Below are 115343 nucleotides of genomic sequence, written 5' to 3' on the forward strand. Positions count from 1 at the left end.
GATTTAGAAGATTTAACAATTCCAATATGTTCTGCAAATGAAGCAATAAAACGCAATGCGTCATCTTTCGTTTCTATATCTGAATTAAATACAACATGATTTGCATCAAACATTTCATTTATCATCTTTTACTCGACCTTTCTTTTCGTAAGTCCAATAATTATGGCGGTTACTAATACACCCATCATGACGCTAAATATCCACGTAACAAAAGGAATTGGCTGTTCAATATACCCTATAAATGCTCCTAATGGTGATCCTATTCCTCCATAAAACTTAATTCCTAATCCAGCAGCAAGACCACCAGCAACAGCGGAGCCGGCAACAAAAGCAGGTATCATTCGAATAGGATCTTGTGCTGCAAATGGGATAGCCCCTTCTGTCACACCAACAATTCCCATGCCAAATGCACTGTTTGCAGACACCTTTTCTGTTTGGGAAAACTTTTTCTTAAACAGTAAAGATGCTAACCAAATTCCTAGTGGAGCGACTGAAATAGCAGCCTGTGTTGCTGTTTGTGGAACAAAATTTGCTCCCTCGATTCCATATTTTGCAACTGTATCTGTAAAAACGGCGGTACCAAACACTAAAGCTGTCTTGTTAATCGGTCCCCCTAAATCAAATCCAACCATAGCTCCGATAATGACACCGATAATAACAGGAGCTGCCGCATAGTTTTCATTTAAGGTCGTTAACCCATCGTATAAAAAGTTCATCATGGAGGCCATTGGATTTCCGACCACATATAAGACAAATAGTGCTATTAAGAGGGTACTTATTAATGGAATCAGCATAATTGGAACAATTGGTTGAATCAATTTAGGATATGGGATTTTTTTAAGTAGCTTTACCAAATACCCGGCAGTAAAAGCAACAAGTATCGCGGCTAAGAAGCCTCCTCCGGCTTCTGCACCAAGCATTTCTGCATCATTAGCAATATAAGTCCCTATCATAGCAGCAGCGATAGCTGGTTTGCCTGCAATTGAATTTGCAACAAACCCAGCAAAAAGTGGAATCATTAATAAGAATCCGACTTGTCCAACACTAAATAAATTGGCCATTAATTCGCCCATTGCTGTTGATATATCAAATCCCCATTCAACAATTCTTCCTGCCTCATCGCGTTGAAATGCATAAACATTTGCTATAGCTAAAATAAGACCAGAAGCAATTACCATTGGAATCATATATGAAATTCCAGCCATAATATGTTGGAAAAAACCACCCTCATCCGTTTTTCCCATTTTTGCAATACCAGCCTTTGTACCTTTTTCTCCATAAGATTTCGCTTCATTCAAAGCGCTTTCAATTAATGCATCAGGATTTTTTATTGCTTCAGATGCCCTGACACGCATGACACGCTTCCCAATAAACCGAGACATATCAATATTTATTTCAATAGCTAATATAACCACATCAGCTTCTTCAATTTCCTGATCAGTCAAACCGTTTTCAATACCAATTGACCCCTGCGTCTCCACCTTAATCTGATATCCTTTTTCTTTTCCAGCTTTTTCAAGAGATTCAGCAGCCATGTAAGTATGAGCTATTCCAGCAGAACAAGCTGTAACCCCAACAATCTTTTTCTGTGACATGTATATTCCACCTTCCTTTACAACGTTTATTTATGAACTATTTTCCTCTTACACTTTCTATGGTACTTAAATGTAACCTCTCACCGCCTAATCATTTAATGAATACTTATATGAATACAATAATTACAATGCCTTTTAGCTCTTGCACCTCATTATATGTTCAAATTGTTTGAATGTATATACTTTCAATGAAACCTGTTTCAACTATCAATTTTACAGCATTTAATGAAAATACTTTCATAAATCAATTATTCAGTTTTAAGCGAATATAAAGATGTAGCTGATTAGGAAAGTAGAGGCCAGAGGAAATCAACTATTGAAATTAAAGGCTCAGGGGGGGTTATAGAGAAAATATCGAAAAAAAAAGCCTATGGGGCACTTTGTAAGATTGGGAAAGTAATGTATTGTAGCTAGCAGGATTCGTATTTTCCCTTCCAAAAGTAGCAATTCCTATCAAATTTCTCATACAAAATAAGCTTGTTTTTCTAGTATGGTTCATGCTTATTAACAGTCGTAGCAGAATACAGGAAGAGATATTTTAGCTACGAAATACTTTCGAAGGACACACGACTCAATTAGCACGATCATTACAACAATTACCTTCATGATTTAACATTCTTAAGGACAAAGCTTGCTCTCTGCTTCACCCCTATTTTTGGTACCTCAATAAGCTCATAATCAAGTTGCTCATAAATCCTAAACATAGCTTGATAAGTTACGACCGCTTCTTCATAATCTTGTTTTCTCTCATCATCATTTTGGTATATGTCCTTCCAAGGTGGTAAAATAAATACCTTTTTATTATACCTGTAGCTTTTGACGGCGTAGTCAAGCTGTTCCGAAACAGGAATGTTTATTAAATATGTATAGGTAAGCGTATCTGGAATGCCCCGATCGAAAAATAGGGGTTGGTTAGAGGGATTCGTCAATGCTGAAAGATAACTTTCTATGGATTGAACTAGCATGAGATCACGATATTTTGTTACATTTCCCCAAGGCAGAGCATCACCATTCGAAGCAAGCTGTGCTTTAATAATCTCCCTTGCAACCTCAGGAACAAACGATTGATTATGTTTCTTTAATTCATGCAACAGGGTCGTTTTTCCAGATCCTGGTCCTCCGGTAATAATGATAAAGTCATTTCTTACTATACGATTCATTAGAAAATTCCTTTCTTTGTTCAAAAATAAGATGCTATCTATTTGTAGCATACTGTGAAGTAATAAATGGTAGTGAATCGTTTATGTAATTTCGGCATGATATATGTAGAAGAATTATTAAAATCCTGGCGTTATAGGAAAAATAAAGAGAAGGATCAAATCTTATTGGGCTGATTGGGGAAAAAAAGGATTCGGGTAAAGTTTAACGTTTTAACAATCGCAAATGTTGTAAGCTCAGATAGATAATAATATGCCCTTGTTAGAAATAGTGATTTTCAACTCCTACTCCGTTAACAGAATAAACTTCGTGCTAGAATACCATCGCCTCTCATGACTGCTAATAATTGAAAGAAGCAAATGTTCCAAAGTGTTCCACACGCTTTCAATTATTCACACGCCTCAGCTTTATCACTAACCTAGGTTTTCTTGTATAGAATTTCCTTCGGATTTATTATAATTAATATAATTGCGAAAGCAAAATAAGCAAGCATAACATATACCAAAATATCTAATAATTCTCCTTTTATCAACACAAGAGAAAAATTAAATAGTTGGTGGGAAATAATTGGTATCATTAGGTTCTTATTTAGGTTGTAGAACAGCGTCATAATAATTGAAAAAGATATAATTCCAATCATAAAAAGTACGATGTACTTGATTAAATTGACTGCAGTATAGCCTGAGACAAACCATAGTGGGGTATGCCAAAATCCCCATAAAACGCCTACTAATAGGGCTGATTTCAAGGGAGAGTACTTTTTTTGAAGTTCATTTAAAGCATATCCTCTCCAACCTAATTCTTCACCTAAAGGTCCCCTTACTAAATTATCTAAGAATGCAAAGAACAATAATCCAAGACCTGCAAAGGATAGTGTCAATTTTTGAGTATCGTTTGTAATGGTTAGAAGAAATAAAGTCACAGCGATAATCATAACCTGAATAATCACCATGGTACTAAGAGAGGAAAACCTAATTTTGGGAGAAAATTGGTCCTTTACAAAGTCTTTTAACTTTAAACCCGGATAGATCTTTCTAAATAAAATAACGAAGGCAAAGGTTGATGACCATGCAGAGATGATTTGCAAGAGGTTTGTTATGCTACTAGGTGCTCCAAAAATCATACTTATCCCGATAAATATAAAAAATACAAAGAATATTACATAGCTTGTACTAACAAAACTTAGTAATGGGTGCTTTAATGCTTTTTTCACTTTTATCATAATAATCCACCTCGTTAAATCGTTCGTAAATGGATTATATAATTATTAATAATCAAATGCTTCAGACTAGAGGCTGAAACGCTATGTTTTTTGTTGAATACTCCAGTAACAATCATTAAACAAGCTGGCTCGATTTAGAAAGTCACCTTCTTATGTGAGAATGGTACCCTTCATGTTTCAGGATAGAGGTAGCTTATTTTTTGAAAACATCATCTACAGTTGTACCAAGAACAGCTGCTATTTTAAACGCAAGCTGCAGTGTAGGGTCATATCGGTCGTTTTCAATTGCATTAATTGTTTGCCTTGACACATTACATTTTTTTGCTAACGTATCTTGTGTGAACCCTTTGTTTTTCCGAAGCTTTGTAATTTTATTTTCCATTTCCACTCATCCGCCGTCTATAAATCCAGTAATATACAAAGTAGCTAATAATCGCAATAAAAAAGTAAAATAAGCCTGGATATTCAAACTCTACCATTGCTAAACGCTCATCATTTAAGTTAAAAAAGTCAAAAACAAAATTAATAATAAAAAATACAATTAGCAGTAACCAACTGTTTACGATTGCCTTTTGTTTAATCAACTGCGAACGCTCATCATCCTTTGTCTTAACTCCACCATATTCATCCGTGCCAGTAACCCAGCCTATAATAAAAAACACAGCCAATCCAACTAAAAACGGAACCGTCCATTTTACTAACAATGCTATCACCTTCTAAAAATGTCAAAAATTCTTTCCATTTACTGTATCGTAAAAGACTTGCTTATGTCAAAACATTTTTACATAAATTATCCAGCACCGTGCTACATAAAAGATGATAGCAAAGCAAAACACGCTCATTCTTATGCCTTCGGGAAGAGCTTGGTCGGTTGCTTTATTTTTCAAAAAAATTAAAGTCTTCTTCTATATTGCTTAGTTTTATTAAAAACGGATGAAGTGACATAATCAAAAAGAACAAAACAGGAAATAAACGAAGCAAGATAATTCCAGGAATATCAAAGAAAATATTAAATAATAGTGGTAGAGGAACGAAAAAATTCAGAAGCCCTGCTTTCTTTTTTGACTTTTGTGTTAGATATTGTTTTTCTCTACAATAGGGGCAAGTCATTCCGGTATCCAATGTAAACATCTTCTTAAGGGTTTGTTTCCAGCTCCACTTGTTATTGCACTTTTGACAGATAGGCATTGAATTTATCACTCCTTGTTAAACACTGAGTTTCAATCGAGGTGCAACATTTATGCAATGCTAGCACTGTTAGCTTATTAAAGTATAGATTGTAACAAAAAAGCTAAAACCAGATGCAAGCATAAGCGTAATGGCAGTTGGCTTTCGTTTTTTAAATTCAATAATGCCTGTAACAAAGAGCATTGTCCCTAAAAATAATAATATATAAGGAATTATTACTTCAGATGTATCCGTTATCAAACCATAACTTGATAATGAAACTACAATAATAGCTAACACAAGTCTAAGTACTTTCAATAATATCTCCCCCAAAAACTAAAATGTAATATGCTATTTATTAATAGTTATATAAGGAAAATGATTAATTAAATAGCCAACCACTAATAACTTGAAAAGCTACTATTGCAACTGCTATAGCTGGACCAACGATAAGAACTCCAATGAACAATGATTTTAATATATCTCCTATAATGAAGAGTGGTTTGCCACCGTTTTCCATGTCATCTATTTTGTTGCTCCTATGCTGTAATGATTTATTTATATTTTTTAACTCCTCTAAGATTTGGCGTTCCGTACTATTTTCCATATCAAATCTCTCCTTTCAGATTTACGAACAGAATTGAGCCAAGAAAATTAATGGAACATGGTATCTCTATTGTTTCATACCAATTATCAAAGTAGTTTGACTGCTTTTAAGTTAAAAGTTAAAGCCCCTTCCTAAAAGATAGTGGGGCTTTGCTTTTTCGATGACATATCCATAATACTTTCCATAAATAAATGGTTACTGCTAGCAATCTTCGATTCTTGTTTTACATATTGATACAAGTTGTCTTACCTTCAGCTGTATACCAGCACTTCTTTTTCTTGTCCCATTTTTTGAATATCTTCCTTTTTGAATGTTCCTTCTATAAAGTTCTGATGCCATACCATAAACATAAGAACTGTCCAAATTTTCCTGCTATAATCAACTTTTCCCTGACAGTGCGCTTGAAGTAATTGTAAAATGTAATCCTTGTGTAGCAAATGATCTGTTTCACTGTTTCGAATAAGTTGTTTAGCCCAACTGTTCAATTCATTTTTCAACCAATGGCGAATAGGTACTGGGAAGCCTAACTTCTTACGATCAAGTACATGATCAGGAATAATCCCACGAGAAGCTTCTCGGAGAATCTGTTTTGTTGTACCATTAGCAATTTTCATATCAACAGGAAGTTGCCTAGCAACCTGAAAGACTTCTTTATCCAAAAAAGGCACGCGTAATTCAAGGGAATTAGCCATTGTTACTCGATCTGCTTTTAATAGTATGTCACCACGCATCCATGTATTAATATCAATATATTGCATTTGATTTACCAATGGATATTCCTCTACATTATCAAATAGTGATTCAGTGATTTGCTGATATTGTACATGGTCGTTGTATTTCTTTAATAGTTTTCGTTTTTCTTCTTCTTCAAACATCTTAGCATTTCCAATATAGCGGTCACGTAAAGGAGTTGTACCACGATACAGGAAGCTTTTACCTTTTACACCTTCAGGTAAAACAGCTGAAACTTTAGCTAGCAAACCTCTTACAGGTGCTGGAACGGAATCAAATACCTTTAGGGATTCCGGTTCACGGTATATATTATAGCCACCAAATAGTTCATCAGACCCTTCTCCGGATAAAACTACTTTTACATGTTGACTTGCTTCCTTTGACACAAAATAAAGTGGCACACAAGAGGGGTCAGCCAATGGATCATCCATATGCCACATTATTTTTGGTAGGCTATTTATATATTCTTCAGGAGAAATAATTGTAGCTATATTTTCCACATTTAATTTATCTGCAGTTTTTTTAGCTACATCCATTTCGGAAAATCCTTCTCGTTCAAATCCTACTGAAAATGTTTTAATATTTGGATTGAATTCCCTCGCAATAGAAACAATTAAGGTTGAATCAATCCCTCCAGACAAAAATGATCCTACCGGCACATCGCTACGCAAATGCTTATTCACCGAATCGTACATTACATCTTGAATTTGTTTTATCCAATCATGTTTGTCCTTAGTTACTGGCTGAAATGTAGCATGCCAATATTGAGTAAATACAATTGATTCACCTGGTTTCTTTTTAAAATAGTGACCAGGTTTTACCTTTTTTATCCCACGGGACAATGTCATTGGTTCTGGGACGTATTGAAAGCTAAAGTAGTGTTGTAATGCATCTAGATTTACTTCCTCCTTTTCCATCATTAATGAGATACTTTTCTTCTCTGAGGCAAAGCATGTCCCTAAATCATTTTCATAATAGAAAAGCGGTTTAATTCCAAATGGATCTCTTGCACCATAAAATTCTTTCCTTTCTTTATCCCAGATTAGAATAGAAAACATTCCTCTTAAGTATTTAAATGCCTCCTCTCTATACTTAACAAATAAAGCTGCAATCACTTCTGTGTCTGAATCAGTGTCAAAGTGATACCCCTCTTTAATCAGGTCTTGTCTAAGTTCTAAATAATTATAAATCTCCCCATTAAAAACCATCCATATTTGCTTATCATTATAGCTTAATGGTTGTGTTCCACTCTCTATATCAATAATACTTAATCGGCGGAACCCAAATGATACATAGGAGTCAAAATAATATTGCTCCTCATCCGGACCGCGGTGGGTTATAATATTATTTTGTTCCTTAAATTGCGCAATATCTTGTTCAGATCTTTCCATTGGAGTATCAAATAACATACCTACAAATCCACACATATCATATATCCTCTCTAAAAAAGGGAAGGCCCTATCAAAATTGTAATATTAACGTTACATTAAAGTAATGCAATAGAAATATTTTAACATAAATTTAAATAAAGAACCATCATTTAAATGATATGTAAAATAATGGTTTTACATGAGAATCAAAATTATATCTGAGTACACACGATCCTATAGAAATTAAGCAATTTCTTCATGATAAGACATTTTTAGAAGTGAAGCATTATTTCATTAGAGAATTTACTTGCTTTCATTAATATTGGAGACATTCATAGAAAACTCCTCAAAACTTAATTGTCCTAAGGCAAACTTCATACTTTGAACAAATATACGTTCATTTTTAGTTAGTTCTCGTTTTGCTTCCTTTTCAATCCATTCATGCTCTATGTCCAAAATATCCAAAACATGCTTTTGTTTTGAAAAAGCTTCATAGTATCTTAATCCAAATTTTCTTTGGGAGATTGCATCAATATGAATGCCATCTGGATTTGCTGTTAAGTCTTTTGATGTTACAATATAGCAATTTTTTTCGGTATGAGCTACTTTAGATAATATCTGGTTTATTTGTTTATATTCTACAGCGCTTTTTCCAAATCCGACCTCTCCAAGGTAATGGCCCAATTCACCGATAATAATCGGGATATCTGGTGCATTCAATTCTTTTCTCAAGTGTTTAAATAATGAAAGCAATTTATCTTCATACGTCTGATAACGTTCTCCGTAACTGTCGCTTTCTCCTTGATGCCACAGAATTCCCACTATTTCACTTGTTTCCATAGCGAATTTTGCTTCAGAAATCGCATGTCTTGTTAATAGTCCATCAATTGACCACTCATCAATAGAGCTTCCTCCCTCGGCACAGGTTATTAGCCCAATGGACTCGCCCTGATGATCCTCTGTCCATGCCTGAGCAAAAGAGGCTGCCGGCCCAATACCAGATACGTGACGATCAAAATTAAGCGGTTCTGCCATCATTTGCCATCTGCCGTTTCGCAACATATGTATGTGCTCATTATAAATCGGCGGTACATCCTCAATAAATCCTCTGCCTGCCATATTTGATTGTCCGATTAATAATATAGATTTCATCGAAAAACCTTCTTTCTTTGTTTGCAATGGTCTATAGACTAAATAGGGTTAAGTTTTGTCAAGTTAATTTTGTCTTTATTCAACTAAATAGCCCTTTAATGAAAATGAGCGACTGACCCTTATTCGGAAAAGCGCCCGTTAACGGAATAAGCAGTCCTATCAGTTCGTTAAAATCACTTTGCCTTGATTTCCCCTCGATAATTCAACAATCCGAACAGCTTCCTGTATTTCCGATAAACTGTGATATGATTTAGGTCTCATAAGCCTTAATTTTTTACCATTAACCAATGTTATTAAATGGTTAAATGTCTCCTGCCAAACATCGGCTGAGACTCTTTTATTCCAATGCCGCAAATGAAATAACTTTGCGTTCACTTTTGCCTCATTTGTAATCCTAGCCCAGTCTACTTGGATTCCTGATAAAAGACCTAAGGTTAAAAAAGTACTTTCAGGACGAACGCAAAAAGCTAGATCATTACCGACTGATCCCCCAATTGAATCAATAGCTGCATCGGCCCCAAACCCACCAGATAAATCCATAACTGTTTCACGTAATGGATCTATAGAGGTATTAATTACATAAGAAGCACCAAGCCTTATTAGATCCTTTGAATACTCATCATTCCTAGTTATCGCAATTAGCCGGAAGCCCAGCACTTTAGATAATTGGGCAAAAATATGCCCGATAGATGAACCACAGGCATTGACTAAGAGGATATCATTTGGTCTTAATCCTAACTCCTGAGTACAGATGACCAAGGCTGTAATTGGATTTATGTACATTTGCGCAGCTGTAAAGTCATCAATAGAATCTGGAATTGCCACTGTAAATTCTGCTGATGTTTTAACAAACTCCTGCCAAGTACCTTCTCCCCTTAGAGGCAAAACCCGCTTGCCAATAAGATTTTGAGATAACAAGGAACCTACGTTTTCGACAATTCCAACTCCCTCATAACCCGGAATATTTGGTAAAGAAATCCTGTGAGAGTAAGCACCCCTTATCGGTATTAAATCAGATGGGTTAATTGGTCTAGCTACCATGCGTACAAGAACCTCGTTTTCTTTTGGGGGTTGAATGTCTTTATATTCAACTTTAAGTACTTCTTGGGGGTTGCCAAATTCATTGAATTTAAGGCATTTAGCTTTCAAGAAACCCTCTCCTTTGGTCATAAAAAATTACATTTATTGTAAACACATTTTCTTTCCTAAACAGTTCCATGTTCTTAAGCAATCTGCCCCTTTTCTTAAACACAGGACGCAGTTGTTTATTCCAGAATCGCGACCGATTAATGAATGTTTCATTATTATTAAGCCAAACGGTTTGATTTTTGATGTAAAGTGTTATGCAACTTTTTTCGGTATATATGCTGAAAAAGTTTGCTATCAATTTTATTACCACTGAACTTTCCAATGACTTTACGCACATCTTTATCATAAACAATTAGTTCTTTATAGTTTTTATTATTTAAAAGGTCTTGAAACCACTTATATTTCTTCAAGCGGTTTATATTACTACAAATATCTTCTTCATCGCCTTTTAAAAATGGTAAATAAAGACCAATATTTAAAAATACAATCAAAGCTAGGATGAAAAAATAAAATATAAGTTTCAAATTACCCCTCCTGAAATAAAGCATTTAATTGAAATACGACTGCTCTTATGAAAGGTTTCATTTTATTAAACATTATGGGACCTATAGAAGCGCAGCTCTTATTCTACAACTGCGACCTATTCTGGAGTACGGTTATAAGATCTCTGAGTAGAAACAATCATTAACTAGGCTTTTAACTGAAGAAAAAAAGGAAACTCGGTTTCTACAATTGTAGATGTGGATAAGCATTTCTATAACAATATGGCCCGATTGAGGCGCAATTCCAGATAGGTGACCTAAGTGTTACCTGTTATTAATTTTTCAATGAGACTCCTTTGGTTTCGTTTTCCTTGCTGATATAAAGATTCCAGAAATAACTAGAGATATAATTGGAAAATATATATTCCAAGATGTGAAACTAATCTCCAAATCAGGATAATAATATTTTGCATACCATACTTCATACAACAAATTAAGAATTAATGTCACTAAAGGTCCGACAAAGATTCTTTTAGTAGTAACTGCTGACAAAACACCTAATCCAATTACTACAATAGGGACTATGACCAATTGCATTAAAAACTGGTCTATCGATTCAATAAAGTTCATATCAGTTCCCCCAATATTTCACGAAATTATACAACAATATGACCCAGCTCTGAAGCACACACATATTCAAGAAGCGAAGCGCGCCCTTTTCTGGAATAGTCTTACCTTAATTATTCTTGTCGTTGGAAAGATTATTGTCGACCTGAATATATTGATTTTCAGTTAATAAAACTCGAATAAACTCGGCTACATTTTTTGGAGAGACTATCGCTATATCATATTTCCGATGAATAATCTCTATTCTATCAATGGATAGTGCAGGTCCTGCCAATGGATTTTTTGTAGCATTCAATCTTTTTATTTCATTAATCTTCACTGTGCTTCTAAATGGGCCTGATTTGATTTTAATAAGTCCTTCTTCAATTTATAACCAGTTCCAAACCACAACCATAAAAGCAGACAAATTATTAGCAGACCTATAATATAGCTTACTACGCTTTTATAAGTTATCATCTGCCAGCCCATTAAAAGTGTTACTCCCCAAATTATTAAAGCTAACCAATTATCTTTCTTGGATGGGAAATACAAATTAATCGTCCCCCTTGTTTTACTCAATCAAATGGCCCAATTCTAGAACACTACTTATTCAACAACTGCGCCCGTTTGCGGCATAATGTAAATGTTATGATTCCCGAGATACACTTCCTGAATTACTGTGGCTTTATATTTTCGGAATGACTTTGATTGAATCTTTGTATATATTTGTTTTTCTTAGTAAAAAACGCAAAAATTACATTTATAAAAACTGGCAGTAAACTTAATAAAAAGAATCCCCAATTATTTGTAATTAAAGATAATGCTAAGAAGAAATCGATTACACTGGATAAAATGTAAACAGTACGTTCAGAAAAAACTTGAACTTCTGAGCTGTATATTTTAGCCATAATCAATAAAAGGACCATCAAATTGATCCCCATTCGTATGAGCCCAGTCATATAAAGCACTGTAAGCGTAACTAATAATGTTATAATTACCTATATGTATGGTGTAGATATAATTTGTTTCCTCCCCAAAAAAATTTTAATCTAGTATCTTTTACTTTCTCTTCTAATATTATTTGTTAACATACTTCTACATCAAACTGAGAAAAAATGATTACATTTCTTTCGTCATGTAAACCTGTTGAGCTATTGTTTGAAATCCAATCTGTTTCAAAATGGTAAGAGGTAATTCGCTTTTGGTAATCGGTAAATTAGGAATTGTTCGAATAATATCATCCTTAAAATCTCCAAAAACCTCCCCTAACATAAAATAGACAATTTCCTCACTATCTGTCAGGTCTGGTTTCGACTCACACTGAAACAAAATAGTACTTAGATGTCTCCCTTGAGAATTAAATATTTTTTGATAATAAGCATAGCCAAGTTCATTTCCACTATCATCTTTGACGATGATCCCTTCACCATTTTTGGCACTTTGCCATTGCGTTTGCCAAGGATTCATTGTTTTATAAAACAGAAGTTGACCTATTTGCTGAGGTGCTACTCGTTCGACATTATATTTTCTATTTGAATCTTTAATCGGATTTTGTAATAACTTTCCCTTGAGTGTTAAATACTCTAAATTGTCATAGATTAAATAGCCCATATTTTTATATAGAGAAATGGCTTTAGTATTATTACTTATTGCCTCAAGTGTTGCTAGATCTACTCCTTCTTCTTTTAAAATAGAGAGAGTTGACTCTATTAATATTTTTCCAACTCCTTTGCTTCTATATTCCTTAGCAACACCTGTTCCTCCATTCCAGGCAACTTTTTTTCCTTTAACCTTTCTTACACCATTCATTACAATTCCTATAGGTTGGTTATCTTTAAAGGCTACTATAGATAATAAAGGTGAAAGATCTTCATTGACCATCCTTTTTATAAGATTTTCAGGAGTCGTTGTCGTATCAATATAATACCCCGCAAAACCTTCATTCCAAGATTTTACAGCTTCAGCTATTGTACAATCTATCAACCTTTTAATTTTAATCATGTTTTTAATTCCGCCAATCTTATTTAGTAATTTTCAAGAAATTCTTCCTATAATAGAACTTGGCTGTACTGACTCTTCAATTTTATTCTACAATATGGTTCTTTTTATGAAGAAGGCGCTTTCCTTATTTAAGAAAAGCGCCCTTTAACTTAATAAGAAAACCCCTTATTCAAATACTACCATTTCTCCGACATCTATAAATCCAAATCGCTTATAGATACTTTTCCCATCATCTGAAGCCTGTAATACAACTGGTTTTTGTTTATCCTTTGTTTGATTTAAAAGAAATTGAAACATTTCGCTACCAAAACCTTTACCTCTAAATGCTTCTTTTGTCATCACATCATAAATACCGTAACTATCTTTGCTTTCTATTAATAAACCAGTAGTTACAGTCAGTTCACCTATGCATCCAATAAACATTTGAACTTCTACACCTAATTTTTCTTGTGAAAACCTATTAAAATAACTTTCTAATGCATCTTTTTCTGGTGAACCTCCAAATAGGCTCATAAAAACCTCTTTATATTTCATAAGTTCTTCATTACTTTTCACAGGGGTAATTATAAGCTGATGGGAATTACTTTGACTAACATTAAGCGTATTTTCAAGTTTCATCATTACATTACGTTCTGTTTCTTTAAGGTCATATTCTTGCATAAGTTCTTTCCATTCATCGTTTAAAAATTGAGCATCAATCCAAGTACTAAAGGGATATCCTTTAAAAGAAAAATTATCGATTCCATATCTAATCTTAACTGCATTTTTGATAGTTGGAGATTTTGGTAATAATACATTGAATGTATCAGTGGGGACTTTTGTATTCGCTATGACGAAATCTTCTTCACTTGTAAGTTCCCCACTAACTGCATGCGTAAATACTTTTAATTTTTCTTCAAAATTGTTGATTACAAATTGTTGATTTTTAATCATGTTTTTGCACCTTTCAATATATTTGTAGCGCGCTATTTTTTAAGGTCAATTAAATTCTAAATAAACTGTGTTCACAGTATTTATATCCTCCCATAATTTTCAGAAAACATGGAAGCGATTCATTTTCTTTTCTCAGTAATCTGGCCCGATTAATTAAGTGCTTATTCAGGATATAGCCCGATTGCAGGAAACTGTAAACCGATACTTAAACCTACACTTTTTCATTTAAACCTATAACCTTTAAGAAATCTTCCACTTCATCAGTTTTACTACCTGATTTTAAGTGATGCACCATATTCTTATTTTCTATATAAATAAAGAAATGATCTTCTTCCTTAGTATAGAATTCTACTTCTCGCCATTGATTCTCCAGTTCCCATTTCCTTTTACCTTAATTGATCTCACTATTGTCAAGGTCAAGTGCTACAAAATAGCCGTCCCAACCGTCCACTTCATCTAACTCATGAAGTATACGGTCATAATTATAAAATGTCTCCTTATTCCTTCTTATATTTTCTGGACTTCTAATACCCTCATATGTGTCCAGCCAACCTTCGGAACAAACTTTAGAAATTCCTTCAACATGCTCTGGCAATCCTCTTTTAACTACAATCATGCTATTTCCTCGGTTTATATTTCCTTATGATTTTTAATTGGGAAATGAAAATCACTTCTCCAACAAACTGGTCCGATAATGAAAATGAGCGCTGACCCTTATTCCGAAAAGTGCCCGATTGTCTTACTATGCAGCTTTATCTCGATATAAAATCAACGTAAATACATTTAGTAAAATGGTGACAACAACAAGTACTGCTGAAAGAAAGGCCACAGCGCCTATTGTATCCATCAAGGCAGCCCAATCTTCAATTTTCACCAAATGAAGATTATAAAAAATTTGTAAACATATAGCGATTGCACAAGCGCTGAAACTGATGATAGAAAGGGTGACCCATTTCTTATTATTTTGGTTTTTATTTCCCAAAAGACTAACAATAGGAATTATCCAAGCTACTAATCCAAGTATCAAACTGCCGATGTTAAGCCAACCAGCATCGAACATATTTCATCCCACCTCATTTTTTTCGATTCACCTTCTCAAAGCCTAATTAACAATAAATTATTCAATTAAATGGCCCGATAATGAAATCAAGGCGCTTCTTACTTCCATTAAAGCACCCGATTCCGGAAGATTACTTCCTAAGAAGGGAATAAACATATGTATCATATGCTTTTCCACCTTGGTACATATAGTCTCTTAAAACTCCCTCTTTTTGAAAACCTACTTTTTCTAATAATTTATTCGATGCATCATTTTCAATAAATACAACAGCACCTATACGGTTTAAACCCATAAGATCAAAACCATATGAAAGAACTTTAGATACAGCTTCTGAAATGTATCCTTTTTCTCCACTGTTCTGGGTGAATTTCGTAACCAATTTCAGCTCGTTTATGTTTTGGAGACCAAGCATTGAAGCCAATTGTTCCAATTATGCCGTTGGTTCCTTTTCGCTCAATACCCCATCGTATGCCTCTTTTTTCACTATAGTTTTTTGAGAAGAAGTCTACGAATTTTTCTGCCTCTTCAATACTTTTCAATGTTTCCTGTCCGTAAAAACGTGTTAGATCGTCGTTAGAAAAACAAGCAAAAATACCTTCTGCATCTTCATTTGTTAATTCTCGTAATACTAGTCTATCTGTCTCTAATGTAGGAAACATATAATCTCACCCTTTTTTTAGTTTCTTAATTTGGAAATTTCCCTTTAATAACAATTATTTCAAAGTGCTATAAATTCCACAATCCCCATATTCCAGAAAATGGCCCTTTAATGAAAATGACCACTGACTCTTATTCCGGAAAAGCACCCTTTTCTGGAACAGTTGCTACTTTCCCTGTTCTTCAAACCACTTCAATGCCCTTTGTTCCATTTCTTTTACGAAAAGTTTTTTAGCTTTGCTGTAGTAAGCTGTATCGTCATATCGTTGAGCCAATTCTTCTTTCAAACATCTGTATTGCTCAACTTCTTTGGGATGGGTTCTTAAATAATCCCGAAAAACTAAATGCCGTTTAATTTGGGGATTATCAAACTGGTAAACATGGATATGATGGGTTCTCTTCTCTCCCCCTTTGCGAAATAATCGTCTACCTTGTATGCCCCATTCTCCAGCAACGTCATATCCAAGTAAGCGCATTTGGTCATTGAACATATCAATTTTTTCAATGTCTTTAACTAGACACATCATATCAATAACAGGCTTTGCATTCATCCCTAAGACGGAAGTACTCCCAAAATGTTCAAACCTGATTATTTCATCACCCAACACTTCGCCCAAAAATTGAGCCTCATCTTCAAACATTTTACTCCAATTTTCATCATACTCCGATAGCCTAACTTTCAATTGTATCTCCCTTTGTAAAGCATTTTGTAATTTATCCTTAATCCACATAATGGCCCGTTTCACCACATAGTTTATTAGTATCATCTTCATTAAGTATAATAGTTGAGTAATCGATTATAGTATGATTATCATAAGTAAATGGATGCTCTAAATTGTTCTCATCTTCCAATACTCTTGGTAGATATCTTTTTAAGTTGCTCATTACACCCCTATTATCATAATCTAATATCCAATTAATTGACTTCCATTCTAATATACCTTCGTCAGTGTTTAAGGGAGTATGAATATGAACTTCATCTGGTAAATTAGCAAGAAATACATAGTTTCTTTATCATTATGCAAAACATTTTCTATCCAATCCCTTTGCTGCTCTACTGTCTTATTAAATTCATCTGAAACAGTTGTTAAGAAAGTTCATTCTAGTACAACCTCTTTTTGTATTTGTAAAATTCTTGAAGCATCTTCAGCTTTTGCTGTTCGGATAACAATATCTTTAGGCAACTCATTCACTCCTTGATCTTCAATTAAATGGCCTTTTGAAGCGCAGCCCTTATTCTACAACTGCGCCCTTTTGCAGAATACCGTTCTGTACATCTATGTATATCAAAGTCATTTATTACAACTAAAGCGTCTCATCCAATTTCTGAATCTTTGACTGGGAAATTAAATACACCTTGCCTAAAATGTCGATTTTGTCTCCCTTTATACGGACAGCGCAGTCTTTGTTCGACGCATAAATATTCATTTGTTCCGATAAGGGAGACAGTTCACTTTGAACCAGCGCAATGTTATTTTCAAGATCAAAATGTGACAGGACGGAAAAGTCGTCAAGGCCGATCCCGTCGTAAACAGAGCTTATTTCAACTTTATATCCAAGGCTTTTTGAGCATAACCATTTTGCGGACATGTTGATTGCACCAGCACTTGCTCCCATCACAACGGCTTTACTCTTTTTAATCAAATCCGACATTTCATATTCCATCAAAAAGTCATTTTGATTAAGGGTGTTTCCACCCAACAAGAAAATGGTTGATGCATTTTGAATTAATACTTGGGCCTCTTCCTTTTGTACGCGATAATTAATTAAATAATATTCATCAAATATAATGTCAGCCTGATCAAGCCACGATCGTTCAGTAGCACCATCATCTTCATATAAAAATGGATTTGAGCTAATCATTACAAGCGATTTTCTATCTACTATATCCTCTTGTAAAGCCCTACTCAAGTTCTTTGGAAAAAAATCGTTAAACCAACCTAAATAATAGTGAGTTTTCATTTTCATAAGTACCCCCGTAGCAAAATATAAATAAGATTTCTACTTTCTAAGTTTAATGCCCCTTTTCTTCTTCAAGAATCTGGCCCGATTCAGGCATAGTGTTTGTTGTTCGACAACTGCAGTTTGAACAATATAGTTGTTGCCCAATTCACCGTCTGAAGCCAAATACTAGGACAAAAACTTGTTTTTTTATTCAAACTCTACAGGTACTGCTCCTACACCATCACCAAATAAAATACAGGTAGATCGATCTTATAATCAGTAACTTTAGATACAGCTTCTACTCCAATGTCAAGAATTTTTTGTAAATTCAAAGTGATTAATCCATTGGCTACATGCAATCCATAAGTAAATCCTGTACAAGCAGCGTTTAAAACTATCAGAGCACAAATTGGGCACAAACATAAAATCCATTATAAAAACCCTTGCCACAAACATCGATGTGACAAAGGTTCCCAATTATTAACCGATAGAACCTTCCATTTCTATTATCATATAGAGAAAATGATGATTCAAAATGATACATTTGCCTAAACAACAACGTTTTTGCATTATATGAATTTATGTGAAATGTATTTTTTAATAAAATCATTATCATTTTAGTTATCACTTAAACACGCAATACAAAGATAGTAAAAGAAGGACGTTAAAACCCTTCTTTTACTATTTAGGGCTTCATCAATTAAACCACTAAGACCTTTGTCTTTCTTAGTATCTGAGTTATCTGTGTCTTAATTTGAATAGCTGCTTGGATGAGGCAAGAGCATAAAAGAATAAATAATCCGAGTTATAAAATTTATTCTTGTATAGAAAAAAATAAGATTATTAAAACATGCATAAGTAAGAAAGCCTCATTATTGAAGGCTTCTTATCTTAAATCATAATTTACTAATATTAGTTAAATTTCAGTATGTATTAATCATTATCTTTAGAAAAATCAACTTCTACCTCTATCGCTTCTCCTAAAGGTTCACCACTACTGTCTACAGGTGGATCTATTATCAACGTTGCTTTTTCAATTTCTTCCGCAGTAGATTCTTTCAATCGAAACGAAAATTGTCGCAAGTATCTTTCGCTATTATCTTTAGGACTCTTAAGAATAGATGCGTGAACGACACTACTCAACAGTTCATTTGGCTTTTCAATCTTTTCACTATTATCTGTTAGTACGTGGAGATGCTCCTGATTAAACGTGAAATCGTCTATTTCTTTATTTAATTCGAATTTAATATGGAAATTTATCATTTCGAGTGTTTCGTCGGCTTCAACATTATATACCTCAGAGTAATCTTGGTTAAAGCTCCCCCGCACTACCTCTACCTTCTCTAGATTGACAACAACTGGGCCTGTTTCATATGTACCAATATCATTTAAACTTTTATACTTATAAAATTCACCCTCACCTTCAGTACCTAGACCAAATTGATGATCCTCTATAAGAACGGGATCACTCTCTTGCTTGGATTGGTTTGAATCTTCTCCATTAATATTACACCCGCTAATAGCAATTAAAATTAAAAATAATAATAAAACATGTACAAATTTCATGTTTTGCTCCTCTCTACTTAACTTATTAATAGTTCCAAATTTATCATAAACTCAGAGTTCTTTCAAAATCATCTCCTGCAATTATTATTAAAAAACCTATGATTAAGTAATTTAATCATAGGTTTTTTCTTCACAAAATATATTATGCAGGTATAGTAGCAGGATTTCGAAGATATGCTATAACTCTTTGTATTGCCCAACCATTTCTTAGCAGTATTGCTGCAATTAAAATTAAAACAAAAATTAAACCCGGTTGGAGTTTTTCTCTATAGTCATCCCAATCAATATCCTTTAACTCTATTTTTTCATTCACATATACATTAGTACTACTCTTACGTAGTACTTCCATTCGGAGCCACGTTACATCTACAAAGAACAACTTTCCTATATCGAATTGAAAATCTGGCCCAGATATACGTGTTTCTACACTATTATTTATATTCTCAGATAATATTTTACTAAGTTCTGACCTAGCTTCAGCGACACTGCTAAAGAAAGGTAACAAACTAGATTGAAATAGTGCATTTATTGCCTGATTAAAATTATCCTGTAAAAACTCTCCCTTTACTACTTTACTGGAATCTAATTTCCAATTTACTTTATCAGGGTTACCAAAAATAATAGCTCCTGTTAATTGTCCACTAAGAGGGCCCATCTTAACATCATATGCAGTATCAAAACTGATTGTAGTTCCTTTTTCTTTATCACTTGATGAATACCATTCACTAACATTGGCAAATGGTGAAGTCACTTCAAAAGATTTGATGTCAGGAGGGGTGGAATCCATAATTTGATCTTGAAACCGTCCAAATTGATATAAAAGATTTTTTGGACAGTTTTTCCCACTCCAATGATTATGTGGAACCACATTTTCTATAGGGATAACAAATTCATTCATAAGAGATCTAATTAATGCAGCTGCATTCTTCCTAGTCTGATTAAAATTTCCCGAACTATTTACACATAGCTCTATACCAATACTGTTTCGATTACCATCGCCAGCCCCATCACCAGCATGAAAACCCGTTTCGTTTGTTGGGAGATGTTGATAAATAACTCCACTATCATCAACAGTAAAATGCCACGATGTTAGAGTGCTAGGATTTCGAACATAATTCGCATGCATAAAAGCTGTAGCACCTGGAGCTGTATTCGCTGTTTCATGAACAGTAATATACCTAGGGCTCATCCCATAACCAGGGCGGTTATAATTCCACTTTGGAATAAACAACTGTGAAATAGTGATGTCTTTAAAGTGACCACCTGAAAAGTCTATTTCTCCTCCACCTTCTCCTGAGCCACCGTTTCCTGAACTTCCACCATTTAGCCCTAAAGAAGCTAGTGTTTGCGGGCCTGCTATTCCGTCTACTGCTAACCCGTTCATAATCTGGTATCTGCGTACAGCATCTTTTGTTTTAGGACCGTAAATTCCATCTACTCCATTGTCAGGAGCATTGATATCTGGATAAAAGTTATTATCAACTAATGCTTGCTGTAATAGTCTTACTGCATCTCCCGAGTCTCCTGGACGTAAGGTCCCTCTATAAGAACCAGAATTACCTGAGCTTGCAGACCCTCCTCCACTGATTCCCAGAGCACCTAATGTTTGAGGACCTGCTATTCCGTCTACCGATAATCCTTTCATAATTTGGAATCTACGTACTGCATTCTCTGTATCTGGTCCATAAATTCCATCAACACCATAGTTAGCTGCATTAATATCTGGATAGAAATTGTTGTCAACTAATGCTTGTTGTAATAGTCGTACATTTTCCCCTCTATCTCCTACACGGATTGTAATAGAACCAGAACCGCCTGAACCTCCACCACTCAGTCCAAGAGAAGCTAGTGTTTGCAGACCTGCTATTCCATCTACTGTTAAACCATTCATGATCTGGTACCTACGTACCGCATCTTCTGTGTTTGGTCCGTAAACTCCATCTACCCCATTATTAGATGCTTCTATATTAGGGTAGAAATTATTGTCTACCAAAGCTTGTTGCAGACGTCTAACATCGGCTCCTGAATGACCAGGACGTAATGTAATTTCAACCCCTCCACCTGAACTACCATCTAATAGACCGAGTGAATGTAGCGTCTGTGCACCAGCAATCCCATCAACTGATAAACCATTCATAACTTGATACCTTCGTACCGCATCTTCTGTGTTTGGTCCATAAATACCATCTACTCCATTGTTCGAAGCATTAATATCTGGGTAGAAGTTATTATCTACTAATGCTTCCTGCAACAAACGTACATATTCTCCTGAATCTCCAGGTCTTAAAACTGTTCCACTAGGAATACTCATAATTATTCTCTCCATCCTTTCAATCCAATTGTTTTTAGGGTGAAAGTCAACAATTTTGCACCCTTCAAAGTTGTTGACTTTGTATACTCTATAAAGGGAAATAAATTTTAAAAATACAACCTATGCCATTAAAAATTTTATATTAATTATCTACATTATTTAAAAACTCCCAAAATCCAGGAACTTTTTTTGTATTAAATGAATTTATAACATTAATTGAAATAATTAGTAGTTCTTGTTCTAAATTTTCCCTTTCCTGATAAGAAGTTTGTTTTAGTAAATTCCTAATTTTAGGTTTGAATCTATCTATAAGAGCAATCATACTTTTTAAATCCCCATGTTGTGAACGTTCAATCAATTTTTTCCAATCTGTCATATATCTTCTATTTCCCCTTTTCTTTAAACATCTCTTTTCTTAAACGAGCAATTGCAGATTTATGAATTTTTGATACACCCTGTTGAGTAATTTTCAATTCGGAGGCAGTTTCATTTGTACTATTTTTGTAGCCGTATATATGTTGCAAGACTTCTTTTTGTCGATTGGTTAATTTCTCGATTCCTTTTCTTAATGATGGATTTTCAATTCTTTCAACTAGTGGTAAGTCATAAGATTCTATAACTTGTTCCTCAACGTTCTTTTCATTTGATCGGTGTTTAGGAATGATGTTGTCTTCACTGGTTGTCCCATCCAAGATAGGCATAAATCGAGATTTAGAAGATCTGATTTTCTTATCAAAGTTGATAGCTTCCCAATACAATGTTTTAGAAAAATAATTTATCATTTTAACTTTCGTATAAAATTCTTGAAAGGCTCTATCTAATGAATCTTTGTTCTCTTGTGTAGGATTACTAATATATTGATTTAAAATAGAAAGGTGATCATTATTATCTAAAAATGATTGAATTAATGGATTTTGTAGTGAATTAGAATAAATTGCTTTAAATTCATCTAAATTAAATAGTTTATTAGTAGAAAATTCCTGCATAAACTTCCCCCTCTAATCCCTCCTATACTCACATATGTATAGGATAATTCAACAAGAACACTTGTTCCTGTATTATACACGAACTTTTGTTCTATTAAAAGCAAAATAATGGAAAATTATAATCTCTCCTATCAAGAATAGATTATATAGACCATTAAATTTGATTAAATCTGGTATTAATGATTATAAGATCAGAAAAGAAACAGATATATCCTAAAAGTACTACTTCCAGAATTAGGAGGGGGCAGATTGATATTGGAAGCATTACACTTGATAATACTTTAAAGTTGTATGAATTTTATCAAAACCATAAAAATGAAATAAAGCTCCATCCAACTAAGAACAGTGATTTCCTTTTAACTGAACCCACAAAAATAGTTATAAAACCTTAATCATTGCATATAATAAGAACGAATGTTCTTTAATTAAGAGGATGGAGTAAAGATGATAGACATAACCGCTGAATGTAAACAAGAAATAGATATTATTAAACTAAAATTACCCAATGAAACTAAAGTAAAACTCTACATAATGGACTATACATAATTCATCTATTGCTACAGCGAAAATTACAAAACTTTAACCATCTTGTCTAGAAGTGGAAAAGTTGAGACAAGTGGCTGGATTCAAGGCGTGACTAAAATAATGAACATGAAATTAATCGATGTTCTCGTGAAATCTTATTCTAATGGAACAATATTAGTTACTGAGAAACCCAATAATTACCCTAAAGTTGCTAATTGCACTTATGATTTATTTTTATTACAAGGAATGATCACATGAACACAGAATTAAAACAGCTAATACAGGATTTTATTGTAATACCAGTGGCCATAAAAGTTTATGAACAAGACAAGAAACTTGTTGAGGATTTTTATATGGCAAATATCTACATCAGTATGATTGATGCGAATATAGAACAATTAAATAAAGAAACCATAGAGACTAAAAAGAAGATGTACACGCAGTATCATGTCGATGTGAAAAGAGTGGGAATGACTTCTTAAAAGTGGCTCAGTCGTGGCAAATCTGGAATTATTGAATATACACCAGATGAACTAAGGGAAATGACTAAAAATATTATGGAGGAGATGTAACTTACGTAGGCTATAATTATAAATACGGTGATACCAATTAATAGAATACTATAATTGATAACGGGGCATTTGATGCCCCGTATATGTTTATGCTATAATTAAGAAAATTTATTAAATAGGTGTTAGCTATGATAGTTTTACAAATCGTTGCTTTTTATGGAGTTATATTGTTACCTATAACCTCAACAATATTTTGTATTAATATTTTCTCAACCATAGAAAAAATTAAAAATCAAGAATCAGTAAAAGTAAATTTGTATTGGATAACAATTTCATTCGTTTTAATCATTTGGACATTTGGATCGTTACTAGCAATTCTTACATTATCACAACCTAGTGAATTTTGATTATTAGTATAGAGTATATTCATAACTTAAATTAAATAATACATATACCCGCTTATAACGTACAAAGGAATCAGTTAATTAGCTGATTCCTTTTCTATAGATATATCTATTTATTCGATATGTTTACAGAAGCGAGCTATTCAATCCTCACATATTTTTTGCTAGCTGTTACGTAATAAATGTGTCCTTTACTATTTTAACCTTGTATTGATATCCTTTCCAACCTTAACCTTATCTACAATAGTAGGGAATCCATAACCTTTTTAAGGTAACCAGCTACGTGCTTATCTGACCAGCTAGGCTTTTTGTAAAATTGTAACTGTCCATTATGTTTGGACTCCACTCGTTTACCAATATAACTTGCTTTTGGTTTAGATGGTTTACCCTTACACATTTTTTTAAGCAATGTAGTGTTTTGTTTAGCTATACCTTTATAACCTTTAATACCATAATCTGCAGCATATTTTTTTCTTGCGCTAAAGCTAGAGTTTTTGTCAATACTACTAAGGTAATCAACAATAGATCCATTAGTTACTGTTTCAGAGCCCACTTGTTGGTTAGGTGCTTCAACTGTTCCACCCGAAACTCCTTTTTTAAGTTCTGACAGTCTAAAGTTTTTACCTGACATGCTGTATTACCTAAGTCACCATGTCCAACGATTTCATTAGCTTGTCCATGAGGTGGCTGATCGATTAGCCATGCGTTTAATGCATTTCCTGCTCTTAATTGGGCATCTGTCATTTGTTGTTTGTCAAAATATCCTTGGTAGCCGATTCCAATTGTAGTGTCATTATAACCTAAGCAATGCGCACCTTGGTTAAATCCTCTACCTACATAGATTGTACCGTCAAATTCAATACTAAAGTTATACCCAATTCCAGACCAACCATTGCCATTTTTATGGTAATTATGGACGTCCATTATATCCCACGTAGTGTGTGCCATATGATGCTGTACAAGCTTGGTGATAGCATTTTTATTAAGTGATTTTAAAGACCCTCTGAATTGAAGAAGCGAACATTAATAAAACTTACGACTATGACACAAAAAATTTTGGACCTCCCAAGACAGAAGCTAGTGAAGATGTCGTTCCATTAGCAGATTTTCTAGTAGAAATGTTAGAAGAAATTAAAGTGGAACAACAACAGAAAATGTATGGTTTTAACGAAGGTTATCAAGTATTTGGAGGAATGACCCCCGTCGCCTACAAAACATTCCATTTAGCATTTAAAGGAGCGGTCCCTGAATACAGTCCACATGATCTACGTCATAGTTATGCTTCTTTTTTAGCCAATAGAAAAGTAGATGTTTTTGTATTAAAGTCACTTATGCACCCTGATAATGTCCAAGAAACTATAAACACTTATGATCATTTATATAAAGAAAAAAAGCACGAGGCAATAAGCTTTTTAAACGAATAACGTTATCAAGGTCGTTATCATTTGCTTATCCCTCGTACTAAAAACCTTATATAGCAAAGGATTTAACTATCCTATACTACCTTCCATTTCAAACTTGATAAGACGGTTCATTTCGACTGCATATTCCATTGGAAGTTCTTTTGTAAATGGCTCAATGAAGCCCATTACAATCATTTCTGTAGCTTCTTCTTCAGATAAGCCACGGCTCATCAAGTAAAAAAGCTGCTCTTCGGATACTTTGGACACTTTTGCTTCGTGCTCCAATGAAATATTGTCATTATTAATTTCATTGTATGGAATTGTATCAGAAGTCGATTCGTTATCCATAATTAGCGTATCACATTCAATGTTAGAGCGGGCACCTGTTGCTTTTCTTCCAAAGTGAACAAGGCCACGGTAAGATACCTTACCACCATGCTTCGAAATAGATTTTGAAACAATGGACGATGACGTATTTGGTGCTAAGTGATGCATTTTTGCACCAGCATCCTGTAGCTGACCTTTACCAGCAAGTGCGATAGATAACGTCATTCCACGTGCACCTTCTCCTTTTAGTAGAACTGCTGGATATTTCATTGTTAACTTCGAGCCAATATTACCATCAATCCATTCCATCGTTGCGTTCGCATCACAAGTCGCACGCTTGGTAACTAGATTATATACATTGTTTGCCCAGTTTTGGATAGTTGTATAGCGGCAATACCCATCTTTCTTAACGAAAATTTCAACTACCGCACTATGCAAGGAATTCGTTGTATACACTGGTGCAGTACATCCTTCAACATAATGCACAGATGCACCTTCATCGACAATGATCAATGTTCTTTCGAATTGTCCCATATTTTCCGAGTTAATACGGAAATACGCTTGTAGAGGTGTTGAAGTCTGAACACCTTTTGGTACATAAATGAAAGATCCACCTGACCAAACTGCTGAATTTAACGCTGCAAATTTATTATCCGTAGCAGGAATAACTTTCCCGAAATATTCTTTAAAGAGTTCTTCATTTTCTTTAAGAGCAGTATCTGTATCTTTAAACACAATTCCTAGCTCTTCTAGATCTTCTTTTAAACTGTGATATACAACCTCAGATTCATACTGTGCAGATACACCTGCCAAGTATTTTTGTTCGGCCTCAGGAATTCCTAATTTATCAAATGTCTGTTTGATTTCGTCTGGTACTTCATCCCAAGTTCTTCCTTGTCTTTCTGATGGCTTTACATAGTACACAATTTCATCGAAATTTAGTTCAGATAGATCGCCACCCCATTGCGGCATTGGGCGCTCGTAGAAATGCTCAAGTGCTTTTAAACGATAGTCAAGCATCCATTGCGGCTCTTCTTTCATTTTTGAAATTTCTTCAACTACTTCGCGAGTAAGACCTTTGCCTGAACGAAAAACCGAGACATCACGATCATGAAATCCATATTTATACTCTTCGATTTCCGGCATGTTTTTTGCCATTGATAAACCCTCCTTCAGGTATAAGTATAAAGCTAATAGAGAAATAGCAATTACCTTATTATTACTCTTTTACACCCTTTTCCATTGCTTTCCAGGAAAGAGTTGCACATTTAATACGTGCAGGAAATTTCGATACACCTTGAAGTGCCTGAATATCTCCTAAATCTAACTTATCCGTATCAACATCTTCTCCCAGCATCATTTTTGAAAAGAGACTGGACATTTCCAATGCGTCATCTACTTTTTTACCTTTAATAGCTTGTGTCATCATGGAAGCCGAAGCCATGCTTATAGAACATCCTTCTCCATCAAACTTCGCATCTTCTACGACACCATCTTTTACCTGCATTTGAAGTTGAATACGATCCCCACAAGTAGGATTGTTCATATCGACAGTTAATATGTCTCCTTCCAAACTTCCTTTGTTACGTGGGTTCTTATAGTGATCCATTATAACTTGTCTGTAAAGTGTATCAAGGTTATTAGAAGACATTACCAAAATACTCCTTTGTTATTTGAAGTCCATCGATTAACCGATCAATGTCCTTCTCTGTGTTGTACATATAAAAGCTTGCTCTCGCAGTTGCTGTCACATCAAGCCAACGCATTAATGGTTGCGCACAATGATGACCTGCGCGCACAGCAATTCCTTCTGCATCTAGAACCGTTGCAGTATCATGAGGGTGAACATCCTCTAGATTAAACGTAACCAATGCAGCCCGTTTTTCTGGACCATAGATCTTTATTCCATCTATTGTTTTCATTTGCTGCATGGCATAATCAGCTAATTTTTGTTCATGCGCAGTAATTTCCTCCATACCGACTTGGTTAAGAAAGTCAATTGCTGCTCCTAAACCGATAGCACCAGCGATAATTGGTGTTCCCCCTTCAAATTTCCAAGGAAGCTCCTTCCAGGTGGAATCATAAAGGTTTACAAAGTCAATCATTTCCCCACCAAATTCAACTGGCTCCATATTTTCAAGTAGTTCTTTTTTTCCGTACATAACACCTATCCCTGTTGGTGCTCCCATTTTATGACCAGAAAATGTATAAAAATCGCAGTCCAAATCTTGAACATCAACCTTCATATGCGGGGCACCCTGTGCACCATCGATCAGTATGACGGCACCATGATCATGCGCAATTCTTGCAATTTCCTTAATTGGATTCACAGTACCAAGTACATTAGAGATATGAGTTATAGCGACAAGTTTGGTTTGATTTGTTACTGTTTGCCGAACAGCATCCAAGCTAATCGTGCCATCCTCCTGTAACGGAATATATTTTAATGTAGCACCTGTAGCTTTAGCAGCCTGTTGCCAAGGAATGATATTACTATGATGCTCCATTGGCGTAATAACAATCTCATCCCCTGGCTTTAGATTTGCTCTTGCATAACTGTATGCAACAGTGTTAATTGAAGTAGTAGTTCCACGTGTGAAAATCACTTCAGCTGTACTACTCGCATGAATAAAACGTCGAACTTTTTCGCGTGCCCCTTCATAAGCCTCCGTTGCTTTTGTTCCCAGTGTATGCACACCACGATGTACATTGGAATTATAGTTTCGATAATAGGTATCTACAGCTTCAATAACAGCTTTTGGTTTCTGTGAAGTTGCTGAAGAATCTAAATAAACAAAAGGATGACCATTCACTTCCTGATTGAGTATCGGAAACTGTTCTCGAATGGCCTTTACATCCATTAGTAAACCTTCCTTTCAATTACCTGCGTTAATTGATTTTTTACAGCTTCAATTGGTAATTGATTTACAACTGGAGCCAAGAAGCCATGTATAATTAAACGTTCAGCTTCCTCTTGCGTAATTCCACGACTCATAAGATAATATAGCTGAATTGGGTCAACTCGACCAACAGAAGCAGCGTGACCAGCTGTAACGTCATCTTCATCTATTAAGAGAATTGGATTCGCATCTCCGCGAGCTTTTTCACTTAGCATAAGTACACGAGATTCTTGCTCCGCGTTTGCTTTAGAAGCACCATGCTCAATTTTACCAATTCCATTAAAAATAGAAGTAGATTTATCTTTCATAACGCCATGCTGTAAAATGTAGCCCTCGGAATTCTTACCAAAGTGAACAATTTTCGCAGTGAAGTTTTGTGTTTGATCACCACGGCCGACGGATACCGTTTTGGCATTAGAAAGTGAATTTTCACCAACTAAGTGTGTGATATTCTCAGAAACGGTATTCCCGTCATTCATCTGTCCTAATGCCCAATCAACTGTTGCATCACGATAAGCAACACCGCGACGATTATTATATGCCGTTGTTCCATGAGCAAAGTTATCCACAGCACCAAAGGAAATTTTCGCATTATCTTGTGCAATAACCTCTGTTACTACATTAGCAACTGTAGCTTCCTTCTCATTATGTGAGAAATAATTCTCTACATAAGTTAACGAACTACCCTCATCAGCTACGACAAGTACATGATTAAATAACGCTACTTCAGGATCTTCCTGCCAAAAAATAGTTTGTAGAGGAACTTCTACTTCAACGTTTTTCGGAACGTATACAAAGACCCCACCATTCATTAAAGCAGCATGTAATGCAGTTAAGCGATGTTCATCAATTGATACTGCATCCTTCATATAATAGCGTTTCACTAGATCATCATGCTTCTGCAGCGCTGTAAAGATATCTGTAAAAATTACTCCTTTATCTTTCAATTCTTTGCTTAGTGTATTATAAGCAACCGAATGGTTTCGTTGAATTAAGAGGTTTTCTGGAGCATTTTCCTGATCCAAGAATTCCTGAAGTTCATTTGGAAGTTCTTTTAGCGACTGAATAGCAGCACCAGTAGCCGTGTGTTTAAACTGGCTAAAATTCCATTTTCCAATTTTAGTTTTATCAGGCTTTGGTAATTCTAGAGCGTCCGCTTGTTCTAGTGCTTGAAGGCGCAATTCCAGCATCCATTCCGGTTCATTTCTTTCCTTGGAAAACTGATCAATATATTCTTTATCGTATGGCAGCTTTGTTTCAACAGTCATAGTAGTACCCCTCCTTACTTACGCTTTTTGCTCAACAGTTTCGTCTTCGATACCAAGCTCTTCTTTAATCCACTCATAACCTTCAGCCTCAAGGCGTTTCGCTAACTCTGGTCCACCAGACTTAACCACTCGACCTTGCATCATTACATGTACTTTGTCAGGTGTAATATAGTTCAATAGACGCTGATAGTGCGTAATAATTAAGCAACCGAAGTTCTCATCACGTAGCCTGTTAATACCTTTTGATACAATCTTAAGCGCATCAATGTCCAATCCAGAATCAATTTCGTCTAGAATTGCGATTTCTGGTTTTAATAGTAATAATTGAAGGATTTCATTACGCTTCTTCTCTCCACCGGAGAATCCTTCGTTTAAGTATCGTTGTGCCATGTTTTTATCAATGTCAAGATAGTCAAGCGCACTATCCATTTCTTTAATGAAATTCATTAATGAGATTTCATTACCTTCACCACGGCGAGCATTTATAGATGAGCGAAGGAAATCAGAAGTAGTTACTCCACTGATCTCACTTGGATATTGCATAGCGAGGAATAGCCCAGCACGAGCACGTTCATCAACTTCCATTTCTAATACATCTTCACCATCTAATAGAACAGACCCTTCTGTAATCTCATACTTCGGATGTCCCATAATTGCAGAAGCTAATGTAGACTTCCCTGTACCATTTGGTCCCATTACTGCGTGGAATTCTCCACCTTTTATTGTAAGGTCTACACCTTTTAATATTTCTTTATCCTCAATTGAGACATGTAGATTCTTAATTTCTAATGTTGATCCTGCCATATCGATACCTCCAAATACAATTAGTTTTATTGTTACTTTGAAATGAATGCAAGATTCATTCTCACTTTATTCTCATTACAATCTTAAAGCATTTAGAATTTATTATCAACTCTTTTAAACAGAGTCAGTATTGTATAATAAATCCTTTATTTAATAGGATATCATGCATACCCAATTATCATCAAAAATAAAAGGTACGTATGCTTATTGTACATACGTACCTTTTATTTTCTCATCTATATTTCTAAATAACGCTTTACTTTCTCAGTCGATTTCATTATTTTTTCATGAGTCCGTCATACTCAGCAGCAAAATGCTTACACTTCTCATGCTCTTGCTGACGCTTTTTTTCAATTGCCAATCGCTTTTCTAACTTTCTTTCATACTCAGCAAATCCGATATGATGCGTCTGTTGCATAGCCTTCTCCATTTCAGAAGTGTAATTCATTTCTATTCCGCTATTGATAGGGAATCATCCTTTCTTATTTTATGACAATAATAAGGTTAACACAGAGGTGATTCCCAAAACAAAACGAATTTAAACGTATTATTCAGTTTATTGATCAGTATTTAACGGTTATTTAAGCCAAATAAACATCCTCATACAGTTTCTACTGATAACGCACATATACTCCCTATTCTTCATAAAAGCTATTACATCAAACTGCTGGATCAATGTCTTGTTGATATTCACTTTGTTAAAAGTAATTTTTTTAAAACGTTAGTCTGCTTATTTTTTGTCGCCAACAGGTACGACTGCACCTTCGTATTCTTCTTCAATAAACTTCTGAATTTTTTCAGAATGTAGTACGTCTACAAGTTTATTTAATGCTTTATTGTCCTTATCCTCTGCTCTTACTGCGATAACATTAACATATGGTGAATCCTCATCTTCTATGAATAATGCATCGTCAGTTGGGATTAACCCTGCACCAATAGCATAATTTGTGTTTATGACTACTAATGATTCTTCATCTGTTTCATAAATTTCTGGTAAAAGTGCTGGGTCATAATCTGGTGAAAACGTTAAATTCTTAGGGTTTTCAGTAATATCATCAAGCGTTGCTTCTGATGTCTTTACTCCATCTGCCAATTTTATTATCCCATTCTTTTCAAATAAACCTAGTACACGACCACGATCAGACACAGAATTACTTAAGACTACTTCTGTTCCTTCTGGAATCTCCTCTATACTCGAAATGCCTTTGGAATAGACACCAATGGGTTCAATATGAATTCCATCGATATAATCCAACTTATATCCAGTATCACTTATTGTTTGCTCTAAATACGGAATATGTTGAAAATAATTAGCGTCTATTTCTCCATTAGCTAAGTCATCATTCGGTAATACGTAATCCTCATATTCAGTTATTTCTAATGTAATGCCTTCTTCTTTTAATAATGGCTTAGCCTCTTCAAGAATTTCAGCGTGAGGTGTGCTAGAAGCGCCTACTTTAATCGTATTTGCATCGGAGGAAGCTTCATCATCTCCGCCGCATGCAGCTAACACAAATCCTAAACTTATAATAATTAACACGGATAACCACAATTTTTTCATTTTATTCGCTCCTCTTAACTTGTTCATTTTATATCGTTCTTATCTTTTGTCTAACTTTCTTGATACATAATCGCCAATAAATTGAAATAGAAAAACAATGCATACAATGATGATGGAACATATAAGTACAACATCAAAGTCCCTACGTTGAAAGCCAGAGTAGTAGGCGTAGCTGCCTAATCCACCTGCACCAATTGCACCTGCCATCGCTGTATAACCAATTAATGCAATAGCTGTTACCGTAATACCCGAGATCAGTGCTGGCATTGATTCAGGTAACAATACTTTAAAAATAATCGTACTGGTCTTTGCTCCCATTGCCTTTGCAGCCTCAACGACACCTTTATCAACCTCTCTCAGTGCTATTTCTACAAGCCTTCCATAAAATGGAGCTGCACCAATAATTAATGCTGGTAACGCCGCGTTTGGACCACGGATAGTTCCAATTAAAAAGTTAGTAAACGGGAAAAGCAACAAAATCAATATAATAAAGGGAATAGCTCGAAATACATTTACTACCGTCGCTATAACAAGATTTAATAACTTATTCTGCCAAATTCCACCTTTTTGAGTAAGGAATAGAAGCAATCCTAACAATAACCCAATAATAAACGTTCCAACTAAAGCAATGATCGTCATATAAAAAGTCTCATAAGTTGCTTCTATAAAATCTTCTACTTTAATATTTGGTAATAAATTAGTTAGCATCGTGGATAACCTCCAATTCTACGGAGGTTTCTTCACGAACAAACGAAATAGCTTTGTTCATATCTTTTTCATTACCGTCCATTTGAATAAATAAGGTTCCATAGGCACCAGCCTGTGTTTGCGTTATTTTCCCTTGTAAAATGCTAATGTCCACACCATATTTTTTTATAATTTGACTAATTAATGCGTCGTTCGTTGTTTCTCCAACAAAATGAAGTCTGATTAGCTTTCCATTTTGATAACGGTTCATAACATGTGATATATCACTATCTTCCTCGTCAGACCCCATAATTTGTTTGACGAACTTTTTAGTAACAGTTTGCTTTGGATGTAGAAACACATCGAGTACATTCCCTTGTTCTACAATCTTTCCATTTTCCATAACAGCAACTTGATTACATATTTTTCGAATCACTTGCATTTCATGTGTAATAAGAATAATAGTTAACCCTAAATTTTTATTAATATTAACAAGTAAATCTAATATTGCGTTCGTCGTTTCTGGGTCAAGTGCCGAAGTTGCTTCATCACATAATAAAACCTTTGGCTTATTTGCCAAGGCACGTGCAATACCGACTCGCTGCTTCTGACCACCACTTAGCTGGGCGGGGTAGGATGTTTCTTTTCCCGTTAACCCAACTAGCTCAATCAATGTTTTTACACGATTATCCCTTTCCGCTTTAGGAATCCCAGCTATTTCCAAAGGAAAAGCAATATTATCGGCAACAGTTCGCGACCAGAGCAAATTAAAATGCTGGAATACCATCCCAATATCTTGCCTTACTAATCGAAGTTCTCGTTTATTTAATGTCGTAATTTCCTTGTCATTCATTGTAATTCGACCACTGGTTGGTTCTTCAAGGCGATTTAATAATCGAACGAACGTACTTTTACCCGCTCCGCTATAACCAATAACACCAAAGATGTCTCCTTGATCAATCGAAAGGGTCAAATTATCTACAGCTGCTGTATTGCTTTTGTTTGAAGTAAAGACCTTACTCAAACCCTGTATCGATATCACACGTAATCCTCCTTTTATTTACATACATTTGTATTATGTCCTTAAATACAATTAAAAACGCCTTTCTGTAAGAGAACAGAAAGACGTTTGTTTGCCTTTTCGTCCCCTCATCTATCAAAGCCTAGGCTTTGCAGGAATTAGCACCTTTCAAGCATGATAGCTTGAAGGTTGCCGCGGTTTCATAGGGCCAGTCCCTCCACCGCTCAAGATAAGAGTTTTCAACTATTTAATTACGATAAAAGATATATTAGCATGCTGTATAAACAATGTCAACGATTTTCAGCTAACTATTCTTAAACATTTCCGGCTTATAATCTAATAAATATCGATAAATATTAGGTATGGAATGAAATGCGTACACTTTTTCTACAATTCGATTATCCTTCTTAACAACAAGACACGGTACACTTTCTATTTGATTATCCTGCATAAATTCTGGATACAAGGATGCATTCATCTCATAAAAAATGTCTTCTTGATGTACAGACTCAATTTTCTTTAGCATGGACCTTGCTAAATTGCACGTACCACAAAAAGGAGTAAATATATAAAGAAGGTAGTGGTCTCTTTTCAAAAGTTCGGCTGTAATTTGTTGCAAACATATCACCTTATTTAAACTAATTCATAGTGCTTGCTAAGTCCTACCCATTACTTTTACACCTTGTTTAGATTAAGAAAATCGGATTAACAGCGATTCGTTTACTCACTAATACTTGAGCTAAAATATTTTCAGGAGTTGTTGCCACTTCTCGATATTCACTACTAACATAGATGTGTTCTGCATGTGGTAGTTCTCTTGCCAATTGCTTTCGCAGTTTTTGGCCTGATTCATCCTCATCTACTAAAATGTAGACGTCTTTATCATCTAATGCGTAATCCTCTAACATTTGATCGAATCGTTCAACACCTAATGTTCCATTCGTACATATAATCGTTACATCGTCAGTAATAACCTTTCTAATTTGCTTTTTATCTGTTAAGCCTTCTACGATAATAATTTTTTCTAATTCGTCAGTTATCATCACATAGCACTCCTCAGTAAATCAAGCGGAAGGTTTTAATATCGCTCACTTCTACTATGTTATCAGTAGTTGTCTTTTCGAAATGTGAGTTTCCTTTATTATATGATGAAATGTAGTTATTTAGTGATACGTCCAATTCGTAATGTTGAGCAATTAGTATAGCTGTAAAAACATGGCTGATTCCAACCAAAGGTTGTTTATCAGCCATTTATTTTTCTGATATGCAATTAGTCTTGATTTACGATCTCATCATATGCATCAGCAGATAATAAATCATCAAACTCTGTCTCTTCAGATGGTTCAATCACGACCATCCAAGCTTTCTCGTAAGGAGATTCATTTACGAATTCAGGGCTATCCTCTAGCTCTTCATTCACTTCAATAACCTTACCGCTAATTGGAGCATATAATTCAGAAACTGTTTTCACTGATTCTACACTACCAAATGGTTCATTTACTTCTAATTCATCACCAGGTTCAGGGAGCTCTACGAACACAATATCTCCTAATTCATCCTGAGCAAAATCAGTAATCCCAATACGAACTTTTCCATCTTCTTTTTTTACCCATTCATGTTCTTTTGAGTATAATAATTCTTTAGGTACGCTCAAACTATCCCCTCCAATATGTAATTCACTTTTACTATACAAGGTATACGCGCAATTATCCAGTATTTCTTTTTAACTTTTCATATTATTTGTTCATACGGTTTTTTCCAAAAGTCCATAAATACATGTCTTATTTTGGACGTTTCTTTATGTCTGTTATTTTACGTAAGTCTATCCTAAACATGCTCTGTTCAAAGAGAAATTAAAGCCACGTATTTTCAAACATCTCCTCTTTAAAACCGACTGTTACTTTTGAGTCATCTGCGACAATTGGACGCTTAATTAGCATGCCATCGGTGGCCAATATTGTTGCCATCTCTTCATCAGATGCATCTTTTATTTTATCCTTGATATTTAGTTCTCGATATTTTTTTCCGCTTGTATTAAAAAACTTTTTGGCAGGAAGCTCACTTTTATCAAACAGATCTAATAATTCTTCTTTTTTCGGTGGAGATTCAACAATATGAATTAACTGATATTTAACCTGATGATCATCCAACCATTTCTTTGCTTTTTTGCATGTACCACAATTTGGATACCAATAAACGGTGACTGCCATGTAGACACTCCTTTGTAATCTAGTATAGATTTATTATAGCAAAATAGCAGATGTAAATTCGACTAAAATGTTGACCTATAAAAAGTGATGGTCTGATTCGAAAGTCATGTCTCTGGTTAACATTGAAAAATTGGTTCCTGTCGAAGGCTTGCCATGGTCCCAGAGTCAACTTTTTCCGTATCTTATGTTTACTACCTGCGAGATCTTTCGCTCATGCTATTCCCACAGGCATCTCCGCCATCCTCTCGGCAATTAGACACTAGAACATCGCCCCTTTCATCATATTGTACTTCACCAACCAAAAACAAAAGTGAACTGATTGTTTATGAGGGATCTACGATAAAGTTATAACTAAATTAGGGATGATATCGAACTTTTTAACTTATACAAAATAAAATGGGTGAAGGCGGAATTTCAAATTAATACAAACCAAACGAAACACTGAGGCAGGGACAAAACACAACTTCTTTACTCAAAATGCGAATAATCATGTTATCAATAGAGGTATTATCGCCGCACCGTGAAACTATACGCTCTTTCCGCGGGCACAGCACATAGCCGTCAAGTTAAGCAGGATATTTTAAAACCTAAAAAGTTATTCGTTATTCTGACATTATAAATGGAATAATTTGGAGGGATTACGTATGGCTAAGCAATATCATTTTGACTCGTTTGTAAAGCGTGTGCTCGATATATATCTATTTCTGAACTTCGCAATGTTGCTCGAGAATCAGGTTTTGTACAACGATTGAAGAAGATAATGCCGGAAGATTTCTGAAGTATATGTGCCTTCTTACATGTTTTCACATGATAGTGATAGGTTGCATCAGGAATACCCACAATAGGAAAAATATCTTTTAATCGGAATCCTTCTTCTTTGAGTTCGAATGCCACCTTTGCCTGTGCTTTTCGTAGAAGGCATTCGGATTCTCCCGAAAAGCTTTTAGCTTTTTTAAGTAGGCATTCTCTAGTCTTAGTAGTTCACAACCTTCACTTTATATTCTTCACTATATTTAGCCACAAACCCCCCCTGAAATTAGTTTTTCACTCTAACTTCAGGGGGGGTGGTACCACATCGTTCGTTTTTAATTGTTTCTTCATTCTTTTGTCTTAGTCTCGATGTTTCGTTCATTTAATGGGCTGTTGTCTCAGCATGATATTACAACACATATTTTTCTTCTTTAATAATTTGCTTTGCTATTTCTCGTTTCTTGGCAATTACATTTGTAGGCGTATGGCGAGTTAGCTTCCGTAATGAAGATAATATCATTCTTAGTGTATCTCCTTCTTCTACAGCAATTAATGTTTCTTTTGCATCAGCTTCTATACGATTAAATGCTTCTTGTACGAATACTTGCGTATAGAGTAGCTTTTGTTTATGCTTTGCTTCTCCATCTTTTTTAATTGCCTTTTCAGTACGTAGAATAGCAGCTTCCATATTGTAAACCTCAGCTACCATATCTGCTAAATTCACTAATATTTCTTGTTCTTTTTCTATTTTTTGCATATATTTTTGAGCTGCAAGCCCTGCACCAAGTAAGACAATTTTCTTCGCATTTTTCAGTAGATGCTTTTCTTGCTCAAGTGTTTCAGTACCTACCTCTTCCGGCATAAGCATCATCAGCTCTTCTTGGAGTGCCTGTGCTTTTTGAAGAAGTGGTAGCTCGCCTTTCATCGCCTTTTTCAATAATGTGCCTGGAACGAGTAAACGATTAATTTCGTTAGTTCCCTCAAAAATACGATTTATTCGCGAGTCACGATAGATACGTTCCACTTCATATTCTTGCATAAATCCATATCCACCATGCATTTGAACTGCTTCATCTGCCGCATAATCTAGTAATTCCGTACACGTATATTTATTCATGGAACATTCAATCTGATACTCTGCAATAGCTCGTGCCACTTCTCTACCATCATTTAATTGTTCTTGTGTTAAAGCTCCCATACGCTGTTCGAACAATCCGACGGTTCGGTAAACAGAGCTTTCATTCGCATACGTCTCTGCAGCAATCGTAGCTAGTTTTTCTTGTGTTAAAGAGAAGCTGGAGATTGGTGTATTAAATTGCTTACGCTCATTCACATATTTTACAGCTAATTCCAGCGCCCGCTTTGAACCACCAACTCCGCCAATAGCTAGCTTATAACGCCCTACATTTAAAATATTGAACGCTATAATATGGCCACGTCCCTTTTCTCCTAATAAATTTTCTACTGGAACTTCAGCATCTTCCAAGATTAATGTACGCGTAGAGGAACTCTTTATCCCCATTTTCTTTTCTTCCGGTCCGGTAGATACACCTGGAAAGTCCCTTTCCACAATAAACGCTGAAAAGTGCTCACCATCAATTTTTGCGTATACAACAAATACATCTGCAAAGGCTGAATTGGTGATCCATTGCTTTTCACCATTTAGTATATAGTGTGTTCCGGCTTCATTTAATTTTGCTGTTGTTTTTGCACCGAGCGCATCGGAACCAGAGCTAGGCTCTGTCAATGCATATGCAGCTAACAATTCTCCAGTTGCCAGTTTAGGTAAATAGGTTTGTTTTTGTTGTTCGTTTCCAAAGAAAACAATTGGTAAAGAACCGATGCCGACATGGGCACCATGTGTTACAGAAAAACCACCAGCGCGTGAAAATTTCTCTGTAATTAGTGACGAACTAATTTTATCTAATCCTAACCCGCCATACTCTTCCGGAACATCGGCTCCAAGTAATCCTAATTCTCCTGCTTTCTTTAATAAATCCACGGAATGTTCAAACTCATGATTCTCCAAATTCTCTAATTTCGGAAGGACTTCACCGGATACGAATTCTTCTGTCGTTTTTGCAATCATCTTATGTTCTTCTGTAAAATCTTCCGGTGTTATTACATCATCACTCGATAAATCTTCTACTAAAAAACCGCCACCTTTAAACACCTTCTCCTTCGTTTCACTCATTTTCATCTATCCCTTCTTTATTTTTTCTGAAATACCGATGTGATTATCTTAAATTAATCGTTTCCTAGTCATCGAGTAGTTCAAATTAGTTCAAATACTCCAGCGGCTCCCATTCCGCCACCTATACACATCGTTACAACTCCATATTGTATTTGCTGTCTCTTCATTTCATGCATTAAACTTAACGTTAGCTTTGTACCAGTCATTCCTAGTGGATGCCCTAAAGCAATCGCTCCACCGTTTACATTCACTTTATCGATATCTAAACCCAATGCTTCAATTACTCGAACTGACTGTGAAGCAAATGCTTCATTTAACTCAAATAAACCAATATCAGATAATTCAAGTCCAGCAATTTTTAATGCTTTAGGAATGGCTTTTACTGGACCTACCCCCATAATTTCCGGCTCTACTCCAGCTACTGCAAATGATCGAAATTTAACAATGGGTTTTAATCCTTCTGCTTCCGCTTTCTCACGGTCCATTACAAGTACTGATGCTGCACCATCACTCATTTGTGATGAATTGCCTGCTGTAACGGTTCCCTGCACATGAAAAGCTGGCTTCAATTTATTTAGAATATCCATTGAAGTTCCTTCACGCACACCTTCATCCATCGAAAACGTTATTTGCTTTTCTTCTGGCTTATGCTTGGCGTTAATAAAACGGTGAATAACTTCTACTGGAACAATTTCATCCTTAAACTTTCCTTCTTTTAGCGCTTTCCCTGCACGCTCATGACTACGAACAGCAAACGCATCCTGATCTTCTCTGGAGATGTTGAAACGATTTGCTACTTCTTCGGCTGTATGCCCCATTCCCATGTAGTATCCCGGTGCATCCTGAACAAGCTTTGAATTAGGCTTAATGACATGGCCAGCCATCGGGATTAGACTCATTGATTCTGCTCCACCAGCTATTATCGTGTCACTAGCACCTACCATAATTCGTTCAGCTGCATACGCTATACTTTGTAATCCCGAGGAACAGTAGCGATTAATTGTAATCCCTGGTACGTCATGCTTCAGGCCTGCAAGCCCAGCGATATTACGCGCCATATTCATTCCCTGTTCTGCTTCAGGCATTGCACAGCCAATTATGACATCATCGATATTTCCATCGTAATCCCCTGCTCGTTTTAAGGTTTCCTTTATTGTTATCGCTGCCAAATCATCCGGTCTAGAATTGGCAAGCGATCCTTTTTTTGCTTTTCCTACAGGGGTCCTTGCACCTGCAACAATGACTGCTTCCTTCACAATGTTTCCCCCTTTTTCATTAATTACGTAATGGTTTCCCTTTTACTAGCATGTGCTGCATCCGTTGTTGTGTTTTAGGCTCTCCGATTAAACTTAAAAATGCTTCTCTTTCTAGATCAAGCATGACCTGCTCATCAATCTTTGTTCCTTCTTTGATCCTTCCACCAGATAAAACATATGCTAGCTTTTCTGCAATCTTAACATCATGTTCTGATGCATACCCACTGAGCTGTAATGACTTAACTCCCAAAAGCATTGCTGCATAGCCAGGATCACCTACAACCGGAATCTTTTCACGTATTGGTGCTCGGTAACCAGACTTCGCAAGAGCTAACACATTTTCCTTCGCATCATATAAAAGGTGATCAGGATTAACACTAATTTTGTCTCTTTGATCCAAGTAGCCATTATCACGAGCTTCGGCAGCCGAAGTTGATACTTTAGCCATAGCAACTTTTTCAAATACGTCATTTGCCACTTTTGTTAAGTCGAAATGAATCCCTTTAGGCATATTTCGAAGTTGCTTCAGATATAGCTCCTTTGTTCCTCCGCCACCTGGTATTAACCCAACTCCAAACTCAACTAGCCCCATATAGGTTTCAGCTGATGCTTGTATGGATGCAGCTGGTAGAGATACTTCTGCACCGCCACCAAGTGTCATATTAAACGGAGCAGTTACTACTGGTTTATCAGCATACTTGATGGCCATTGCCATATTTTGAAATTGACGAATAACCATATCCAGTTCAAAGAAATTATCGTCTTGTGCTTCCATCAGCATCATTCCTAAGTTAGCTCCAACACAGAAATTTTTCCCTTGATTCCCAATAACTAGTCCTTCATAATTCTTACTAACCTCTTCCAGTGCATAATTAACCATTTGGATAATATCAAGGCCTATAGCATTACTTTGTGAATGGAACTCTAATCCCGCTACTCCATCTCCAAGATCTATAAAACTAGCTCCGACATTCTTTTTTATGATGCCATTCACATCTTTTAATCGCTTTAGATTAATTTCCTTTTTATTAAACTTCTGTTGTTTATACGTACCTTCGTCATAATAATAAACATTGCCATTATCTGTTTTATAGAATGATTCATTTCCATCTGCTAATAATTGTAATACCCATTCAGGAACACGTTCGCCTTCAGCCTGCATTCGCTCCACTGATTTTCGCAAACCAATTGCATCCCATGTTTCGAATGGTCCTATTTCCCATCCGAATCCCCATTTCATAGCCTCATCGACTGCTACAATATCATCTGCAATCTCTCCAGTAAGCTCTGCAGAATAAATGAAAACCGGCTTCAGAATGGACCATACGAGATCACCTGCACGATCTCCTTTATTCGATATAAGCGTTTTCAATTTCCGACGAGACCCTTTTTCCTGCTTCGCCATTTCAGTAGCAGCTGTTTTAAGTTTTTTGCGATTCTCATATTCTAGTGTTTCTGGATTTAATTCATAAATTGTACTGCCACTTTTATCTTTTTTCTTAAAGAAGAATCCTTGACCAGACTTAGCACCTAGCCAGCCTTTTTCCTTCATTTCCATGACAAAGTTAGGTATATCAAATATTTCCTTCTCTTTACCTTCAACTTGGTCATAAACATTTTTCGCTACATGAATGAAGGTATCCAGCCCCACGACATCAAGGGTTCGAAATGTTGCACTTTTCGGTCGCCCAATCATTGGCCCTGTAACAGAATCCACTTCTCCTACACTATAGCCTCCTCTTAGCATTTCACGAACCGTTACTAACAACCCATAGGTGCCAATACGGTTAGCGATAAAATTAGGCGTATCCTTTGCTTCCACTACTCCTTTACCTAACACATTCTCTCCAAACGCTTTCATAAATGCTAATACTTCTGGATCGGTATCCTTCGTAGGTATTACTTCTAATAACTTTAAATAGCGTGGTGGATTAAAAAAATGTGTTCCTAAAAAGTGCTTTCGAAAATCTACTGAACAATCACTTGCCATTGCTTCAATGGATATACCCGAAGTGTTCGAAGTAACAATCGTACCTTGTTTTCGATATTTATCTACATTTGCAAATACTTTCTTCTTAACGTCCAGATTTTCAACTACAACTTCAATAATCCAGTCTACCTCTGCAAGCCTCTCCATATCATCATCCATATTCCCAATTTCAATTAAGTCGAGGCTCTGCCTCGTAGTAAGTGGTGATGGCTTCTGCTTTAGAAGTGCTTGCTTACTTTGTGCTGCAATTCTATTCCGAACAACACGATCATCCAAGGTAAGACCTTTTTGTTCTTCATCTTTCGTTAATTGTTTTGGTGCAATATCAAGCATTAATGTAGGAATTCCAACATTAGCCAAGTGAGCAGCAATTCCAGATCCCATAACACCAGACCCTAAAACAGCTGCACGCCTGATTGATTGCTTCATACTTTATCCCCCAATCTCTTTTTGAATGAATACTCATTCATTTTATTTCGAAAAATAAAAGATAGTTTCCTATCCACTTATCTATAACTATAAAGTATTTACAGATTTTTCGCAATCCATTTATAAAATTTTTTATCACGTACCACGGTTGTTGCTACTCTCCTCATCATTTCCTTATTTGGTTTCTTAAATGAAAGCCTTTAGCTACTATACGTACTTCCTGCCAGTTATATGCATCGATAAAGCAAGTGTTATGTTCACTTGTTTGGAACTTATCAACTGTATCCGTACTGCTTTAATATAAGTAAATTAATGATGCTAGGTAAATATTATGAAGACAATATCAATCCTATTTCTTATTTACGATTCCTTTCAATACAAACATAACATTTGCTGGACGTTCAGCAAGTCGTCGCATGTTATAACCATACCAATCCCTTCCATAAGGGACATAGACACGCATCGTATATCCTTCGTTTAAAAGCTCCTTTTGCAAATCAATCCGAATTCCATAAAGCATTTGGAATTCGAAGCGCTCTTTTGGAATACGATACTCTAGCTCTAATTGTTTTACATAGTTAATAATAGCTTCGTCATGGGTTGCTATTGCAGTATAATTGCCTTGAAGCAAGTTTAATTTAATAATCTTCCTATAATTTTCGTCAACATCTTTTTTCTCTGGAAATGCTACTTCATGTGACTCCTTATATGCTCCTTTCACAAGTCGTAAGTATGGATCAAAGGCGTTTAACTCTTCAATATCCGCTTCTACTCGATATAAATAAGCCTGTAGTACAGTTCCAATATTACTATATTCATTTCGAAGCTCTTTAAATATATGTAACGTTTGTTCAGTCCGTTCAAAATCCTCCATATCAATAGTAACGTTAACTTGATGCTGTTTAGCCACATCTAAAATCATTCGCATGTTCTGCATGACAAGTTCTCTGGATATATCTAATCCAATTGAAGTAAGCTTCAGTGATAGTTCAGCATTTAATTCTTCCTTAGCTAACACTGTTATGGCGTGGACACATTCCTTAGCAGACTCTCTAGCTTCTTGTTCATTATCAATAAATTCACCTAAATGATCCACCGTTACTACAAATCCAGCTGCATTCATTCCCTTTATTTTTCGAGATGCCTGCTCAATGGTTTCACCAGCTACAAATCTTCCAGCTCCAAATTTAAAACCATACCTTTTGGCTAATTTCGTTAACGATTTATTTTTTGATAAGAATAAGAAGAAGCTGCGCATTAGCTGTTCCACTTACACGCCCCCTATATTTTAAAAAATTTAATTTTTCTTTCTACTCATTTATTATAAAGTTATTTTAGCATTTTTAAATGATTTTTTCCTACTATAATTCATTCATATCGAAATTATTTCGAAAGGACTACTAATCAGCTAAATCAATCGTAATCATTCCTATTTACATTTCGTAATGATTACGGTAATATAATGGAAGACATTTGAACAGGGAGGAACAAAAACGTGAAAAAGTCTTACATCGTTCTTATTTCTATTATTATAGTAGGAATCATCTTTACTGGATGTTCCTCTAATAAAGCATCTACGAAGAAGAATGGGGATTTGACCATCTATACTTCAATCTACCCCATTCAATTTGCTGTTGAACAAATAGCTGGAGATACGGCTGATGTTCAATCCGTTTATCCTGCTGGAATAGATGCCCACACGTATGAGCCCACCTCCAAGGATATTACGGAAATTGCAAAGAGTAACGCATTTATTTACCTTGGCGCTGGTATGGAGGGTTTTGCTGAAAGTGCAGCCGATGCGCTCTCTGCAGAAGACGTAGCCCTTATTGAACTAGGAGAACAGGAATCATTATTTCATACTGAAGTGGATGGTGAGCACAGTAGCCATAATGAAAAACATGCTGATCACTCACATGACGGACACGATCACGGTGATCATGATCCTCACATTTGGTTAGACCCTTTACGAATGGTGCAATTAGCCGAATTAATTAAAGATGAACTCATTACATTAAATCCAGATAAACAAAAATTGTATGAAACGAACTTTGCAAACCTCGAATCTCAGCTACATGAATTGGACAATGCGTTTAAACAGGTACTAACTAATAAAGAGAATAAGCATATATTAGTTTCTCATGCAGCGTATGGGTATTGGGAGGATCGTTATGGCCTTGAACAAATTTCCATCAATGGTTTGTCATCGAGCAGTGAGCCATCCCAAAAGGAGTTAACAAAAATTATTGAACAAGCAAATGAGTATCAACTTGATTATTTAATTTTTGAACAAAATACCTCCAACCGAGTATCTAAAATTATACAAGAACATATCGGAGCAGAAGCGGTAACCATTCATAACTTAGCTGTGTTAACGGAAGAGGATGTAGCGAATAAAGAGGATTATCTGTCATTAATGAGACAAAATTTACAAACACTAGATACAGTAACGAAATGAGCCGTTTTTAGCATGCGCCTCATTCGTTGAATTTCGGAAAGGAGTAAATATATGGCAGAGACTATTGTTACAATGAAAGACATTGACTTTTCATATGAGAATAAAAAAGTACTCGATCATATCAATTTTGCTATTCCGCGTGGTTCGTTTATGGGCCTAATCGGACCTAATGGTGGGGGGAAAACAACGTTAATCAAGATCATTCTTGGCCTGCAAAAACCAGATACAGGTTCCGTTGAGCTTTTTGGTCAATCACTAGAACACTTTTCAGATTGGAATAAAATTGGCTTTGTTTCACAAAAAGCCAATTCCTTTAATAAAGGTTTTCCTGCTACCGTGTTTGAAGTAGTATCTATGGGCTTGACTGCAAAAGTCGGGTATTTTAAATTCTTTACTAGAAAGCACAAAGCAAAAATAATCGATGCGATTGCACAGGTTGGCATGGGAGCATACACACATGAAAATATTGGCAACCTGTCCGGTGGCCAACAGCAACGTATTTTTATCGCTAGAGCACTCGTAAATGATCCTGAATTATTAATTCTTGATGAACCAACTGTTGGCGTCGATAAAGAAAATGTGCAGCGATTTTACGAATTATTATATCAATTAAATAGTCAGAAAAAGATTACCATGTTAATGGTTACACATGATACAGGAACCATGACTAAGCATGCCACTGAAATAGTATGTTTGAATAAAACCCTGCATTTCCATGGGAATCCAGAAGAATATCAAGCTTTAACAGATACAGATTTATCTCGTCTACATGGCCATCATGTAAATATCATTACACACGATCATTAACCTTTGGAGGAAGAAGTATGATTGCCGACTTTTTAGAATTTGATTTTTTACGACATACATTTTTAACAGGACTACTAATAGGCATTATTGCCCCATTACTAGGTACTTTTATTGTAGTAAGACGACTTTCTTTAATAGCTGATGCATTATCTCATGTTACACTAGCAGGGATAGCATTTGGTCTTTTATTAGAAAAGAAATTTGCTATCATGCTAAGTCCTTTGTATAGTGGGATGGCTTTCTCTGTTTTTGGATCAATCTTTATAGAAAAGCTTAGAGGTGTTTATAAAGCCTATCAAGAAATAGCAATTCCAATTATTCTCTCCGGTGGTGTTGGTCTAAGTGTTATTTTCATTTCTCTTGCTGACGGCTTTAACACCGAGTTGTTTAATTATTTATTTGGTTCTGTTTCTGCTGTGAGTAAAAATGATTTATATACCATTGCTGGAATATCCGCGTTTATAATGATTGTAATTGCTTTGTTTTTTAAAGAGTTGTTTACCCTATCATTTGATGAAGAACACGCAACAATATCAGGTCTACATGCTAAATCTATTCATCTGCTCTTTATTGTTTTAACAGCACTTGTCATTGCAGCATCCATCCGCATTGTTGGTGTTTTACTCGTCTCTGCACTAATGACGTTACCAGTAGCAGCAAGTATGCGTTTAGCAAAAGGATTTAAGCAAATGTTACTTTTATCTATTGTATTTGGTGAACTAGCTGTTATTATAGGATTAATATCTGGATATTATTTAAGTATACCTCCAGGTGGAACCATTGTAATGGTCTCCATTATTATTTTATTACTTTCTATATTTATAAAGCGATTCAAACATACAATAAAAAAGTGAGGGATGCTGAATGGATATTAATGAAGCTATCGAACTTTTAAAGGAAAAAGGATATAAAACAACCGGTAAACGAAAAGAAATACTATCCTTTTTCGCTGATGCAGACGGCTACCGTACAGCAAAAGATCTAATTCAGTATTTAGAATCAAGCTATGACGGTATTAGCTTTGATACAGTTTATCGAAATCTCCATTTATATAATGAAATAGGTATACTAGAAACGACGGAATTAAATGGTGAAAAACATTTTCGTATAAATTGCACACATCATCACCACCATCATTTTATTTGTAAAGATTGTGGTAAAACAAAGGAAATCAAAGTTTGTCCAATGGATGAAGTGGAACAAGCTTTAGCCGACTATGCAATCGAAGGACATAAGTTTGAAATTTATGGAAGGTGTCCAGGATGCAAGCTAGCGTTAACGTAAAGAACTCCCTAGCAATTGGATTAGGTGGCGTAGTGGGATCTTTGTTTCGCTACTTAATATCATTAATTATAATAGCAGAGGGGTTTCCCTTTGCTACTTTATGTGTAAATTTAATGGGATGCTTTATATTAAGCTATATCTTACATAATGATAAAGTGAAAAAAATTCTATCTCCTCCAATGTTTGCGTCATTAAGCGTTGGTTTAATAGGCTCCTTTACGACGTTTTCTACATTTTCAGTGGAAACCATAGAGCTATGGAATAAAAGTCAGCTATTAGCTGTTCTTTATTGTATAATTAGTGTTCTTGGTGGTCTTTTCTTTTGTTTCCTAGGGTTTAAAAGCTCATTGACTGGAAGAAAGAGGGGAAATGTATGAATTTTCTATTAGTTGCCCTAGGAGGATTTATAGGAAGTATTGCACGTTACCAGATTTCATTATTTACTACGAGACGTTTAATAGGTACATGGATAGCCAATATAACAGGATCAATGTTATTAGCCGTACTATGGCATTTTTACATAACCCAGTTTATCTCTGAATTCTGGTGGCTACTATTTGGAGTAGGATTCTGCGGAGCATATACCACCTTTTCAACATTTGGTAATGAAACAATGAAGCTACTCCAAAACAAAGAATACAAATTAGCGATTTGTTATGTGTTTGCTTCGCTTCTCATATCATTTATAACTGTTGCTAGCATTTTTTATATTCTATAAGATTATGTTAAAACAGGTATTTGGCCCATACGTTAAAAAACTTGCGCGTCGGCCTTTTTTACTTTCATATCTTACAGTTATTCGATTCGTGAAGTCCCCTAGTTTCTAGGCGCTGGAGCTGAACACGCCCCTATTTATCCACTTGAGCTAATTTTATCATTTCCTAGATAAGAAAAACCGGGCAAAATTCGCTCAGTCCTTGTCACTAAATGCTCAGATTTACGCTTCCTCTAGTAGCTATTATGGAATAATAGCTACTGCTTGCTTGACCACCACTCCGGCTGCCCACTTCCCTTTCCGTGGGGTTTGTCCTTCAGCTAACTTTTTTAGCAAAACCCGCTCAAAAAAGTGGATCTTCAGGTCAAACATTTCCCACAGGAGTTGAAGTGGCCGCCCTTCGCTATTATCAGGCTCTACAACGCTAGCATGAAGTAACACAGCTGCTTTTATACTCACAGATAGCGATTTTCACTTTACCCATTGTAAAAAAGTCAACCTATTACTTATGACAAGAATTGTTGCACCTTCTCATAGCGGAGACTAATTACGTAGACTCCTGCGGGATTAGCGCGAGCCGAAAATCCACTTTGCAACGTGTTCTTCTTTGCAAAGTTAGTTGAGGCCGTGCCCACGGAAAGCGAAGTAATTAGTCGGAGCATTGCCAATATACATCAAACATTTCAAAATAACTACTTGGCTTAACGCAGTCATTGCACTGATTTTATACTTTCTTAACTTACTACAAAAAATCCCACGGTGCATGAATGGCACCGTGGTTTCTCCTTCATTCGACATACTCGACGAAAGCTTGCGTTATAAAATATATTGCCTATTACTCCTTCTCACGGTCATTCATCTATTCTCGTTGCTTAAAAACTGCTCTAATCATTTAACGATAAAGTCCATTTATTTTATCCAAAAACTTCCTGAAGTATTTTTGATTCCTCATGATCAAGCATGTTTTTCTGAATAATTCGATCAATCGACTTATTCATTTGCTCTGCTAAAGACTGCGAAGATCCAGGTTCACCGATCACATATATTTTTTCCCAATCATTGTTTTTAGCGTGCTTATCCAACATTGGTGCGATCTTTTTGTACCATCGATGTTTATTTGCCTCATATCGGGATTGCAAATTATCTTTCTGAATAGATGGATTACCTGGACCCATTGCAGTCTTTTCTCGCCAGTTATCCGTCTCTAGATCTAATTCAAACGATTTTGTTTCATTAATTTCATTTAAGTAGGACTCTATAAACTTTACTTCATTTTGCTGCACAAGAATGATACCTGCTTTTGGATAGTCCTTTTTTAGCTTTTTCACTTGGTCTAATACAGGTGTTTCCTGCCAAAAGAACGCGGTCTCTAATCTCAATTGGACACGTGCAGCAAACCAAACTTCTTCATCAGCTGTTGCAAAAACAATAACGCCCTTACGAAATTCCTGTTCATTTCCGCGAATAAATTTTTCTACTTTTTGCTTTACAAGTTGAAAGCTTTTAAGTTCTTCCTTGTTATTGGCTTCCTCTAAATATTGTTCAAAATTACGCATGCCATTTTTGAATTGTATTTTCCATTCTCCCCCCTGTTGCTCAGGATCAGAGGGATCAGTATTTAAGTACATGGTAAATACCTTATCCGATCCTTCTCTATGAACGGCTTCTAACTGCTTTATTTCATGATTTAAATCCATCACATCGGCACTCCTTTACGTTAGTTTTCAACGTTACTTAGTATTGTTTAACCGATTATAATAGCGTGTAAACATATCTAAGAGATTAGCTTTAAACCAATAGCAGCAGTTAGAATCATACTGATAAATAGGAGCCTCTTCCAGTCTCTAGACTCATGAAAGAATAACATCCCAGCTAAAGCACTACCTACTGTACCGATTCCTGTCCAAACAGCATAAGCAGTGCTCATTGGAATTGTCCTCATTGCTATGCTTAAACAAGCAAAGCTTGTGACAAATCCGCCAATAAGCCAAATGAAGGAAGCTAGACTGCGTTGATGATTTATTTTATTTATCCCCATCACTCCAATTACTTCACTCACTCCCGCAATAATTAAAAATAGCCAATTCACTTCTTACACCTCTTCTCTTTCATCCGTGGTAGTGACCATTTTTAAGCCAAGCACACCAATCAACAGAACCATTATGAATACGATTTTTATCATACGAAAAGGCTCATCAAACAATACAATTTCGGCAATAACAGTCCCAGCTGTACCAATGCCTGTAAATACTGCATAACTGGTTCCAATTGGAAGCTTTCGGGAAGCAATAATAAGCAAATGCATACTTATATAAATTGCAAACACCGTTAATAACCAAGTAAATAAATTGTAAGAATGCTTTAAACCAATCACCCAACCAATTTCAAATAATCCAGCCACCAAAATAATTATCCAATTTTTATTCATTCATACCACCTCACAACTTTTAGAGTACCCAATTGTAGCTCAAACTCCATTAAAAAAACCGGAAAGATATCCATACGTAAGATATCCTCCCGGGCTTTTATCCCTCCGTGTACACGTATAACGTGCATTTCCTCTCGGACCAGACCAATTAAAAACAATTGCGGAACCCTAGGAAATCGCTATGCAATTCATTTAGATTATATACAGTCTATATAAGTGTGTCAACCCTTATAGCAAGGCATCACTAGAACTTACTTTTTCGTAATCCTTACCTCTTTTATTTGATATCCATCCATTTCTTCCACAGTAAATTGAAATCCTTCATGATCAATAATTGTTCCTTTTGTAGCATCTAAATTCTTCATAAAAATCCAGCCACCGATCGTATCAATTTCTTCATCTTCCAGATTAGTACCGATTAATTGATTTACTTCATCTAGTTGTAATTTACCTGAGACGATCTTATTCTTATGATCAACGTTTTCTATCATTGGTTTTTCATGGAGATCAAATTCATCTCGTATCTCGCCAACAATTTCTTCTAATATATCTTCTACAGTAATTAAACCAGCTGTGCCACCATATTCATCATTAACAATGGCCATATGGATTCGTTCCTTTTGCATTTTTAACAAAAGCTGCTTAATTGGTGTAGCCTCTGAAACATGAAGGATTGGTCGGATAAATTCTTCAATCGATATCGGCTTTTCCTCTTCTAGACGACCTGTGAATAAGGCTTTTATATTGACGAGACCAATAATCGTATCTTTATCCCCATCAGCTACAGGGTATCTGGTAAATTGTCCTTCTTGAATAACTTCAAGATTTACATCAAAACTATCATCTTTATAAAAACAAAGAATCTCAGTCCGCGGAGTCATAATGTTTTTTGCAAGTTGTTCATCAAACTCAAAAACATTGTTTACATACATCATTTCAGATTGATTGATTTTTCCACTTTTATAACTTTCCGAAAGAATTAAACGTAATTCCTCTTCCGTATGTGCAATTTCATGCTCCTTCACAGGTTTAAATCCAAATAATTGAATAAAAAGCCGGGCTGAGCCATTTAACAGCCAAATAAACGGATACATTATTTTATAAAAGAAGATAAGCGGTCTAGCAACATATAACGTTACTGCCTCTGCCTTTTGAATGGCAATTGTCTTTGGTGCTAATTCGCCAATTACAACATGTAAATACGTGATTAACAAAAAGGCTATAGCAAATGATACTATAGAAGCAATTGTTTCATTCATTCCTATACTGTCAAACACGGGATGAAGAATTCTTTCCAGGGTTGGTTCACCTAGCCACCCTAATCCTAATGCCGTTACGGTAATTCCTAATTGACAAGCAGATAAATAGGCATCTAAATTATCGATAAGCTTTTTTGCATGAATCGCCTTTTTATTCCCTTCAGCAATTAAATGATCTATCCGAGTTGAACGAACTTTAACGATTGCAAATTCGGTTGCTACAAAGAATGCGGTCAGCATAATCAATATAGCAACCAATAATAAGTTTACAATTTCCAATTATAATCCTTGTATCATTAGATACAAGGATTCCACCTCCTGCATAATAATTTATTTATACCTTATCCGTTAGCAGGTGAATCACCTGTCAACATAACCACTAATCCTATGGCCTTCCCACGTGAATCACCTCCCTCTCTAATAGCTTTTATTTTACCCTATTCGTATCCTATCGTCTATTCTTATGTATGTGTAGAAAGTGACTAGAAGCAAGCAAAGGAGATAATTAAAGTAAGAGCCAAACGATCATTCGAAACCGTTCGGCCTTTTGCTAGTTCTAAACAATTGACTATGCTTTTAAACACTAATCAGCGAAGTGTGTTATTGTAGTACTGCACAACAACAGACAAGCATTCAAGCTATGTTACTGACTATTTTTTATAATCTTTTTTAATCATTCGCAAAAAGGTAACTACCATGAATAATAAAATCACAGTAAATGGCAGTGCCGAGATTAACGAAGCAGTTTGTAAGGCTTGAAGACCACCTGCCAATAGTAAAACTACAGCAATCGCCGTAATGAGCACACCCCATACAATTTTTGTTACTAAAGCAGGATTTAAGCTCCCTCTCGATGTCATTGACCCTAAAATATATGTCGCAGAATCAGCAGACGTAACCAGGAATGTAAAGATTAAAAAGATTGACAACAATGATAATACCGTTGTAAATGGCAAATGCTGATAGGTTTCAAATAAAGCTACTGCGACATCAGCATTCACTGCTTCTGCAATGGAACTACCATTAAATAGATCATTGTAAAGTGCTGTTCCACCAAACGCAGCAATCCATATACAAGCAATTGCAGGGGATACTACTAATACACCTATAACGTATTCTCGAATTGATCTTCCTCGTGATACGCGAGCAACAAATGCTCCAACAAATGGTGACCATGCTGTTGACCAAGCCCAGTAAAATATCGTCCACTCTCTCACCCATGTTTCACCTGAATAAGGCGTTAGTCGTAAACTATATTGGACAAAGTTTGTGAAATAATCTCCTAAACCCAATACAAATGTATTGAAAATAAATACTGTTGGTCCTGCTAATAATACAAAAACTAATAATAAGAGACATAAGCCTAAATTGATATTACTTAACCATTTAATTCCCTTATCTAATCCAGTACTGGATGAAATTAAATATGTAATTAACATAATCCCAGCTATAGCCATTTGAACCCATATTGACGTCGGTACATCAAATACAGATTTTAGTCCTCCATTCATTTGTAAGATTCCTAATCCTAAAGAGGTTGCAACCCCCATTACCGTAGCAATAACCGCAAGGGAGTCAATCGTATTACCAACCATCTTATTCTTACCAACAATTGGTTGAATAGATGTAGAGATTAAGCCCCTTTCTTTTTTCTTGAATTGAAGGTACGCAATTACTAATCCAACAACAGCGAAGACTGACCATTGGCTAATCCCCCAATGGAAGAAAGCATATCCCATTGCAACTCTTGCAGACTCTTCCGTCATGGATTCTAATTCTGGAAATGGTGTATCGAAGAAATGACTCATTGGTTCTGCCACACCCCAAAAGACTAACCCAGCACCAAATCCTGCTGAAAATAACATTCCAATCCAAGTAAAGAAGGAATACTCTGGTTTCGAATCAGAGGCACCTAGACGTATTTTTCCATATTTACTGAACGAAATTCCAATTAAGAACAGTATAAAAACAAAAACCGCTAATAAATAGAACCAACCAAAGTTTATCGTCGTAAAATCAAATAACTTTCCTGCTACATCCCCGAACTTCTTTGGCATTGTAGCACCAATAATTACTAGTAAAAATACAATGATGGCAGATACATAGAAAACGGGATTTTTGAATGCGCTATTTTTATTCATAACAGATCCTTTCTATAAGTTTTATGTACCATTTACGGGATACGGAACGTAAAGAGGCACATTTTATTATACCCCTTTTATTTTTTAACTAAACCTCAAATTTCCAGCTCAATACCCTCAAAAGAAACTAAGCATTTGGACTGCAAAACTTACTTCCATCAGACAAGCTTATAATCGTCGTAACATGAATTATACTAACTCTCCACAGGATAGGAAGGCTTCAGAGCAATATATTGCAAACAAAAGCTCTCGTTTTCAAAGAGTCTCGCTTATTTCAGCTGCTAAATGAATGATTCTAATCAAAAAAACGAACGATAATTAATTTCATCAACTAATCATCGCTCGTTTTTGATTGCTTCTTATTTACTTTTTCCAGACTCTTTTAAATACTATCTATTATCGTACACGACGTACATGACCTTTAAAATGATTTTTCCAATACCCAGTACTCATATCAGCTACAGCTAGACCAGTTGAATTTTGAGCTCCGATAAACTTGCCACCGCCAACATAAATTCCAACATGTCCATTTGTTTTATACGTATTAAAGAATACGAGGTCACCTGGTTGAATATTGCTATAGGATACTTTTGAACCAGTTCCGGCAAGGGAAGATGTCGTTGAAGGAATAGAATATCCTGCTTGACCAAATGCCCAAGATACAAATCCTGAACAATCAAATCCGCTTGGTCCTTTACCTCCCCATACATATGGTACACCAAGATATTGATAGCCAGCATTAATTGCTGTACTAATGCCACCGCCTCCAGAAGATACGGATGGTTTAGATGATGAACCGCTACTGCTTAATGTTTGAAGCTTTCCAGCTGAACTTGAATTTGAGTTTGAGTTTGAAGAAACAGTTGGTCTTTGTTGCTGAGCAATACTTTGTTTCACTTCATTTTCTAAAGAAGCTAGATTACTATCTTTTACTTGAAGCTCTTCTTTTAATGCTACAAGATCCTGTTTCTTATTTTTTAATGCTTCTTTTTTATTTTCATTTTCTTGTTTTTGCTCATTAATGGTTGCTTGTACACCTTTTAATTCAACCTTCATATCCTTAAGCTCTTCAAGCTTAGCTAATACTTTATCCTGTTTTTCTTCTACTTCTTTTTTATCTTTCTCTTGTTTTTCCATCAACTGGGTATCTGAGTCGGATATTTTATTCACAGCAGATACACGGCTAATAAAGTCACTAAAGCTTTTAGAACCAAAAATAACTTCTAAATAGCTAACATTTCCACCACTCTGTTGATAAGAAACTACACGCTCTTTTAAAATGTTGTAACGTTTCTCAATAGCTTCCTCAAGTTGAACAATTTCATCCTCTAAAGCTTGTACTTCTTTTTCTTTTTTAGCAATATCGCTTTCTGTCTTATCCATCATTTTTTGATTTTCTTTAAGCGCATGATTAACGTTTTTTATCTCTTTATTTAAATCTTCTAATTCTATTAAAACATCTGCAATTTTCGCTTCTGCTTCTGATAGATTTGCTTTAATTTCATCACGATTATCTTGAATTTCAGACTGTTTATTCTTGAGGTCATCCATCGTTTCCGCATGTGCATCCATTGCAAATGCACTACTTAAACCGACGACTGTCACAGTCGCTACTGTTACGATTGATTTCTTCACCTTTCTCCCCCACTTCTTTTTATCACGTCTGCAAATAAAATATGTATATTTTGTAATTCTTTTGATGGTATTATGCAGTAATGTGAAACTAGACTAGATTATGTATCCTATTAACTTAGGCAATTAGTAGTATAACAGTTAAAAATTGCACACATATTATAGTAATATTACAATTATGTTTCAAATGTGACATAAAACCTCTTTTTCCATTAAAAAAGGCGTTCATTCGATGTAGAATGAACGCCTTAGCCCAAGTTAATTTTCTTCAAAAAGAAGATGTAAATTGTTCCTCTTCTGTCGACCCCTTTAGTGCACCCGTTGAGAAACTACCACCAGATATTATTTGTGCTACTTCATCAAAATAGCCTGTTCCCACTTCGCGTTGATGACGTGTGGCACTATAACCAAATTGCTCACTAGCAAATTCTCCTTGCTGCAATTCGGAGTAGGCCTTCATTCCCTCATCTTTATATTTTCTAGACAGTTCAAACATACTATAGTTAAGAGCATGAAACCCTGCTAATGTAACAAATTGAAATTTGTAGCCTAATTCCCCTAATTTTTCTTGAAAAGTAGAAATTTCGTCATCCGATAACTTTTTCTTCCAATTAAATGATGGTGAGCAATTATAAGCTAGTAATTGATTTGGGTACTTTGCACGAATAGCTTCAGCAAACATGCTTGCTTCCTCCAAGTTTGGTTCTGATGTCTCACACCATACTAGATCTGCATATGGTGCATATGCTAGACCGCGGGCAATGGCTTGCTCAATTCCTGCTTTCGTTTTATAAAACCCCTCTGTCGTTCGCTCTCCAGTAATAAAACGAGCATCATATGGATCAACATCACTTGTAATTAAGTTAGCTGCGTTTGCATCTGTTCTAGCAATTATAATAGTAGGTGTTCCCATTACATCTGCGGCCAATCTAGCAGCAATTAGATTCCGTACTGCAGTCTGTGTTGGTAACAGTACTTTACCACCTAAATGACCACATTTCTTCTCTGATGATAATTGATCTTCAAAATGAACTGCTGATGCCCCGGCTTCAATCATAGATTTCATTAATTCGTAGACATTTAATTGTCCCCCAAATCCAGCCTCTGCATCAGCGATAATTGGAGCATACCAATCAATTGTTTGCTTCCCTTCTGAAAAATAAATTTGATCAGCTCGTTGAAGTGCTTGATTAATCCGTTTTACCACATTCGGTACACTATTCACAGGATACAGGCTCTGATCTGGATACATTTGCCCTGCCATATTTGCGTCTGCAGCTACCTGCCAGCCACTGAGATAAATGGCTTTCAAACCTGCTTTAACTTGTTGAACAGCTTGGTTTCCAGTTAATGCCCCTAATGCGTGAATATATTTTTCCGTATGCAACAGTTTCCATAGCTTACGTGAACCTAATTCTGCTAGTGAGTAGTTGAGGTCAATTGAACCCCTTAATCGAATAACATCATCAGCAGTATATGGTCGTTCTACTCCTGACCACCGTTGATTATTTTCCCATTCTTCCTTAATTATTTCTGCTCTACTATTTGTCATTATAATCCTCCTTTAAAATCAACTACGATATAGTGAAACTTCAATCTGTTAGGGTTTGGTTTTCCCCCTCTAATTGTTAATACCAAAAGGATATGACCTAAAGGCCCTTAAACCAATCGGACATTTACTGGCAGTTGATCCCACACTTACCATTATTGGTTTCTATTACTTGATGTGGAGAGCTTACTGCCAGTTATATGCGGGTAAAATCTAATCTGTATGACTATTTGGTAACAATTATTGTTATAATACATATTCATTTGTTATATAACAGAGCATATAAAAAAATTAGTCCTCCTTTTTAGATAGACAATAATCACATTCCTGTATATATCCATTAGTCTTCATCTTCTCTCCACAATCTGGACATCTTGCTGTTTCACTATTCATCAATTTAAGAACCTCCTTTTATATAACAATTTTATTTTTTGTATTTTGTTATAAAACAGTTTATGGTAATATTTGAAAAATTGCAACCCTTTTTTTAAACTTAGTTGAAAAAATTTTTTCGTTGTTGGAGAATAGATGATGGATAAGAGATTTAGGTTAAGACAGCTTAGGAGATGACGATGGTGAAACGATTTCATTTTATTGGGAGTAGAGTGGTTAAAACTGGAGTTGCTGTATTCATAACTGCTTGGATTTGCTCATTACTAAATATCCCGGCTGTATTTGCAGTTATTACAGCAATTGTAACAATAGAACCCACTGTTTCTGATTCTATTCGTAAGGGAATTATTCGATTTCCAGCTTCTGCAATTGGTTCTGCATATTCGGTATTTTTTATATTCTTATTCGGAAACTCTCCCTTAACATACGCACTAGCCGCAACATTTACGATCGTTACTTGTTTTAAGCTAAAACTACATGCCGGGCTTTTAGTAGCAACACTCACTGCTGTAGCAATGGTTGAAGTTATTCATAGCAATTACTTTATATCATTCTTGATTCGTTTAGGAACTACGACCCTTGGCCTATTAGTTTCCACAGGAGTGAACATGTTTGTTTTACCACCTGATTACACAAAAAATATTACAGTAAATATGGAGAGCATTCGTAAACAGACAGGAGATATGATCGCAAAAGTTTTTCAATGCATGGTGGATGTTGATAAGTCACCAATCACTATTAACCCAGCAGATCAAGTATACAAAAAAATACAGCTGACAGAGACACTCATTCGCTTTCAAAAAGATGAATCGAAATTCCATCCACTTGCTGATAGCGAGAGAAATTACTTTAAGATAATAGAAAAACAGCTGATATGTTTAAGGCTTATTCATTACCATACAGATAATGTACTCCATACTCCAAAGAACTTTAGAATGTGGGGAGAAAACGAACGAAGGATTATTTTACATGCAGTAGACGAACTCGTGGAAGGATTTTCACATGCGAAACAGTTTGAATCACAAAAGCATCAACAATGTTTGAAACAATTAAGTGAAATGTTTTGGGAAGAAAATGGTCTGTCAAAAAATAAACATGACTACGACGCCACCACTTTTCCTCCAGAACTTATTATTATTTATGAATTAATATCTATTTACCAACTAGCTGATCGTTATTTTGAGCGTAATCAAAAGTTAAACAATTAGATCGGCCGTGCAAAGACAAATAATATAGCGCTTGGAACTACTTTTTCCACTTCGAAGCAACTGGAAAATACATGACTCTAGTGATCAGAACAACCGTGAGGAGTTTGCAAAGGAATTGGTCTACTCACGAGAAGGCTGATCAAATGTCATGGGAAAATAGAATATGATAGCTATATGTATGAACTATCATTTGCGTCTTCTTTTAAGCATCATCTAGTTATGTTATTCCACTAGATGATGCTTAAATGCATAGATAACTGCCTGAGTACGATCCTGTACCTCCAGTTTACCTAGTAGATTACTTACATGTACCTTTACTGTTTTTAAAGAAATGAATAACTCATCAGCTATTTCCTGATTTGTTTTACCTTGAGTCAATAGGAGTAAAATTTCTTTCTCTCTTTCTGTTAACTGTTCATGTAATTCCACTTGCGGTGTACGCATGCGGTTCATAATCTTTCCAGTTACTTCTGGCTCAAGTACCGTTTGCCCTTGATACGTAGCACGAATAGCTTTGGCAATTTCTTCAGCCTTGGATGTTTTCAACATATAACTAGTAGCACCAGCTTCCAATGCCGGATAGACCTTTTCATCATCTAAGAAGCTAGTCACAATAATAATCTTTGCGTTTGGCCATTGTTCCATAATTAATTTTGTTGCTTCAATTCCATCCATATCTTTCATGACTAGATCCATTAAGATAATATCTGGTCTTAATTCTAATGCAAGTTCTACAGCTTTCTCACCATCATCAGCTTCTGCAATAACTTTAATATCAGGTTGAGCGGATAAATAGGAAGTGACTCCAATTCGAACCATTTCATGATCATCAGCAAATAAAACGTTAATCATTATTCTAATCCTCCTTTCCTAGATTCGGTACCTTTACTTCTATTCGTGTACCTTCATCTGGGAGACTAATTACCTTGAAGCTCCCACCTACCTCATACGCACGTTCTTGCATATTCTGTAAGCCGTAAGAGCCCGTCTTTATTTTTTCCATAACAAAACCAATACCGTTATCCGTTACTCGTAAAATTACGTTTTCATCTCTTTCAACAAGCATTACTTGTAATGTAGTTGCTTTTGCATGTCGCAGCGTATTTGACACTGCTTCCTGAAGGATACGAAACAATTGGTCCTCTACACCTTTATCTACAGTAAACGCCTCAACGTTCCAAGTAATATCCATTGGAACTTTTTGTGTTAATTCAAGCAATAATTCTTCTGCACCAGCTTGTAGGGATTTCCCCTTCAAGGCAACTGGCCGAAGATGTAGCAGTAATGCCCGCATCTCTAATTGAGATTGATGAATCATGTTTTCCACCATTCGCAGCTGCTTTTTCATTACAGTATCCTTAGGAGGGTTTGTTTCATTGATAGCCGACATCATCATGGAAGCAGCAAATAACTGTTGGCTGACCGAATCATGTAATTCTCTTGCTAAGCGATTACGCTCCTGAACAACAATTTCTTGTAAGCTTTGTTCGCGTTCAGTAGCTCTTTCTGTTGCTAATCGCTGCGCTTGTTCTGTCTGAGCCCTAATTTTATTTTGTATTTGTCCCATATACCGGTGAATGTCTTCTAAATCTTTATACGCATCTATATCAAGGGTTAGTTTTTGACCTTTAATGATTTCATCCAGTTGTCTTTCTACGTGATGAATTCGTTGTCTCCAATAATATCCAGTTACTGTCCCAATAATCAATCCAGCAGCAACAGATATAACAAAAATAACTAGCACGAACGATACATCACCTAATTTTTGATCTACAATACGGCTCCAATCATTGACGAACGCGACAAGTGTTAACCCAACCATTGCAATTGATAGTAAAATACTAAACATAACAGCAGTAACAATATGACGCAAAATCATATTCATATTCGCTTCACCTCAATATCACCAGACAATAATGAGGTAACAATTTTCACACGTGGAACAACGGTATCATAATCTTTCGTTTGATAAAGCAAAGATTGATTCATCAATTTTTCATGGTAATGTCCCAATATATGCGCGCGTCCGAATACGGAACTATGGTGTATACTTACTTCAACATCATAAGGAACATAAATTTCCAAGTTACCAACCAAGTGACGTATAGAGATAACTGCTGTGTCTTTAGGAAGTACTGTATTACTTAAGTCAATAATCCGATCACCAAATGCACCATGAATATTAACATCTTTCCATTGATAGGCTGTTTCCTCTGTTCGTTGGTCATCAAATAGTTTATGGTCTAATAATGGTTGCTTACTTATAATTGTTTCATTCGCCTTATGCTGATTCCCCATTATGGAAGGTCTCAGAACTTCCGCTGCTTTTTTGGATTTGCTATAGTTAACCACAAACAAAACGATAGCGGCAATAATTAAGAACCTTACCGCAAGCATATTAAGAATCGCAAAAATAATACCAACCATACCGCTCCAAAAGATTACCTTTCCCCATAGACTGTGGAACTTTTTCCTTCCAATATAAATAAGCAAGGCAAAAAATAAAGCTGGAATTAGCATTCCGCCATGGAAAAATGTGAGCTCAATAATAAAGAGGATTACTCCAATGATCAATATCCAATTTAGAGTGTCCGTTGTTAATCGTTGAAACATGAAGTAAGCCTCCCTTCTTTATTATGTAAAACAGGCGCATCCACGTGCGCCTGTATAGTATATCATTTTTTTAATTGCTGACGAAGAGAAAGTGTGATATCTCGATGGTTTAATAGGAACGGCACCTGCACTTTAGTGATACTTATTTATACTTGCTCCTTTTCTTTCATTTCTTGTTCTAGTTTGGCTATTTTGTTATCAAATGTACTACGATAGTATGAATTATTAACTCGATACTCGAGTCCTTCGATGTATCTTTCCATCTCCACAAATTTAGAAAAAGGTTTATCGGATGTTTCGTCTACCACTTTGTTCATCTGATGGTTGGCACGTGCAACATTTTCTCGACCCATTAGCTCCATCCTGCGTAGATGCATATCTTTTAGCTTATGCTTCATATCTTCATACTTCTGCTCTAAGGTGTCTAATTCTTGTTCCGCCTCATCACGTGATGCTTTCAATCGCTCTGCACGAGCTTGATATTCTTCGTGTTCCCTCACTGCAAATGCATGCATTTGCTCTTCTCCTGCTTTCTCAGCAATTTCTGCTTGTTTTAGACGTTTTTCAGCTAGGTCATTAGCCATCTGATACTCTTTTGTAAACTCATCCTTTAACTTATATTGTCTTTCCACAAGCTTTCGCACTTTTTCTTTTTCCTGTTCACTTTGACGTAAGTAATGATTTAATGCTGCAATTGGATTCTTTTGTTCCTTCTGATCCATAAGGTTATGAAGATCACTCGTTACAGAATCTTTAATACGTGTAAATATATTTGTCATTTTTCATGCTCTCCTTTTTTAGTGATGATTTATTTCAGCCCATTCACGCTCAAAATTAGTAAATGGGTCATCTGATTGAACTTCATGAACGATTGGTTCATGGTCTTCTTTTTTCCAGCTTTTATATATAAAGTAAAGTCCAATTGCTGCCACAACACCTATTAATGCAAACATATTTGAAATAGTGATGCTTAACACAATCAGCCCTAAGATAACCCAACCAATCTTTCCAATTGTTGAGTCACTTTTCATAAATTGTTTAAAGATAATGTAAAGTAGCCATATTCCTAAACCTAAAAACACCATTGGTCCCAAGTTTGCTACTAATACGATCAATGCAGCTAACCCTGCTAGAAATAATAGAAATTTCTTCACTTTGTTTCCTCCTTTCTTTATCTTAATTCCATATTACAGAAGCGTAGGGATTATCGTAATGAACTACAGCCATATTTTGAACTAGTACCTGAGACGTAGAAAAGTGTTAAATTGCAGAACAAAAGCGCCCGTTTAGAAACGTAGCAACTGGAGCGAGCCAGCAGTAGATAAAGGAATTATGTGCTTGCGACTCGATGATGATTTAAATTAGGGCGATTCGTGAAGTCGCCTCGTTTCTGGGTGCTGGAGCTAAGTGACCCATGTTCATCTGTGTCGCTATCGCTTCGCTTATATATTAAATAGATTGCTTATTAAATTCTCACCATAAACACAAACACTGTAAGTCTTTAATATAAAACCATTTATTCGAACAAAACTAGCAAGGGTGAAGAAGTGATTTTCGTGATAAATAGTTAGGAAGCTATGTTCTAAGCATATAAAACTCACTCTGAATCGGGTGAATTTTCAATCTTATATGCTAAAATAAAGTATAAGTCTAAAAAAGGAAAAATAATTTGGGGGATGAAATTTATGAAAGTGTTTCCACAGATTTCTTTAATGTTTATACTGGTTGCGGCATTACTGACAGGGTGTGACGAGGGAGAGGCACAAAATCCAGATGGTCCTGTGACGATCCAGCAATATAACCAACTGGAGAATAGAATGGAATTCGATGATGTAATTGACATGCTGGGACAGCCGGATCTTATTAATTTCAAAGAAAATACGGAGGATGAAGTGGAATTCATCGATGAAAACACCTTGTACAGCTGGGATGGCGCAGCTCCGGACTCCGGAATAACTTTACGTTTCAGAGACGGGAAACTTTCCAGTAAACAACAGGTAGGTCTTGAGTAGGTATGTGGAATAATATTGCCAAGTCTTTCAGAGAAATTACTCTTATTCTATTCGTTATATTGCTAATTAGCTGTACACCTGGGTTATTCCAAACCCAGAGCTTTACATATTTCTTACAAACTTTGGGGGCTGGGATTTTTTATCTATTTCAGCCGCAGAAAATAATCGTTCCATTAAGCAATGGTGAGGAAGTAACTTTCTTTGCAGCGGTTTCCAACGCATATTTAAATTCCATTATCATTATACTTGGCTCCCTAATTTTATCCATTATTGTATCCATTCTATTTACATATGTATTTCACATGCTGGCAGCACCTATTAAAAAAGCGCTATCTGGGGTTTTTTTTATCATCGAAGCCATGCCGGATGTGTTAATCGTTTTATTATCTATCCAGTTTTTTATCTGGATTTTTAAGACTACAGGAATTTCTCTGGGGATTTACGAGTTTGGCGGGGAGACGATATACCTCTTGCCAATACTGGCATTAAGTTCCATTCCAACGATCTACCTGTTTAAATATATGGTAGCAGGAATTGCTGAGGAAAAGACCAAACACTATTATTTATTTTCACAATCAAGAGGCTTCGGGGAAAGCTATATCTTTTTCGTTCATCTATTCAGAAACACACTTTTAACACTCCTTCAATATTACAAAAATATCTTTCTGTACATGATTTCAAGCTTATTAATACTGGAAATTATTTTGCGGTTAAGCGGGATCATGAGCTTTGTCAAAGTGTATGGAATCGGAGACTTCCGAATATTAATGTGGGTGCTTATTATGCTGTATTTCCCTCTATATCTATTCAACAGAATAGGGGAATACGTAGTAAACAAATGGACGTTTAGCAAGGAGGTTGATGAGAGTGTTGGGTAAAGTAAACATGAAAATCTGTATAGGCATTCTATTGATCTTGATCCTTGTGTTTTTCAGTTTCTTTCCCAATATAATTCTCTCAAAGAAGCAGGCACCCTCCATTATGCTGGATGACAATGGTGACTTTATCGGGAAGCCGCCCTATTCTCCCGTGGAGTTTCCTCCTTTTGGGACAAATGTTATGGGAGAGTCTTTAGTTTACAACATACTGGCCGGTGCGAAATATACAATTATCTTTGTCCTTATTGTATGCTTGTTCCGTTTTCTCATTTCTTCCGGTTTAGCACTTATATATGCATTTTATATTCATAAGTTTAGAAATCTGGTACAACGTGTTGTAGAGATTACTTATATTATTCCACCTGTTATTATTGTCTTTTTTTTGCTTGCACCAATGCTCTGGTTCTTTCAGGAAGACAGTTTCCGCTTTATGTTTTTGCTGGTGCTTGTATTAATTGGTATTGGCACACCTCCCTTAACGTTATTAATAGGAGATGAGATAAAAGGGGAACTGCACAAGGATTATATTAAGATTGCAAAATTACAAGGCGTGAGTAACTTTTATATTTTTAAAAAGCACATATGGAGAAACATAAAACCAAGGATTGGTATTTTCTTTATTCAGAATAATATTCAGTTACTCTTATTATTAATTCATTTGGGAGTACTGGGAATATTCATTGGAGGTAGCAGAAAAATAGATATTACGGAGGAGAATACTACGTCTCTCTCCATCACCAATGAATGGGGTGGATTAATTGGTTCTTCCTATCAGGAATTTTTACATCATCCATGGATCGTAATGTCTCCTCTGTTTTCATTTATGATATTGATTATCTTACTAAAGATTGTACTTGCAGGAATAGAAGAATCGACCAAATTAAAATAGTTACATATTTCGAATATTAGCTTTTGTGTTAAAATTAATGGAACAGTTCGTGTAAGAAGGTATATAATTAGACTACAAATAGTCACTGTTCATGAAACGGGATAGGTTGTTTAAGGATATATGTTAAAGTTTAGGAATGGCAGTGGTTTTAGATATAGCTTTAAAAGGAGGCTGTTAGTTGATGAGCTGAGGGGTTAAAATCACGCTTTGGACTCTTGTTGGTGTTTTTATTATTTTCTCTATTGTCAGCATTGCAACCTTCTATGCTTTCGAGTTCCGTTGAGTAAGCGGGCGTGTTTATTTAATATCGTTTATTTTTCCAATTTTGGAATTTTTGAAGGGAGAAAAAATATGTACATAAAAACAGAAAGATTAATTATACGTAATTTTGAATTAAATGATTGGGAAGGAGTATATGAGTATGCTTCCCAAAAGAGTGTAATGAAATATATGCCAGAAGGTGTATTAACAAAAGAAGAAACAAAGAAGTTCATCCAAAAAAATATTGATGATTCAGCTGAAAAATTCCCAGTAATACTAGCTGATGGAGATATTTTAATTGGACATTTAGAATTTTTTAAATATTTCGGTGATCATTCTTATGAAATAGGGTGGGTATTTAACCCTAAATATTATAATAAAGGTTACGCTTCCGAAGCTGCATCTGCGATAATAAAATATGGTTTTGAAGACTTAAAGTTACATAGAATTGTAGCTACATGTCAGCCAGAAAACATTCCTTCGTACCGTGTTATGGAAAAGATCGGCATGAGAAGAGAAGGTTATTTTAAAAAATGCATCCCTCATGGTGATCAATGGTGGGATGAATATTCCTATGCTATTTTAGAGGAAGAATGGGGTAACTAAATAGTTTCTGCTACTTTGTCAGTTACCTTATTGTGCTTACGGGTGTAATAACGAGAGGTTATAAATAAAGAGAAATTTCAATCGGTGGGGGTTTTTGTTTTATCCCCCCGATGGTTCGTACCACAAGGGTATGACCTAAAAGCATTTGAACCAATCGGGTCCAACATATTTAATATTCGATAGTGAGAACGAATGCAACTACGAAGAATTAAGTTCAATTTTTTGTGAAATGTCAGATGATTTAATAACATAAATCATTATAACAATCCGTTTAATTGAGAATTATTATCACTTATTGTATATTAGTTAGTAACAATACATAAAGTGAGGAGAATATATAATGAAAATATACTGGACTAAAATAAATAAGATTATTGAAGAAACGCCGGAGGTAAAAACATACCTGCTCGACTGTCCGGACGACTTTACATGGGAAGAAGGTTCCCACACCCACTTCGCACTGGAAGGTTTTAATGCTGGAGATAAACCAAATCGCAGCCTGATTCGCCACATGTCCATCTCCACTTTACCGCACGAAAATTCAATCGGTATCACAACACGCATCAGAGAGCAGTGCTCTGAGTTTAAAACGATTTTAAGAAATCTTAAGGTTGGCAATGATATTGCAATATTTAAAACGCATTCGAATGTACCACTTAAACGAGAAGACAAAAATGTTTACCTTCTGTCATCAGGTGTCGGTCTAGCAACTTTCAGACCGCTTGTACTTGATTATTTTGAACGTGCTGATAACGTCAATAAAATTCATTCCCTAAACATCGATTCATCAAAAGAATTCTTATTCACTAATATTTTTAAATCCGTACCAGACAAGAAGTTTACATCGCAGTTCGTCGATAACCGTAAAGATTACTATGAAGAAGTGAAAGATCTTGCTGCAGACAAGGATGGGCTCTTCTACGTTGTCGGTAGCGACGAATTCCTCATACAGAACATTGAAATGCTACGTGAGCAGGGCATCAAGCCGGAACAAATTATGCTCGACAAGCATGAACACGAACTGCCTAAGTTTTTATCATTTGATTTGTCAATTTAAGCGAGAAAGATATTCTCTTGGTACATACTAAATAGATGTTGCGCTAACGAGTGTTTTTCTGGAATAACGGCATTAAAATTAGTTATTACATTCATGGAATGACTCATCGAAAAGTAAAAGCTAAGTATAAATGAATGTTTTTTTAAATGCATCCAAACGGATTAATTGTTGTTGGAAGGGTTAGAAAAAGCAAAATATAATAACGAAATAGATTCAACGGATGTGGCAATAGCATTTACAGTTGTACTGAGGTGGAAAAATATACAAAAGAAGGAAATGTGATTTTATAAGAAGATTGATTATAACCTACTAAGAGTACCACCAGGAAAACGCGAAATTATAAAGGTAAGGAAATTACAATGTTAAAAAGCCCAATTCCTCAGCTTTAATTGAGAAATTGGGCCTTTTTCCCGAAACCCTCTAGCTTTAACTTACTTTCTTGTTACTATTTCTGAACATACATAATGACAAAGCAAATCTTCCGTATTTTTTAATGATGATTCATGCGTTCTTTCGAATGCATGAGATGAATCAATTCCAGGTCCAATTAGTCCATGAATAATATCATGACCAGCTCTAATAGCTGCCGAAGCATCGGAGCCATAATACGGGTAAATATCTAATTTATAGCCGATATTATTTTTTTGCGCTAAATCTACTAAATGCTTGCGGAGCCCATAATGGTATGGTCCTGATGCATCCTTCACACAAATAGAAACCGTATATTCGTCAGTGGATTGACCATCTCCCATTGCCCCCATATCTACAGCCAGATATTCTGTTGTTTCTACAGGAATATTTGAATTCCCCCCATAGCCAATTTCCTCATTATTAGAGATGAGAAAATGAGTCGTATAGGGTAGCTCTATGGATTCTTCTTTTAGCCGCTTAATAAGCTGTAGTAAAATACCGACACTCGCCTTATCATCTAAATGACGTGATTTTATAAATCCATTTTCTGTTACCTGTACGCGAGGATCAAAAGAAACAAAGTCTCCAACTTCTATACCTAGTGAGCGTATATCATCAGCATTTTCAACCTTTTCATCAATTCGCACTTCCATATTCTCTTTATCTCGTTTTGCTTCACCCGCATCTTTATATACATGAACCGATGTTTGATGCATTAAAATAGTACCTGTATAATTTTTACCATTGGCTGTATGAATCGTACAGTATTCACCTTCAATTGAATTAAAGTTAAACCCACCGATCAAGTCTAGACGCAATCTCCCATTATTCTTGACTTCTTTCACCATTGCTCCTAGCGTATCGACATGTGCTGTTAGCATACGATGCTCACTATTGTTTTTACCAGGTAAAGTGGCAATTAACCCTCCCTTAAGATTACGTTTTGTCTCTACATTTAATGCTTGAAGAAATTCCTCGACATAGCTGATAACTTGATCGGTATAACCAGATGGACTTGGAATCGATACCAATTTCTCAATAACTCCCTTTGTTTCTGTTACATTTGGATATGTATGCATAATTTTCCCCTCCACGATGGTTTATATATTTTCTTTAGCTATGTTGTCTACGATCCTCTCTGCTGCCCTACGATAATAATTACTCATATTTACGAAAGAAGCAACCAATAATAACTGTGTTAAGTAGTCAGATTTCTCACTATCTAGTGCCACTATATGCTTCGTTACTTCTTCAGACAACAACGACATTTCGTCTTTTAGTTGCCCCATGCTTTCATCGGCCATTTGAACATAACGCTTATATAAGTCCGTTAAATCAAAGCCTTCTTCGGTTATCATTGTGTTTAACGGATCTAAAGTCACCTTTACATCATTTATGGATAAAGCTCCTTTCATTTGATAGATCATGGCAATAAGCATCATATGAACTTTTGAATACTTTTTATTCTCAATAGGGAAAAATAATTTACCCTTCGCATAATTATTGATCATTGTTTTAGTTAGTACTTTTTCATTTTCATCTCGCTTTAAAATACCAAACTTATTTTCAAATAACTGAATAACCTGATCCATATACAAATCCAAGTCTGGGATTTCTTCTAAAGAAAGCTGACTATTTAATTGCATGCCGTCTAAAATGTCTTTATTGTTTTCCATTATTCAACCTCTTTAACGTTTTGTCCTAAACATTTCTATCCCATTATTATACGTGAGAATAAATATGAAGTAAACCTTGACTACATATCAAAATACATATATCATTTAAATATAGTTTTTAAAACTACATAACATTATAAAGGTGTTGGTTACATGTGTATACATATTCGTGAGCCAATTAATGGGCTTACACATTTATTCGGAGCTGTTTTATCCTTCGCTGGATTGCTAGCACTAGTCATAAAAGCAACAGCTACAACAGATTCTTCACTAGCTATTGCAGCTGTAATTGTATTTGGTATTAGTATGACATTGTTATATGCTGCCTCGGCCACCTATCATATGGTGATTGCAAGAGATCAAGTCATCGCATTTTTGCGGCGAATCGACCACTCAATGATATATGTATTAATTGCCGGGACGTATACGCCTTTTTGCCTAATTAGTCTACAGGGGACCTTAGGGTGGGCACTATTTATGATTGTTAGTACACTAGCAGTACTCGGTGTTGTTTTTAAATTAGTATGGTTTCATTCGCCTAGATGGCTATCTACTTCATTATATATAGGTATGGGTTGGATTGTTGTATTCTTCAGTTCATCTCTAGCACCAATTATTAATACAAGTGGGATGATATTACTTGTATTAGGTGGTGTTTTTTATACGATTGGTGGCATCATTTACGGGCTTAAACCAAAAATATTATCATTTAAACATATGGGATTTCATGAGATTTTCCACATATTTATTCTAATTGGTAGCCTATTTCATTTTATTTGCGTCTATGGATATGTCTTATAAGGAATTAAAAAACGTGTGGTTTTTATTAAAATGCCCTTTACAAAGGTGACTTTATATAAACCACACGTTTCTATTATTTAGATTAAAAACAACACCTTCTCAAAAGAACGCTCTCTTTCAACAGGTCCCTTTGAAACATCCTTATTCTTTTAATCCTTCTGAGGATCAGAAGGATTAGATATATCAGATAGAGCTTCTCCAGCTTCATTCTCTAATTGATTATCTACTGCTAAATCTCCTAAAGCAACCATTCCAACAATTTGTCCGTTCTCGACAACTGGCAAGCGACGGATTTGCTGTTGCGCCATAAGCTGCGCAGCTTCATGTGCATCCATTTCTGGTGTACCTTGAACGACTTGTTGTGCTGTCATCACTTGAGAAACCGGAGTTTGGGCAGCTTCTCCCTGTGCTGTAGAACGTAACGTAATATCACGATCAGTAATCATCCCAACTATGCTTCCATGTTGATCTACAACCGGAAGCGATCCAATATTATGTTCGCTCATTAGAGCAGCTGCTTCTTGTATCGATTGTGTATCATTGACTGTATACACATTCGATGTCATAAAATTTCGTAATTGTTGATGCATTAGTATGAACCTCCTTTTTACAGTAGCATTCGTCATTTGGCTTATTTTTATTATAAAATAAAACAAAAATAAACGTGTCACCATGCAGTGACACGAAACATATGCTTACTTCTTAAAGAAAGTAGTAATTAATGGACTTACTTGACCATATATCTTCCCCATTTGCGAGGCAACTTCTGTCATTTTATTAAAATCCAATTGTCCATCTTGATCACGGAATTGGGCAATAATATTTTCTGTTGTAGATGCTTTCTTAGGAGTATTCCTGCCTTGGAGTGGTCTTCCAAACCAATCAGCTTGACGTCTAGGAGGTGCTTGCCTCATTATTGATCTTCTTTGTCTATCAGGAAACATACCTACATCACCTCTTCATTATAGTCTGTTATAGTTTATGTGCTGACATGTTCAGTGATAAGGATATTTATACTAGGATTTATCATCTTCAACAAATTTTTTCTTGTAATGTGCTAATGCTAAAAGCGGGAAAAGGTATTCATAACTGTGATAATGCATGTAAAAGCTACCAGGTAGTGCTTGACCCTTTGGATAGTTTGTCGTCCAATTATTTTGTTTTTCTTGATTAGATAATAAAAAATCCATTCCTCGTTTTATTCCGTTCGTTTTTTTAACCTCAGCAGTAATCAACGTATCAAGCGCCCAAGCTGTTTGTGTCCGTGTGCTTTCCTTTAATGGAATATACGTTTTCTCCTGATCACTTTTACATGATTCCCCCCATCCACCATCTTCATGCTGTATTCGATACAACCAATTAACCGCTCTTCTGATTGAGGCATTCCCTGGATTAATTCCTGCTGCAACTAGTCCTGTTACTGCTGCCCAAGTACCATATATATAGCAAATACCCCACCTTCCATACCAAGAGCCATTCTGCTCTTGATTTTTGATTAACCAATGAACAGCTCGCTTTACTAGCGGATGAGACTGATTCAATTTCGTAAACGTAGCTAGGAATTCTAATGTCCTGCCAGTTAAATCTGCTGTTGAAGGATCAAGTAATAGTAGCTCTGCTCCTTTTATTGGCAACCATGTTAGAAGTAAGCTATCTACATCTTTTTCAAATGCTCCCCACCCACCATCATCATTCTGCATTGCTAAAATCCATTCTACTCCCCTATCCCATATAAAGCGATCCGTATTCTTAGTAAGGACACTTGTTCGTAGAGCTCGTAATGCTGCTGTTGTATCATCATTATCAGGTACTATAGTATTGACGTTGGAAAATCCCCATCCGCCGGGAAGTATATATGGTGTGTGAATTGCCCAATCTCCATAGAACTGTTGTTGTTTAGCACGAATATAATTTGTAGCCTCTTGAATGGTCTTTGAACGCGAAGAAACACCTGCTTCCTGTAAACTATAACTAATGAGTGACGTATTCCAAACAGTGGCAGTTGTAAATTGCATATGCAGTTGATTATCAACGGTGGTGATAAAGGATCTTAATCCTTTTATCGCTCGTTTAATAACGGGATGATCCTTCCTGTACCCTCTTGCTATTAAAGCGAAAATCATCAGAAATGTTGAACTAAAATAGGTATTAAATGTTCCATCTGGTTCCACTCGCTGAAGTATATACGTTTCAGCTCTGTTTAACGCTAATTCATGTAATTCATGAGGCAGTCCTATTAATTTTTTTATCCCGCCTTTTAATATAGAAAAAAACGTTTGCCACTCCCGTAAATCTTCTTCCCAATTGGCCTTTCTCTGCATAGTTAGATCCGATAAATTAGGTGATGCAGATGTTGTTAACTGCAACTTTTTATCTGCTACTAGTAATATAGGTATGAAGTGAGCACGAGCGTAGACAGAGAAATCAAAAAGATTAATTGGAAAATAAGCTGGGAGCAATATGCCCTCAATGGGTATCGGTATATGCCTTGGCCAACTATATTGTCCTGTTAAGGCGAGCATTATTTTAGCAAATAATTGAATATTATTCAGTCCACCGTTACTTATTATAAAATGGCGAGCCTTTTGGATATGCTTATCATCTATTGTGTAATAGCCACTATAAAGTAAAGCATAATAGGCTTCAACTGTAGCTGTAAGATTTCCTGGTCCTTCATCATAAAATAATTTCCATGCACCATTTGCTTGTTGTTTATTTGCAATTCGTTCAGCTAAAGACTTTATCAAATTAGAATCATTGATTTCCAACGTTCGTAATAGAATAATCATATAACTATCAGTTGTTATACCTGTTTCAAATGGATAAGTCCAAGATCCATCCTGATTTTGCGTTCCTTTCAATTCATCCAATAACTTATTCATCGCTGCTTCCAGTTGTTTATCCATACGATATGTACTCCTTTTTGAAAGCTATTATGGAAAAACATATGCCACTACTACGATGCATATGCCTTAGAAGGAGGTGCTTTATGATAAAATGTATGGTTAAAAAACGAGCAACGAGCAATCGGAAATTAAAAAGACATTTAAAACATATCATTAGACATAGACCTCTGTCTGTTTCTGAATCCGATCTCACCGAATGGGAATTTAACCTCATTCAACAAATCAAAGCAAAAACAAGCAAATTAAATAAGAATAACGTAACAAGAACAAAAGCTTATTACCAATTTTACTGCGTTTATCCGGAAATTCACTGGGCACTCTTAGGTCATCTAGTTTCTAGAAATGGTGGTTGGAATATGACAGACCTTAAAGGAGATTTACTTCCCAGATTAATGACAGAGGCTGAGCGTGAACATTTTTTCTTATTTTTAGAGCGGGGAAACTGGCTCATTTTTCAAGACGTATTCCCACAATGTTTATTATATCAACATAGTCTGATAAACCAGAAGAACTTATTCTACTTACTTCCATACTTGAATGTTTCGGTGTTTATGGAAGCTATTTGGAATGATTTTTGGAAGTTTAGGGATTGTCGAAAATTAGCTATTGCGATGGTCATTAATGAACAGAATTATTTAGAAAATAGAGTCGTTCTAAACAAGCAATTTCAAGAAACCGTATTACACACCATCGAATTTAAACTATACGATGCTTTACGATTCAACCACATTATCTTCCCTAAACTTAGTGAAGTAACTGGTAGGCCTCGGATTATCGGCGAAACACTTTATCAATTCGCTGATCTACATAAACGAATTATGATCGGCATTCGCTTATATGACTTACTTTTTCAACGTAAACCCGTTCTACAAGCTATCTTACAATGGGCAAGTAAGCATCCGCATACGGGTTCGCGGTCTGATTATTGGAAAGATCTATTTCATCCAGTAAATGAATCTGTACCAGGTACCATATACAAACGAAGAACCAAGCATTGCAAGTTAAGAAAGGATGAACCACGTATTTATAGTCCACCATTAAAATTTGCTTGGAAGGATATAGAACATGAGGAGGCAGAAAAAGGGGATTGGTTCAACGACTTTCGAATATTACATTACTTAGATAAAAAAGAAATAGATACAGGTGGGGATATATATGATGATTATTGTAACGACCTCGAAAAAATCGAATTTGCGATTATCGCAAAAAATGCGATCTTCCAAAAGTAAGCGATCTATTCATGCATATATCACTGTAATATTATTCGCCTCACTAATCGGTACTTACTTAGATTTAGTTTGCGTTGAAATGGGGATGTATTCCTTTCCTATACGACTATTTCCAGGACTCTTTTCCATTAATATACTATTTACGCTCATCATTCTCCCAGTAGCTTCCATTTTATTTATCCGTGTTATGCGCCACTTAAAAACCATTCCCCGTACCTTTTTCCTCTTTACATGTAGCTTTCTGATTTGCATGATTGAACAAATAGCTGAACAAGTAGGCTTGTTTGTTCATCATGAGGATTGGAATCACATTTATTCGTTTGTTGGTTACTTCATCTTTTTAGTTGTCATATGGAAGGGATTTAGTTGGTTGTCTAAATAATAAAAGCTTACAAATATAGTGTAGTACTCCTTTCTTAATCATCTGCCATTAGGTAATGTAAAAACTCTATTACACTTTTGCGATTGCTGTTTTTTACTTTTTTATAAGCGTTGCTTACATAATCTCTAATTGTTTTTTCAGATAATTGTAGGGTATTGGCAATTTCTTTATTACTGTAATTTTTATACATTAAATACAATACGTCCATATCTCGCTTACTAACATCTATACCATTACTACATAATTTCTGTTTCAGCTTTTCTTTATTACCAATATTTTTTGGCCCAATTATATCAATCATTTGCTTTGCAATAGCTTCGGAAAAAACAAATTGACTATCGTAAACATTTCTTATGGAATGAACAAGTCCTTCGCCGGTAATAGTACTTACTAAGAACCCTCGTCCTTCTTTATCAATTGCTGTACGAATAACATTCACGTCCACATCTGACATCATAAACATTAAACTTATATGTGAGTAGCTCTCTCTAATTTCCTTTAGCTTAGACTTAATAGATTTCGTAAATTTATTTAACTGTATGAGTGCAATATCAGGTTTAAAATCCTCTAGTTTCTTAAAGATCGTTCGATTATTCGTATTACGTTCAATTTCTAACACTTCGATATCCGGTTCGTTCTCTAATAATAAATGTGTGTTTTGATTTATACCTTCACTCATATTTATGCATACAACTTTAATCATCTGACTTCCCTACTTTTATTTACAGATTGAAAAAATAATCCTGTAGCAATTAAACAACTACAGGATTTAACCATTAAACTTCACGATCTATTAATCTACCCTTTAATGCAATACGCTCTTTTCCATCTATTGTACAGGTGATTAATGTAATTTCCCTTTTATTATCTTTATCCTCAAGAATCTCAACCTTCGTTGCCTCAATAACTTCTGACGAGGTAATCTCATATACATATTTCTTAGTCGCCGTATGAAGAATAGCTTTATCACCTATCGACACTTCTGGCAACTGGCGAAAATGTCGATCACCTCGATATCCACGATGCCCTGCTATTGTAAAGTTTCCCTCACCTGGAGTTTGATTCGGTTTAATCTGAGTTAATGCAATACTCAAATTCGCTTCAGTAGTTTCAGGCAACACCTTTTGTTTTAAGTCGATGGAAGGGATTTCTAATTCAATCACTTGCTTTAATTCTTCTTGTGTGAAGGGCAAATCATCGATTGTAGATAAATCCACTGACTCATCGTCTGATTGCGCTATCAAGGATAACGCGTCTTCAAGAGCATTTACTTCTTTTTGTTGATTCCATTCATAGTATAAAGGAATTGCAACTAAGATGAGTCCGATGAAAATAAACGCTCCCCCAATTATTTTATTTCTATTCATCAATGAACGCATCCCTTTGCTTACCAAAAATTATACTTGTTTACGTCTTCGGAACACGACTATCGTTCCAATCATTATTGACGTAATTCCTAATATCAACAAATACCTAAGCCATTCTTCTCCAGTTTGTGGAAGTTTATTATAGGTTGGCGTAGTATCTTCTGGTTTGTCGGTTCCTGATAGTGTAGCTTGATTTGTAGCAGTTAACCTGACAAGGTCTGATTGACCTTTTTCTATCTTGAATGGAATCGGTGTAGAATCCAATTGATAGCCTATCGGTGCTTTTGTTTCCACAAATTGATAGCTTCCAGGCTTTAAATTATCTACGGTAATTTGACCTTGCGCATCCGTCAGTAGCCCTTGCTTCAACGTCTTACCATTTGCATCTTGAAGCTTGAATTCAGCGTTTGGCAACAGCTTATCGCTATTACTATGATCAACTTTGGTAAGTACAACAGAGCCTGGAATTATTTTATTTTCTACATTTAGTTGAACCAATTTGACATCCGCTTCTGTTTTACTTTTCTCGATTGTAAATGGAATGGATGTGTCATCTAAATAATAGCCAAACGGAGCTTTGGTTTCGACAAACCGATAGTTTCCTGGTTTTAAATCGTCTACAACTAGCTTTCCAGCTTTATTTGTTGTTAAGCCTTCTTGTAGTATATTTCCTTCTGCATCCTCCAATGTAAATTCCGCACCAGATAAAGATATATTACTGTTATCTGCATCTACCTTCGTCAATTCCACCTTACCAGTAATCCATTCATTTTCTGCAGTAATAGATAATGGTTCAGCTTGACTTTTCTTAACTTCAAATTCAATTGGTTTTTGATCTAATTGATAATACGCTGGTGCTTTTGTTTCTACAAATTGATAATGACCTGGTCGTAGATTGTTTATCAGAAGTTTTCCATCTTCATTCGTTGTCATTCCTTTTTTGATGGTATTCCCATCCTTATCTTGTAATTCAAATACAGCATTCTCTAGGAATTTTTCATGGTCATATTTGTCAACTTTCGTTAATTCTACTGAGCCAGGAATGAGTTGATTCGTAACCTGTACCTTTGTAACATGGACAGTATCTTCCGTTTTACTTTTCTCAATGGTAAACGGTATCGGTTTTTGATTTAGCTGATAATGTTCTGGTGCTTTTGTTTCTACAAATTGATAGTTTCCTGGTTGTAAGTTATTAACAACCAACTTTCCATTACCATTCGTTGTTATGTCTTCCTTCATCAGGTTTCCTTCATTATCTAATAAGTTAAACGTTGCACCTTCAAGTACGATTTCCTTATTATCACTATCAACCTTTGTTAATTCTACCTTACCCCTTATTAATTGATTAGGAGCTTCAACTAAAATCGTTGCTGTTTCTCCATCTTTCACCGTAAATGGAATTGGTTGATGGTTACGTTGGTAAAACGTTGGTGCTTTTATTTCCACAAATTGATAGTTACCAGGTTGTAAGTTTCCAACAAATATCTCGCCCGCATCATTCGTTGTTAAAGATGGATGAACAATCGTTCCATCTGCCTTTTCTAGCTTAAACGTCGCACCTTTTAACACTTTTGCATGATCTTTTTGATCAAATTTAGTTAATTGAACAGAACCTAGTTTTTCATTTTCTGCTGATAAATAAATAGCTTCTGTTTGTTTATCATGAATAGAAAAAGGAATAGGTTTTTCACTCAATTTGTACCCATCTGGGGCTTTTTTCTCCATAAACCTGTACTCACCTGATTTAAGCTGATCGATAAAAATGATCCCCTGATCATCTGTTGTTAATTCTGCAATTTCTTCATACGTGTCTCCAACTTTTTCTTGTAATGAAAAAACTGCACCAGCTAATACTTCATTCGTCTCTTTGTCTTTTTTCGTCAGTTCTACTGCACGGATTATCTCGGTGTTCGTAACCGTTAGCTGATTCCCTGTTTTTTCATTGTTTCCTTGCTCAAAAGGCTGATCAATCGTAATAGTTTGTTTCTTATTATCTATCAAATATCCATCTGGGGCCTTTTCCTCTGTTAAAATATAATCTCCATATAGCAATCGATCAAAAGCAACTACGCCGTCTTTTCCAGTCGTTTGCCTATCAATAACTACACCACTATCTTTATCTACGAGAGAAAATACTGCTCCTTGTAATGGCACCCCTGTTGCTTTATCCGTTTTCGTAACGGTCAGGTGTCCAATTTCACCTGTACCATCACCCATCCCAGAGGTACGTCGTACTTGAACCGTCTCACTTGATTCATGCTCAACGATATCAATGTTCTCTCCGTTAAACGATACGTCATTTTTTATTTTAGATCCAGGTTTAGCTAGAATAAGTGATTGATATTCCAAGATATACGCTTCATTGATCTCTTCTGAAAATGTAAGTGTAAAAGAATCAGGATTTTTATGAAGTGTTAACGTATAATCTTTGTCGCGCTCTAATTTATCTTTCTTTGCTACTTTCCCATCCTCACTTATCGTTGTAGCGTACACATCAAATGAGCTTTCCAATAACGATTGGTTCTCACTAGGGTTATCAATAACAGTAGCGTTGGTAACCCGAGACTGTCCAAAATTAATATTTACCTTCCAATCAATAATTTTGCCATTTTGTTTCCCTGTCTTTGTTGTATACTTTCCTCCATGCGGAATGGCAACAGAAGCATGTAGATCCGTCTCTTTTGTTTCACCATTGTATAAAGTTGCTGTATTTTCATAGCTCGCGTCTACAAGATCTAAATCCTTAAGGCTTGTTTTATAGACGATTTTATACGGTGAATGAATTTCCTGATTAAACGAAATTTGAAAACCTGGAGTTCCATCCTTGTCTTTAATCCAACTTATGGAGTAGTCTTCACTTGGTACATGCTCTTCGACTTCCGTTCCATTTTCGCCGCCAGTCAAATTCATCTTATATATGGTAATCGAATCTTTTACTAGCCGCTGATTTCCTTGAATGAAGTCTTTTATAATAGGATTTTCGATTGTTTTTAAATTATAGTTTACTCCAATATTCCAGGTGATTTCTTTATCTACCGCATTATAGGAGCCATACTTAAACCCGTTCGACTGTGTATACTCATCTGGTTTAAATTGCTTGCTTGTCTCTTGCGTTTTTGAGCTTCCGTGTTCATCCGTCCAATTAAATATTGCCTTATTTTCTAAATAATTCTTCCCTTTATCCGCTCTTGCTTCGTAAATAAATTCGGTAGTGTATGTTATGGTATGCGGTGTATTTATTTGATTGTTAAACCGAATTTCAAATTGATTAGCTTCATTTTTAATTAATGTATAGTCTTTTCCTTCAACAAGTTCCTTATTCTCAGTTGTAATTTTAAGCGTTTCCGGTTTTAAGATTAGCCCTTCATTCGTAAATACATCGGTTAAAACCACATCGTTCATTGGGTGCTTATCTTTATTAAATGTAACGGTCCAATCCACGGTTTTATCCTTATAATTTGGTGTTCCGTGACTCTTAAATAAGATTTGTTGGCCGATATTCTGACTACCCTCTGCGTTATGATTGCCAGTTTCTACTTTATTCGTTATTTTTTCATTTTCAAAAACGCGTTCGGACGCTTTTGTTTGATAAGTAATTTTATAGGCAGATGTAACATTTTCATCAAACTGTAGATGAAATCCATTTTTTCCTGCTTCTGTCTTAGCGGTTACTGTATAATTCTCAAAATCTTCACCATTACCTACCTCATTACCATCTTTATCAATAGTGATCTTCTTAACGTCAAAAGAGCTCTCGACAAGGTCTTGACTGGTGTTAAAAAAGTCTTTTAATAGAGCATCCTGCTGTTTAATTGTTTTTTCATTATAGTTGTATTTAATTTCCCATGTAATTATCTGATTTTCTTTATCGTAGGCTATTGATTGTTTTTCTAAAGGGCTGCCACGCTTGACACTTACCGTAGCATCTGCAGATTTTGGTTGTTGGTTATCAGAAACCAAACTTGCTTCATTATGAAATGCCTTCTGATCTTCATCTGTAATTTCTGTTTGATATACTAACCGATAAGCAGTATGAATATCCTTATCAAAAACAATGATAAAATCTTCACCGTTCTCAGTCTTACCTATTGTATACGTATTAGGATTCACTTCTTCTCCCAATGATACTTTCCCATTTAGCTTTGTATCTAGATGATAGAGTTTAATAGAGTTAGCCAATAAGGATTGACCTGCCTGAATAGGGTCTTGTAACAGTGGATTCTTGAGTGACTCTAGACTTTTATTAAAGTCGACTGTCCACTCAATTGTCTCCGCATTATAATCACGATTTGGTATTCCTTTTTTCTCAACAGAAGGTCCAATTGGTAGAAATTCGATTGGGATCGTAACCGATTCTTTACCCTCAATTGGTGTAACGATCACTTCTTTCTCTTCTGTGATAATAATATCTTCACTTAACTCCGTCCAGATCTCGATAGAGCCATTGATGTTTGAAAAGTCTTCAATAAACTTCGTGAACGTAATGGTAGCTGATCCACTCTCATTAACAGAGAAATACCCGATTGTTTCTCCGTTAAAATTCATTTCAGCTTTATCAATACTGTTATATACTTTAAGCTCCTTTGGAACGTCAAAGTGAAATTCATCTCCAGCTTTATATCCATGATTATTTGCAAGTTCCCATGTATAATTGATGGATATAAGCGAATTAATATCTGGTTTTTCAACTGCATTACCGTCAGTATCCTCATAGGATAATTCAGCACTTGTAAGAATGTTTTCCATTATTTCTTTTTTGGCGGTAAGTTTATTCTTTTTCTCTGTACCCTCACTCTGTGCCGTATCTGATTCACTGCTTTTTTCGCTTTTACGTTCTACATGATCATCTTCTTTAGGGAGATTGTCCTCAATGGTAGATTTTTCTTCTTGCTTTTCGTTAGATTCAGTGTCTTTGTGGGGTTTTTCTTCTGCTTCCTCTTCCAATGCTTGCTGATTATCCGTTTCATTGGTCAAGGCAGGGGAATCTTGATGCGCAAGATCTATAATAAATGTCCCACTTGCACGAGGTGCATTCACTATTTCCTCATTGAAGGTTATTGTTATCGTATTATTCGTATCTGTATAATACGATCCAACCTTCTTACCTCCATTTGTTACTTCTCCTTGATAATTCTTTTCCATGTCTACACCAGTAGGCAAGTCATGGATGTAAGCTTTATCTTTTTCTACTTCTAATCCTTCAATAGACCAACTTACTTTCATACTAGAAGCCTTTGTGTCTTGATCCATAATAGGATTACCTGCTTCATCTAAAAGCTCTATCTTCTTTACAATTCCAGTCTCAGCGCCTTGAGCATGACTCTGAATCGGAAATGCTAGACTGCTAGATATAGTTTGCAAAAGAAGCAATAGACTAAAAAGCACATATAGGGATTTTTTCACTACACTATCATCCTTTCTTTTCTCATTAAAATAAAAATAATGGGCATATCGAATCAATTGCCCTTCCGACTTGAAATGGTAACAAAGTAACCTCTACAAAATCTTTACATTTACATAACATTTCCATTATGTAATCGAAACCAAATCATTAAAACTGGGCCTGTAATCCGTTTTTGAAAAGAACAAAAGTGCAAGCACCCGATTAGAAACGTATAAGAAAAACTGAGCAAAATTCGCTCAGTCCTTATCACTAAATGCTCCGATTTACGCTTCCTCTAGTAGCTATTATGGAATAATAGCTACTGCTTGCTTGACCACCACTCCGGCTGCCCACTTCTCTTTCCGTGGGGTTTGTCCTTCAGCTAACTTTTTTAGCAAAACCCGCTCAAAAAAGTGGATCTTCAGGTCAAACATTTCCCACAGGAGTTGAAGTGGCCGGCCTTCGCTATTATCAGGCTCTACAACGCTAGCATGAAGTAACACAGCTGCTTTTATACTCACGGATAGCGATTTTCACTTTACCCATTGTAAAAAAAGTCAACCTATTACTTATGACAAGAATTGTTGCACCTTCGCATAGCGGAGACTAATTACGTAGACTCCTGCGGGATTAGCGCGAGCCGAAAATCCACTTTGCAACGTGTTCTTCTTTGCAAAGTTAGTTGAGGCCGTGCCCGCGGAAAGCGAAGTAATTAGTCGGAGCATTGCCAATATACATCAAACATTTCAAAATAACTACTCGGCTTAACGCAGTCATTGCACTGATTTTATACTTTCTTAACTTATAAAAAAACCATGCTGGATAAGTGATCCACCATGGCTTTTCTAAACTATTTAATTATATTTTTTCCATTGACTGTACCAATTACGAATGTCTGTATGAGGCTTCGTTCCAAATTCTGTATGTAAAAATTCTTTTAAATTCTGATAATGCCTCTCAACATTAATCGAGTCATTCGTTGTAGCATAAATCTTCAGTAAAATAAAATGAGCTTCTTCGTTCTCTGGATGGCTATCACAAACTTTTTTAAACCATTTTTTCGCCTCCTGATACGACTGCTCCTTCCAATAAAAATAAGCAATTTTTAATGCATAATCCAACCAAACTTGTTCAAGCTGCAATTGATGATTTTCTGCCCACCAATAACCATGTTCTTCTAAATAAGAACCTTTATACAAATCCATAATCTCAACATATCTATCAATCGAATTTATAGTCATAGGAGGTGCTAGTTCTAGTTTTTCCTTCCATAGCTGGATATCTATCGTGATATTTTGCGTAGATAGGGTATACCCTTCCTTGGTATTTATAATCTTAAAATTGCTTGGATATTTCTTTAAGACATTTCTTACATGGTAAACAGCTGTATATAATTGGGCATAAGCTTTTTCAGGGTCTAAGTCTGGCCAGAGTAACTCGATTAAAAAGGACTTCTGAACTAGCTTTTCTTTGTTGTGCAATAGATATAGAAATAATTCCTTCGCCTTCAAGGTTCGCCATGAAATAACTTCCGTTTCCCCATGGCTAGTTGTGAGTGATAAGCTCCCACATACATTTATCTGTAGCGTATTATTTAATGAGTTATTAGAAGACATAGATTTAGATTCACCATTAACTTTTGCCAAAAGACGTTCTACGGTTTTGTTTAAACGTTGTATCGAAAAAGGCTTTAAAAGATAATCTAGTGCATTTATTTCAAATGCTCTTACCGCATGCTGATTATATGCAGTAACAAAAACGATTTGTAAAAATGGATGACTGGATAGTAATTGTTCAGCTAATTCCAGACCATCTACCTGTGGCATTTCTATATCTAAAAAAACAACATCTGGATGTAGCTGTTGAACCTTTTTTCTTACCATTAGCGGGTTAGTTAGTTTATCAATAACATCGATATCACTATTTTTCTTAAGAAGATGTTCCAAAAAATCTACTGCCATTTGTTCATCGTCTACAAGAATCGCTTTCACCCATATATCCTCCCTACTCCCATTTAAGTATGAATCGATTGTACTATATAAGGTATTTAACTCGTAGTCTATCTATAAAATTAGTAGAGGTCAAAAGATTGGATTTATACGTAGCATTTTACTTAAGAAATAGCTACATACTATTTATGAAGAAAATCGGAAACCTAATACAATACAACTAAGCTTGCAATATTAATCATTGAACTATTTATTCGAACAGAATTAGGATGTTCTATATCTTTTTACTGATTTCTAAAGGAATGAATGACCTAGCCTTTGTTATCTACCATAAAAATATATCATTGAATAGAAATGATAAATAAGTTAGAGTAGAGCATATTAATTTAAAGGACTGTGACAAAACATGCGTAATAAGAAACAGATGTCTATTCCAAAGATATTTATTATTATTAGTGTTTTTCTCATACTGTTGAGTTGTTTACGGATTGGCTGGCTCCTGTACCATCAACCACCCGAGCACCCGCAGGCGAAAAACGGAGTCATTGACCTAAGTACTTGGGATTTCAAGGATGACCAAACCATCACACTCAATGGAGAATGGGAATTCTATCCTAACCAATTTCTAACGCCATTACAGCAATGGAAGGCTACCAATTATATAAATGTACCAGGCAATTGGAAAGGTGAATGGAATCAAACCAAAGATAAACAAACATCCTATGGATACGGTACGTTTCGTTTAAAAATTATTCTTCCAGAGAATGAGCAATCGTTATACGGAATTCGTATAAAAGATATCACAACTGCGGCTAATGTATACATCGACGATAAACTCGTAGCAGCATCTAATCACCCTACTAAAAGCAAGGAACAGCATGTACAAAAAAACGGACCTTTCTCTACTATCTTCCATACAAATAATACGAACGAAATGGAGCTCTTGATTCATATATCAAATTACCAAATTCCTTTTGAAGGTGGTATTACGAACGCGATTCAGTTTGGTACGGATCAGGCTATTAATAAGCTGGAAAGCGGATCAATCGCTTTTCAAGTAACTATTTTTATCATTTATTTATTACATAGCATGTACGCCATTTGTTTATTTCTCATGGGGAGAAAAGGGAAAGCACAAAAAGAACTTCTCTTTTATGGACTAATGCTAATCTTAGCAGCATTTACTAACTTAATTGATGATAATATCGTTTTGGAGCTACCAATTCCTATTGAATGGTATCAAAAGCTTCTATCCATATTATTTATTAGTACGTTATTGGCATTATTAGCATTTGTAAAATCATTATACCGTGTAAAAAGCCGTTTATTTACATCACTTCTAGTAATTTATTTCATCCTATCTGTCAGCTTAGTGGTAGTTCCTATTGACTTTTTTGTTTTTATTAATTTTGGAATGATGATCTTTTTCCTAATTGCTTTCTACTTCTTATTCTCACAAACGATTAAAACAATCAGAAGAGGAAAGGCAGATGCCATCTTTATTCTATTATTTGTAACCAGCTACACATCAAATGTATTAATATGGGGAAATATTGTAAATATGAATTTAATTGATATGCCGTATTACCCATTCGACTTTCTTATCTCAATCATTACCATTGCTTTATTCTTATTCAAACGTCATATCCGTATGGCTCATTTGAATGAGAAGCAAAAAGCTGAACTGCTTAACGCAGATAAAAAGAAAGATGAATTTCTAGCAAATACCTCCCATGAATTACGAAATCCGCTTCATGGAATTATTAATATTGCCCAAACTATTTTACGTAATGGGTCTGCTTCTTTATCAGCTAAAAATAAAGAAAGCTTACACCTACTCATACAAATAGGGCAACGAATGACCTTTACCCTCAACGACATCCTTGATATCTCTCGATTACAAGATCAATATATTACATTAAATAAGAAAAGAGTAAACATGCACTCCGTAGCTGCTGTTATTCTTGATATGATAACTTATATGACAGAAAATAAAAATTTACAATTACGATTAAACATTTCCCCCTCGTTTCCAGAGGTATATGCAGATGAAAATCGATTGCTACAAATAATCTTTAACCTTGTTCATAATGCGGTTAAATACACGAATGAAGGAAGTGTTACGATAGACGCCTCTTATGAAAATAAGATTGCAACCATTCATATTAGAGATACCGGTATAGGGATAAGTGAAGAGACGCAACAAAATATCTTCAAGCCATATAACCAAGGAAATATGAAAGATAACGGCGGAATTGGTTTGGGACTCAGTGTTTGTAAACAATTAGTAGAATTACATGGTGGGACCATGTCTGTTCAATCAGTTATTGGTAAGGGTTCTACATTCTCTTTTACACTCCCAATAGCAGACAACGCAACAAATGTAGAGGAAAATAAGATAGTACCAGCTACTGATGAACATGTTCATAACTTTTATCCAATAGATGAGGCAGAGACGGAGGTATCCGCTACAAGAGAAAATAGAAACCAAGCACGTATACTTATGGTCGATGATGACCCGATTAATTTACGTATTTTACACAACGTACTTAGTCCATATTATGACATGATTACTGCCACTAGTGGTAAAGAAGCATTATTACATATCCATTCAAGAGAATTGGATTTAATTATCGCAGATGTAATGATGCCAACGATGTCTGGCTATGAATTAACCAAGATTATCCGAAAGCAATTCTCCATTTCGGAGCTACCTATTTTGCTGTTAACAGCACGGAATCAATTAGAAGATATTTATACTGGATTTCAATCAGGTGCTAATGATTATGTTGCAAAACCAATAGATGCCTTAGAGTTAAAAGCTCGTGTTGATGTTTTAACAAGTCTAAAAGCATCCGTCCATGCACAACTTCGGATGGAAGCTGCTTGGCTTCAAGCACAAATACAACCACACTTTTTATTTAACACACTGAATACAATTGCTTCCTTAGCTGAGATTGATACGAAGAGAATGATAAAACTGCTTGAAGAATTTAGTAATTACTTGCGAAGAAGCTTTGATATGACGAATAAAAATGCGCTTATTCCTCTTGAGGATGAACTTGATTTAGCACGCTCGTATTTATTTATTGAAAAGGAACGCTTTGGAGATAGACTACATGTTTCCTGGGAGATCAAAGATAACATTCCAATACAAATTCCTCCGCTATCCATCCAGCCAATCGTAGAGAATGCTGTTAGACATGGTATCCTAAAGCAAGTAGAAGGCGGTACAATTCGTATTCAAATAGTAGAACATAACACTTATTATAGCATTACCATCATCGATGATGGTGTCGGAATGGATCAACAAAAAGTAAAGCAAATTCTAAGTGATGAATGGGTTTATGGAAGCGGACGTGGGATTGGACTAGCGAATACTAATCGACGATTTAAACAATTATATGGAGTAGGCTTAGATATTCAAAGTACGCCTTATATGGGTACAACTGTTACTTTCAAAATACCTAAGTAAAATGATTGTCATTGCTTATATGTCTATCATCAAAATAATTCTTCTGTTATTGAGAATAAGGCAGTAGATATATATGGTATGAAATAATGTCCATTATGTGAAGAAAACACATTTTAACTATTTATGTGACTATATTTGTTAAAATGAAAGGGTAAGAAAGCGAGATGGTCACATGAAGAAAAAAGAAAATCAAATGCATGCAAATCAATCCTTAGTAAATGCTCTTGCACAGACTGTAAAGACCGGCATTATTAAATCCAATCTAATCCCAATGTTTGCAGGGTTATTTTTAGCTATTTATACCTATCAATATAGCCTCTATGAAAAATTACCCGAAATTCTATTTGCTTTTGTTGGAACGAGCCTCGTTATTGGTGCAGCTGGTGCTTTTAATAACTTGTATGATCGAGACATTGATGAAATCATGGAAAGGACCAAAAATAGGCCAACAGTAACTGGAAGAATTAAACCAACCTATGTTTTATGTCTTGGAATTTTGATGTCTTTGGTTGGCATATTCACCCTTGTACTAGCAACACCACTGGCAGGACTACTGGGCTTTTTAGGCTTATTCTTTTATGCAGTACCCTATACAATGTGGAGTAAGCGTAGAACTGTTTACAACACCGAAATTGGTAGTATTTCAGGTGCGATGCCGCCACTGATCGGTTGGGCAGCTATATATCCGGATATTACTCACCCTGCAATTATTGGCTTGTTTATCATATCCATTATCTGGCAAATGCCACATTTTTATGCCATTGCTATTCGCAAGCATAAAGAATATCAAGCTGCAGGAGTTCCTATGCTTCCGGTAGTTAAAGGGATTCGGAGAACCTATATTCAAACAAATATTTATTTAGTTGTCGTGGTAGCAACCAGCTTCTTACTTGGTACACTAAGTCTAGGCTTACAGTTAGTAGCTCTGCTGCTAAGTCTTTCTTGGTTGTCACTCAGCATTATCGGTTACCACAAAATGAATTCGGAGAAATGGGCAAAATCGATGTTTTTATTTTCACTTATTTATATGACTGTACTATTTTCTACCGTCATTATTTATTCATTAATGGGAACTATTTTTAATTTATAGGTTACTTGAGGCAGCATAAGCTTAAAATCAAGCTTATGCTTTTTACATATTCAACTCCACTCTGTTTTTCGCATTACTTTTCTAACAACGGCTTTAATGATAGCAAAAAAGAGTTATACGATAAAAAGCATAATTAGAGTTGATACACTATTTGTATGGGATGATTTTGAGACTGCGTTGTGGGTCTTCTTTGTATTATTACTAATCGTGAGTTTTATTCATCAGCTTGGTCATTATACAATGGCAAGAATATTTATTGGAAGGTCAGTATTGATACTTGGTAGAGGTAAAGAATTATTTAAATATAGATCGATTCGAGTAAATAGAATCTATTTTCTAGACGCCTTTGTCATTATAAAGCCTTAAGAATTGACAATCTCTTTACGCACCTCCTTGTCCATACAGGGAGAAATATCTTCAATATCGGTTCCTGCTGCTGCTCATTTATCTCATACTAGTGAATATCTCACTGGGCACACAAGTCTGTTATTAATTTGGTTATTTTTCAGTATTTTTTGCGCTAATTCCTATACAATATAGCAAAAAACACGCTAGTGATGGCAAAGCCTTATACGATATAATACGCAATCAAGAAGCAACCGATACCTACACCTAAAAGATACTAGCTTTAGAAGTATAACCCAGTAGTACCCCTAGTCTTCTACAGGCTAATTTGCTTTCCATTCATTAAGCAAATGCTGCTATAGTTAGCATTGTTAAGTGAAAGCTTTTCTCCTTAATATTACTAATTAATTATTTTTTCCAGCTCCAGCATGTCTCAAAACTAGATCGACTTGTATTTCATCTAATATTCCATCCTCCGTAAAAAAAGAATCCTTATTAACTAAGTTCTTCCAATATTTATGTTGGTCGCGGTATAAAATATGTTCTAGACGAAAAAAATCAGTTCCTTCCTCTTTTCCAAGTTCATATAAATCTGTTATTTGATTTTTTATGACCTCTTTTGTAGCTTTAATTACTTTATCCGTAATAATAGCCGAGCTCTTGTTTTGATTGGTAACGTACCCCTCGGCTTCAATATGTACATTAAATCTTGGCTTACTTTTTTTCATAATATTTTTAATGTTGACTTTTATTTTTTCAATTACCACTAATAGTTCATCATCATTATCTTGATTAGAGACTAATACGGCAGTACGATCCGTATCTGGAGTGATCCAACGTAAGCCCTTTAATTCTTGCAATTCAAAGAATCCTTTAAATGTATTGTTTTTCATAAAAAATGTCCCATCATACATTAATTTGGCATCATCCTTATTATTTTTCTTCCATTGTGTATGATTAATAGCCAATGAAGGAATATAGCTAGTGAAAGCTGGCTCATATATTTCTCTAACAAATTCATGTAATTTTAAAGGTTGAAACAACGAATTTTGTTCAATTATATCATCAGGATTATGCAAAATAGTCTGTAACGTTCCTTGATTAAAAAAACCTTGTGTAGAGAGTATATCCTTGATATCAGCTTTTGTGCCAAACACCCACGGCGTTAACCGGAACTCGTTATATCGGGTCATTCCATCAAAAATGCTTCTAATACCATGCTTTATAGCGGCTTCCCCCAGTAAAATACTAGTAACATGTGACCAAATTATTTTTTCTTGAGCTGTATTATACAATTTAAACAAGGCATCATTAAATGTTTTTGCTGAAGACTGAGATACAAAAACATCAGGAGGTGTATTTGTGGCACCTTCTGCATTTGATAAACCACTTAAGCTAACCATTTGTACATACGTAATATATTTATCATCCTTGTAATCAATACCAATAGCTGTCGCATAATTCTTATTTTGAATCTCTTTTACATCACTACAGCCTACAATTACTATTAGAATGAAAAAAAGATGGATCATAACCATTTGTCGCATATTATCTTCTCCGTTTCTGAAGCATCTGTGCTGAATTATTCCGGCGTTTAAAAGGATTAACTAATAATGCAGCCAGAAATTCTTTAAAGCTTAATGAAACAACCGGCTCAAGGTAGGACAATGAAAAAGATTCTAAACGAGTCAAATAAACAACAATACTCAATAGTCCTAGTAAGAAACCATATATACCTAAAAATCCAGAGATTAATATCATATATACCCGTAATATACTTACTGTTCCAATTAATGATTGATTAACTAGGGTATACGTAGATAGAGTGGAAAGCGCAATCACAACAATAAGTGTTGCAGAGGCAAGTCCTGCACGAATCAGTGCATCCCCAATAATAATACCGCCAACAATTGCAATCGTTTGCCCAACAGGCTTCGGCATCCGTACCCCAGCTTCTTTAAGGATTTCAAATAATACTAACAAGAATAAAAATTCGAGTATAAATGGTAATGGCATACCACTTCTAGCCTCTACAACTGTCGCCAATAAATTAAAGGGAAGCAGGTCAATATTAATGGACGCGATAGCGACCCAAAAACCAGGCAAAAAAACGGCTAGTAGAAGCCCAATTAGTCTAAATACTCGCTGGAAGGCAACAATATGATAAGGAAAGTGGACATCCTCTGGAGATTTCAACAATTCAAACAAATTAATTGGACCAATTAGGATTAATGGGGAGCCATCGATAATGATGATAAATCTCCCTCTTAACAAACACTCCACTGCAAAATCTGGACGTGCAACATTATCAAATAACGGAAATAATGAGAACGTTCTATCAGACACCCATTGTTCCAATTGACCACTGCTTAAAATACTTTCTACCTTTATATTATTTAACCGCTGACGTACTTCTTTAATCACCTGCATATTCGCCTTATTATGTATATAAATAAGTGATGTTTTCGTTTTACTAATGGATCCTAACTCGAATGATTCATTATATAAATCCTCTGTTTTTAAACGCTTTCTAATCAATGCGATATTAACATTTACATCCTCGGTAAAACCGTCTTTCGGCCCTTTTATGGATAATTCTGTGTTCGACTCTTCTGGATTACGTTGGGGGATTTTTGCAATATTTACTGCATATACAACGTTTTCTCCTACTTTATAAAGAATGAAATAACCAGATAGGATTTTCGAAATGACGTCATCGAAGCTGTCGATAACATAAAGAGGTGGTAATTCTTCATTATTTGTATGAATATTGTCTTCCAAAATAGCTGTAGTTATTTGATTATAATAATTATTTAATTGTACAGAATCAACCATTCCATTTACGTAAAAAGAGCCAATTGCAGCTTCATCATGAGGTATATATTCCACATCTGCATGAACAGAGAAAAAATCTTGTAGCTGGTCAATACGTAATGTACCACTGCGTAATTTTTTAGTTATTTGTTGTGTTGTATATTTTGTCATGAGTTTGTATTCTCTCCTTTATTAGAGAAGATTCCAATGAGTACTAAGATAAGAGTCAAGCAAACTCCAAAAATCAGTGCGCCATAATAAAAATAATCCTGTGTAAACTTTTGTATCCAAATATCACTATTTTGTGGCGCGGTTACGACCATTAATGTCATAATAATGACTCCAATAATTGTCCACTTTAATTTGGTCGAAGGTTTATTCCAAATATTCCAAAGTAAATAAAAGCATAACGATAATCTTATAAACACGCCGCTTAGTAACTGAAACACAGCAAAATAATCTAGGTGTGAAACATGCTGTCCAATCATTACTAATCTCCACTGCTCAAAAGCAGGAAATCTCATTTTTGAAGCAATATAAGGACCAAAAGAAGCTATCGAACCTAATGTTGGCCCAAGGATAAGAATGGTTAATACAGTTATTAGACTAATCAACCCCAAATAGGAGTATTGTTTTTTCATTTGATCTTGGAGTAAAAAAAGAATGATAAAATCAATATTAGCCCCTAATACCATCATGATCCCTTTTAATACTGGTTCCTCTCCTTTCGTAAATATAGGAAAAAGAAAGGAATAATCTTTTTCAATGAATGTTGCAATTGCGACAAAATAGCCTAAAACCATGACAAAAGGTAGTAATAATAAAGCAGAATATACAATTGTTTTTAAGTTTGCAGAAGCAGCCCAAATACAAATAATAATGAAAGGTATAGCTATAATCCAAATAGATGTACGCGGTAAGAAATATATTTGAACCGTATTAATTAGATCATTAAACGCTATAATCGCAATTAGTAAAATATATATAGAAATGGAAATGATAATAATGGTTGAAATTAGTTTACCCGTACGTACATTTAACCATTTTTGTAAATGCTGTTGTTTCAATTTATTTATGATTCGTCTTAAAAAGAGTGCCCAAACCATTATTATAAAGTAAGCGATAATAGATGCTATCCAAGCATCTCTTTTTGCAACTTCTAACAAATGGGGAAGTAAAATCACATGATTCGAGATACCAATAAACATAACTAGTAATAGAAATATTTGTAATCGAGAAAACTTCATATGTACCCCCTATTCATTGCTTTCATATGTATTGTTTTCTTATTCATGGCTAGTTATACAGAAATATGCATAAAGATATCAGCTGGTTAAATTTGACGGAAAGGTTGATTTAATCACAACAAAAAAACGTTCTCCTAAAGCTTTAGTAAGAGAACGGAAAACAGTTCTAAAAATTTAAAACTACTTTTAGCGAATTATCCATTAGAAATATAAACAATATTTAAGGATACTGCTTTTTCTCCCGAAGCTTCAGGAAGAGGTTATGCAACGGAAGAAGCTGTGAGTAGTTTAGTCAAGAAGTTATTTGATGATTTTGAGATTCGTAATAAAGTGATTCTGCATTTCATGTTTCTTCCTTTTAGAAGACATCTAGATTAATTATCTAGTGTTGGAATACGAAAGCATTCTAACATCATCTCCTTTTTAAAGTTGCTGAATATGAAAGTTAATAATGCTTCCCCCCCTAAAATATCTTCGTCTCGATTTGCTTTCTCAATATTGCATCTAACATAACAATAGTATACTGTTGTTTTTATTAATATGGTTTATCAACTTAAACCATTAAACTGATTTTGGAGGTATTTTATTGAATGAATAAACAGGATCAACTAAATATAATCAAAGAGGATTTTATTAAATGTCAAAAAGTACTTTTGGCAATTGGTGATGAAACACGTCAATCAATCTTGTTAGTTCTAATGGGAACTGATTGTCAAACAGGATTACGTGTGGGTGAAATCACTGAACAGACACATCTTTCTCGACCTGCTGTGTCCCATCATCTTAAGGTTTTGCGAGAAGCAGGTGTGATTTTAATGCGTAAAGAAGGGACAAAAAATTTTTATTATATTAATGTATGTACAGAATTAGATTTATTAAAAACGCTTGTGTTGAATATTGATCATTTCATGCAGAAGTTTTATTAATAATGATGGAATTTAACACACACATTATTTGGAGGTATAGGCTATGAAAGCAATGGTTATTGATAGGTATGGAAAAGTGCCAATGCGTTTGGCAGAAATGCCCACACCTGAAATTGGTGAATATGAGGTACTTGCAGAAATTCATGCAGCTAGTATTAATCCTGTTGATTTTAAGATACGCGATGGGAAAGTGAAATTGTTAGTTAAATATAAAATGCCACTTATTTTAGGGAATGACTTTTCTGGTGTCGTTGCAAAGGTTGGCGCAAAGGTAACTCGTTTTAAAGTTGGTGACGAAATATATGCACGTCCACGTAAAAGCAAAATGGGTACTTTTGCTGAATTTATTGCTATTCATGAAGATGACATCGCCTTAAAACCTAAAAATTTGAGCTTTGAAGAAGCAGCATCGATCCCACTAATTGGGTTAACCTCCTATCAAGCACTAATAGACATTTTGGATCTACAAAAGGGACAAAAGATTTTAATTCAAGCTGGGGCTGGAGGTGTCGGTACATTTGCTATTCAACTGGCCAAATTAGTAGGTGCCACCGTTGCCACGACCGCCAGTGAAGCTGGCGCGAACTTAGTAAAATCACTTGGTGCAGATGAAGTTATAAATTACAAGACAGAAAAATTTGAAGAGATCTTGAAAAACTATGATGCCGTATTTGATACACTGGGTGGCGAGATACTGGAAAGATCATTTGAAGTGATAAGGAGCGGAGGAAAGATAGTTTCTGTTTCAGGATTACCGAATGCTCGTTTTGGTAAAGAATATGGTTCTGGATTTTTTAAAACATTGTTGTTTTCAGTAGCAAGCCATAAACTTACTACGCTTGAGAAAAAACATAATGCACCATATACATTTTTGTTTATGAAGCCAAGTGGAGAGCAATTACGTATAATCGCAAACTATATTGAGACCGGTAAAATCAAACCTATAATTGATAGAGTTTTGCCATTTGAAGATGCCCAAATAGCGATGGAATATGTGGAGTCTGGAAGGGCGAAAGGGAAAATAATATTGAAAATTAGATAGTTGTTGAACAAAGATACTATGCATTCAATCGACATCTATTTGGAATGTACTTACAGTAAAGGTTGCTTTTGTTAAATAATGATTAATAAAATAAGCAAACTTTATTTTACTGTTATCTAACATACATTAGACAATTAGAAACCAAAAAGGTATAGCTATGTACTTTATATGGCAACAGTATTCAACAACTAAATATATATAAATTTGACTAATAATTTTAAAATAGACAAATGAAAAAAATCAAGCATAGTTTTCAATGTTTAAAACTTATGCTTTACGTCTCACTTAAACTAAAAACCACCAATGATGTATGTGGATGAAAGCTATTTTGGACTATGATAATATCATTCCTTCTGCATAAAATCGTTGGATAAAAAATCATCAAGAAACAAGTTCATTCGCCAATTAGTGAAGCTTTATGAACTTGTGCAGATATCTTTGACTAATACAGGTATTGAACAAGGCAAAAACAGAACTAGCTTAAATTAGTTCTTGCTCTCCTTATTGTTAGGACCTTTAGCAACACTTGATAATCGTTCCGAAGGGGAAAATGAACTTGCTTGATTAGGCAAGGAAAATCAATATTTAATTTGTTTGTTTCGAACATGTAATATGAGTGTTATTATAAATGAGTTCATCATAATTAGAAAGTGGAGAAATGAAGGATCAATAAACTAATAATCTATCGAATTAATTGGAGGCTTATATGGCACTTGATCTAGCAACGCTTCTACTAGTTGTTGGTATCATTAATTTTATGGGATTAATATTAATGATTGTTTTATGGAGAATTAACCCTATGGTAAAAGGGCCTGCTTTGTGGACTTGGTCGTCTGTTAGTTGGTTTGTAAGCTTTATTAGTATATATTTTTTAGATGGAAGTTTGATCACATTCTTAAACAATTGTTGTACATTGATCGGTGCAATTCTATTAATGGAGGGTATCCTTAGATTTCGCGATTTTGGTAATGAAAGAAAAAGACAAAAACTAATAATAGCGTTAATTCTGTTATCCGTTATCATGTCGTTTATAAATCAAACAAATCCTACTGCAAGATATCTTTACCATGATTTTATTGTCGTACTCGTTGCAGTAATTGCGATAGTTGCTATACTCTTTAAAACAAATAAAGTTCAATTTTTAGTACATTTATATACAGCTGTTTCAGTCGTTTTCATCATCCCAGTTTTTTCTTATAGATGGTATTTAGCATTTAGCGGTCAAATCGAGGGGCAACTAATTGGACCAACACAACATTCATTCCAAGTTTTATTAGTTCTATTTATTATCCCTTTTTACATTGGATGGCCTTTAGGATTAGGACTTGCTTTATCCTATCAAATGAGGCAGGAATTGAAATCAGCAATGGAAGCAAAATGGTTACAAGCACAAATACAACCACATTTTATATTTAATACTTTAAATTCCATCAATGCATTAAGCATTGTAGACGTTGAAAAAATGCGTCGATTGGTAGATCAGTTTAGTGAATTTCTACGGAGTAAATTTGACTCTGATTCCTTTAATAAATGGACACCTTTTGAAGAGGAAATTTCCGTTGTAGAATCCTATCTGTATATAGAAAAAGTAAGGTTTGGCAACAAATTAAAAGTTCATTGGAAAGTAGATGATGTAGAAGGTTTTTATCTACCAACGCTGACAATTCAACCAATTGTTGAAAATGCAATAAAACACGGGATTATGCAACGGGCTTCTGGTGGAACAATTGAAATTAAAGTTTTTAAGAAATATGATTATTTACGAGTCATCATTAAAGATGATGGAGTTGGAATGAGCAATGACGTCATTCGTTCTATTAAACGCATTGATTCAATCGATTTTACAGGAGTAGGGATCAAAAATACGAATAGAAGACTAATTGAAAGTTTTGGAACAGGTTTGCAAATCAGAAGTAAGATAGAAGTTGGTACGGTGATCGCCTTTAACATTACAAAATACGTTTCTAAATAAGCCAAAAAATAGCCTCCGTCATTTCAATTATAACTGCTTATAAACCTTGGCTGACCATCCAAAAAAGTAGAAATTGAAAAAATGAAGCAAATAAATGCTGACAAGATAAAAATAAGGAAGCAGCGAAGTATTTAAGTAATCAAGCTACTCTAGAGGATCTGGAAAAGTTAAAAAAACTAATAATAGAACGTGAGAGATTTCTAAGGAGTGAAAGCAATGAGCCTTAAATCCAAAATATACAAGATGCTCCGCATTTAGAACGATGTTGATGCTGTAAGAAACAAAGAAATATACCGTCTATACGATTTTAGGGTACACCATGGAAGGCAGAAAAGAAATACTCGGTCTATGGCTAAATGAGACGGAAAGCAAACACAAGTGGATGCAAATCTTCGATAAAATCAAAGCAAGGGGTGTCGAAGACATACTCTTTATTTCCATGGATGGTGTGAGTGATTTGGAAGAAGGATCACGAGCAATTTTACCTGACGTTATCGTTCAACGATGCATCGTTCATTTGATTCGCAATTCCATCAAATCGTTCCAAGCAAGGATTATAAAGCTTTCACAAAATCTTTAAGAAAAGTCTATGGTGCATCAAGCCTTAAGGCTTGCGCGAAGGGAATTATTCTTCTCTATATTCAATTACAACCCTGCTTAATAGTAAATTTCTTATTTCTTCATATACTTACTACTTACAGTATCATGATAAACATATTCTATACTACTTTTAAACTTGTATTAATAACCATTAATACAAGTAGGAAAATTATTTCCCTTTTAAGGTAACCAATCTTATCTGACCAGCTAGGTTTACTATATCCATCTCCTAAATAAAAAGACAATCATAATTAACGAATGTCTAAGGTTAACTCATGATTAATGTTATCATTTTTTTCAGATATTCTCTGAATTCGTACCATGAAAAGAGTGTACTGTTCCTAAAAAAAGATAACAACATTATAGATTTCTCCATCTCCCTTACTGAAATTCTCTCCGTAACCTGCGTAATAACTTCAATATATATTAGTTCCAATTTCTCTGTGTCCTAATCTTTTAGTCATTTATATCCAAGTATAAGAACAAAAGCACAAGCGTCCGATTAGAAACGTAGCGACTGTAGTAAGTCAACGGAAATAAAGGAATCACGGTAAGCTTGCAAGCCTATGATGACTTAGATTAGGGTGATTCATGAAGTCGCCTAGTTTCTGGGCGCTGCTCAACGCACCCATAATTACCCACATGAGTAACTTTTGTAATTTCATAAACAAAAAAGCCATCCTCAAATGAAAGACGACTTTAATTAGCAAAAATATATTAATTCAGGTAAATATGTTACCGCTTAAACTAAAAAACCACCAATTATGTATTTGGTGGAGACGGTGGGAATCGAACCCACGTCCAGAGATATCGCCACTCAGGCTTCTACACGCATAGTCGATATATTATCATTCGCTTACTCTTCAGCCTATCGACAGGCTTTAGAGAAGCTAGTCTGATTGGTTTCAACAATCATCCTCAGACGGTGGATCATTGTATAGCCCGCTCGATTTGAGACCCTTCAATCTGCTACACGGGCAATAGCAGGAAGGATCGCTTAGCAGTGCTTACGCAGCTGCTAAAGCAGGTTGATTGTTTTCTTTGCCAGTTATATTTAGGCGATAACGTTTTACGAGCCGTAACCTCGACGCGCAACCTGAGCTCAATCTACCCCTGTCGAATCCGTAACGTCCCCATAAAATAGGAGTAACGCTAGGAAGAATGAGCATATATAATTTTATTTTGCTTTCCTAATTACATGCTTCATTATAACATTTTTAGTATAAAAGTCAAATTTTTCATGAGATCTGCCTTGCTTTTATCGCATATGCTCTTTGATAGCACGATCTACATCTCGCTTCATTTGTTTACGCTTAAGATCTTCCCGTTTATCATATTTCTTTTTCCCTTTTCCTAATCCTAATAATACTTTAGCATATCCATTTTTGATATAAATTTTTAATGGAACCAGCGCATAACCTTGCTGTTGCGTTAAGCCAATTAACTTATCAATTTCTTTACGATGGAGCAAAAGCTTACGTGTTCGAGTTGGATCATGATTAAATCGATTTCCCTGTTCATATTCCGCAATGTGAAGGTTAATTAGTTTAACTTCTCCTCGATCGATTCTAGCATGTGAATCTTTAATATTTACTCTTCCTGCTCGAATTGATTTTATTTCTGTACCTTGAAGGACGATTCCCGCTTCAAAGGTATCCTCAATAAAATATTCATGGGATGCTCGTTTATTTTGTGCAATTGTATTTCCTTGTCCTTTAGGCATAAGAACTTCCTCCTACTGCTTACATGAACCTTATTCTATCAAATATTTGGAAGTATTCCAATAAAAAAATGAATCAAATCATTACTAATAAGCTAATAGTCAGGACAGTCATATCGCTCATTACTTCATCTATCGCAATAGATGTGCTTCATCATATTACTTGGCTGCTGGTAATAATTCATCTAGCAAGATAAATACCTTCATTCCGGCAACCATGGAGAAAATCAATTGGTTGAAAAACATTGTGTGATAATGGCACCAAGTGGTTCTACAAGTTCAAATAAGAACGACAAACAAAAAAACTTCCTCTTAGTAAGCGTTACATAGTTTTATCGTTAGTATTAAGCATCTAAATAGTGGCTTCTACCAAATTAAAATAGAGGAATATGACAAACACTTTATTAACTTATATAACGGTAACACTATGCAGCAAATCTTGAAACCGCTGATCAATGAATAGATGCAGCGGTTCGTTCTTACTTCTTTTTAACTCTTTTAGCTTTTATCCGTTTTTGCTTCTTTGGCTTTTTCGAATAAACCATTTCGAAATCAACGGTACGTTCATCTAAATTAACACCAGCTACTTTCACCTTTACTTCATCACCAATTCGGTACATATTTGCTGTACGTTCACCGATCATCGCCTGACTTCGTTGGTCGTAATGATAATAATCATCCGTTAAGTAGCTTACATGAATTAATCCTTCAATTGTATTTTCTAGTTCAACAAACAAGCCAAAATTGGTAATAGAGCTGATTACACCAGTATACGATTCACCAATTTTATCTTTCATAAATTCTGCTTTTTTCAAATCATCTGTTTCTCGTTCTGCATCCACAGCTCTTCTTTCTGCTTCTGAGGTTTGTCTAGAAATTTCTGGCATTGCATCTTTCCATTTCTGCATCGTTTTCTGATCCATTTTTTTCTGAATAAGATACGTACGGATTAATCGATGCACTGTCAAGTCTGGATATCTGCGAATCGGTGAAGTGAAATGCGTATAAAACTCTGTTGCCAGCCCAAAATGACCAATGCTTTGTGGATCATATTTTGCCTGCTGCATGGACCGTAGCATCAGCTTGGATACAATCATTTCTTCTGGTTTACCCTGCACTTCTTCCAGTACCTTTTGTAATGCCTGTGGATGAACTTCGTTGTTCGTCCCTTTTACGACATAACCTAGCCCTGCTAAAAATTCAAAGAATGTCTGTAGCTTACCTGGGTCAGGGTCTTCGTGGATTCGATGGATAAATGGAACATCTAACCAATGGAAATGCTCTGCTACTGTTTCATTAGCGGCTAACATAAATTCTTCAATTAACCGTTCAGCAACAGAACGCTCACGTAGTACCACATCTTCTGGCTTACCATTTTCATCCACTAAAACCTTTGCTTCCTTAAAATCAAAGTCAATGGCTCCTCGATCCATCCGTTTATGACGCAGTACGGAAGCTAATTGCTCCATATTTTCAAAAACAGGTACTAATTCCCTATAACGTTCACGTAATGCCTCATCTTTATCTACAAGAATTTTATTTACATCGGAATAAGTCATTCGCTCATTCGTACGGATGACACTTTGGAAAATCTCATGGTCAACAATGTTTCCACTAGTATCAATTTCCATTTCACAACCTAAGGTTAATCGATCGACTTGAGGATTTAAGGAACAAATACCATTGGATAAACGATGAGGTATCATTGGAATAACCCGATCCACTAGATAGACACTTGTTCCTCTTTCTAGCGCTTCTTGATCAATCGGACTTCCTTCTTCCACATAATAACTAACATCTGCAATATAGACACCTAGCTTATAATTACCATTGTCTAATTTTTTTACAGAAACGGCATCATCTAAATCCTTTGCATCTGCACCATCAATAGTAACAATTGTTTCATTACGTAGATCTCTTCTTTCCTTTATTTCATCTGCTGAGATTGTTTCTGGTGTAGCAGCGGCTTGATCAAGCACTTTATTAGGGAAGTCCATCTTAATACCGTGCTTATGGATAATTGATATAATATCAATACCTGGATCATTTTTATGACCAAGTATATGAATAATTTCTCCCTCAGCACTTTTCTTTCCCTCTGGATATTTTGTAATATGGGCAATTACTTTATGCCCACTTACAGCTCCATTCGTCATATTTTTTGGGATGAAGATATCATTAGGAATCCGCTTATCATCCGCTATCACAAACCCAAATGAACGATTATCCTCAAATGTGCCCACTACCTGCAAAGTTGCTCGTTCTAATATGCGGATCACTGTACCTTCAGGACGATTTCCATCTTTATCCCTTTTTTCAATACGTACCAGTACTTTATCGTTATTCATTGCAGATGCCAGATCAGAGTGGTGGACATAAACATCATCTTGCTTCTCATCATCTGGAATTAAGAATGCAAATCCTTTCGCATGCATTTGAATTCTGCCCCGTATCAGATTCATTTTTTCTGGAAGACCAAATCGATTTTTTCGAGTTCGAACCAGTTCACCTTCTTCTTCTAATTGATTAAGTGCTTTGACCAGTTCTTTGAATTCTATTGCATCCTCAATTTCTAACACTTCTTCTAATTCGTCTACTGCTAATGGTTTTGTTCCATTTTCTTTAAAATAATTTTGTATTTTTTCCTTCACTTTCTTCACCTTCTTTCTATTATTGTTAACGTTCTTTGTTGAATATAATCATTCTTCCCAGTTTAATGTTTCAAGGAATTGATAAATATCTTCAAATACTTGTTCTTTCTCTTTATCCATTGTGATTACATGTCCAGAGTCCTCATACCAATGAATTGCTTTTTGATCAGATTCGACATTATCATAAATATAATTTGCACTATCCGTATTTATCATGTTATCTTTTCTCGCCTGAACTACCATCGTAGGTGTGTAGATTGTATCCACTTCATTTTTGACCTCATTAATAAATTTTCCTAGGTGAGTAAATACATCGGTTGAATTCTTCAACAGTTCCTCAACTTCTTTTTCGATAACATCTTTATCTTTTCTTTCTAATTGTTTGTACTCTTTAGCAAATGCTGTAAATCCTTTGGTTAGCTGTGTTTCATTATCAAAAAACATAGGAGAACACATCGTTATGACTGCTTTTGTTTTTTCGGTATAGGCAATTTTCAAGCCTAATACTCCTCCTAAGGATAAGCCAGCTACTGCTATTTCATTGTATCCAAGTTCCTTTAAATGTTGATAGGCTTCTTTTACATCTTCCCACCATTCATCTGGTGTTGCCTTTACTAATTCTTCTGGTGGTAGTCCGTGTCCACGATAAATAGGAGCATGACTTGTATATCCTCGTTTTTCTAAATACCTTCCTAGCATTCGGACATCTGCAGAATGCCCAGTAAAGCCATGTAGTAATAATACCGCACGCGGTCCAGCTTCAAACGTAAAAGGTTGTGGTTGTTTAACTTTCATTCTTACTGCAACTCCTTCTGCTTTCTTTCTTTATCTACTTTACCCTTTTTACCTTAAAGTAAAAACCCTTACCACTATTAGTGATAAGGGTTCGTATCTATTGTAAAACATATGCGCTCAGAAAAGCTAGTACAAAAAATATTACGGCTGTTACGATCGTTCCTCGGTGTAAAACAAGATCAATGCCTCGTGCTTTCTGTTTCCCAAATAATTGTTCAGCACCACCGGAAATCGCGCCAGATAAGCCTTCACTTTTCCCAGACTGCAATAATACAAGTACAATCATAATAATTCCATCAATCACTAATAATACATTTACGATTCCTAGCATATTTGTATGATACCCCCTGTAACATATAACCAAACAAAAAATCTGAATTTCATCCGTTACCACATATGCCGTACCTAGCATACTTGAACCTACTTATAACTTTAGCATAACTTACTTTGTCATAGCAAGCTTTTTCGATTACGTTAGACAATTGACCATGAAGAGTATAGTACGAATTACGCCGGCAGAATTACTAATGCTTTAAATAGATCTTGTCACGTCTTCTCTATCCCCCGGCGTCCCTTATTTTCCAGTTGTTTTCTCTGTGGAAAGGCTTTGAGAATAATCGATATATTTTTATTTAAAACCACAGTACGGAGAAATGGAAAACCTTGCGACTGACATATCCTACCAAACCTTTGATACGGAATAGAAATACACATTAAATCAGTTTATTCTGTTGTTCTCCTTGTCTGATAAGGTAAAGAATCCCAAAAAGAGGTATCTTTTGACTCAATCGATCTATCAGCAATTGCCCTAACTGTTTCCTCCAGTGTAATGACTGTTTGCTTAATTAAATATCCATTACTTTTTTGACCAAGTACATACGATTCCCATTCATGATCTGCCATTCCACGCATTTCAAATAGTAATGTCGAAATACCATATTCTACTGCAATTCCATTTCGACTAATCGTCTCCGCCGAACCTCCCTGATATTTACCGATATGTCCCCATCCTTTAGAGTCAATAGCATCATATACAACTGCACCTAATTGTTTCGACTTTTTAACTACCGTCTCATTAGCATTGTCTGTAGTTGGATACAATATAGAGCCCGAAACTAGTTTACCATCTACCTCACTTTGGGTTGCTTGATGGTGTAAATCAATCATATAATCAACATCGTAGGGACCAAGTACATTGTCATGTAATGCTTTTGTTTCTGGTTGTAATCTTTCAACATGATCTCTATTTAGATCCACTTCATTTGCGTTATATCTCGTTAAATGATGGTCTCCACTAGCAATATAATCATCTAAAGGAAAGTTTACATCTCCCATCGCACCATCTACATTTAGTCTAGGAATGATAAGGACGTTTACGTCCTTGAGAATACCTTTCATTTTTCCGGTTCCAAGTTGTTTAATAAACTGTAATGCTCCCTCAGTAGTTAATGCTTCATTGCCATGCTGCTGAGTGAGGAACAAAATAGTAGGATTTTCTGGATTCTTGATATATTTTACTAAGTGTAGATCTCTGCCCTTTACCGATTGACCAATTACTTCTAATTCCATTGCTTCTTGCTTTGCTTCTTGCTTATGCAAGAAATCTACTAGTTCTTGATGCGAATGAAGAATCGAATTCGTAATGGTTTCCTTCCCGTTATAATTTGGACCTTCTCCCACTGCATTTACTATTGGTGTCCCAATGGCTGTTGTTCCAAGTATTAAGGCCCCTGTAATTGAAAGTGTTATCCATTTGTTTTTCATGATTGTATCACTCCTATTTTTTAATCTTTGTCATTAAATGATTCTATAAAAATTGTCGAATCCCTTTCTTTTTATCAGAAAATAAGGAATAATACTTATGCATAACATCATCATTCCACTAATAAGACTATTTGTGCAGAAGTGGGAATACAAACGGAGGAGGAGTAAAATGAATCTTAAAAATACCTTTTGGTACACATCACCAGATAATGTTGATATCTTTGTTCAAAAGTGGGAACCCAAAAAACAAGCTAAAGCAGTCATACAAATTGCACATGGTATGATGGAACATATCGAACGATATGAGAATTTTGCTTCATACTTAACTTCACAAGGTTTTATTGTTTATGGAAATGATCATCGAGGGCATGGTAGAACTGGTGAGAGACAGGGGAAATTAGGATATTTCGCTGATAGTCATGGATTTTTTAGGACTGCTGATGATCTCGTCCAGCTATCTAAACAAATTAAAGCAAGCCACCCTACGTTACCTCTATTTTTAATTGGTCATAGTATGGGCTCTTTTCTTATTCGCATTTTTATTCAGCAAAATAGTAGCTTAGTGGATGGCGCTATTCTATCTGGAACGGGTCATTTTCCTCGTTTAAAAACAATAGCCGGTAAGCAACTGGCTAGCTTCTTTTCACCAAAGAAAGAAGCACCGTGGATGAACAAGCTTGTATTTGGTACATATAATAAAAAAATCGCAGATGCTTCCACTGGCTATGAATGGTTAAGTAGTGATCATGTAACGGTTCAAAAATACGTAAAAGATCCATTTACAGGCTTTATCCCTACTGGTCGTTTCTTTTTTGACTTAATGGAAGGTTTACTTACTATGCAAAAGACAAGCAATAATAAGCATATTCGTCATAATTTTCCACTTCTCATCCTAAGTGGTGACTGTGATCCGGTCGGTAACTATGAAAAGGGGATCTGGAAGACAGCACGACTTTTTGAAAAAGCCGGTCTTGAAAGCATAACTACAATGGTCTTTACAAATGGTAGACATGAACTGTTGAATGAAGCAAATAAAGAAGAGGTGTATACTGCAATAAATAGCTGGTTACAAGCAAATATTTCCAGTATATAGAGTGAAACCCCGAATTCACTCGTACTTTTTAAATAATTTCTAACTTTTTTCCGTCTTTTTCGACAAACTTTAAATAAATTGTCGCTGATTGCTTGTACCTACTAATCCAAGGGGGTAAAATAGAGGTTGATTGAATTGTAGAAAGGTTGGGTAACAAATATGTCAAATGTTCAAGGAATTGCCGCTTCATCTGGAATTGCAATCGCAAAAGTATACCAGCTTGCATCTCCAGATTTGTCATTTGAAAAAGTATCTATCGACAATCCAGATGTCGAAATAGAGCGATTAGATAAAGCGCTTGAAATTTCTAAGCAAGAACTTGAGAAAATCAAGGCACATACTAAAGAAAATATCGGTGATGAACATGCCGAAATTTTTTCAGCCCATTTATTAGTACTTAGTGACCCTGAACTAATAAACCCTATTAAGGATAAAATAAAAGCTGAAAATGTCATTGCCGAAACTGCTCTTGAAGAAACAGCCAATATGTTTATCGATATGTTTAAGAATATGGATAATGCCTATATGCGTGAACGCGCTGCAGATATTCATGATGTAACAAAGCGAGTTATGGCTCATTTATTAGGGGTTACCTTCCCTGATCCTGCTTTAATTAACGAAGAGGTAATTGTCATTGCGAACGATTTAACCCCTTCGGATACTGCACAATTAAATCGTGATTTTGTTAAGGGCTTTGCTACTGATATCGGTGGCCGCACCTCCCATTCAGCGATTATGGCTAGGTCATTAGAAATTCCTGCGGTTGTTGGTACGAAAGAAATAACAGCATCTGTTAAAAAAGATGATACGATCATTGTTGACGGAAATGCAGGAATAGTTATTATCAATCCGTCTGAAGAAGAAATAGCAGAATATCGAAAGAAACAAGAAGCGTTTGCCGAGATGAAGCAAGAATGGGCTAAGCTAAAAGACGAGCCTACATTTTCGGAAGATGGAGAACAAGTGGAACTAGCTGCCAACATTGGTACTCCAGATGATGTTGAAGGTGTGCTAGCTAATGGCGGTGAAGGCATTGGACTATATCGTACAGAATTTTTATATATGGGTAAAAGTCAGCTCCCAACAGAAGAAGAGCAGTTCACTGCTTACAAATCAGTACTAGAGCAAATGGAAGGAAAGCCTGTCGTTGTTCGTACATTGGATATTGGTGGAGATAAGGAATTAAACTATTTAGACCTTCCTAAGGAACTAAATCCATTCCTTGGCTTCCGAGCTATTCGCTTCTGCTTAGAAAATGAGAATGTCTTTCGTCCACAATTACGTGCACTTTTACGAGCAAGCGTTTACGGTAACTTAAAAATCATGTTCCCGATGATCGCAACATTGGAAGAATTCCGCAAGGCTAAGGCTATTTTAATGGACGAAAAAGAATCCTTACTAAAAGAAGGTTTCGAAGTTTCCAACGACATTGAGGTTGGTATCATGGTGGAGATTCCATCCACAGCTGTAATCGCTAAGCAATTTGCAAAGGAAGTTGACTTCTTCAGTATTGGAACAAACGATTTAATCCAATATACGATGGCTGCTGACCGAATGAATGAGCAGGTTTCCTACCTATATCAACCATATAACCCTGCAATTCTGAACCTAATCCATACTGTTATTGAAGCAGCACATAGTGAGGATAAATGGGTTGGAATGTGCGGTGAGATGGCAGGTGACTCCATTGCTATTCCAATTCTACTTGGTCTTGGTTTAGATGAATTCAGTATGAGTGCAACGTCGATCTTACCGGCTCGTACACAACTTCGTAAGCTATCTAAAGAAAAAATGGTAGCTTATAAAGATAAAATCCTTTCAATGGGTACTGCTGAAGAAGTTGTAGAATTTATTAAAGAGAAAACAGAATAGCTATACAAATAAAGAAGGTGATTTCTCCCTGAGGTCATCTTCTTTGTTTATAAGATAGTATAAATGACTACTTCGTCATGACTCCCCTGTTTCAAGTTTAGATTGAACTGCTTGATAAACCTATTTGCAAACGCTTACTTATATTATAACATACTATTACTATTATAGGGAATATTTTCTTCTAGCTGAATCTTTCACCAGTCATAATGGACATGAAATCAATATAGAATTTTTGATAATCGAGATTAAAGGCAATACGATGGACTCTCCCACCTACCTCTTCACCATCTTGCATATCTTCTAAATTAACATATGGACGAATATCAGCAATACTTTGTCCCCTCACTATTCCTGTCTGCGCTTGAATGATATGAACAGGAAGATATTGATATGTCATCATATCAGGCTTTACAACGGCCATAAGTGTCAATACATCATGTAATGGGCTACCTTGAATCGATGGGTTGCGTTTTTTATAAAAATCATAATAATAATCCAGTAATACTTTCACAATACTAACGGAACCCATTCGATCAATATACTCAACCATTTGAGGTGTTGCTATCGCATATTTAGTGACATTAAGAGGAATAATGGTTACATTGTTTGCGTGAGCAAGTACTACTTGAGCAGCCACTGGGTCACCATGAAAATTAGCTTCAGAGACAGCTGTAATATTACCTGGTACCCAGAAAGCGCCACCCATAATGTAATATTCCTTTATGGTAGTCATTAATGATTTATATAAGATGAATAAGCTAGCTAAAGAAGTCAATCTTCCAATATTAACAATCACTAATTCATCTTTATACGTTTCAATTAAATCAATAATTTCACAGAAATTTTCGCTAATACCATTCTGCATATTTTTAGGGGGAATAATTGGTCCCAATCCATATTCCCCATGTATTTCCGGAACATATACTGGGGGTTCTCCAGTCATTGGAATATGTGCACCAGCAATTACTTTAATATCCTCTACCTCTTTTGTTGGAAAAAGACTGCGGATATATAAGATATTCGCAATTGCATTTTCTCTTGATACGTTTCCATAATCCGCCACAATGCCGATGACTTCTACATCATCGTTCAAATAAGCATAGATAAGCGCGATTGTATCATCAATACCTACATCACCAAATAACAACACTTTTTGAGACATAAAAACCCTCCATAAACATATGTCTTGTTAACATGATATTCCCATTCATACTCGTCCTATGTTCACTTGTCATTCTTAAGATGAAAGAACTGGGATGTATTAACATAAAGTTGTTCCTGTACATCAGGAAGAGGCATTTTTTTAATTGTCGCTATTTGTTTAATCGACTTATGGATCATTTTTGGATGGGTCAGTTGGTTGATAAACGGACCAGCAAACTGCCAAGGCCCATCCGTTTCCACCATCATATGAGTTATTGGGTATTTATTAACTAGCTGGTTAATTTCTCGTTCGTACATGACATCTGGTGTGATGGATATAAAATATCCATTCTGGCTCATTCGTTCCATTGTAGGTTTGTCACCCTTAAACCAATGAAACTGTGCATTGGTGATGGAATACTTTTCTAATAAATCACAGGCAATGGTAGCATCATCATAAACTGCATGAAGTACAATTGGCTTATTCCATTCTTTAGCTTTTCGTATAAATAATTCTAGTAATTCAATATATGGCTTTACCATTAAATTTGAATTTTCTTGTCGCTTGTAATAAGGTAGACCTACTTCACCTACCGCAATTGCTCTGTCTAGATTCGAGTCAATAAATTGTATTAAATCAGCTATATCATTATCGTTAGGTATTTCTTGTTCCGGATGAAATCCGAAAGCAGGTTTAACTGCGGAACATCTCTCCGCTAACCTTAAATTGGAAATTGACGATGCTAGGTTATTCGAAACAGAAATTAGTGAGCTAACATGATGCCGTTTCAAAGATTTAATAATTTCTGTTTGTTCCTCCTGTGTATACATATCTAAGTGAATGTGTGCATCAATAATGAAGCTATCCATTTGTAGCCCTCAATTCCTGATATATCCTTTTCTTATACTCTAGAAATGCTTCTGATAAAACTAACGCTTCCTCTCTTGGTCTTGAAAAAGGAATTGTGAATTCTTTTTTTATCGAAGCCGGACGAGCTGACAACACGATCACACGATCAGATAGAAATAATGCTTCTTCTATATTATGCGTTACGAAAAGGATTGATCGTTGATGCTCATTCCACATTGCTAATAACCACTTTTGCATGTCCAAACGGGTAAATTCATCCAATGCGGAAAATGGTTCATCTAAACAAATAACAGGCTGGGGACTTAAAATACTGCGTACAAAAGAAGCGCGCTGCTTCATTCCTCCAGATAATTCATGGGGATATGCATTTTCATATCCTTTTAAGCCAGCTCGTTCTAGCATTCGTTTTGCTTCTAATTCATCTTTTCTACCTGCAATTTCTGCCGCTAAGACAACATTTTGTAAAATCGAACGCCAAGGAAGTAAGGAATCTGATTGAGGCATATAGCTGATGAATCCCCGTTTGCCGATAATCTCTTTTCCATTTAATTTAATCGTACCGGAATTAGGTGAGGTAATCCCTCCAATCAGTCGAAATAACGTGCTCTTCCCACTTCCTGATGGTCCAACAATCGAAACAAACTCTCCGTTTCGCACCGTTAATGAAATACGATTAAGAATAGTAGTTTCCCCATATTTTTTTGTTAGATTTACAAGTTCTAAGTTACTCACTGATCTTCCCTTCTTCCGGTTTCCATTTAATTACTCTTTTTTCAATTAATGAAATACAACCAAAAAACAATAAACTTAACAGCACTATAAATAAGATAGCAACAAAGACACGATCTGTTCGGAAAGACGAAGATGCCAAAGTCATATATACTCCAATTCCTTCACTTGCACCAAGCCATTCAGATATCACCGCTCCCATTACGCTATATGTCGCCGATATCTTTAAACCACTAAACAAAGAAGGTAATCCATATGGCCACTCTAGCTTACGAAAGATTTGCCCTTTACTGGCACCTGTCATTTGCATATAGTGTTTCAGTTCTCCACTTGTTTGTCTAAATCCATCTAAAGCTGCTATAGTTATTGGAAAAAAACAAACAAGTGTAATAACAATTAATTTCGGCAATATTCCAAAACCAAACCAAATTACTAATAAGGGAGCTAAAATAATAATAGGTATATTCTGTGATATTATTAATAATGGATAAAAGGCTTCCCTAACTGTCGGAATGAGATGAAGACAAACAGCAACGAGCGTACCTACACTGCTGCCTATCATAAATCCGATAATCGATAGTTGGATAGTCGATTGTAGATGACTAGCATAATTTGGCCAGCCATTGACAGCTTCTTGCCATATTACACTTGGAGCAGGTAGTAGCCAAGCTGGGATCGAAAAAATACGACAAGCTATTTCCCAACTGATAAGGAAAAGGATGAGGACCAGAGCTGGTCGCCATCCCTTTTCTCGCAATCTTCTCATTAGCGATACTTCTCCGTTAATTGTTCCATGGAAGCTCCAGAAGGTTGATAAAGAACCTTCACCTGTGAAATAACATTTTCACAACCAATTTCAGTCATCCTTTTATTCATCTTCTCAATAATTCCAAATAGTTCTGCAAGATCACCTTGCATTGTAGTTTCTAGTGGACTTACCTGATACTTAACTCCGGAATGATCGATAATCTTAATCGCTTCATCCACATACGGAATAACATCTTCACCATTTTTCGTTTTCGGGATAATTTGAATACTAACTAGTGCATCTGCCATCATTTATTCCTCCTTTGTTTCTGGTAAAAACTCATTTGTAAATGCTTTTTCACTATCTAACGGTTTATCTAACAGCTCATTCTCATACATCCAATTGGCGTAATTCTCCCATACCTCTTGCTTTTGTTTCCCCCACTGGTCCGCATCATCTTGATACTTTGACGCTAACCAAGCTTGACTTGCTTTTACTAATTCTGCATCCAAATCAGGAACAGCGTTAATTAAGATATCAGCGGCTTCCTCTGGTTGCTCAATTGCTAGATTATAACCTTTAGATACTGCAGCTAAGAATTGCTTAACTGTTTCTGGATCATCTTTGATCATTTTTTCATTGGTAGCTAAAACCGGCGTGTAATAATCTAAATTTGACGAATAATCGGTTAAATACACCATATTAATTTCTTCATCACGGAGCTCTGCCTCTACACCAGTCCAACCATAATAAATCCACGCAAAATCAATATCTCTTTTCACCGCAGTAAAAAAGTCCGTATCGCCCATGTTGATAATATCAACTGATTCTACATTAGCATTTTCCTGCTGCATGAGTGAGGTTAGAACCGCTTTTTCTACCGGAGCTCCCCAGCCACCATATGTTTTATCTTCAAAATCTTTAGGTGTAGTAATCTGTTTATTCTTGGGTGAGGCAAAACCTGAGGTATTATGCTGTATAACAGCAGCAATGGAAACAATCGGTATATCTTGTACACGAGCTTCAGTAATCCCCTCCTGATAACTCACACCAAAATCTGCTTTACCAGATGCAATTAACTGATCTGCTCCCGCTTCACCAGGCATAATTATGTCCACATCAAGGCCTTGCTCTTCAAAATATCCCTTCTCTTTTGCAACATATAATCCTGTATGATTCGTATTTGGTGTCCAATCAAGTACAACAGAGATCTTTTTCTTTTCTGTTGAGTCATTGTTCTGCTGACTTTGTTCTTTCTCTTCTGTACCACATGCCGTTAATATAAGCAGTGTAATCCCTAAACTAAGCAGTAAAAGCTTCTTCAATGTTTTCCTCCTCTTGAATACCTTTCTCATTGTAAGGAACAGCGTATGTATCATCTTGTTTGACTGTAATTCCTTCGCTAAGAATAAAAGCGCAAACACCCGATTAGCAACGCAGCGACGATTCAACGGAGATAAAGGACTCACGGTGAGCTTGCGAGCCGATGATGATTTAGATTAGGGCGATTCATGATGAAGTAGCCTAGTTTCTGGGCGCTGGAGCTGGACGCAGCTCAACACGCAAATTTTATAATTTCTTAGACTATAAAAAATGCCCTAGATGGTTAATCACCATTAGGGCATATACAACTTAATATTTGATGTATCAAACATGTTCCCTACGCTGGTTTAAACCAGATCAGGTTCTAAGAGTCAGTACCTTACGGATACAATCTCAACCAGCAACACTGGTCCCCCTACAACTTTAGTATTCTATTATTAATTCCATAGTAACTATGACATAATTCGTCCATTTAATCAAGTTTAAGAAACTCAAAAAATATAGAAACTTCTATGAACATAGAAGCAACTTCTGCATAAAGTGACACTTTAATCAGTGGGGGTTTTATTTATCCCACATTGATTGTTAGCACCACAGACCTAAAATCCTTTGAACCGACCGGACATTTACCGGCAATCGATCCTCCACTTCCCCATAGTGGTTTTACTTTATTGCTTAAAGTGGATTATTACTGCCAGTTATATGTGTGGGATAAACCTATAAAAAACCTCTTAAAGTATAACCACCATACCTTAAGAGGTTTTCTTCCCTATTTATTTAGGTTATAGAACGCTGTCTTACCAGCATATTCACCCATGCCTGCTAGCTCATCTTCAATGCGAAGCAGTTGATTGTATTTAGCTACACGATCTGTTCGAGAAGGTGCACCTGTTTTGATCTGACCTGCATTAGTCGCTACAGCAATGTCAGCGATCGTTGCATCTTCTGTTTCTCCTGAACGGTGTGAGATAACCGCTGTATAGCCAGCGCGTTTTGCCATTTCGATTGCTTCGAACGTCTCTGTTAATGTACCGATTTGATTAACTTTTACTAAGATAGAGTTTCCAATACCTTGTTCAATACCTTTGGAAAGCTTATTAGTATTTGTTACAAATAAATCATCTCCGACAAGCTGTACTCGTCCACCAAGACGATCTGTTAATACTTTAAATCCATCCCAATCATTTTCATCTAGTCCATCTTCAATGGAGATAATTGGGTATTTGTTGATCATGTCTTCATACCAATCAACCATCTCTTCAGAAGTACGAACAACACCTTCACCTTTTAGATTATATTTACCATCTTCATATATTTCTGAAGCAGCAACATCCATTGCAAGCTTCACTTCTTCTCCTGGCTTGTAACCAGCAGCTTCAATTGCTTCCACAATTGTTTGTAAAGCTTCTTCATTAGAAGCAAGGTTTGGTGCAAATCCGCCTTCGTCACCAACAGCTGTGTTATACCCCTTTGATTTTAATACATTTTTCAATGAATGGAAAATTTCAGCACCCGTACGTAGTGCTTCTTGGAACGTTTCTGCTCCAACTGGCATAACCATAAACTCTTGAATATCTACGTTATTATCGGCATGCTCACCACCATTAAGAATATTCATCATTGGTGTTGGTAGGGTTTTTGCATTAAATCCACCGAGGTAGTTATATAACGGTACTTCAAGATAACTAGCAGCAGCATGTGCTACAGCCATGGATACACCAAGAATTGCGTTAGCACCAAGTTTGCCTTTATTTTCAGTTCCATCTAATTCGATCATTAACGCATCGATGATATTCTGACGAGTAACATCAATCCCAAGTAATTCAGGTGCAATTATTTCATTTACGTTTTGAACTGCTTTTAGAACACCTTTTCCAAGATAACGATCTTTATCACCATCACGTAATTCCACAGCCTCGTATTCACCGGTAGATGCACCGCTTGGCACAAGTGCAGAACCGAAGGCACCTGATTCTGTAAATACTTCCACTTCAACTGTCGGGTTACCGCGTGAGTCTAATACTTCACGTGCATATACATCAGTAATGTATGGCATAATTTTTCTCTCCTTTAATTTCCTTTTATTTAATTAATGATTCGCCAGTCATTTCTTCTGGTTTTTCAATACCTAGTAAATCCAATAAGGTTGGTGATAGATCAGCTAAAATCCCACCATCTCGTAATGTTATATTTTCTTCTGTCACAATTACCGGAACAGGATTTGTCGTATGAGCAGTCATTGGCTTACCTTCAAGCGTAACTACCTCATCAGAATTACCGTGATCAGCAGTAATAATGGCATTCCCGCCAAGCTCTTTAATTTTATCAACAATTTTCCCTAGACATTCATCAACTACTTCAATTGCTTTAATAGTCGGCTGTAATTTACCAGAATGTCCAACCATGTCCGGGTTAGCAAAGTTCAAGATAATTGCATTGTGTTCACCAGCATCAAGTTCTTTGAGCAACGCGTCCGTCACTCCATAAGCACTCATTTCTGGTTTTAAATCATATGTTGCAACCTTTGGCGAATCAATCAATACACGTTTTTCACCATCAAATTCTTTCTCACGACCACCACTCATAAAGAAAGTGACATGTGGATATTTTTCTGTCTCAGCAATACGTAATTGCTTCAAATTATGCTGAGATAATACTTCGCCAACTGTATTATCTAGGTTAACAGGTTCGTAAGCAACATAGCCATCGACTGTTTCACTAAAATTCGTTAACATTACAAAGTCCAAATTTTTTGGCACGTGCTCACCACGATCAAAATCACGAAAATCTTCATTTGCAAAGGTACGTGAAATCTGAATAGCGCGATCTGGACGGAAGTTATAAAAGATTATAGAATCTCCATCTTTAATTTTCCCAACTGCTTCACCGTTTTCATCTGTGATGACAGATGGTATAACAAACTCATCGTAAATTTCATTTGCATATGAATCGTCAACAACCTCTATTGGGTCTTGATATGCTGGTCCTTCTCCATATACCATTGCATCATACGCTTTTTTCACACGATCCCAACGTTTGTCACGATCCATGGAATAATAGCGGCCTGAAATGGTTGCAAATTGACCAACACCGTATTCCTTGATCTTATCCTGCGTTTGTTTAATATATTCTTTCGCTGTTTGCGGACCAACATCTCGTCCATCAAGAAATGCATGGATGTACACTTCTTTCAACTCATTATCTTTTGCTAGTTTTAATAAAGCAAATAAATGATTGATATGACTATGCACGCCTCCATCGGAAAGCAATCCAAAAACATGCAATGCTTTTTTGTTTTTCTTCGCATTTTCTATTGATTTTTTAAAGGCCTCTTTTTCAAAGAACTCGCCATTCTTAATGGACAAATTCACACGAGTTAAACTTTGATAAACGATGCGCCCAGCTCCAATATTTAAATGCCCGACCTCGGAGTTTCCCATTTGCCCTTCAGGTAGACCAACTGCCTCACCACATGCTGTTAATTGATTGTGAGCATAGGTATTCCAATAACGATCAAAGTTAGGAGTATTGGCTTGCTTTACAGCATTTCCTTTTTCCTCATCACGAAGAGCGAAGCCATCCAAGATGATTAATGCTGCTAATTTATCCTGTTTCATTTTTTACCTGCCTCCACTAATTGTAAGAAGGATTCTGGTTGAAGGCTAGCACCACCAACTAATGCACCGTCAATATCGGATTGTGCTAGTAACTCCTCTATATTAGCTGGTTTTACACTTCCACCATATTGAATAACTACATGGTCTGCTGTTTCCTTTGAAGTAAGTTTTGCAATAACTTGTCTAATATATGCACATACTTCATTTGCTTCAGCACTTGTAGCTGTTTTACCTGTACCAATTGCCCAAATCGGTTCATAAGCTATGATCGTTTCAGCCACTTGTTGGTCTGATAGACCTTCTAAAGCTTTAATCACTTGGTTTTCGACATGA

At 35.6% G+C, this 115343-nt stretch carries 112 protein-coding genes, 1 other RNA gene, 4 pseudogenes and 3 riboswitches (2 of these 120 running past the window's edge); of the genes and pseudogenes, 26 read left to right on the forward strand and 91 right to left on the reverse strand.

What is annotated here, in order from left to right; translation table 11 throughout:
• From D9782_RS20340 to D9782_RS20495, 28 genes and pseudogenes are all read right to left on the reverse strand, one after another.
• A protein-coding gene (locus D9782_RS20340) for a PTS sugar transporter subunit IIA (protein WP_121605586.1) crosses the window boundary here: on the reverse strand, positions 1-125 show its 5' portion. 331 nt of this gene lie to the left of the window's left edge; the window shows 125 of its 456 coding nt (coding positions 1-125); the start codon lies at positions 123-125; its stop codon lies beyond the left edge, outside the window.
• A 3-nt stretch (positions 126-128) separates the two neighbouring features.
• Complete coding sequence (locus D9782_RS20345; protein WP_121605587.1) at positions 129-1595, reverse strand: PTS fructose transporter subunit IIC; 1467 nt, start codon at positions 1593-1595, stop codon at positions 129-131.
• Between the two features lie 602 nt (positions 1596-2197).
• A complete protein-coding gene (locus D9782_RS20350) occupies positions 2198-2755 on the reverse strand; it encodes an AAA family ATPase (RefSeq protein ID WP_121605588.1) in 558 nt (185 codons plus the stop codon).
• A gap of 416 nt (positions 2756-3171) precedes the next feature.
• On the reverse strand, positions 3172-3975 hold the full coding sequence (locus D9782_RS20355; protein ID WP_226983536.1) for a CPBP family intramembrane glutamic endopeptidase: 804 nt from the start codon (positions 3973-3975) through the stop codon (positions 3172-3174).
• Between the two features lie 193 nt (positions 3976-4168).
• Positions 4169-4357: a helix-turn-helix transcriptional regulator gene (locus D9782_RS20360; protein ID WP_121605589.1), complete on the reverse strand. Its 189-nt coding sequence runs from the start codon at positions 4355-4357 to the stop codon at positions 4169-4171.
• The gene (locus D9782_RS20365; RefSeq protein ID WP_026681573.1) at positions 4347-4679 is read right to left on the reverse strand and encodes a DUF2178 domain-containing protein; all 333 of its coding nucleotides are present in this window, start codon (positions 4677-4679) and stop codon (positions 4347-4349) included. Before D9782_RS20365 ends, D9782_RS20360 begins: the two co-directional genes overlap by 11 nt.
• 172 nt (positions 4680-4851) lie before the next feature.
• Positions 4852-5163 carry a TIGR04104 family putative zinc finger protein gene (locus tag D9782_RS20370; protein WP_121605590.1) on the reverse strand — a complete coding sequence of 104 codons (312 nt, stop codon included), beginning with the start codon at positions 5161-5163 and terminating at the stop codon, positions 4852-4854.
• Between the two features lie 69 nt (positions 5164-5232).
• On the reverse strand, positions 5233-5460 hold the full coding sequence (locus tag D9782_RS20375) for a DUF3953 domain-containing protein (protein ID WP_026681575.1): 228 nt from the start codon (positions 5458-5460) through the stop codon (positions 5233-5235).
• A gap of 64 nt (positions 5461-5524) precedes the next feature.
• Positions 5525-5749, reverse strand: a complete 225-nt coding sequence (locus D9782_RS20380) for a hypothetical protein (RefSeq protein ID WP_121605591.1) — start codon at positions 5747-5749, stop codon at positions 5525-5527.
• Between the two features lie 251 nt (positions 5750-6000).
• Positions 6001-7908 (reverse strand): asparagine synthase (glutamine-hydrolyzing), encoded by a 1908-nt coding sequence (gene asnB, locus D9782_RS20385; RefSeq protein WP_121605592.1) that lies wholly within the window; start codon positions 7906-7908, stop codon positions 6001-6003.
• A 246-nt stretch (positions 7909-8154) separates the two neighbouring features.
• Positions 8155-9003: a sialate O-acetylesterase gene (locus D9782_RS20390; protein ID WP_121605593.1), complete on the reverse strand. Its 849-nt coding sequence runs from the start codon at positions 9001-9003 to the stop codon at positions 8155-8157.
• Positions 9004-9162: 159 nt separating this feature from the next.
• Complete coding sequence (locus tag D9782_RS20395; protein WP_371413975.1) at positions 9163-10173, reverse strand: zinc-dependent alcohol dehydrogenase family protein; 1011 nt, start codon at positions 10171-10173, stop codon at positions 9163-9165.
• Positions 10174-10310: 137 nt separating this feature from the next.
• A complete protein-coding gene (locus tag D9782_RS20400; RefSeq protein WP_121605595.1) occupies positions 10311-10616 on the reverse strand; it encodes a hypothetical protein in 306 nt (101 codons plus the stop codon).
• Positions 10617-10916: 300 nt separating this feature from the next.
• Entirely contained in the window at positions 10917-11204 is a 288-nt protein-coding gene (locus D9782_RS20405) for a hypothetical protein (RefSeq protein WP_026681580.1), read from the reverse strand.
• 106 nt (positions 11205-11310) lie between these two features.
• Positions 11311-11520 (reverse strand): PH domain-containing protein, encoded by a 210-nt coding sequence (locus D9782_RS20410; RefSeq protein WP_240455762.1) that lies wholly within the window; start codon positions 11518-11520, stop codon positions 11311-11313.
• A 779-nt stretch (positions 11521-12299) separates the two neighbouring features.
• Positions 12300-13181, reverse strand: coding sequence for a GNAT family N-acetyltransferase (locus tag D9782_RS20425; RefSeq protein WP_026681583.1), 882 nt, complete (start codon positions 13179-13181; stop codon positions 12300-12302).
• 165 nt (positions 13182-13346) lie between these two features.
• Complete coding sequence (locus tag D9782_RS20430) at positions 13347-14114, reverse strand: GNAT family N-acetyltransferase (RefSeq protein WP_026681584.1); 768 nt, start codon at positions 14112-14114, stop codon at positions 13347-13349.
• Positions 14115-14505: 391 nt separating this feature from the next.
• Positions 14506-14730, reverse strand: coding sequence for a hypothetical protein (locus tag D9782_RS20435; RefSeq protein ID WP_121605599.1), 225 nt, complete (start codon positions 14728-14730; stop codon positions 14506-14508).
• A 126-nt stretch (positions 14731-14856) separates the two neighbouring features.
• Positions 14857-15174: a hypothetical protein gene (locus D9782_RS20440; protein ID WP_121605600.1), complete on the reverse strand. Its 318-nt coding sequence runs from the start codon at positions 15172-15174 to the stop codon at positions 14857-14859.
• Between the two features lie 130 nt (positions 15175-15304).
• Positions 15305-15833 (reverse strand): annotated as a pseudogene (locus D9782_RS20445) (GNAT family N-acetyltransferase).
• A 165-nt stretch (positions 15834-15998) separates the two neighbouring features.
• Positions 15999-16514 (reverse strand): GrpB family protein, encoded by a 516-nt coding sequence (locus tag D9782_RS20450; RefSeq protein ID WP_121605929.1) that lies wholly within the window; start codon positions 16512-16514, stop codon positions 15999-16001.
• Between the two features lie 37 nt (positions 16515-16551).
• Positions 16552-16836, reverse strand: a pseudogene (locus D9782_RS23685) (hypothetical protein); the annotation flags it as partial.
• Positions 16837-17136: 300 nt separating this feature from the next.
• The gene (locus D9782_RS20460) at positions 17137-17793 is read right to left on the reverse strand and encodes a Type 1 glutamine amidotransferase-like domain-containing protein (protein ID WP_121605930.1); all 657 of its coding nucleotides are present in this window, start codon (positions 17791-17793) and stop codon (positions 17137-17139) included.
• A 192-nt stretch (positions 17794-17985) separates the two neighbouring features.
• Positions 17986-18173 (reverse strand): annotated as a pseudogene (locus D9782_RS20465) (ketoacyl-ACP synthase III); the annotation flags it as partial.
• 535 nt (positions 18174-18708) lie between these two features.
• Positions 18709-19341, reverse strand: a complete 633-nt coding sequence (locus D9782_RS20470) for a hypothetical protein (RefSeq protein ID WP_121605601.1) — start codon at positions 19339-19341, stop codon at positions 18709-18711.
• Between the two features lie 142 nt (positions 19342-19483).
• Positions 19484-21652: a peptidoglycan recognition protein family protein gene (locus D9782_RS23995; protein ID WP_371413976.1), complete on the reverse strand. Its 2169-nt coding sequence runs from the start codon at positions 21650-21652 to the stop codon at positions 19484-19486.
• Between the two features lie 142 nt (positions 21653-21794).
• Positions 21795-22028 (reverse strand): helix-turn-helix domain-containing protein, encoded by a 234-nt coding sequence (locus tag D9782_RS20490; protein WP_121605602.1) that lies wholly within the window; start codon positions 22026-22028, stop codon positions 21795-21797.
• 7 nt (positions 22029-22035) lie between these two features.
• Positions 22036-22638, reverse strand: a complete 603-nt coding sequence (locus D9782_RS20495) for a sigma-70 family RNA polymerase sigma factor (RefSeq protein ID WP_121605603.1) — start codon at positions 22636-22638, stop codon at positions 22036-22038.
• 779 nt (positions 22639-23417) lie between these two features.
• Between D9782_RS20495 and D9782_RS20500 the strand changes: the two genes are divergently transcribed.
• Positions 23418-23645, forward strand: coding sequence for a YhjD family protein (locus D9782_RS20500; RefSeq protein WP_121605604.1), 228 nt, complete (start codon positions 23418-23420; stop codon positions 23643-23645).
• 322 nt (positions 23646-23967) lie between these two features.
• Here the strand turns inward: D9782_RS20500 and D9782_RS23210 are convergent, their stop codons facing one another.
• The 3 genes from D9782_RS23210 to D9782_RS20515 form a co-directional block, all read right to left on the reverse strand.
• On the reverse strand, positions 23968-24105 hold the full coding sequence (locus tag D9782_RS23210; protein ID WP_162986474.1) for a hypothetical protein: 138 nt from the start codon (positions 24103-24105) through the stop codon (positions 23968-23970).
• 212 nt (positions 24106-24317) lie between these two features.
• Positions 24318-24632 carry a hypothetical protein gene (locus D9782_RS20510; RefSeq protein WP_121605606.1) on the reverse strand — a complete coding sequence of 105 codons (315 nt, stop codon included), beginning with the start codon at positions 24630-24632 and terminating at the stop codon, positions 24318-24320.
• Positions 24614-25003: an N-acetylmuramoyl-L-alanine amidase gene (locus D9782_RS20515; protein ID WP_240455763.1), complete on the reverse strand. Its 390-nt coding sequence runs from the start codon at positions 25001-25003 to the stop codon at positions 24614-24616. Before D9782_RS20515 ends, D9782_RS20510 begins: the two co-directional genes overlap by 19 nt.
• A gap of 194 nt (positions 25004-25197) precedes the next feature.
• On the opposite strand from D9782_RS20515, the gene D9782_RS20520 reads away from it, so the two are divergent.
• Positions 25198-25503, forward strand: coding sequence for a tyrosine-type recombinase/integrase (locus tag D9782_RS20520; protein ID WP_121605608.1), 306 nt, complete (start codon positions 25198-25200; stop codon positions 25501-25503).
• Positions 25504-25569: 66 nt separating this feature from the next.
• Here D9782_RS20520 and sufB read toward each other — a convergent pair whose 3' ends face one another.
• The 18 genes from sufB to D9782_RS20605 form a co-directional block, all read right to left on the reverse strand.
• Positions 25570-26967, reverse strand: a complete 1398-nt coding sequence (sufB, locus tag D9782_RS20525) for a Fe-S cluster assembly protein SufB (protein WP_026681590.1) — start codon at positions 26965-26967, stop codon at positions 25570-25572.
• 61 nt (positions 26968-27028) lie between these two features.
• A complete protein-coding gene (gene sufU / locus D9782_RS20530; RefSeq protein WP_026681591.1) occupies positions 27029-27460 on the reverse strand; it encodes a Fe-S cluster assembly sulfur transfer protein SufU in 432 nt (143 codons plus the stop codon).
• Entirely contained in the window at positions 27450-28670 is a 1221-nt protein-coding gene (locus tag D9782_RS20535) for a cysteine desulfurase (RefSeq protein ID WP_121605609.1), read from the reverse strand. The genes sufU and D9782_RS20535 overlap by 11 nt, the downstream gene beginning before the upstream one ends.
• Complete coding sequence (sufD, locus tag D9782_RS20540; RefSeq protein WP_026681593.1) at positions 28670-29977, reverse strand: Fe-S cluster assembly protein SufD; 1308 nt, start codon at positions 29975-29977, stop codon at positions 28670-28672. The genes D9782_RS20535 and sufD overlap by 1 nt, the downstream gene beginning before the upstream one ends.
• Before the next feature lie 18 nt (positions 29978-29995).
• Positions 29996-30781 (reverse strand): Fe-S cluster assembly ATPase SufC, encoded by a 786-nt coding sequence (gene sufC / locus D9782_RS20545; RefSeq protein ID WP_026681594.1) that lies wholly within the window; start codon positions 30779-30781, stop codon positions 29996-29998.
• A gap of 277 nt (positions 30782-31058) precedes the next feature.
• Positions 31059-31229, reverse strand: a complete 171-nt coding sequence (locus D9782_RS23215; protein ID WP_162986475.1) for a YuzK family famiily protein — start codon at positions 31227-31229, stop codon at positions 31059-31061.
• A gap of 282 nt (positions 31230-31511) precedes the next feature.
• A complete protein-coding gene (locus tag D9782_RS20550; RefSeq protein WP_026681595.1) occupies positions 31512-32342 on the reverse strand; it encodes a MetQ/NlpA family ABC transporter substrate-binding protein in 831 nt (276 codons plus the stop codon).
• Positions 32343-32381: 39 nt separating this feature from the next.
• Positions 32382-33050, reverse strand: coding sequence for a methionine ABC transporter permease (locus D9782_RS20555; protein ID WP_026681596.1), 669 nt, complete (start codon positions 33048-33050; stop codon positions 32382-32384).
• On the reverse strand, positions 33040-34071 hold the full coding sequence (locus tag D9782_RS20560) for a methionine ABC transporter ATP-binding protein (RefSeq protein ID WP_121605610.1): 1032 nt from the start codon (positions 34069-34071) through the stop codon (positions 33040-33042). The genes D9782_RS20555 and D9782_RS20560 overlap by 11 nt, the downstream gene beginning before the upstream one ends.
• A 104-nt stretch (positions 34072-34175) precedes the next feature.
• Positions 34176-34286, reverse strand: a riboswitch (SAM riboswitch).
• Between the two features lie 68 nt (positions 34287-34354).
• On the reverse strand, positions 34355-34678 hold the full coding sequence (locus D9782_RS20565; RefSeq protein ID WP_308035994.1) for a thioredoxin family protein: 324 nt from the start codon (positions 34676-34678) through the stop codon (positions 34355-34357).
• 58 nt (positions 34679-34736) lie between these two features.
• Positions 34737-35093 carry a toprim domain-containing protein gene (locus D9782_RS20570; RefSeq protein WP_026681599.1) on the reverse strand — a complete coding sequence of 119 codons (357 nt, stop codon included), beginning with the start codon at positions 35091-35093 and terminating at the stop codon, positions 34737-34739.
• Between the two features lie 227 nt (positions 35094-35320).
• Complete coding sequence (gene gcvH / locus D9782_RS20575) at positions 35321-35704, reverse strand: glycine cleavage system protein GcvH (protein ID WP_121605611.1); 384 nt, start codon at positions 35702-35704, stop codon at positions 35321-35323.
• A 199-nt stretch (positions 35705-35903) separates the two neighbouring features.
• Entirely contained in the window at positions 35904-36260 is a 357-nt protein-coding gene (locus tag D9782_RS20580; RefSeq protein WP_121605612.1) for an arsenate reductase family protein, read from the reverse strand.
• A 648-nt stretch (positions 36261-36908) separates the two neighbouring features.
• A complete protein-coding gene (locus D9782_RS20585; RefSeq protein WP_121605613.1) occupies positions 36909-37154 on the reverse strand; it encodes a hypothetical protein in 246 nt (81 codons plus the stop codon).
• 265 nt (positions 37155-37419) lie between these two features.
• The gene (locus D9782_RS20590) at positions 37420-39204 is read right to left on the reverse strand and encodes an acyl-CoA dehydrogenase family protein (protein ID WP_121605932.1); all 1785 of its coding nucleotides are present in this window, start codon (positions 39202-39204) and stop codon (positions 37420-37422) included.
• A gap of 80 nt (positions 39205-39284) precedes the next feature.
• Positions 39285-40460: an acetyl-CoA C-acetyltransferase gene (locus tag D9782_RS20595; RefSeq protein WP_121605614.1), complete on the reverse strand. Its 1176-nt coding sequence runs from the start codon at positions 40458-40460 to the stop codon at positions 39285-39287.
• A 19-nt stretch (positions 40461-40479) separates the two neighbouring features.
• Entirely contained in the window at positions 40480-42879 is a 2400-nt protein-coding gene (locus D9782_RS20600) for a 3-hydroxyacyl-CoA dehydrogenase/enoyl-CoA hydratase family protein (RefSeq protein ID WP_026681604.1), read from the reverse strand.
• Positions 42880-43228: 349 nt separating this feature from the next.
• Entirely contained in the window at positions 43229-44149 is a 921-nt protein-coding gene (locus tag D9782_RS20605; protein WP_026681605.1) for a proline dehydrogenase family protein, read from the reverse strand.
• A 225-nt stretch (positions 44150-44374) separates the two neighbouring features.
• Here D9782_RS20605 and D9782_RS20610 point away from each other — a divergent pair, with 225 nt between their 5' ends.
• Genes D9782_RS20610 through crcB (D9782_RS20635) form a run of 6 tightly spaced genes read left to right on the forward strand, consistent with a single transcriptional unit; the run spans position 44375 to position 48146 of the window.
• Positions 44375-45337 carry a metal ABC transporter solute-binding protein, Zn/Mn family gene (locus D9782_RS20610; RefSeq protein ID WP_026681606.1) on the forward strand — a complete coding sequence of 321 codons (963 nt, stop codon included), beginning with the start codon at positions 44375-44377 and terminating at the stop codon, positions 45335-45337.
• A 51-nt stretch (positions 45338-45388) separates the two neighbouring features.
• Entirely contained in the window at positions 45389-46144 is a 756-nt protein-coding gene (locus D9782_RS20615; protein ID WP_026681607.1) for a metal ABC transporter ATP-binding protein, read from the forward strand.
• A 17-nt stretch (positions 46145-46161) separates the two neighbouring features.
• Entirely contained in the window at positions 46162-46998 is an 837-nt protein-coding gene (locus D9782_RS20620; RefSeq protein ID WP_026681608.1) for a metal ABC transporter permease, read from the forward strand.
• 10 nt (positions 46999-47008) lie between these two features.
• Positions 47009-47428, forward strand: coding sequence for a Fur family transcriptional regulator (locus D9782_RS20625; RefSeq protein ID WP_026681609.1), 420 nt, complete (start codon positions 47009-47011; stop codon positions 47426-47428).
• Complete coding sequence (gene crcB, locus D9782_RS20630; RefSeq protein ID WP_051388332.1) at positions 47407-47805, forward strand: fluoride efflux transporter CrcB; 399 nt, start codon at positions 47407-47409, stop codon at positions 47803-47805. The genes D9782_RS20625 and crcB (D9782_RS20630) overlap by 22 nt, the downstream gene beginning before the upstream one ends.
• Complete coding sequence (gene crcB / locus D9782_RS20635; protein WP_026681611.1) at positions 47802-48146, forward strand: fluoride efflux transporter CrcB; 345 nt, start codon at positions 47802-47804, stop codon at positions 48144-48146. The genes crcB (D9782_RS20630) and crcB (D9782_RS20635) overlap by 4 nt, the downstream gene beginning before the upstream one ends.
• Before the next feature lie 240 nt (positions 48147-48386).
• On the opposite strand, the gene D9782_RS20640 is transcribed toward crcB (D9782_RS20635), so the two are convergent.
• The 9 genes from D9782_RS20640 to D9782_RS23370 form a co-directional block, all read right to left on the reverse strand.
• Positions 48387-48602 (reverse strand): hypothetical protein, encoded by a 216-nt coding sequence (locus D9782_RS20640; RefSeq protein WP_121603973.1) that lies wholly within the window; start codon positions 48600-48602, stop codon positions 48387-48389.
• Between the two features lie 455 nt (positions 48603-49057).
• Entirely contained in the window at positions 49058-49840 is a 783-nt protein-coding gene (locus D9782_RS20645) for a VLRF1 family aeRF1-type release factor (RefSeq protein ID WP_026680017.1), read from the reverse strand.
• Positions 49841-49917: 77 nt separating this feature from the next.
• The gene (locus D9782_RS20650; RefSeq protein ID WP_121605615.1) at positions 49918-50232 is read right to left on the reverse strand and encodes a DMT family transporter; all 315 of its coding nucleotides are present in this window, start codon (positions 50230-50232) and stop codon (positions 49918-49920) included.
• A 3-nt stretch (positions 50233-50235) separates the two neighbouring features.
• Complete coding sequence (locus D9782_RS20655) at positions 50236-50571, reverse strand: DMT family transporter (protein ID WP_026680015.1); 336 nt, start codon at positions 50569-50571, stop codon at positions 50236-50238.
• An 84-nt stretch (positions 50572-50655) separates the two neighbouring features.
• A riboswitch (guanidine-I (ykkC/yxkD leader) is annotated at positions 50656-50754 on the reverse strand.
• A 68-nt stretch (positions 50755-50822) separates the two neighbouring features.
• On the reverse strand, positions 50823-52109 hold the full coding sequence (locus tag D9782_RS20660; RefSeq protein ID WP_121605616.1) for a hemolysin family protein: 1287 nt from the start codon (positions 52107-52109) through the stop codon (positions 50823-50825).
• 371 nt (positions 52110-52480) lie between these two features.
• A complete protein-coding gene (locus tag D9782_RS20665) occupies positions 52481-53971 on the reverse strand; it encodes a BCCT family transporter (protein WP_026680013.1) in 1491 nt (496 codons plus the stop codon).
• Positions 53972-54367: 396 nt separating this feature from the next.
• Positions 54368-55606: a C40 family peptidase gene (locus D9782_RS20670; RefSeq protein WP_240455764.1), complete on the reverse strand. Its 1239-nt coding sequence runs from the start codon at positions 55604-55606 to the stop codon at positions 54368-54370.
• Positions 55607-55871: 265 nt separating this feature from the next.
• Positions 55872-57155, reverse strand: a complete 1284-nt coding sequence (aceA, locus tag D9782_RS20675; protein WP_026680011.1) for an isocitrate lyase — start codon at positions 57153-57155, stop codon at positions 55872-55874.
• 288 nt (positions 57156-57443) lie between these two features.
• The gene (locus tag D9782_RS23370; RefSeq protein ID WP_371413977.1) at positions 57444-57548 is read right to left on the reverse strand and encodes a YhfH family protein; all 105 of its coding nucleotides are present in this window, start codon (positions 57546-57548) and stop codon (positions 57444-57446) included.
• A 176-nt stretch (positions 57549-57724) separates the two neighbouring features.
• On the opposite strand from D9782_RS23370, the gene D9782_RS20680 reads away from it, so the two are divergent.
• Complete coding sequence (locus tag D9782_RS20680; protein WP_246484484.1) at positions 57725-58753, forward strand: aromatic acid exporter family protein; 1029 nt, start codon at positions 57725-57727, stop codon at positions 58751-58753.
• Between the two features lie 222 nt (positions 58754-58975).
• On the opposite strand, the gene D9782_RS20685 is transcribed toward D9782_RS20680, so the two are convergent.
• The 5 genes from D9782_RS20685 to D9782_RS20705 form a co-directional block, all read right to left on the reverse strand.
• Positions 58976-59605, reverse strand: coding sequence for a response regulator (locus tag D9782_RS20685; RefSeq protein WP_121605617.1), 630 nt, complete (start codon positions 59603-59605; stop codon positions 58976-58978).
• 4 nt (positions 59606-59609) lie between these two features.
• A complete protein-coding gene (locus D9782_RS20690) occupies positions 59610-60638 on the reverse strand; it encodes a sensor histidine kinase (protein WP_026680008.1) in 1029 nt (342 codons plus the stop codon).
• Positions 60635-61366 (reverse strand): cell wall-active antibiotics response protein LiaF, encoded by a 732-nt coding sequence (liaF, locus tag D9782_RS20695; RefSeq protein WP_026680007.1) that lies wholly within the window; start codon positions 61364-61366, stop codon positions 60635-60637. Before liaF ends, D9782_RS20690 begins: the two co-directional genes overlap by 4 nt.
• Before the next feature lie 146 nt (positions 61367-61512).
• Positions 61513-62145: a PspA/IM30 family protein gene (locus tag D9782_RS20700; RefSeq protein ID WP_121605618.1), complete on the reverse strand. Its 633-nt coding sequence runs from the start codon at positions 62143-62145 to the stop codon at positions 61513-61515.
• Between the two features lie 18 nt (positions 62146-62163).
• Complete coding sequence (locus D9782_RS20705; protein WP_026680005.1) at positions 62164-62520, reverse strand: lmo0954 family membrane protein; 357 nt, start codon at positions 62518-62520, stop codon at positions 62164-62166.
• Positions 62521-63051: 531 nt separating this feature from the next.
• On the opposite strand from D9782_RS20705, the gene D9782_RS20710 reads away from it, so the two are divergent.
• The 5 genes from D9782_RS20710 to D9782_RS20735 all read left to right on the forward strand — a co-directional run bounded on the left by D9782_RS20710 (position 63052) and on the right by D9782_RS20735 (position 67069).
• Positions 63052-63378: a DUF3862 domain-containing protein gene (locus D9782_RS20710; protein ID WP_026680004.1), complete on the forward strand. Its 327-nt coding sequence runs from the start codon at positions 63052-63054 to the stop codon at positions 63376-63378.
• 2 nt (positions 63379-63380) lie between these two features.
• A complete protein-coding gene (locus D9782_RS20715; protein ID WP_121605620.1) occupies positions 63381-64256 on the forward strand; it encodes an ABC transporter permease subunit in 876 nt (291 codons plus the stop codon).
• Entirely contained in the window at positions 64246-65145 is a 900-nt protein-coding gene (locus D9782_RS20720) for an ABC transporter permease subunit (protein WP_240455765.1), read from the forward strand. The genes D9782_RS20715 and D9782_RS20720 overlap by 11 nt, the downstream gene beginning before the upstream one ends.
• Before the next feature lie 351 nt (positions 65146-65496).
• Positions 65497-66012: a GNAT family N-acetyltransferase gene (locus D9782_RS20725; protein ID WP_121605621.1), complete on the forward strand. Its 516-nt coding sequence runs from the start codon at positions 65497-65499 to the stop codon at positions 66010-66012.
• Positions 66013-66352: 340 nt separating this feature from the next.
• Positions 66353-67069, forward strand: a complete 717-nt coding sequence (locus tag D9782_RS20735) for a dihydropteridine reductase (RefSeq protein ID WP_121605623.1) — start codon at positions 66353-66355, stop codon at positions 67067-67069.
• Between the two features lie 431 nt (positions 67070-67500).
• Here the strand turns inward: D9782_RS20735 and D9782_RS20740 are convergent, their stop codons facing one another.
• Together D9782_RS20740 and D9782_RS20745 are read right to left on the reverse strand one after the other, a co-directional pair.
• On the reverse strand, positions 67501-68559 hold the full coding sequence (locus D9782_RS20740; RefSeq protein WP_121605624.1) for a M42 family metallopeptidase: 1059 nt from the start codon (positions 68557-68559) through the stop codon (positions 67501-67503).
• A gap of 21 nt (positions 68560-68580) precedes the next feature.
• A complete protein-coding gene (locus D9782_RS20745) occupies positions 68581-69156 on the reverse strand; it encodes a DUF1836 domain-containing protein (protein ID WP_026679999.1) in 576 nt (191 codons plus the stop codon).
• A gap of 153 nt (positions 69157-69309) precedes the next feature.
• Here D9782_RS20745 and D9782_RS20750 point away from each other — a divergent pair, with 153 nt between their 5' ends.
• Positions 69310-69957: a PAQR family membrane homeostasis protein TrhA gene (locus D9782_RS20750; protein WP_121605625.1), complete on the forward strand. Its 648-nt coding sequence runs from the start codon at positions 69310-69312 to the stop codon at positions 69955-69957.
• A gap of 149 nt (positions 69958-70106) precedes the next feature.
• On the opposite strand, the gene D9782_RS20755 is transcribed toward D9782_RS20750, so the two are convergent.
• The 3 genes from D9782_RS20755 to shc form a co-directional block, all read right to left on the reverse strand.
• Entirely contained in the window at positions 70107-70547 is a 441-nt protein-coding gene (locus tag D9782_RS20755; protein WP_026679997.1) for a CBS domain-containing protein, read from the reverse strand.
• Positions 70548-70652: 105 nt separating this feature from the next.
• Positions 70653-70871 carry a YppG family protein gene (locus tag D9782_RS20760; RefSeq protein ID WP_162986476.1) on the reverse strand — a complete coding sequence of 73 codons (219 nt, stop codon included), beginning with the start codon at positions 70869-70871 and terminating at the stop codon, positions 70653-70655.
• A 102-nt stretch (positions 70872-70973) separates the two neighbouring features.
• A complete protein-coding gene (gene shc / locus D9782_RS20765) occupies positions 70974-72863 on the reverse strand; it encodes a squalene--hopene cyclase (protein WP_121605626.1) in 1890 nt (629 codons plus the stop codon).
• An 83-nt stretch (positions 72864-72946) separates the two neighbouring features.
• Between shc and D9782_RS20770 the strand changes: the two genes are divergently transcribed.
• Together D9782_RS20770 and D9782_RS23220 are read left to right on the forward strand one after the other, a co-directional pair.
• Positions 72947-74092, forward strand: a complete 1146-nt coding sequence (locus tag D9782_RS20770) for a DUF2515 family protein (RefSeq protein ID WP_121605627.1) — start codon at positions 72947-72949, stop codon at positions 74090-74092.
• Entirely contained in the window at positions 74073-74474 is a 402-nt protein-coding gene (locus tag D9782_RS23220) for a CBO0543 family protein (protein ID WP_162986477.1), read from the forward strand. Before D9782_RS20770 ends, D9782_RS23220 begins: the two co-directional genes overlap by 20 nt.
• A 34-nt stretch (positions 74475-74508) precedes the next feature.
• Here D9782_RS23220 and D9782_RS20775 read toward each other — a convergent pair whose 3' ends face one another.
• The 5 genes from D9782_RS20775 to D9782_RS20795 all read right to left on the reverse strand — a co-directional run bounded on the left by D9782_RS20775 (position 74509) and on the right by D9782_RS20795 (position 83215).
• Entirely contained in the window at positions 74509-75153 is a 645-nt protein-coding gene (locus D9782_RS20775; protein WP_162986478.1) for a response regulator transcription factor, read from the reverse strand.
• A 97-nt stretch (positions 75154-75250) separates the two neighbouring features.
• Entirely contained in the window at positions 75251-75841 is a 591-nt protein-coding gene (locus tag D9782_RS20780) for a class D sortase (RefSeq protein WP_026679992.1), read from the reverse strand.
• 30 nt (positions 75842-75871) lie between these two features.
• Positions 75872-81202: a SpaA isopeptide-forming pilin-related protein gene (locus D9782_RS20785; RefSeq protein ID WP_162986479.1), complete on the reverse strand. Its 5331-nt coding sequence runs from the start codon at positions 81200-81202 to the stop codon at positions 75872-75874.
• Positions 81203-81529: 327 nt separating this feature from the next.
• A complete protein-coding gene (locus D9782_RS20790; RefSeq protein ID WP_121605629.1) occupies positions 81530-81745 on the reverse strand; it encodes a hypothetical protein in 216 nt (71 codons plus the stop codon).
• A 333-nt stretch (positions 81746-82078) separates the two neighbouring features.
• On the reverse strand, positions 82079-83215 hold the full coding sequence (locus tag D9782_RS20795) for a response regulator (RefSeq protein WP_121605630.1): 1137 nt from the start codon (positions 83213-83215) through the stop codon (positions 82079-82081).
• A gap of 364 nt (positions 83216-83579) precedes the next feature.
• On the opposite strand from D9782_RS20795, the gene D9782_RS20800 reads away from it, so the two are divergent.
• From D9782_RS20800 to D9782_RS23225, 3 genes are all read left to right on the forward strand, one after another.
• Positions 83580-86648 carry a hybrid sensor histidine kinase/response regulator gene (locus D9782_RS20800; RefSeq protein ID WP_121605631.1) on the forward strand — a complete coding sequence of 1023 codons (3069 nt, stop codon included), beginning with the start codon at positions 83580-83582 and terminating at the stop codon, positions 86646-86648.
• A 172-nt stretch (positions 86649-86820) separates the two neighbouring features.
• Positions 86821-87738, forward strand: coding sequence for a heme o synthase (gene cyoE / locus D9782_RS20805; protein WP_121605632.1), 918 nt, complete (start codon positions 86821-86823; stop codon positions 87736-87738).
• Between the two features lie 96 nt (positions 87739-87834).
• On the forward strand, positions 87835-88104 hold the full coding sequence (locus D9782_RS23225) for a hypothetical protein (RefSeq protein WP_162986480.1): 270 nt from the start codon (positions 87835-87837) through the stop codon (positions 88102-88104).
• 383 nt (positions 88105-88487) lie between these two features.
• Here D9782_RS23225 and D9782_RS20810 read toward each other — a convergent pair whose 3' ends face one another.
• The 3 genes from D9782_RS20810 to D9782_RS20820 are packed head-to-tail and all read right to left on the reverse strand — an operon-like array spanning position 88488 to position 92144.
• A complete protein-coding gene (locus D9782_RS20810) occupies positions 88488-89630 on the reverse strand; it encodes a Ger(x)C family spore germination protein (protein WP_121605633.1) in 1143 nt (380 codons plus the stop codon).
• A 1-nt stretch (position 89631) separates the two neighbouring features.
• The gene (locus D9782_RS20815) at positions 89632-91068 is read right to left on the reverse strand and encodes a spore germination protein (RefSeq protein WP_121605634.1); all 1437 of its coding nucleotides are present in this window, start codon (positions 91066-91068) and stop codon (positions 89632-89634) included.
• Positions 91065-92144: an endospore germination permease gene (locus D9782_RS20820; protein ID WP_121605635.1), complete on the reverse strand. Its 1080-nt coding sequence runs from the start codon at positions 92142-92144 to the stop codon at positions 91065-91067. The genes D9782_RS20815 and D9782_RS20820 overlap by 4 nt, the downstream gene beginning before the upstream one ends.
• Positions 92145-92734: 590 nt before the next feature.
• Here D9782_RS20820 and D9782_RS20830 point away from each other — a divergent pair.
• From D9782_RS20830 to D9782_RS20845, 4 genes and pseudogenes are all read left to right on the forward strand, one after another.
• Positions 92735-93070 carry an ArsR/SmtB family transcription factor gene (locus D9782_RS20830; RefSeq protein ID WP_121605636.1) on the forward strand — a complete coding sequence of 112 codons (336 nt, stop codon included), beginning with the start codon at positions 92735-92737 and terminating at the stop codon, positions 93068-93070.
• A 43-nt stretch (positions 93071-93113) separates the two neighbouring features.
• The gene (locus D9782_RS20835; protein WP_121605637.1) at positions 93114-94112 is read left to right on the forward strand and encodes an NADP-dependent oxidoreductase; all 999 of its coding nucleotides are present in this window, start codon (positions 93114-93116) and stop codon (positions 94110-94112) included.
• A gap of 706 nt (positions 94113-94818) precedes the next feature.
• Positions 94819-96084 carry a sensor histidine kinase gene (locus D9782_RS20840; protein ID WP_121605638.1) on the forward strand — a complete coding sequence of 422 codons (1266 nt, stop codon included), beginning with the start codon at positions 94819-94821 and terminating at the stop codon, positions 96082-96084.
• Between the two features lie 277 nt (positions 96085-96361).
• Positions 96362-96699 (forward strand): annotated as a pseudogene (locus D9782_RS20845) (transposase); the annotation flags it as partial.
• Positions 96700-97455: 756 nt separating this feature from the next.
• Here the strand turns inward: D9782_RS20845 and ssrA are convergent.
• The 6 genes from ssrA to D9782_RS20875 form a co-directional block, all read right to left on the reverse strand.
• Positions 97456-97819, reverse strand: a transfer-messenger RNA (tmRNA) gene (gene ssrA / locus D9782_RS20850).
• Between the two features lie 123 nt (positions 97820-97942).
• Positions 97943-98407: an SsrA-binding protein SmpB gene (smpB, locus tag D9782_RS20855; protein ID WP_121605639.1), complete on the reverse strand. Its 465-nt coding sequence runs from the start codon at positions 98405-98407 to the stop codon at positions 97943-97945.
• A gap of 476 nt (positions 98408-98883) precedes the next feature.
• Positions 98884-101055, reverse strand: coding sequence for a ribonuclease R (rnr, locus tag D9782_RS20860; protein ID WP_080668692.1), 2172 nt, complete (start codon positions 101053-101055; stop codon positions 98884-98886).
• Positions 101056-101103: 48 nt separating this feature from the next.
• Positions 101104-101850 carry an alpha/beta hydrolase gene (locus D9782_RS20865; protein ID WP_121605640.1) on the reverse strand — a complete coding sequence of 249 codons (747 nt, stop codon included), beginning with the start codon at positions 101848-101850 and terminating at the stop codon, positions 101104-101106.
• Positions 101851-101947: 97 nt separating this feature from the next.
• Complete coding sequence (gene secG / locus D9782_RS20870) at positions 101948-102181, reverse strand: preprotein translocase subunit SecG (protein WP_021289023.1); 234 nt, start codon at positions 102179-102181, stop codon at positions 101948-101950.
• Between the two features lie 392 nt (positions 102182-102573).
• The gene (locus D9782_RS20875; protein ID WP_121605641.1) at positions 102574-103614 is read right to left on the reverse strand and encodes a M14 family zinc carboxypeptidase; all 1041 of its coding nucleotides are present in this window, start codon (positions 103612-103614) and stop codon (positions 102574-102576) included.
• Between the two features lie 169 nt (positions 103615-103783).
• Here D9782_RS20875 and D9782_RS20880 point away from each other — a divergent pair, with 169 nt between their 5' ends.
• Positions 103784-104707 (forward strand): alpha/beta fold hydrolase, encoded by a 924-nt coding sequence (locus tag D9782_RS20880; RefSeq protein WP_026681622.1) that lies wholly within the window; start codon positions 103784-103786, stop codon positions 104705-104707.
• A 159-nt stretch (positions 104708-104866) separates the two neighbouring features.
• Positions 104867-106579: a phosphoenolpyruvate--protein phosphotransferase gene (ptsP, locus tag D9782_RS20885; RefSeq protein ID WP_121605642.1), complete on the forward strand. Its 1713-nt coding sequence runs from the start codon at positions 104867-104869 to the stop codon at positions 106577-106579.
• Positions 106580-106760: 181 nt separating this feature from the next.
• On the opposite strand, the gene D9782_RS20890 is transcribed toward ptsP, so the two are convergent.
• The 9 genes from D9782_RS20890 to tpiA all read right to left on the reverse strand — a co-directional run.
• Positions 106761-107741 (reverse strand): nucleoside hydrolase, encoded by a 981-nt coding sequence (locus tag D9782_RS20890; protein WP_026681624.1) that lies wholly within the window; start codon positions 107739-107741, stop codon positions 106761-106763.
• A 62-nt stretch (positions 107742-107803) separates the two neighbouring features.
• Positions 107804-108592, reverse strand: a complete 789-nt coding sequence (locus tag D9782_RS20895; RefSeq protein WP_026681625.1) for a TatD family hydrolase — start codon at positions 108590-108592, stop codon at positions 107804-107806.
• Positions 108585-109325 carry an ABC transporter ATP-binding protein gene (locus tag D9782_RS20900; protein ID WP_026681626.1) on the reverse strand — a complete coding sequence of 247 codons (741 nt, stop codon included), beginning with the start codon at positions 109323-109325 and terminating at the stop codon, positions 108585-108587. Before D9782_RS20900 ends, D9782_RS20895 begins: the two co-directional genes overlap by 8 nt.
• Positions 109318-110088, reverse strand: coding sequence for an ABC transporter permease (locus D9782_RS20905; RefSeq protein WP_026681627.1), 771 nt, complete (start codon positions 110086-110088; stop codon positions 109318-109320). The genes D9782_RS20900 and D9782_RS20905 overlap by 8 nt, the downstream gene beginning before the upstream one ends.
• A complete protein-coding gene (locus tag D9782_RS20910; RefSeq protein ID WP_026681628.1) occupies positions 110088-110378 on the reverse strand; it encodes a thiamine-binding protein in 291 nt (96 codons plus the stop codon). The genes D9782_RS20905 and D9782_RS20910 overlap by 1 nt, the downstream gene beginning before the upstream one ends.
• A gap of 3 nt (positions 110379-110381) precedes the next feature.
• Complete coding sequence (locus D9782_RS20915) at positions 110382-111395, reverse strand: ABC transporter substrate-binding protein (RefSeq protein ID WP_026681629.1); 1014 nt, start codon at positions 111393-111395, stop codon at positions 110382-110384.
• A gap of 315 nt (positions 111396-111710) precedes the next feature.
• A riboswitch (TPP riboswitch) is annotated at positions 111711-111820 on the reverse strand.
• A 342-nt stretch (positions 111821-112162) separates the two neighbouring features.
• Entirely contained in the window at positions 112163-113449 is a 1287-nt protein-coding gene (gene eno / locus D9782_RS20920) for a phosphopyruvate hydratase (RefSeq protein WP_026681630.1), read from the reverse strand.
• Between the two features lie 25 nt (positions 113450-113474).
• Entirely contained in the window at positions 113475-115010 is a 1536-nt protein-coding gene (gpmI, locus tag D9782_RS20925) for a 2,3-bisphosphoglycerate-independent phosphoglycerate mutase (protein ID WP_026681631.1), read from the reverse strand.
• On the reverse strand, positions 115007-115343 hold the 3' portion of the coding sequence (tpiA, locus tag D9782_RS20930; protein WP_121605643.1) for a triose-phosphate isomerase. Its footprint extends 422 nt past the window's final position; the window shows 337 of its 759 coding nt (coding positions 423-759); its start codon lies beyond the right edge, outside the window; its stop codon occupies positions 115007-115009. Before tpiA ends, gpmI begins: the two co-directional genes overlap by 4 nt.

This window comes from Virgibacillus sp. Bac332 (assembly GCF_003667785.1).
Classification (GTDB): Bacteria; Bacillota; Bacilli; order Bacillales; family Amphibacillaceae; genus Virgibacillus; species Virgibacillus salarius.

Excerpts from the sequence above, each read along its gene's own strand:
- D9782_RS20345 (WP_121605587.1), bottom strand. The coding sequence starts at position 1,595 with ATGTCACAGAAAAAGATTGTTGGGGTTACAGCTTGTTCTGCTGGAATA.
- D9782_RS20350 (WP_121605588.1), bottom strand. The coding sequence starts at position 2,755 with ATGAATCGTATAGTAAGAAATGACTTTATCATTATTACCGGAGGACCA.
- D9782_RS20355 (WP_226983536.1), bottom strand. The coding sequence starts at position 3,975 with ATGATAAAAGTGAAAAAAGCATTAAAGCACCCATTACTAAGTTTTGTT.
- D9782_RS20360 (WP_121605589.1), bottom strand. The coding sequence starts at position 4,357 with ATGGAAAATAAAATTACAAAGCTTCGGAAAAACAAAGGGTTCACACAA.
- D9782_RS20370 (WP_121605590.1), bottom strand. The coding sequence starts at position 5,163 with ATGCCTATCTGTCAAAAGTGCAATAACAAGTGGAGCTGGAAACAAACC.
- D9782_RS20380 (WP_121605591.1), bottom strand. The coding sequence starts at position 5,749 with ATGGAAAATAGTACGGAACGCCAAATCTTAGAGGAGTTAAAAAATATA.
- asnB (WP_121605592.1), bottom strand. The coding sequence starts at position 7,908 with ATGTGTGGATTTGTAGGTATGTTATTTGATACTCCAATGGAAAGATCT.
- D9782_RS20390 (WP_121605593.1), bottom strand. The coding sequence starts at position 9,003 with ATGAAATCTATATTATTAATCGGACAATCAAATATGGCAGGCAGAGGA.
- D9782_RS20395 (WP_371413975.1), bottom strand. The coding sequence starts at position 10,173 with ATGACCAAAGGAGAGGGTTTCTTGAAAGCTAAATGCCTTAAATTCAAT.
- D9782_RS20405 (WP_026681580.1), bottom strand. The coding sequence starts at position 11,204 with ATGAACTTTATTGAATCGATAGACCAGTTTTTAATGCAATTGGTCATA.
- D9782_RS20425 (WP_026681583.1), bottom strand. The coding sequence starts at position 13,181 with ATGATTAAAATTAAAAGGTTGATAGATTGTACAATAGCTGAAGCTGTA.
- D9782_RS20430 (WP_026681584.1), bottom strand. The coding sequence starts at position 14,114 with ATGATTAAAAATCAACAATTTGTAATCAACAATTTTGAAGAAAAATTA.
- D9782_RS20435 (WP_121605599.1), bottom strand. The coding sequence starts at position 14,730 with ATGATTGTAGTTAAAAGAGGATTGCCAGAGCATGTTGAAGGAATTTCT.
- D9782_RS20440 (WP_121605600.1), bottom strand. The coding sequence starts at position 15,174 with ATGTTCGATGCTGGTTGGCTTAACATCGGCAGTTTGATACTTGGATTA.
- D9782_RS20460 (WP_121605930.1), bottom strand. The coding sequence starts at position 17,793 with ATGAAAACTCACTATTATTTAGGTTGGTTTAACGATTTTTTTCCAAAG.
- D9782_RS20470 (WP_121605601.1), bottom strand. The coding sequence starts at position 19,341 with ATGAAATTTGTACATGTTTTATTATTATTTTTAATTTTAATTGCTATT.
- D9782_RS23995 (WP_371413976.1), bottom strand. The coding sequence starts at position 21,652 with ATGAGTATTCCTAGTGGAACAGTTTTAAGACCTGGAGATTCAGGAGAA.
- D9782_RS20490 (WP_121605602.1), bottom strand. The coding sequence starts at position 22,028 with ATGACAGATTGGAAAAAATTGATTGAACGTTCACAACATGGGGATTTA.
- D9782_RS20495 (WP_121605603.1), bottom strand. The coding sequence starts at position 22,638 with ATGCAGGAATTTTCTACTAATAAACTATTTAATTTAGATGAATTTAAA.
- D9782_RS20500 (WP_121605604.1), top strand. The coding sequence starts at position 23,418 with ATGAACACAGAATTAAAACAGCTAATACAGGATTTTATTGTAATACCA.
- D9782_RS23210 (WP_162986474.1), bottom strand. The coding sequence starts at position 24,105 with ATGAATATACTCTATACTAATAATCAAAATTCACTAGGTTGTGATAAT.
- D9782_RS20515 (WP_240455763.1), bottom strand. The coding sequence starts at position 25,003 with ATGGACGTCCATAATTACCATAAAAATGGCAATGGTTGGTCTGGAATT.
- D9782_RS20520 (WP_121605608.1), top strand. The coding sequence starts at position 25,198 with ATGTTAGAAGAAATTAAAGTGGAACAACAACAGAAAATGTATGGTTTT.
- sufB (WP_026681590.1), bottom strand. The coding sequence starts at position 26,967 with ATGGCAAAAAACATGCCGGAAATCGAAGAGTATAAATATGGATTTCAT.
- sufU (WP_026681591.1), bottom strand. The coding sequence starts at position 27,460 with ATGTCTTCTAATAACCTTGATACACTTTACAGACAAGTTATAATGGAT.
- D9782_RS20535 (WP_121605609.1), bottom strand. The coding sequence starts at position 28,670 with ATGGATGTAAAGGCCATTCGAGAACAGTTTCCGATACTCAATCAGGAA.
- sufD (WP_026681593.1), bottom strand. The coding sequence starts at position 29,977 with ATGACTGTTGAAACAAAGCTGCCATACGATAAAGAATATATTGATCAG.
- sufC (WP_026681594.1), bottom strand. The coding sequence starts at position 30,781 with ATGGCAGGATCAACATTAGAAATTAAGAATCTACATGTCTCAATTGAG.
- D9782_RS23215 (WP_162986475.1), bottom strand. The coding sequence starts at position 31,229 with ATGAATTACACTTCTGAAATGGAGAAGGCTATGCAACAGACGCATCAT.
- D9782_RS20550 (WP_026681595.1), bottom strand. The coding sequence starts at position 32,342 with ATGAAAAAATTGTGGTTATCCGTGTTAATTATTATAAGTTTAGGATTT.
- D9782_RS20555 (WP_026681596.1), bottom strand. The coding sequence starts at position 33,050 with ATGCTAACTAATTTATTACCAAATATTAAAGTAGAAGATTTTATAGAA.
- D9782_RS20570 (WP_026681599.1), bottom strand. The coding sequence starts at position 35,093 with ATGATAACTGACGAATTAGAAAAAATTATTATCGTAGAAGGCTTAACA.
- D9782_RS20580 (WP_121605612.1), bottom strand. The coding sequence starts at position 36,260 with ATGGCAGTCACCGTTTATTGGTATCCAAATTGTGGTACATGCAAAAAA.
- D9782_RS20590 (WP_121605932.1), bottom strand. The coding sequence starts at position 39,204 with ATGAGTGAAACGAAGGAGAAGGTGTTTAAAGGTGGCGGTTTTTTAGTA.
- D9782_RS20600 (WP_026681604.1), bottom strand. The coding sequence starts at position 42,879 with ATGAAGCAATCAATCAGGCGTGCAGCTGTTTTAGGGTCTGGTGTTATG.
- D9782_RS20615 (WP_026681607.1), top strand. The coding sequence starts at position 45,389 with ATGGCAGAGACTATTGTTACAATGAAAGACATTGACTTTTCATATGAG.
- D9782_RS20620 (WP_026681608.1), top strand. The coding sequence starts at position 46,162 with ATGATTGCCGACTTTTTAGAATTTGATTTTTTACGACATACATTTTTA.
- D9782_RS20625 (WP_026681609.1), top strand. The coding sequence starts at position 47,009 with ATGGATATTAATGAAGCTATCGAACTTTTAAAGGAAAAAGGATATAAA.
- crcB (WP_051388332.1), top strand. The coding sequence starts at position 47,407 with ATGCAAGCTAGCGTTAACGTAAAGAACTCCCTAGCAATTGGATTAGGT.
- crcB (WP_026681611.1), top strand. The coding sequence starts at position 47,802 with ATGAATTTTCTATTAGTTGCCCTAGGAGGATTTATAGGAAGTATTGCA.
- D9782_RS20645 (WP_026680017.1), bottom strand. The coding sequence starts at position 49,840 with ATGGATTTAAATCATGAAATAAAGCAGTTAGAAGCCGTTCATAGAGAA.
- D9782_RS20655 (WP_026680015.1), bottom strand. The coding sequence starts at position 50,571 with ATGAATAAAAATTGGATAATTATTTTGGTGGCTGGATTATTTGAAATT.
- D9782_RS20665 (WP_026680013.1), bottom strand. The coding sequence starts at position 53,971 with ATGAATAAAAATAGCGCATTCAAAAATCCCGTTTTCTATGTATCTGCC.
- aceA (WP_026680011.1), bottom strand. The coding sequence starts at position 57,155 with ATGACAAATAGTAGAGCAGAAATAATTAAGGAAGAATGGGAAAATAAT.
- D9782_RS20680 (WP_246484484.1), top strand. The coding sequence starts at position 57,725 with ATGGTGAAACGATTTCATTTTATTGGGAGTAGAGTGGTTAAAACTGGA.
- D9782_RS20685 (WP_121605617.1), bottom strand. The coding sequence starts at position 59,605 with ATGATTAACGTTTTATTTGCTGATGATCATGAAATGGTTCGAATTGGA.
- D9782_RS20690 (WP_026680008.1), bottom strand. The coding sequence starts at position 60,638 with ATGAATATGATTTTGCGTCATATTGTTACTGCTGTTATGTTTAGTATT.
- liaF (WP_026680007.1), bottom strand. The coding sequence starts at position 61,366 with ATGTTTCAACGATTAACAACGGACACTCTAAATTGGATATTGATCATT.
- D9782_RS20700 (WP_121605618.1), bottom strand. The coding sequence starts at position 62,145 with ATGACAAATATATTTACACGTATTAAAGATTCTGTAACGAGTGATCTT.
- D9782_RS20710 (WP_026680004.1), top strand. The coding sequence starts at position 63,052 with ATGAAAGTGTTTCCACAGATTTCTTTAATGTTTATACTGGTTGCGGCA.
- D9782_RS20715 (WP_121605620.1), top strand. The coding sequence starts at position 63,381 with ATGTGGAATAATATTGCCAAGTCTTTCAGAGAAATTACTCTTATTCTA.
- D9782_RS20725 (WP_121605621.1), top strand. The coding sequence starts at position 65,497 with ATGTACATAAAAACAGAAAGATTAATTATACGTAATTTTGAATTAAAT.
- D9782_RS20735 (WP_121605623.1), top strand. The coding sequence starts at position 66,353 with ATGAAAATATACTGGACTAAAATAAATAAGATTATTGAAGAAACGCCG.
- D9782_RS20740 (WP_121605624.1), bottom strand. The coding sequence starts at position 68,559 with ATGCATACATATCCAAATGTAACAGAAACAAAGGGAGTTATTGAGAAA.
- D9782_RS20745 (WP_026679999.1), bottom strand. The coding sequence starts at position 69,156 with ATGGAAAACAATAAAGACATTTTAGACGGCATGCAATTAAATAGTCAG.
- D9782_RS20750 (WP_121605625.1), top strand. The coding sequence starts at position 69,310 with ATGTGTATACATATTCGTGAGCCAATTAATGGGCTTACACATTTATTC.
- D9782_RS20755 (WP_026679997.1), bottom strand. The coding sequence starts at position 70,547 with ATGCATCAACAATTACGAAATTTTATGACATCGAATGTGTATACAGTC.
- D9782_RS20760 (WP_162986476.1), bottom strand. The coding sequence starts at position 70,871 with ATGAGGCAAGCACCTCCTAGACGTCAAGCTGATTGGTTTGGAAGACCA.
- shc (WP_121605626.1), bottom strand. The coding sequence starts at position 72,863 with ATGGATAAACAACTGGAAGCAGCGATGAATAAGTTATTGGATGAATTG.
- D9782_RS20770 (WP_121605627.1), top strand. The coding sequence starts at position 72,947 with ATGATAAAATGTATGGTTAAAAAACGAGCAACGAGCAATCGGAAATTA.
- D9782_RS23220 (WP_162986477.1), top strand. The coding sequence starts at position 74,073 with ATGCGATCTTCCAAAAGTAAGCGATCTATTCATGCATATATCACTGTA.
- D9782_RS20775 (WP_162986478.1), bottom strand. The coding sequence starts at position 75,153 with ATGAGTGAAGGTATAAATCAAAACACACATTTATTATTAGAGAACGAA.
- D9782_RS20780 (WP_026679992.1), bottom strand. The coding sequence starts at position 75,841 with ATGAATAGAAATAAAATAATTGGGGGAGCGTTTATTTTCATCGGACTC.
- D9782_RS20800 (WP_121605631.1), top strand. The coding sequence starts at position 83,580 with ATGCGTAATAAGAAACAGATGTCTATTCCAAAGATATTTATTATTATT.
- cyoE (WP_121605632.1), top strand. The coding sequence starts at position 86,821 with ATGAAGAAAAAAGAAAATCAAATGCATGCAAATCAATCCTTAGTAAAT.
- D9782_RS23225 (WP_162986480.1), top strand. The coding sequence starts at position 87,835 with ATGATAGCAAAAAAGAGTTATACGATAAAAAGCATAATTAGAGTTGAT.
- D9782_RS20810 (WP_121605633.1), bottom strand. The coding sequence starts at position 89,630 with ATGCGACAAATGGTTATGATCCATCTTTTTTTCATTCTAATAGTAATT.
- D9782_RS20815 (WP_121605634.1), bottom strand. The coding sequence starts at position 91,068 with ATGACAAAATATACAACACAACAAATAACTAAAAAATTACGCAGTGGT.
- D9782_RS20820 (WP_121605635.1), bottom strand. The coding sequence starts at position 92,144 with ATGAAGTTTTCTCGATTACAAATATTTCTATTACTAGTTATGTTTATT.
- D9782_RS20830 (WP_121605636.1), top strand. The coding sequence starts at position 92,735 with ATGAATAAACAGGATCAACTAAATATAATCAAAGAGGATTTTATTAAA.
- D9782_RS20835 (WP_121605637.1), top strand. The coding sequence starts at position 93,114 with ATGAAAGCAATGGTTATTGATAGGTATGGAAAAGTGCCAATGCGTTTG.
- D9782_RS20840 (WP_121605638.1), top strand. The coding sequence starts at position 94,819 with ATGGCACTTGATCTAGCAACGCTTCTACTAGTTGTTGGTATCATTAAT.
- smpB (WP_121605639.1), bottom strand. The coding sequence starts at position 98,407 with ATGCCTAAAGGACAAGGAAATACAATTGCACAAAATAAACGAGCATCC.
- D9782_RS20865 (WP_121605640.1), bottom strand. The coding sequence starts at position 101,850 with ATGAAAGTTAAACAACCACAACCTTTTACGTTTGAAGCTGGACCGCGT.
- secG (WP_021289023.1), bottom strand. The coding sequence starts at position 102,181 with ATGCTAGGAATCGTAAATGTATTATTAGTGATTGATGGAATTATTATG.
- D9782_RS20875 (WP_121605641.1), bottom strand. The coding sequence starts at position 103,614 with ATGAAAAACAAATGGATAACACTTTCAATTACAGGGGCCTTAATACTT.
- D9782_RS20880 (WP_026681622.1), top strand. The coding sequence starts at position 103,784 with ATGAATCTTAAAAATACCTTTTGGTACACATCACCAGATAATGTTGAT.
- ptsP (WP_121605642.1), top strand. The coding sequence starts at position 104,867 with ATGTCAAATGTTCAAGGAATTGCCGCTTCATCTGGAATTGCAATCGCA.
- D9782_RS20890 (WP_026681624.1), bottom strand. The coding sequence starts at position 107,741 with ATGTCTCAAAAAGTGTTGTTATTTGGTGATGTAGGTATTGATGATACA.
- D9782_RS20895 (WP_026681625.1), bottom strand. The coding sequence starts at position 108,592 with ATGGATAGCTTCATTATTGATGCACACATTCACTTAGATATGTATACA.
- D9782_RS20905 (WP_026681627.1), bottom strand. The coding sequence starts at position 110,088 with ATGAGAAGATTGCGAGAAAAGGGATGGCGACCAGCTCTGGTCCTCATC.
- D9782_RS20910 (WP_026681628.1), bottom strand. The coding sequence starts at position 110,378 with ATGGCAGATGCACTAGTTAGTATTCAAATTATCCCGAAAACGAAAAAT.
- eno (WP_026681630.1), bottom strand. The coding sequence starts at position 113,449 with ATGCCATACATTACTGATGTATATGCACGTGAAGTATTAGACTCACGC.
- gpmI (WP_026681631.1), bottom strand. The coding sequence starts at position 115,010 with ATGAAACAGGATAAATTAGCAGCATTAATCATCTTGGATGGCTTCGCT.